This is a genomic window from Epilithonimonas caeni DSM 17710 (assembly GCF_000426465.1).
Classification (GTDB): domain Bacteria; phylum Bacteroidota; class Bacteroidia; order Flavobacteriales; family Weeksellaceae; genus Epilithonimonas; species Epilithonimonas caeni.
The window spans coordinates 1-115,343 of record NZ_AUFK01000017.1; the positions used below are offsets into that span (position 1 = coordinate 1).

Here is a 115,343-nt window from a genome sequence, read left to right on the forward strand (position 1 = left end):
TGTCCCGAAGGACAAATACCGCTCGGCTTGCATGTGTTAGGCCTCCCGCTAGCGTTCATCCTGAGCCAGGATCAAACTCTCCATTGTATGTTTGTCTGTCCCTTAACTCAAACTCAATTTAAAATTGACGCTTTGGTTTTTTTCCTTACTTGGTTGTTATATGTTATGTCAATGAACTTCGTTCTCTTCGCTTCCCCGGGGTCCCGACCTGTCGTCATCTCCCCCGATTTGCGAGTGCAAAAGTAGAAAATATTTTCCGGAACACCAAAACTTTTCTGAAGTTTTTTTTCGTAACCCCGAAATTCGTCCCGTAATGTCCTCTATCCCTCTCCTGCGCTGCCAAATTCTCTCGTTTTTGGTTCTGCAAATGTATGTTGAAATATAAACTACTTCCAAATTGAATTAACAATTAGTTTACAATTGTGTAAAACTTAATTAAATAAATCATTATTTAACAGTGACTTATAAAAATAACAAAGTTATCCACATTATGTTAAATAAGCTTTGACAATTAATAAATCGACACAATATAATTAAATCTAAGAGAAAGGTTTGATAAAAGCAACTTAGTTTTTTCAAATATAAAGGAATAGAAAATAAAAACATGTTATAGTGGAAGAGTGCAAACCATTTATTCAGAATTGGCTAGAAAAGAATTATAATTCACCTTATACAAATTTAGGAGTTCATAAATAGCGTAAAAGAAATTAGCCTACACCATTATAAAATACCTATCATATTATATAGCTTTATATGATAATTTCTTTGGGACGCCTTTGGTTTCTGAACATGCTGTTTTACATATCTTAATTGATCATTACAATCTTTATTAGGTTCTAAATAAGTATCTTTGCAAAAATTTTTTAGAAATAATGGATAAATTCCAACTTAATACAATAGAAGAAGCTATTGAGGACCTTAAAAATGGGAAAATGGTCATCGTGGTAGACGACGAAGACCGTGAAAACGAAGGCGACCTTCTGGCAGCTGCTGAGCTTACGACGCCAGAGATTGTGAACTTTATGGTGACGCACGCAAGAGGTTTGATTTGTATGCCACTTACCGAAAAAAGATGTGACGAACTTGAACTTCACTCGATGGTGGCTAACTCCACCGACCCAAAAGAAACAGCTTTCACTATTTCTGTGGACCTTCTTGGAAAAGGTGCCACAACAGGAATCTCCGCAAGCGACCGTGCAAAAACCATTCAGGCAATCATGGATTCGGAAACCAAACCTGGCGATCTGATGAGACCTGGACATATTTTCCCACTGCGAGCAAGAGAAGGTGGCGTTCTGAAAAGAGCAGGGCATACCGAAGCTGCGATTGATCTGACAAGATTAGCCGGATTGAAAGAAGGTGGCGTAATCTGCGAAATCCTGAACGAAGATGGAAGTATGTCCAGATTGCCGGATCTTTTGAAATTCGGGGAAAAACATGATTTGAAAGTGATTTCCATAGAAGACCTTATCAACTACAGAATGAGACAGGGCGACCTTGTGGAAAGAATTGAAGAACGTGATATCAAAACGCATTACGGTGATTTCAAATTTTACGTTTTTGAAGAGAAACCAACTGAACAAATCCATTATGCCCTTACCAAAGGAACTTGGTCAGTGGACGAAGCTGTACTTGTAAGAGTTCAGTCAACAGGAACTTATTTTGATGTTTTCAGCAGATTGTCTAATGGTGAACATCCATTGATGCAACAAATTACTGATCTCATCAATGCTGAAGGAAAAGGCGCTGTGGTTTTCATCAACAATGTTTCTAACAAAGAAAATACATTGAGCAGAATCAAACATTTCCTGAATTTCCAAGACGGAACTAGCGAACAACCAACAATTGCTCCTAACTTCCGTGATTATGGAATCGGAACTCAGATTTTGAAAGACCTTGGAATTAACAAATTTAAAGTGATTACTCAGAATCCTAATATCAAACCAATTCTTTCCGGTTATGATGTGGAAGTGACCGAGATGATTGCTTTGTAGACCTGAAATAAAAATAATAGACGATGGAAATCCGTCGCATCAATAAAATAAAAAACGCGTTCCAATTGGAACGCGTTTTTTGTCTATATTCTACTGTCTATCTAAATTTTAATTCGCCGGCCAAAAATTATTTTTAGGATTGATATCCGGAACGATAGACTGCGGGTCAAGCTTTACATTCGTTACTTCTTTGTTAGAATCGATTTGGAAAGTCCATTCCGTATTGCGTTTCCAAACCTCGACCGGTAATTTAACCGTCTGAGTCGTTCCATCTTTGAAAGTCACTAAGATGGTTGTCGGCATTGGTAATTGCCCTATATTTTCAACTGTGATCTGAGCTCCGTTTTTGAAATCGCCATTGACAGGTTTCACATTTTTCACCGCCTGATCTACTTTCCATTTGTTCATAAACCAGCCTCGCCAGAACCAGTTCAGCTCCTCGCCAGAAACATTTTCCATCGTGTGGAAGAAATCCCAAGGTGTAGGATGTTTGAACGCCCATCTATGAACATATGTTTTGAATGCTTTATCAAACTTCTCAGGACCTAAAATAGTTTCTCTCAAGATTCCCAATCCAACGCCAGGCTTGAAATAAGCCAAAACGCCAATACTTCTTTCCTTCATATTATCCGGACCAACCATAATCTGTTCAAAGTTATCGCTCTGAACAAAAGGTCCGATTTTGCTGATATCTTGCTTATGGTAATATTCGCCTTTGTTGAAAGCTTCCGTCGAAAGTTCATTGATAAATGTATTGAAACCTTCATCCATCCAGGCAAACACTCTTTCGTTGGAACCTACAATCATCGGGAACCAGGTGTGTCCAAACTCATGATCCGTCACTCCCCAAAGATCGGCACCTTTTGAATTTCTATGGCAGAAAACAATTCCCGGATATTCCATTCCGCCTTCGTTTCCGGCAACATTGGTTGCTGCTGGGTAAGGATATTCAAACCATTTTCCAGAGTAATGCTCTATGGCAGCTTTTGTGTATTCGGTGGAGCGTCCCCAAGCTTTGTCACCTGCGCTTTCTACTGGATAAGCCGAGATTGCCAACGATTTTTTACCACTTGGAAGGTTGATTCTCGCTGCATCGATAATGAATGCCGATGATGAGGCCCAGGCAAAATCTCTTGCTTTTTCTATTTTGAATTTCCAGGTTTTTGTTCCTGATTGATTTCCTTTCCCTAATTCTGATTCAGGATGAATCATCACTGCTTTGTCGCTCTTTCTGGCTTCGTTCCAACGATTGATTTCCTCTTTAGAATAAACGTCTTTCTCATTCAATAATTCTCCTGATGCTACTACATAATGATTAGCAGGCACCGTAATATTAGCTGATAAAGCTCCGTATTCCAAATAGAATTCTGAAGCTCCTAAATAAGGCAAAGTGTTCCACCCCATTACGTCATCATACACGCACATTCTCGGATACCATTGCGCCAATGTGAAAATCTTCCCGTTCTTGGTATCTTCAACTCCCATTCTGTCGGAGCCATATTTTGGAGAAATGAAGGAATATTCGATTTTCAATTTAGCAACACCGCCATTCGCTTTCAGTTCGTTGGGCAGGTCAATCTGCATTCTTGTATCGGTAATGGTATATTTTACATCTTTCCCTTCATATTTTACTGATTTGATTTTGTAGCCGCCGTCAAAAGTTTCTCCCTTCGCACCATTTCTACTGCCTGATAATGGAATAACGGCATTTCCTCTGGAATCTTTGGAAAAAAGATTTTGATCCAATTGTAACCAAAGAAAACCCAGTTGGTCCGGGCTGTTATTGGTATAAGTAATTTCGGCTGAGCCTGTTAATTCATTGCTTGATTCGTTAAGGCTGACATTCAGTTGATAATCAGCGGAGTTTTGCCAGTATTTGTGTCCCGGCTGTCCACTTGCAGAACGGGTTTCGGTTCCGGTTTGAGGATAGAAAAACGGTTTAAAGGCTTCTGTATAGTCATACTTTGGAGATTCCTGAGCGTAAGAATTGCCAACAAAAGCAAATATCGCAATAGCAGAAATCAAATTAGGGAATTTCAATTTCATTAGGTAAAAAGATTTATAGCATTTAAAAATAGGTAAAAAAAATCTCAAATTTGTTACAAACTTGAGACTTATTATTCTTTATTTTTAAATCAATTCGATTTTTTGGCTTTAATCATTGCTTCCAGCATATCCCACATTTCCTGCGGAATATCTTCCAGCATATTGAATTCGCCAGCACCCTGAAGCCATTCTCCACCGTCTATAGTTACGACCTCACCATTCATATAAGCTGAATAATCAGAAACCAGATAAGCGGCAAGATTGGCTAATTCCTGATGTTCCCCTACTCTTCTCAACGGTACTTTCTTCTTCATATCGAACTTCTCCTGCAAATCTCCCGGAAGTAATCTATCCCAAGCTCCTTTCGTAGGAAATGGTCCCGGCGCAATTGCATTGAAGCGGATGCCATATTTTGCCCATTCAACCGCTAGACTTCTTGTCATTGCCAAAACACCTGCTTTTGCACAGGCAGACGGAACAACATAAGCTGAGCCCGTCCAGGCATATGTTGTTACAATATTAAGAACAGTTCCCGGAACTTTGTTATCAATCCAATATTTACCAATGGAAAGTGTACAATTCTTAGTCCCTTTCAAAACAATATCTAAAATCGAATCAAAAGCAGAATGTGTTAATCTTTCGGTTGGCGAGATGAAATTTCCTGCAGCATTATTTAAAAGGATATCAATTCTCCCGAATTCTTTCAAAGCGGCTTCTTTCATCGCTTCCACTTCTTCCCAATTTCGTACATCGCAAGCCACGCAAAGCACTTTACCACCTGTTTGTTCTTCCAGTTCTCTGGCCGTTCCCTGCAGTTTTTCTAAGTTTCTGGATGTAATCACAACTTTGGCTCCGAGTTCCAAGAAATATTTGGTCATCGCTTTCCCAAGCCCGCTTCCGCCTCCCGTAACAATGGCCACTTTATCTTTTAGTGCGTCTTCGCGCAACATTGGTTGTGTGTATTGATTCATAATTATAATTTATAGATGAATGTCTGTGGTAAATTTAGATTTTTATTTTGTTTTGAGAATTAACAAAAGTTATGCGAGAAATATTATTACATCATCAGACATATTAGATTTGGCTACAACAATCTTTGATTTGGTCACACCGTTCCGTTCATCATTTTTCAACTTTGTCCTGTAAATAATTAACGTATTAAAAACAATCAAAATGAGTACAAAAAAAGTATGGTTCGTGACTGGCGCTTCAAAAGGTTTAGGTCTGACATTAGTAAAAAAATTATTAGCTGAAGGTTATTCTGTGGCAGCAACATCCAGAAATGTTTCGGAATTACAGAAAGTCATCAGCGCAGAAAACTCTGATTTTATCCCATTGGAAGTGGATTTGGTTAATGAAATTTCGGTTTCAGAAGCGATTTCTAAAACAGTTGAGAAATTAGGAAGATTGGATGTTATCGTGAATAATGCGGGTTACGGACAATTGGGAACTCTAGAAGAATTGACAGATAAAGAAAGCCGTCAGAATTTCGATACCAATGTCTTTGGTTCTTTGAATATCATCAGAAAATCAATGCCTTACCTCAGAGCACAAAAAAGCGGTCTTGTGATTAACATTGCATCAATTGGCGGACTTTCAGGAGATTTTCCCGGTTGGGGAATCTATTGCGCTACCAAGTTTGCCGTTGTCGGTTTCACGGAAGCTTTGGCTGCGGAAGCGAAAGAATTTGGAGTGAATGCAACTGTTGTTTATCCCGGTTATTTCAGAACTGAATTTTTAACCGGCGGTTCTCTTCGCACACCTGAAAATGAAATTGATGCTTATGCAACGGCCAGACAAATTCAAAAAGCGCACGAGCAGGACATCAATGGCAATCAGCCCGGCGACCCGGAAAAAGCGGCGGTGGCCTTGATAGAATTGGCGGCAATGGAAAACCCACCGGTTCATTTGGTTTTAGGTTCCGATGCTTTTCAAATGGCAACCAATAAGTTAAGCACACTTCAAAATGAAATTTCTGATTTCAAAACATTAAGTATTTCAACAGATTACTAAATTTGTAAGGCAGCAGTCTCCGGATTGTTGCCTTTAATCTTATTAGATTATGAGTAACAGAAAATTATATACGATTGACTCCGTTGCTGAATTTCACAGGATTTGCGGATTGTCTCAACCTCAACACCCAATGATTAGTCTGGTGGATTACAGCCAGGTGGAATATCAAATCGAGGAATCGGAAATCAGCTGGGTTCAGGAATTGTATTTTATGGGTTTCAAGCGTGATATCCAGGGAAAATTGCATTACGGACAAAGCCAGTATGATTTTGACGGTGGTCTGATGTGCTTCATTGCGCCGAGACAACTGGTGAGGATGATTATTGACAAATACGATACGAAACCGTCCGGCTTTCTTTTGGCTTTTCATCCCGATTTTATCTGGAATACGCCTTTGGCAAAGACCATTCACAATTATAAATTCTTCGGTTATGATGTCAATGAAGCGTTGTTTCTTTCCGAAAGAGAAGAAGAAACGTTGATAGGACTTTTCAAAGGCATCGAACGCGAATATCAGTCAGGAATTGATGAATTTACTCAGAATATCATCATTTCTCAAATTGAAGTGATTCTGAATTACTGCGAACGATTTTACCAAAGACAATTCATCACCAGAAAAAAGAGCAATCATCAGGTTTTGGATAAATTAGAACATATTCTGGAAAATTATTTCAAAAACGATGTCATCAATAAAGGTTTGCCAACTGCGAATTATGTTGCCGAGTCTCTGAATATTTCAACTAATTATTTAGGAAGCCTTTTGAAATCTTTGACCGGACAAACTACTCAACAGCACATCCACGAAAAACTAATCGAAAAAGCTAAGGAAAAACTGTCTACAACGGAACTTTCCGTAAGTGAAATTGCTTATGAACTGGGATTTGAGCATTCGCAGTCTTTTAGCAAACTGTTTAAAGCTAAAACAGACATTTCTCCTTTGGAATTCCGGAAGTCGTTTAATTGACATCAGTAATTCTCATACAACTTTCGTCATTTTGCATACATCCAAATTTTGATTTCTCATCAACTTTGTCCTATTAAAAATCAAGAAAAAAATGAAAAAAGTAAAATTAGGAAATCAGGGATTAATTATCCCTAATATCGGTTTGGGTTGTATGGGAATGACCGGTTTTGGCGATGCCGATATGTATGGCAAAACAGATGAAGCGGAAGCTATTGCAACCATTCACCGTTCTTTGGAATTGGGCGGAAACTTTCTCGACACTGCCGATTTGTACGGTCCTTTCAAAAACGAACAACTCATAGCAAAAGCTATTGAAGGCAATCGTGACCAATACATTATTGCGACTAAATTCGGTTGGGAAATTGACGACAATGAGCAAGTTACCTGGAAAATCAACGGAAGTAAAGATTATGTGAAAAAATCTGTTGAACGCTCTTTGAAAAATCTGAAAACCGATTACATCGACCTGTATTATATGCATCGTCTCGATAAAAATGTTCCGATTGAGGAAACGGTTGGAGCGATGAGTGATTTGGTAAAAGAAGGTAAAGTCGGTTACATCGGTTTGTCGGAAGTTTCTTCTGAAACGGTCAAAAAAGCGCACGCAGTTCACCCGATTACTGCTGTTCAAAGTGAATATTCTTTGTTTGAAAGAACGGTGGAAGAAAAAGGCGTGATTAAAACGCTGAACGAACTGGGAATTGGTTTTGTGGCATATTCTCCGTTGGGAAGAGGATTTCTGTCCGGAAATATCAAAACGATTGACGATTTGCCGGAAAATGATTTCCGAAGAGGGATTCCACGTTTTCAGGGGGAACAATTCCACAAGAACATCGAATTGGTAGAAGCGATTGAAAATATGGCGAAAGAAAAAAATATCACGTCTTCACAATTAGCTTTAGCCTGGATTATCAGCAAAGGAATTGTTCCGATTCCGGGAACAAAACGCAGAAAATATCTTGAGCAGAATATTGAAGCAGCAACTATCCAACTGAGTGAATCTGACATTGAGAAGCTGGAAAGTATTGTGCCTTTAGGAACAGATACAGGAGCGACTTATGATGAATTTGGGATGGGACTTTTGGATTATTGATTTTTAATTTCTCGCAGATTGAGCAAATTTTGCTGATTTCACTTTAAAATATTTAATCGCAAAGTGAGACAAAGTTTTTATTTTATTTGCGAACGTTTTTAAGACATACAAAGGCGCTTCGCTTACCTACGAAATACTAAAATTGTATTTCATTGTTAAGTTTACGCCTTTGTTTAACTTAAATTTATAACGCATTTTAATTTTCTTTTGTTTGACTTTGCGTTTGAAAAAAACTAATTCAAACATAAAATTGGAACGCAATATGATTGCAGCCCGACTTGAGCGGAAATCCTTTTTTGCTTGCTCATCGAGTTCAACTTAACAAAAATTGTCTGCAAAAAAGATTGGGAGCGGAAGGCGGAAATAGCTGCCCAAATAATTATTACCTTTAATATTTAGAATCTAAAATTATGAACACGATAAAATCTATTTCGGCTTTTCACAGGCTGCTTTCTCTTCCGGAACCGAAGCATCCGATGGTGAGTGTGGTGAATCTTTCGGAAAGTGTTTTCATTGAAGATGACGTGTGGAAAGGTTTTGTAAGCCGATATTATTGTGTTGCCCTGAAACGGAATGCTACCGGAAAAATCAGATACGGACAGCAACATTATGATTATGATAAAGGCGTTTTGAGTTTTACGGCGCCAAATCAGGTGCAATATCTCGATTTGAAAACGATGGATTGTGAAAACACCGGTTATATTTTGATTTTTCACGAGGATTTTCTGCTGAAACATTCTTTGGCGAATACGATTTCGTCTTACGGATTTTTCTCCTATGCCGTGAACGAAGCGTTGCATCTATCTGAAGATGAGGAAAATAATTTGCTTGAAATTCTGAATAAGATCGATAAAGAATGTGAACATATCGACCAGCATACGCAGGAAATTATTTTGTCGCAGATCGAGTTGCTTTTAAATTATTCGAAGCGGTTTTATGAAAGACAATTCATTACCAGAAAAAGCGGAAATCATCAGCTTTTGACAAAGTTTGAGACTTATTTGAATGATTATTTTGATAAAGAATCTTCTGAAAAAGGATTGTTGACCGTTCATCAAATTGCAGAAGCGATGAATCTTTCCCCGAATTATCTGAGTGACCTTTTGCGCATCCACACCGGACAAAATACGCAACAACATATCCACGAAAAGCTCATCAGCAAAGCGAAAGAGAAACTTTCTACAACGGAATTATCGGTAAGTGAGATTGCTTATGAATTGGGATTTGAGCATTCTCAGTCTTTTTCTACACTTTTCAAGAAGAAGACGAATATGTCGCCATTGGAATTTCGGCAGTCGTTTAATTAAGTATAAAAAATTCTCTCGCAGATTGAGCTGACTACGCAGATTTTTTTTATCTGCCTGATTTGCTTAATCTGCTAGAGTTTAAATTTTGGCTAAAGCCCACTCCTATTGATAGTTATTTATCGAAAACATCTTCTCTGATGTTTTTTTTATGATTTATTCCCCAATCAGCAAGTGACATAATTACAGGTTTCAAGGTTTTGCTGTAATGGGTGGAAATATATTCTACAATAACGGGAGTTTGGTCGGCGTGAACAACTCTTTTCACAAATCCGTTGAGTTCCAAATCTTTCAACTCATTCGATAAAACTCTTGCAGAAATTCCGCCAATTGTTCTCTGCAAATCATTGAAACGCACATTTCCCAATTCCTGCAAAACGATGATGATCTTCAGTTTCCATTTTCCTCCGATAACATAAATGGCATCTTCCACAGCAGAAAGACTTTCGCCACATCTTCCTCTGCATACAATTTCTTCAGTTTCAACAGGGTTTTCCATAAGATTAATTTTAAAACTAACTAAAAGGTTACTACTAACCTTTTGTTCACTACTTACTTTTGATAAGCAAATGTACATAATTTTGCTGAAGAAATTTTAATTATAAAAAAATGAAATCGCTAACAAGCGATTCCATACGACATTAAAAACAAATAAATATTTACGTATGAAAAACATACTTCACATTATTTCAAGTCCGAGAACGAATGGTTCGGCAAGCAGAACTTTAGGAAACGCTATTGAAGAAAAATTACAGGAAGCTTATCCCGAGCATTCGATTACAACTTTGGATTTATTGAAAACGCCTTTTCCGCATTTAGGAGAAGAGCAGGTTGATTCGTGGTTTATTCCGGCAGAAAACAGGACTCCCGAACAAAATGAAGCTGTAAAACGTTCAGACGATGCGATTGCACAATTGCAGGCTTCGGATATTATTGTGATATCGGTTCCTATTTACAATTTCGGGATTCCATCTGCTTTGAAAGCTTACATCGACCATATCGCTCGTGGCGGAATGACTTTCCAATATTCTGAAAACGGTTTTGAAGGTCTGGTAAAAAATAAAAAAGCATACATCGCAGTGGCAAGCGGTTCTGTTTTCTCGGAAGGCGATTATCAGTCATATGATTTCGTGGTTCCGTATTTGAGAAGTGTTCTTGGTTTTATTGGTATTACGGATGTCAGTGTTTTCCGCGCTGAAGGTTTAGGGCTTCCGCATCTTCAAGAAACGGCTTTGGAAAAAGGAATTGAAAGCATTGTAATTGCTTAATTTTAATTAATTGTCAGATGTTTTTCTCGCAGATTGAGCAAATTTTGCAGATGACAAGAATCTGCGTTATCTGCTCAATCTGCGAGAGACTTAAAACAAAAGACTACAAAATTTTGCAGTCTTTCCAATCTATTCTTGAATTTCAAAAAGCAATCGCTCTCCAAATTTTCCTTCATTGATTTTTCCATTCTCGTAAGCCAGATTTCCGTTGACAAAAGTGTGCGTCACTTTAGAATGAAACTCAGTTCCTTCCAATGGACTCCAACCGCATTTGTAAAGGATGTTTTCTTTCTCAACCGTCCAGTTTTGATTTAAATCAACCAAAACCAAGTCTGCTTTGTAACCTTCTCTGATGAAACCTCTTTTTTCAATTCTGAATAAAATTGCAGGATTGTGAGCCATTTTCTCAACGATTCTTTCAAGAGAAATTTTTCCATTCTTGAAATTCTCTAACATCACAACCAAAGAATGCTGAACCAGAGGTGCTCCGGAAGGACATTTTGTATAAACATTCTGCTTTTCTTCCCAAGTGTGTGGAGCGTGGTCGGTTGCGATCACATCGATTCGGTCATCCAACAACGCTTCCCAAAGTCCGTCCTTGTCTTTTTGTGTTTTTACGGCCGGATTCCATTTGATAAGTCCGCCTTTCGTGTCGTAATCTTCGTTTGTGAAAGTCAGATGATGAACACAAACTTCCGCCGTTATTTTTTTATCTTTTAAAGGAATATCGTTTCTGAAAAGCTCAGTTTCAATCGCTGTTGACAAATGGAAAATGTGAAGTCTTGCGCCTGTTTTCTTTGCCAGTTCAATCGCTTTTGACGAAGATTTATAACAAGCCTCCTCACTTCTTATTAAATGATGAAATTTCACCGGAATATCTTCGCCAAATTCATCCAGATATTTTTGAGTATTGGCTCTGATGGTTGCCTCGTCTTCGCAATGAACAGCGATCAACATTTTGGTATTGCTGAAAATATTTTCTAAAGTTTCCGGATTATCGACCAACATATTTCCTGTTGACGAACCTAAAAATAATTTGATTCCCGGGACATTTCTAGGATCTGTCTTTAAAACTTCTTCGAGATTATTATTCGTCCCTCCCATCATAAAACCGTAATTGGCGAAAGATTTTTGAGAAGCGATTTCATATTTATCAGCCAACAACTCCTGCGTTACAGCATTTGGAACCGTGTTGGGTTGTTCGATAAAACTTGTAGTTCCACCAGCAATTGCAGCACGTGATTCTGTTTCAATATCGCCTTTCCAGGTCAAACCTGGCTCACGGAAATGAACCTGGTCATCAATCACTCCAGGTAAAAGATATTTTCCCGAAGCATCAATAATTTGGTCTGCTTCTTCGGAAATATTGGATTGAATTTTAGAAATCAAATCGTTTTCGATGAGAATATCGCTTTGGATGATCTTTCCTTCGTTGATGATTTGGGCATTTTTAATCAGGATCTTCATTTACTTTTTATGGATTTATCTTTTTATATGAAGGCTTCGAGAGCCTCAGCCTGACATCGCTAATACTAAACGATACAATTGGAGACCTTTCAAGACTATTTGATACAAAAATAAGTTTTTGGAAACGATTACTAAAGTTTTTGAATTGATAAAATTAAACCACATAGATACATAGATTAAAAAAGTTTAAGACTAGTAGTTTCCAATTCTATTTTATCTGATTAAAATTTAAAGCATTTCTATGTGACTATGTGGTTAAAATTAATAATTAATATTTGACTAAATTGCTTCAAAATTCCAAAGAATGTCTCTAAGAAAATTCATTTTAATTCTGCCCGTTTTATTTGCTTCATTATTCAATTCTCAGAAATTACAAAACTTAGTCAGATTCGTCAATCCAATTATCGGGACCGAGAAAATGGGACATACGTTTCCCGGTGCAACTGTTCCTTTTGGAGCCGTTCAACTGAGCCCTGAAACTGATACGCTGTCTTATGAAATCAACGGAAAATACAATCCTGATGTTTATAAGTATTGTGCCGGTTATCGCTATGAAGACAAAACCATTGTCGGATTTTCGCACACCCATTTTAGCGGAACAGGGCATTCGGATTTGGGTGATTTTCTGATAATGCCGACTGTTGGAAAAGTAAAATTGAATCCCGGAACTGCACAAAATCCTGGAAGTGGATTTCGTTCCAGATTTTCTCATCAGAATGAAAAAGCAGAAGCCGGCTATTATAAAGTGAAACTCGATGATTCTAATATTTTAGCGGAATTAACAGCAACTACAAGAGTTGGATTTCATCAATACACGTTTCCAAAATCTGCTGATGCGCATATTATTTTGGATTTGATGTCAGGCATTTACAATTATGATGACAAAAATATCTGGACCTATGTAAGAATCGAAAACGACCATAGAATCACAGGTTACCGACAAACCAATGGCTGGGCAAGAACCAGAACAGTTTATTTTGCAATGGAATTTTCGAAGCCTTTCAAATCTTACGGACAGAAAAATTTTGATTCAAAGCAAGCTTATAGAGGGTTTTGGAGAAAATGGAATCAGGATGATAATTTCCCTGAGATTGCCGGAAAGAAAATCAGAATGCACTTCGATTTTGATACTCTGGACAATGAAAAAATTCAAATCAAATTTGCGATTTCGCCAGTCAGTCAGGTCAATGCTTTGGAAAATTTACAGAAAGAAACTCCGGACTGGAATTTTGAAAACGTTAAAGCTCAGGCTCAAAACGATTGGAATAAGGAGTTGAATAAAATCATTGTTAACACATTATCTGAAGATGACAATGTGAATTTTTACACGGCGGTGTATCATACTTTTATCAATCCAACAACATATATGGATAGCAATGGTGAATATAAAGGTCTTGACCAGAATATTCATCAGGCAAAAGATTTTACAAACTACACCACATTTTCGCTTTGGGATACTTACCGCGCTTTGCATCCGTTTTTCAATATCATCCAGCCAAAACGAAATAATGATATGGTAAAATCAATGTTGGCACATTATGACCAGTTCAGCCTGAAAATGTTACCTGTTTGGTCACACTATGCCAATGAAAACTGGTGTATGAGCGGTTATCATTCGGTTTCTTTGATTGCGGATGCAATTGTAAAAGGCACTTACACCGGAAATCCTGAGGAAGCTTTAAAGGCTTGTATCACCACTTCCAACAAACGAAGTTACGAAGGCATCGGCGAATACATCGACAAAGGTTATATCTCTGCGGAGAAAAACGGAACATCGGTTTCCAACACTTTGGAATACGCTTACGACGATTGGGCGATTGCACAAATTGCTAAGAAATTAGGCAAAACCGATATCTATAATGAATATCTGAAACGTTCTGAAAACTGGAAAAATGTCTTTGATAAATCAATCGGTTTTATGAGACCGAGATTATCAGACGGAAGTTTCAAAAAAGAATTTGATTTGCTGAGCACGCACGGACAAGGCTTTATTGAAGGAAATTCCTGGAATTACAGTTTTTTCGTTCCGCATAATCCTGAGGAATTGATGAAAGCGATGGGCGGAAAAAAGAAATTCGGGGAAAATCTTGACCAGTTATTCACAATTCATTTGCCAGATGAATTTTTCGCTGATACAGAAGACATTACAAGAGAAGGAATCATCGGCGGTTATGTTCACGGAAACGAACCTGCACATCATGTCGCTTATCTTTATAATTTTGCCGGACAACCTTGGAAAACGCAGTCTCAAATCCGAAAAATCCTGACGATGCAATACAAAGCAAAACCTGACGGACTGGGCGGAAATGATGATTGCGGGCAAATGAGTGCATGGTATATTTTCAGCAGTTTGGGTTTCTATCCTGTTTCACCAGGTTCCGATGAATACTCGATTGGAAGTCCGAGTGTGAAGAATGCAACATTGAATCTTGAAAATGGAAAATCATTTGAAATCGAAGCTAAAAATCAGTCTGATAAAAATGTTTACATCGAAAAAATCGAATTGAATGGAAAAGTCATAAAAGATTTCACTATCAAACATCAGGATATTATAAATGGCGGAAAGCTGACTTTTTATATGACCAACAAACCGAAGAAATAAAATTGAATTTTGCCAGAATCCATTAATTTTGCAAAAATTTTCGAACTGAAATCAAAATGAAGAAACTTCTCGGACAAACTGCACTTTATGGATTAACGACTGTGATTATCAGACTTTTCCCATTCGTTATTAATCCAATTATCACGAGAACTTTTGGACCAACGGCCTACTCTCCTTTTGCAGATTTTTATTCTGTAGCAGGTGTTATTGCTGTTCTTTTGACGCATGGAATGGAAACCACTTTTTTCCGGTTTGCTCTGGACGAAAAAGATGACAGGAAATTGATTTCGACTTCATTTTTCAGTGTTTTAGCGGTGACTTTGGTTTATTTAATTTTTACATTATTTTACAGACAGCCTCTGGCGAATGCCTTTAAAACGCCTGACCAGGTAGATTTGCTAGCCATTTTAACGGTGACTCTGGCTTTAGATGCTTTTTGCGCAATGCCTTTTGTAATGCTGAGAAAAAATGAAAGACCATTAAAATATGCAGGAATCAGAATTACAAACGGAATTATCAATTTTCTATTGGTTGTACTTTTCATCATCATTCTTCCAAAATACCCCAATGGACTTTTCGGTTTAAAATACAGTTCGAAATTCGGAATCGGGTATGTTTTTGTTGCGAATCTTGTTGCGAGTTCTATTACATTCTTGATGTTATCCAAAGAGCTTTTCATAGCAAGAATCAAATATTTCTCTTGGGAACTTTGGAAAAAAATGATAAAATATTCATGGCCAATTACCATTGCTGGTTTGGCCGGAATCATTAACGAAACATTTGACAGGCAGTTCCTTAAATTCCTTTTGCCGGACGAAATCGGCAGACATGAATTGGGTGTTTATGGTGGTGTTGCGAAGGTTGTTACTTTTGTAATATTGTTCAGACAAGCTTATTCTTTGGGAATTGAACCATTCTTTTTCAGCAATTCAAAGAATAAAAATGCAAAGGAAATGTATGTAAAGCTGATGGATATTTTCATCGCCATCAATTGTTTGATTGTCTTATTCTTATCCGTCAATCTTGATTGGATTGCCAAAGTTTACATCAACAATCCGGAATATTATGAAGGCATTGGAATTCTTCCGATATTATTCTTCGCCAGTTTGTTTCTGGGAATCTATCTTAACCTTTCGATCTGGTATAAACTGACCGACAAAACAATTATTGGGGCTTACATTTCAGCAATTGGCGTTTTAATTACTATAATCATTAATTTTTACTTTATTCCAAAATACGGATATTGGGCATCGACCTGGGCAACCATTGCAAGTTACTTCTTTATGATGGTGATATCCTATGTTTGGGGACATTACAAATATCCGATTCCTTACAACATTTATAAAAATATAACTGTCATTCTTATTACCATGCTAGTGTCGTTGGTATATTATCAATATTTAAAAGAAAACATTTGGCTGGGTAATGTTATATTTATACTTTTGGCAACGATTTTATTAAAAAAGGAGAAATTAATTCCACAGAAACTCCTTAATAAAATAGGAATAAAATAACACTCAAACTATCTATTAATCAATTAATAGCAAAAATGTAACAATAAATTTATGAAGATAATAGTTCCTATGGCCGGTCGTGGTTCACGATTAAGACCACATACATTAACGGTTCCAAAACCACTAATTCCAATTGCAGGAAAACCAATCGTGCAAAGACTGGTAGAAGACATTGCAAAAGTAGCTAATGAACCAATCGAAGAGATTGCTTTTATCATTGGAGATTTTGGTCCGGAAGTAGAAGCATCTCTTATCAAAGTAGCTGAAAATCTAGGCGCAAAAGGAAGTATCTACACACAAAACGAACCGCTTGGAACTGCCCACGCCATCAACTGTGCCAGGGAAAGCATGAGCGGGCCGGTGATCATCGCATTTGCCGATACACTTTTCCGTGCAGATTTCCATCTTGACACCAATGCTGACGGGGTGATCTGGGTGAAAAAAGTAGAAGACCCATCTGCTTTTGGTGTTGTGAAATTGGATGATTATGGTTTTATCACCGATTTTGTAGAAAAACCAAAGGAATATGTTTCTGACCTTGCAATTATTGGGATCTATTATTTCAATTCCGCTGAGAAATTAATGTCAGAAATCGACTATATAATGGACAATGACATCACCGAGGGTGGAGAATACCAATTAACGACAGCTTTGGAGAACCTTCGAGCAAAAGGTGCCAAATTCTCTCTTGGAAAAGTAGATGACTGGATGGATTGTGGCAATAAAAATGCAACAGTTGAAACCAACAGCAAAATTTTGGAATACGAAAAAGAATGTATGTCAAAATATCCAGACTCTGCCGTTATCGAAAATTGTATGATCATACCGCCTTGCTTCATTGGCGAAAATGTGAAATTAACCAATTCCAGAATAGGACCTAATGTTTCTATTGGGAAAAACACGGTTGTTATCAATTCCAACATCGATAACTCTTTGATACAGGAAAACACGATCATCGACCATGGAAATCTGAGCAATTCTATGATTGGAAATTCTGCAAAATATTTCGGTGTAGCAAGAGAGATCTCATTGGGAGATTATTCTGTTCTTGATTTCCTTTCAAAAGATTAAATTTAACTTAATAACATATTAGCTTTGTCAAAGTTCTGAATTTTGACAAAGTTTTTTTTAGATACCAATCTGGAAATATAAGCCAGTTTTTGGCGTTAATATTGTTAGACCTTACCCAAAAGAGTTTATGAAACCATATATTTTAACTGTCCTTTCGGCATTATTAATAACTTCTTGCAGTGTTCAGAAAAAACAAACGGAAAACCTCCCCGTAAGTACAACAAAACCAATTGAAAACAATGCTCAATTTTTCTCGGCAATCGGGAAAAAATCCACTTTTGACGCGGTGAAGATCAACAGTAAGATTGATGCAAGAACCGGTTCTTTCATCCCGACTTTGGATGCAGTGATCTATATTGAAAACGGACAAAAGATATGGATGAATTTAACCGCGGTCATCCTTCAGGCAGCCCGAGGTGTGGCAACTCCCGAAGGCGTGAAAGGCTATTACAGATTGGACAAAACGTACATCGATTCTGATTTCGGTTATCTGAACAAACTTCTGAATGTTAATTTCATCGATTATAATTCATTACAAAATCTACTTCTGGGAAAAACCTTCCTACCGGTTTCCGATGAGAATTATAAATTAACGCCAAACGTTCAAGGCTTCAATCTATCTTCAAAAGAGACTCAAAAAATCACAGAAAACGGGAAAACTACAGAATATAATATTTCTTTGGATTACGATAAAGACCTGAACCTAAATCATGTTTTATTGACCAACATTTTAAACAATGACCAGCTGGAAATCACTTATTCCGGCAGGGAAATCCTCAATAATGAGAGCTTTCCGAAAAGTGTTAAAATAATTATAAAAGCAAAGAAAACGGATGAAATATTAATTGAAAATACGAAATTTGATTTTTCCCGAATGGAAACTACTTATTCCGTTCCTGCCAATTACAAAAAGACAGAGATCAAATGATTAAGAAATTAAGCTTATTTATAAGTATCATCCTTTTCGGAAGTGCGTTTGGACAAAAAGACAAAGAAGTTTTGCAAAAACAAAATGCAGACCTTAAGAAACAGATTTCTTCCCTCAATGCTACATTGAATCAAACCAAGAAAGAATCCAAACTTTCCATATCCTATCTCAATGCTGTAAATCAAAAACTGACCCTCCGGGAAAAAGTTTATAATAATACTCAAAAAGAAAAGAGATTCATTGAAGATGATATTTACAAGCGTCAATTAGAAATCAATAAAAACAATCGCGAACTGGAAGTTCTCAGAAAAAACTATGCTGAGATCCTTGTAAAAGCCTACAAAACAAAAGGTGTTCAAAACAAAGTCACCTTCATACTGTCTTCCAGAAATATGGGAGAAGCACTTAGCAGGATAGAATATCTAAAAAGATACTCCGAATACCAGGACAAAAAAGCTGCAGAGATATCTAATAAAGCAAATGAAATAAAGAAAAACATTGCTTTGAAGAAAAGATCAGTTTCTGAAAAGGACAATCTTCTACTATCTCAGAAAAAGGAACTTGCTACCATAGAGATAGAAAGAAAACAAAAACAAGACCTCCTAAATGAGTTCAAAAAGAACGAGGCCAAACTAACCGCAGAAATAAAACAGAAACAAGTACAATCAAAAGAGCTTGAGCGCCAGATCAGAAACATTATTGCCGAAGAGATCAGACTAGCAAAAGCAAAAGAGGAAGCTGAAAGAAAAGCTGAGGCGGAAAGAAAAAGATTGGCCGACATAGCTGCTAAAAAAGAGAAAGAAAGAATAGAGGCAGAAAATAGAAAAAAACTAGCCGATGCCGAAGCAGAAAGAAAAAGGGCTGAGGCAGAATTGAAAAGAGCGAATGAACTAGCCGCTAAAAAACTTGAAGAAGAGAAAAAATTAGCGGAAACCAATAAAGCGGCGGAAAGAAAAGCAGCAGCGGAAAAAGCAACCAGAGAAGCGGCGGAAAGAGCAAAAGTTGCCAATGACAAAGTAGTTGCCGCAAAAGCCAATGAGGCAGCAATCAACAAGAAGAATGAAGATGCCAAAGATGAAGCCGAGAAAAAAGTAATGAAGAGCTATGGCGTTGGATCTACAGTCGGCAGTAATTTTGCAGATAATAAAGGCAGGATATCGTTTCCTGTAGAAAAAGGAAGCATCACCCACCGTTTCGGAAGACAGCCTCACCCAGTCTTCAAAAACATTATCGAAGATAATATCGGGATCAAGATCGCTGTTTCCCCAGGTACAAAAGCACGATGTGTTTTCCCTGGCGTGGTATCAAGCATACAAGCTATCAATGGTAGCCGTACTGTGGTAGTAAAACATGGTAATTATTTTACAGTATATTCTAATTTGGCAACAACGTTGGTAAAGGCCAATCAGCAGGTATCTGCGGGTACGCTTATTGGAGAGGTTGGCAGTGATTTTGATGAATCTATAACATTAGATTTCCAAATTTGGAACGGGGAAAATCCTGTAGATCCATTGGGATGGGTTTCGTATTAAAAAATACTTTAACTTTGCAAAAATTTTAAGATGACATTATCCACAGTTATATTAAGCTTATCTTGGCAACACATCCTGATCGTTGCTTTGATATTACTTTTATTATTCGGAGGAAAAAAAATCCCTGAATTAATGAAAGGTCTAGGTTCAGGCATCAAGGAATTCAAAGATGCTGTGAAAGATGAGGACAAGAAAAATAATGATTCCTCTACTCCAACAAACAACAATCCTTCTTAATAAATCGAAGCATTAATGAGTTTGACAGAAAAAGCATGGGAAATCTTTAACCAATCGGTTAACGATTATCACATTACAGACAATGTAGATTCACCAGAAAACAATCCATTCCAAGCCAACAGTTTGGAATGGATTTTGTATTCCAAGAACTGGATTGACACCGTTCAATGGCATTTGGAAGATATTATCCGAGAAGAAGACATCAACCCGGTAGAGGCTTTAAAAATAAAAAGGAGAATTGATAAACTTAATCAAAAAAGAACCGATCTTGTCGAACAGATCGATTTTTGGTTCTATAAAAAATTTGAGGCTATCACTCCAAATCCTGATGCTAGAATCAATAGCGAAACTCCAGCTTGGTGCATAGATAGGTTCTCTATTTTATCTTTGAAAATCTATCATATGTCTATAGAAGCTTCTCGCGAAGATGCTTCTGAAGAACATAAATTGCAATGTTCACAAAAATTACAGGTCCTTCTGGAGCAGCATAAAGATCTGTCAACAGCAATAGATCAGCTACTTGATGATATAGAGAACGGCAAAGTTAAGATGAAACTTTATAAACAAATGAAGATGTATAATGATGAAAGCCTTAACCCAATCCTGTATCAAAAAATGCAGAAAAAATGAAAAGTTTCAGTAAACTTTTAGCAATATTAGTAATAATCGCAGTTATAGGCTCTTGCTCTACAAGTTCGGCAGCATCAGATGATTTACATTCTGGTGCTGTTTCAGATAATTACGCATACCTTTCTCCGGAAGCTATTGTTTACGCCTCTTCCATTTCCAATTTGATTGCAACGTTTCCAAAATTCAGGAATGATGCAGTAAACAGGGAGGTTTCTTCTTTGAAAATTTCACTTTCAGATTACTTGGGTGCTGTTCGAGATTTCAACCAGTCTACAAAGCACAGATCTCTGGCAGATTTTGAAAAATATTATAAAAAGATCCAGAAATTAAGAAAATTCTTGATAAAAGATGACGATGAAGTTCTGAATAGGTATATGGTGAAAATCAAAACCAATATCAATCTCTTAGAAGCATCTCAATCAAAAATTGAAGAAACTTCTATGTCTTCCAATTAACACTTCTCAATTCAATGTTAAAATTACAAGCAGAATCGAATGTTCCCACAGACTTTGGGGAGTTCAGAATGATGGCTTTTTCTGAAAACGAAAAAGATTGGATGCCTCATATGGCTCTGATTGCTAAAAATACGGATTTGACCAAGCCTGTTAATGTAAGAATCCATTCTGAATGTATCACTGGTGAGGTTTTTCATTCCCAAAAATGCGAATGCGGACAGCAATTGAATTCTGCAATGAAATATATGCAGGAAAACGGTGGACTAATTATCTACCTAAGACAAGAAGGCAGGAATATTGGCATTATTAATAAACTGAAGGCTTACGCACTACAAGAAAAAGGCCTTGATACCGTACAGGCAAATCTAGAATTGGGATTGCCTGCAGATGACAGAGACTTTGGGATTGCAATAGAAATGTTGGAAAAACTGAATGTAAAATCCCTAAATTTAATGACCAACAATCCGGAAAAGATTCAAATCATTAAAAATAGTAAAATCAAATTCAACTCCAGGATACCTTTACAAATAAAATCCAATGATGCAAGTGCTTCTTACCTTAAAACAAAAAAGGACTTTTTCGGGCATCTTTTGGATGATGAAAATCCTGAATGATAGATAAAAAAAACCGTCAATTGACGGTTTTTTTATTTGAAAATTTCCAAATAGATTATTTTTTCTTAGCACCAGAAACCGCAGTAGCCAAATCAGCTCCAGCTTTGAATTTCGCAACTGTTTTAGCAGCAATTTTGATTGGTTTTTTAGTCGCAGGGTTGATACCTTGTCTTGCAGCTCTTTCAGATACTGAGAAGGTTCCGAATCCTACTAGAGATACTTTACCATCTTTTTTCTTAAGTGTTTCTGTTACATTAGCAACAAATGATTCCAAAGCTTTTTTAGCAGCAGCTTTTGTGATTTCTGCATCTTTCGCGATAGCGTCGATTAATTCAGACTTGTTCATAATATTTATTAATTAAAGTTATGTTGTTATAGCAAATATAAGACAATTTTGATATCGTGCAAATATTTTTATAAAATTTAGTGAAGAATCTATATTTCCATCTAAAATGATGAATTTTTGATAAATCAATAATTAACGAAAACACTCATTTTATTACAATGTTTTATCATATAATTCCCGCTATTAATCAATAATCAAACCAAATATTGCAAATTGATGACAAAATTAATAAATTCATAAAAATTGATATTGATTATACAAGGTCTGGCAATACAATTTTAAATATAATTTTTTCCAGTTTTATTATTTAACGTAAATTTGCGCCTATGTTAATCGAAGTTTTTAAATCGAAAATCCACAGAGTCCGTGTCACTGCATCGGACCTTGATTACATCGGGAGTATTACTATTGATGAAGACCTGATTGAAGCTGCGGGTCTAATCGTCGGCGAAAGAGTCTATATCGTAAACGTGAACAACGGTGAGCGTTTTGACACTTATGTCATCAAAGGTAAAAGAAAATCCGGAGAGATCTGTCTTAATGGGCCAGCTGCGAGAAAAGTTCAGAAAAATGATGTCATCATTATCATTGCTTATGCACAGATGACACCTGAGGAAGCCAAAGATTTTCAGCCAAAAATTGTTTTCCCGGATGAGCAGACTAATCTTCTAACATAACAATATCTTGGAAGAAAAGAAGCCATCATTACTCAAAAACGTAGTTACCGTTTTAATTTCCATTGCAATTGCGGGAGTTTTCCTTTGGGTCGCCCTCAGAGGTCTGGACTTTGACAAGATCAAACTTTCCTTACGAAAAGCAAATTATCTTTGGGTCCTTTTTGCGGCAGTTTTTGGTGTCTCAGCTTATATTTTCCGAGCTGTAAGATGGAATCTTCTCTTGGAACCAATGGGTTACAAAATCTCCAATAGTAATTCTCTTTGGTCACTTTCCTTCGGATATCTGATGAACCTTACTATTCCCCGAAGCGGCGAAGTTGCCCGTTCAACCGCACTTTACGGTGTAGAGAAAGTTCCTGTTGACAAATCTTTTGGAACGATTATTCTGGAACGTGTTGTTGATCTGGTTTGTATGGGAATTTTCGCATTATTGGCATTGGTTTTTAAATATGATGCATTAATTGCTTTTTACAAATCCGCTACTCAACAAAAAAAACAAACTCAACCTCAATCTGATTCTAATACAATTTATATTATTTTAGGTTGTATTGTTTTGGTCTTGATTTTATTTTTCATTTTCAGAAAATCATTACAAAAACTGTCTATTTATAATAAAATGATTAATTTCGGGAAAGGAATCTTCGAAGGGCTAAAATCCATTTTGAACCTTCGTCAGAAAGGAAAATTCATTATTCTGACAGCAGGAATCTGGATCTGTTATTTCTTTGCATCCTATTTGGTTTGCTTTGCGCTTCCGGAAACTTCTAATTTTACGCCTGCTGACGGATGTTTCATTTTGGTTGTCGGAACTTTAGGAATGATCATCCCTGCAAGTGGCGGAATTGGCGCATTTAATTTAGCCATGAAATTCGGGTTTACAGCATTATTCATTTCAATGGGGAAAGACGCCGTAGAAGGTGGAGAATTGGGTCTCGCCTACTCTTTCATCACATTACCTTTACAAATCATTATTATGCTCGTAATGGGCTTGATCTCAATTCCGATGTTGGCGAAGAATAGAAAGATTTAATTAAAAAAAAGAGCCAAATATTATTTGACTCTTAAATCTTGTTATATTTTATTTTAAGTCATCGAATTTTGCCTTCATCGTCGGGTTTCCGTAAGTCAGTTTTTTGATGGTCAAATCCTCTGCTTTGTTGTTTGCAAGACGCAGATTGTTAACAGATGAAAGTAACGCATCTTTTGTTTTTTGAAGATGAGATATTGTTTTATCGATTTCTTCAACGGCGGTCTTAAATTGTCGGCTTGCCAATTCATAATTTTTAGCAAATCCTTGTTTGAAGATATCTATTTTTTCTTCAAAATTAGTAATGTCAATATTTTGGTTCTTAACCAAAGCCAGTTCCTTTTTATATTGTAAAGAGTTTATGGCAGCATTTCTCAGAAGTGTAATTATTGGTATAAAAAACTGTGGCCGAACTACATACATTTTCGAAAATCGGTGCGAAACATCTACAATACCCGTATTGTAAAACTCGTTTTCGGCTTCTAATAATGAAACCATCACTGCATATTCGCATTTTTTTTCACCTCTGTCCTTATCCAGTTCCCGGAAGAAATCTTCATTCCGTTTTTTGGTTGCAGTCTGGTCGGCCTCGTTTTTCATCTCGAACATTATCGAAATGATCTCGTTACCCGAATCATCGAATTCCCGATAGATAAAATCGCCTTTACTTCCTGACCTCGAATCATTATCTTTTTCAAAATAGACATTCTGAAATGCGGTCGCACGCAGTTTATTAAACTCGATTTCGCAATGCTGCTCCAAAGTTTCACCAAGCATTTTTGTAGAAAGCCTGGCTTTCATTTCTTTTACCCGGTCAATCTCCTCGTCCTTGTACTTGATGATGATATCTTTTGATTTGAGCTTTTCATCAAATTGCTCTTTTAAAGATCTTTCTGAAAGTTCTTTTTCCAGATCTTTATTTTTCAGCTTATTTCTCAGTTCGTTTTTTTCGTTTTCGATACTGTTTTTTTCATGCTCAATTTTCTGGACAGCTTCTGAGATTGCCAATCTTTTTTCGGTTTCTGCTTTTTCAATTTTTGCTTTCAGTTCCAGAATTTCTTTTTCTTTTTCCGAAACTTTTCCTGTCATCTCCAATTCGCTAAGTGATTTTAACTGCGAGATTTCAGCATCTTTTTTGGAGAGCTGTTCTTGGAGATAACTTTTGAATTTTTCTTTATTAAGTTCGATCTCACTGTTTTTTTCTCTTTCAGCAATCCTTAACCGCTCTTGTAGTTCTTCTTCAAATTGATGGTTGCGAACTTGTTTCAGAATCTCCGCAAATCCCGCTTCGTCCACTTTAAAGGCCTTATGACAATTCGGACAAATGATTTCGTTCATAATATTTCGGTTTCGTAAAGGCAAGGTACAAATTAATGAATAATTTTAAAAAATAATATTCTCACATATCGGACAAATCAACGAGATTTTAAAAATTTGAACAAGCCCCAAATTTATAATTCATATTGCGTAAATTTGTTCTGTGAATCCCAACTTAGAACTTCAGCTCAAAACCCTTCCTTCAGAACCTGGCGTCTATCGATATTATGATAAGAACGACCAGCTTTTGTATGTCGGAAAAGCAAAACAACTTAATAAAAGAGTTCTTTCCTATTTCAACAAAAATCTTTCCGGTTATCGTACAAGGATCATGGTTTCGAAGATACACAGATTGGAAACTACTGTTGTAAACAGTGAATATGATGCTCTTTTGTTAGAAAATAATCTGATAAAAGAACACCAGCCGTTTTATAACGTGATGCTGAAAGACGACAAATCCTACCCATGGATCTGTATCAAGAATGAAGATTTTCCAAGAATTTTTCTAACCCGGACCAAAATAAAAGATGGTTCCGAATATTTTGGACCTTACGCCAAAGTAAGACCTGCAAGAATTCTTCTGGACACCATTAAAAATCTTTATAAAATAAGAACCTGCAACCTGAATCTTGCTCCTGAAAAAATCGCTGAAGGAAAATACCGCGTTTGCCTGGAGTATCATATCAAAAACTGTAACGGACCTTGTGAAGACCTCGAATCCAAAGAAGATTATGATGAAAAAGTAGAAGCGATCCGAGGGATCATCAAAGGTGACTTTCGTTACGCTAAGAAATATCTGGAGGACAGAATGTATCGCTTTGCAGCAAATCTGGAATTCGAGAAAGCTCAGATGATAAAGCAGAATATCGAATCTCTGGATGATTACCAAGCAAAACATACGGTTGTGAATCCTAGTATTGATGATGTGGATGTTTTCGGGATGACGAGCGATGAAACGGCGGCTTATGTCAATTATTTCAAAATCAGAAATGGTTCTATTGTCCAGAGTTTCACGACAGAAATCAAGAAGGTTTTAGAAGAAGCTGATGAAGATATTCTGGAAGAGGCAATAATCGAAATTCGTCAGAAATTTTTATCTGAATCGAGAGAAATTTTGATTCCATTTCATTTGGGAATAGAAATCCCGAATGTAAAACTGATTGTTCCGAAAGTTGGTGATAAGAAAAGAATCGTAGAACTTTCAGAAAAAAACGCGAAAGAATACCGTCTTGAAAAGTTGAAACAAGTTCAAATTGTTGACCCGGAAAGACATACGAATCGCATAATGGCCGAGATGCAAAAAATCCTGCATATGCCAGTTGAACCAAGACATATCGAAGGTTTTGACAACTCGAATATCCAGGGAACCAACCCTGTTTCTGCGTGTGTGGTGTTCAAAGACGGCAAGCCAAGCAAGGCAGATTACCGCATCTTCCATCCGAAAACCGTGGAAGGCCCAAATGACTTTGCAACCATGGAAGAAGTAATCTACAGACGTTACAGAAGATTGATTGACGAAGGCGAACCTTTACCCCAACTGATTCTGATCGACGGTGGAAAGGGGCAATTGTCTTCCGCCGTCAAAAGTTTGAAACTGCTTGGACTGTACGGAAAAATCACTATAATCGGAATTGCTAAAAGATTGGAAGAAATTTATTTTCCGGAAGATTCAATTCCATTATATATTGACAAAAAAGCTGAAACGCTGAAAATCCTTCAGCGCGTACGGGACGAAGCACACCGATTTGGAGTCAAACACCACAGGACGAGAAGAAAAAATTCGACTATAAAATCTGAGCTGGAAGAAATCCAAGGTGTTGGTCCGAAATCTGTTGAACTGCTTTTATCGAAACTGAAATCGGTTAAAAGGATCAAAGAGTCCGACCTGGCCACTTTGGAAGAAATTCTCGGAAAGTCTAAGGCAAAAATCGTTTGGGAGTTTTTTAATTCTTCTGAAAATTCATAACATCACAACTATCGGAATTCTTCTTGTTAATTCTTATCTTTGCAACCTAAATTTTAAAAATGAACAAATACATAAAGTTTGTAGCGGCTGCGCTTATAATCGCTGCAGGAATATTTCTTATATTTAATAGAAGTTGGGGCTGGGGAACAGTTTTAATTATACTTTCAGCTATTCCTATCGCACTTTTCTTCAAAAACGAAAATATTCTTTTGGCCTTTTGGCAACTGAGGAAACAAAATATGGTAAAAGCTTCCAAATTTTTATCGAATATTACAAACTACAAATCTCAGCTTCATAAAAGCCAATATGGCTACTTCTATTATCTGCAAGCTTTGACAACTGCTCAGGACAATCCACAAAAAACAGAAGGATTGATGAAAAAAGCTCTGGAATACGGCTTGAATATGAAACACGACAGAGCAATGGCAAAACTGAATTTGGCAGCCTCTGCACTTTCAAAAGGTAGAAAAAATGAGGCTCAGAAACTTCTGGAAGAAGCGAAACAACTGGATTCTGCCGGGATGATGACCGACCAGATCAAAATGATGAAGGATCAGCTGAAAATGCCAACGATGCAAAAACATATGCACAACCCGAATATGAGAAACAGAGGAAAATTCTTCTAGTTAAATAAAATTAAAGGAGCGAAATAATTTCGCTCCTTTTTATGTATAGATTTTGATTATTCAACGATTAGTTTCTCTGAATAAGCTTTGTTGTCAATCTCGTATTTCAAAAGATAAGTTCCTTTTGGATATTTGGAAACATTGATTTCTAATTTCTTATCTGATGTATTACTAATTGTCTGCAACAATTTCCCTGTTAGATCATAAAGCAAAACTTTCGTTGGTCTAGCATTTTTCCAAGTCAAGTTTACAATATCTTTTGCAGGAATCGGATAAACACTGACACCATTTTTCTTGAAAGATGCTACCCCCAAAGTCTTAACTGCAATGGTTGCCTGATATGGTTTGAAGTTTTGCTTGGTCGCTGTAATCATCAATGATTCTCCATCAGCAATTTCACTCAAATCAAATACAACATTCCCATTTTTACTATGTGCAGAAGCTATAATATTTCCATTCTTTGTTAAAGAAACAACAGCATTTTCTTCTTCACAAATGATTGTCAAAGTCTGAGAAGTTGGGTCAATCTGGTTTGGATGCTGTAATTCTAAATTCTTCGTTGTATCATTTCTGAAAACAACTGAAGGATCACCAAAAAGAACCCAGGTCTGCATAACCTCAACAGCAGTTGCCGAATCATTATAACTTTCCAACATTCCTATCTGTGAGTTGTAAAACAATCCTCCAATGGTTTCTTTTTTATTGTTCTCATAAACTTCTGTAAGGATATTAGTCATCTCGTCCTGCGTTTCCATTGGCTCTGCCCAAGCCATCAAAATTGTAGAAGCCGCAGTAGCAATAGAACCTGCAGGAGAATTGTTATAATTTACCGACATCAGATCTTCCGCAAGGCAGGTTTTTCCGACAAATGTTCCATTATTACAAGCTACGGAAACTACAAAAGGATACATGCCATTGTTCTTAAGTTGTTTAACATTTGTAGAAGTATAATTTCCAGTTACCATTAGATTCAAGTCGCCGTGTCCTGTGTAATTGAATAATCCGACTCCGGAATTCATGGCGCTATTGATCATCGTTGGTGTTGGCTCTCCCGCCACATCTTCACCGCCTTGCGAACCTTGATAAAACTCGTAAACAATTTGATAACCATAATCTTTCAATTGGGTTCTGATCTTTCTAAGATGCACATAATCTGCTTCTCCATCGTTTCCATATCCGTTTCCTTCATTAGAACCAATCCCTATGGCATTCTTCATCCAATCACCCGCAAGAGGGTTTTTCTCATATTCCAAAATCCTGTCTGTCATAGTTTTAATACCCACACTATTTCCGGACAGTCTTCCTACGAAAGCTTCCGGATAATAATCATTGGTCAATTGTCCGTAATAAGAGTCGCTCCAATGTTGTTCTCCGCCATAATAACCATAGGTATGCGAAGGTACATCTCCGGAATCGCCGACCAAAAGAATGTAAACCAAATTAGGATTGGTTTGGTAGAAATTGGTGATATAATTTTTGATAGCCGTATCTGTTGTTCCAGTCTCTGTTGTGTTCACAACCGTTGTTTTGATGCCTTTTTCTCTCTTCCAGCTCACCAAAGAACTTAGTTGATTTTCAAAAGCAGGAGCCGTAATAATCAACAAATCTCCCTCTTCTTTTGCTGGAGTATATTTGTCTGAAGTTAAGTGATTAAGATAATGCTTGGAATAAATATCATTAAAGAAAGTATTATCTGTTTTCTTAAAAACAATTTCATTTGCTCCTTTTTTGTCATTCAGCACAACTTCTACTCTCAGATTTTTATAGATTCTAAGTTTGTGCTGAACAGGATTGTATTGATAAGGAAAAAGTGAAAACGTAACACCTCTCGTATTTCTCAGAATATGGGGGGCTCCAAATTGGGCCAACTTTCCGGGAAAGAAATCATCTTTTCTATAATTCTCACTGAAAACATACGGTATCGTTTCCGGGTCAGTGTTCCTTTTCAGGTTTCCTTTGGATGGAACGATATCAATATTATTGATATCTTCGTAGCTGTCATATACTATTTTATAACTGAAGTTTCCTTTTTCCGGAAGCTGAATAGATCTGGAGAAATATGGCATTGCAGGATTTCCTGCTTCGGACATCAGAACCGAATATTGTTTGGAAAAAGTATGGTAATTTTTACCATTGATGCTTTTCTCTGTTTTTTCAAAATTATTGAGTTCAAAATCAACAGTAATATTCTCATTATCAGAATTGATCAATTTGAAATCTTGCGCAAATGAGTTACCGGAAAGAAAAATCAATATTAAAGAAGAAAATAGTACATTTTTTATCATACGTTTTATTTTTTATCAAATATATAAATTTAAAGCTAATATATTCCATAAATTTTAACAAAAGATAAATTTTACTACATTTCATCATTTTGTTCATAGCCATAAAATTTCGGAATTTGCCAATGGTATTTTACAGCGAGGGTCCGAATGGTCACAATCAAAATAATGGTGAAAATCTGAATGAATCCATAAGAAAGAACAGAATATTCTGATAGCAGTAAAAATATCCCTCCGCCGATAATACACGCGGTTGCATAAATCTCCTTTCGGAAGACCAGAGGAATTCTATTCAGTAAAATATCTCGGATAATTCCTCCAAAACAACCGGTAATTGTTCCCAAAGTCAAACAAATTAATGGATGAAGGCCTTCATTAAGACCTTTTTGAATTCCAATGATTGTGAATAATCCCAGCCCGAAACTATCAAAAATAAATAATGTAACCTTGAAATTTTTCTCAATAGATTTGAAAATCATAGAAAATACGCAAGTGAAAAATATCAATGAGCAAGTCAACATATCCGTCATCCAAAAAACGGGAACATCCAAAAGCAGATCTCTTACTGTCCCGCCTCCAACAGAAGTTACGAATGCAATGATCAATACGCCGAAAGGGTCGAGACGCTTCTGCATTGCCGCAAAACTGCCGGACATTGCAAAAGAAATGGTTCCTAAAACCTCGATGATAAAATTGAATTGTTCGTGCACGGTTTGGGGTCAGAGAGTTAAGAGTTATTGAGTTTGTTGGTTATAATTCGAATTCTACGAGGACCGGGCAATGGTCAGAGTGTTTTACTTCTGCTAAAATGACGGCTCTGGTCATTTTTTCTTTCAAAGGTTCTGAGACAAAATTGTAATCCAAGCGCCAGCCTTTGTTCCTTGCTCGTGAGCCTGCCCTGTAACTCCACCAGGAATATTGGCCAGGCTGGTCATTGAAATATCTGAAACTGTCCGTAAGTCGATTTTCCTCCATAAAGTTGGTCATCCATTCCCGTTCCATCGGAAGGAAGCCAGATGTATTGGCCAAACCAATTGGATTATGAATATCAATAGCTTCGTGGCAGATATTAAAATCTCCGCTGATAATGAGATTCGGGATTGTTTTTCTGAGTTCTTTGATGTAATCCAAAAAATCAAAACAGAATTGCATTTTGAAATCGAGTCTTTCTATATTAGAAGCGGATGGAACATAAACCGAAATCACGGAAAAGCCGTCAAAATCCGCACGCATTATTCTGCCTTCGTTGTCGTAGCTTTCTATTCCGCAGCCGTATTCTATATGGTTTGGTTTTACTCTGGAAGCGATTCCTACGCCGCTGTAACCTTTTTTAACCGCCGAATGCCAGTAGCTGTTATAGCCTAATTTTTCGAAACTTTCTATATCGATCTGGTCATTTCCCGCTTTACTTTCCTGGATGCAAATGATGTCCGGGTTTGCAACATTGAGCCAGCCCAAAAAATCTTTTGTAAATGCAGCGCGGATTCCGTTGACGTTGTAGGAAATGATTCTCATAGTTTTTATAATTGATAAATGATAGTTGATGAATGATTTTGCTTGATTTAACACAAAGGCACAAAGATTTTTTAATAAAAAAATACGTTTTTGAGGCACGATGAAAATCAAAGATTTCAGTTTTAAAGATGCTATAGGCTTTTTGTCTTAAATATAAGAATTTCCTAATTTATTTGTGTCTTTTTTTAGTTTGTAAAGGTCGGGATTTTGATTGAATGGTCAAAAGAAATATAAAACGACTTTCTAGCCCCGATAGGAACGGCATCCTTTTTCTTTTTGGCTTCGACAGGCTCAGCCTGACAATGTGGGAAAAAGAAAAAGATATAGTGGATAGCGGGCGGGACAAGTGAAAGGAATGAACAAACTTCTTGCTCCTAAAAAGAAAAAGGCGGAAAAAGTTGCCTCTTTCCGCCCAATAAACCCAAATCAAATAAACTATGAAAAAACTACTTGGGTTCTAGGATACTTATCGGGATGATGACTTCTTCCAGGGAAATCCCTCCGTGCTGATAAGTGTCTTTGTAATAATTCACAAAGTGATTATAGTTCTTCGGGTATGCTAAAAATATATTGTTCTTGGCGAAAATATACTTGGAACTCAGATTGCCTTTTGGTAGAAAAAGTTTGTCGGGATTGTTGATCGCCCAAACATCTTTGTCCTCGTAGGTCAAGCTTCGTCCGGTTTTGTATCTTATATTGGTAGACGTTTCTCTGTCGCCAACTACCTTACTAGGTTTTTTAACATAAATTGTGCCGTGATCGGTTGTAATGACCAATTTGAATCCATTTTCTGCTGCCGTTTTGATAATTTTCAGCAAAGAAGAATTCTCGAACCAGTTGTAAGTCAATGACCTGAAAGTTTTATCATCTCTAATCAATTGATTTACAATATTGTTATCTGTTTTCGCATGGGACAGAATATCGATAAAGTTGTAAACTATGACTAATAAATCATTGCTCTTATGCTGATTGAAGTCGTCTAAAATCTTTCTTTCAAAGTCCGAATTGAGGATTTTCAGATATTTCATTGATTTGCTGGATAGTCCCAAACGCTTCATCTGGTCTTCCAAGAAATCTCTCTCGTGTTCGTTTTTGTTACCTTCTTCATTGTCATTGAACCAATATTCCGGGAATCTTTTTTCTATCTCAGAAGGCATCAATCCTGCAAAAAATGAGTTTCTAGCGTACTGTGTAGCTGTTGGCAAAATGCTGAAATAATAATCCTCCGAAGTTTTATTATAGAACTTCGTGAACAAGGGTTCAATTACTTTCCATTGGTCGTATCTCAGATTATCAATCATCAACAGAAGAACTTTTTCTTTTTCCAACTCCGGCTTCACTTTATCTTTGAAAAGCGTGTGGCTCATCATCGGTTTCTCGTTGCTATGAAGCCATTCTTCGTAATTATTCTCTATGAATTTCGAGAATTGGATATTGGCTTCTTCTTTTTGATTTTGAAGCAAGTCCGCAAACTCATTATCCGAAACTTTATCGAATTTCACTTCCCAGCTCAAGATTTTCTTATAATATTCTGCCCAATCCTGATAAGTTCTTAGGTAGGACAGCTCCATACTCAGATTTCGGAATTCCTGCTGATAATCTACAATTGTTTTTTGCTCGACCAGAGATTCGCTTTGCAATATTTTTTTGAGTGATAACAAGACCTGGTTTGGATTAACTGGCTTCAAAATATAATCTTCAATTTGCGAGCCAATTGCCTGTTCCATAATGTGTTCCTCTTCACTCTTGGTAACCATTACGATTTTGAGTGCATTATCTTTTTCCTTAATCATGGGAATTGCTTCCAGACCGGAGATCCCGGGCATATTTTCGTCAAGAAGAGTTAACTCGAATTTTTCCTTTTCTATCATTTCCAACGCTTCATTCACATTATTCACCGGTGTAACGTTGTACCCTTTATTCTCTAGGAAGACGATGTGTGGTTTCAGCAAATCGACCTCATCATCAATCCATAAAATTTTTCTTGACATATAAATTTATATTTGTTTTTAAACTATCAAAATTATGACCAAAATATCATAATAATGATTTAAATAACAGAATCATGGCGTTAAATATTAGTTAAAGAAAAAATTATTTGATTATTTTTGAGTTAAAACTATTTTTCAAGCATGAAATCACCTTTCAGTCTATTACTAATTTTCACTTTTACATTGTTTTTTTCACAGGATTTCGAATGGGGGAAAGAAAATCAAAGACTATATTAACTTCACGGATAAAATTACTAAGGCAGTCTCTAAAATTGCAGTGATAAAGAAAAAGTAAAAGGCAAATCTTAAAGATTTGCCTTGATTTTTTAATTGGAGAAACTCATCAATTCCTTCTTCTGGGCATTGTAGAGATGAAATTCCAGCATTTTGAAGGAATCTCTCGGAATGATGGTTACCCATTTTTTGTATTTCAAAAACCATTTGTTTTGGATACTTGTCAATCCTTTGGTAAGGTAGGCTTCCACAAATGGATGCACATGGAGGAAAAGCTTGCCTTTTTCTGTCTGCATAATGGTTCTGATAGAATCTTCCATTTTTTCGACAATCACGATCGGAGCGATGATCTCGCCGTCTTTGTTCGGATTTTCTTCAGACGTTTCGATGTGCTTTTCAGCCCGCACACGCTGTCTTGTCATCTGGATCAAACCAAATTTTGAAGGTGGCAAGATTTTATGTCTTGCTTTGTCACGCTTCATTTCTTCACGAAAATGTTCGTATAATTCCTTTCTGTGTTCGGGGTCGGTCATATCGATAAAATCGACAACGATGATTCCGCCCATATCTCGAAGACGCAACTGTCTTGCAATTTCCGTTGCTGCCATTTTGTTGACATTCAGTGCATGTGTCTTGTTCGTATTGGCGGATGAAATATTATTCCCAGAATTCACATCTACGACGTGAAGTGCCTCTGTATGTTCAATAACCAGATAAGCACCTTTGGAAGCCGGGATATTCACGTGCTTGCCAAAACTCTGTTTCAGTTGTTTTTCGACATTATAATACTCCAAAAGTGGAATATGCGAATCGTAGAACTGAACAATATTTTTGCGTTCCGGAGCAATAACTTCGATATAAGCCTTCATATCCTCAACCATCTTTTCGTCATCACAAATGATACTCACGAAATCTTGGTTGAAGTTATCTCTTAAAATCGAAGACGCTTTATCTTCCTCGCTCAAGATCTTACTCGGAACTTTATTTTTCTGAATATTTTTAAACGTAGATTCCCACTTTTTCACCAGCTGATTCATATCATTATGAAGCTCAGCTACTTTCTTGCCTTCCGCCACTGTCCTGATAATTACACCGAAACCTTCCGGACGAATACTTTCTATCAAAGTCTTCAGTCTGGTTTTTTCTTCCGGGTTACTTACTTTTTTGGATACAGAGATCTTGTTATCAAAAGGGATCAGGACCAGAAAACGACCTGTAAGAGAGATCTGTGTAGAGATCCTCGGTCCTTTTGTAGAAATTGGTTCTTTTGTAATCTGCAATAATACCAGATCTCCGGCAGAAAGCACCTTGTCAACAGTTCCCAGTTTATCGATATCTTTTGCCGTTTCAAAATTTTTGAGACTCGGAGATTGTTGTTTTTTTGAAATTGTATTCTTGAGAAATTTCTGGTAAGAAAGGAATTGCGGACCCAGATCCTGATAATGGAGAAACGCATCTTTGTCTGTTCCGATGTTTACAAATGCTGCGTTGAGATTGGGTGCAAGTTTTTTGATTTTACCTAAAAAAAGGTCCCCGACTACGAAATCGGTTTTTGTTTCTTGTTCGTGAAGTTCAAAAAGGCGGCCATCTTCCAATAAAGCAATTTTTGAAGCATCTCCCTCATTGGAAATAATCAGTTCTTTTTTCATAACTTCATAAAAAGGTTTTATTAAAATTAGGTTGTAAATATAAAACAAAAATATAGCTGGCAAAGTGCCAACTATATTTAATATGTTTAAGACTCAAAAAGGCTAAATTATTTTTTCTTTTTGTGTCTGTTTGCTCTTCTTCTTTTCTTTCTTTTGTGAGTTGCAACCTTGTGTCTTTTTCTCTTTTTTCCGCTTGGCATAATTTATATTTTTTTATACTGTTAATACTCGATTAATTATTTTACTGCAACTTTGGTCTTTACTTTTTCCACAAAAGTTTTTGAAGGTTTGAAAGCAGGAATATTGTGAGCAGGAATTTCTATCGCTGTATTCTTAGAAATGTTTCTTCCTGTTTTAGCTGCTCTTGTTTTGATGATAAAAGAACCGAAACCTCTTAAGTAAACGTTATCTCCGTTATACATAGATGTTCTGATTTCCTGCATAAAAGCTTCGATAACTTTCTGTGTATCATTCTTTTCTACTCCCAGCTTGTTCGAGATGGTATTTACCAATTCTGCCTTTGTCATTTTCTAAAATTCTTTATATTTTTGGTGTGCAAATATAAGACATATTTTTGAAAACAAACAAACAAAATGCTGATTTTCTTCACATTGGAAAAAAGCTTACAAAGTGGTATGATACCAATGCCAGACAACTTCCCTGGAGAGAAAACCAGCTTCCTTATAATATATGGATCAGTGAGATTGTCCTGCAGCAAACCCAGGTAAAACAAGGACTGGGTCATTATCTCAGATTCATAGAAAGATTTCCTACCGTAAAAGAACTTCACAATGCTTCGGAGGATGATGTATTATTATATTGGAAAGGGTTGGGCTACTATTCCCGAGCGATCAATCTTCACAAGGCGTCTCATCAGATCGTAGAAGATTTCGGTGAAGAATTTCCTAATCATTATAGTGATATTTTAAAACTAAAAGGCGTCGGAAAATATACCGCTGCGGCAATTGCGAGCATTTGTTTTGAGGAGAAAATTCCGGCTGTTGACGGGAACTTCTATAGAGTTCTTTCAAGAATATTTGCTGATGATTTTGATATTTCAAGTTCTAAAGCTTTCCGGTATTTTTCTGATCTAGCTTTATTGATCATGCCTGATGATAAATCCGGAGAATTCAATCAGGCAATAATGGATATCGGTTCGGAGATCTGCAAACCAAAAAATCCACTTTGCGGAGAATGTCCCGTGAATGATGATTGCATAGCCTACCAGACCGGAAGAGTTTCTGAATTCCCTATAAAAACAAAGAAAGCAAAAGTCTCTGATCTAAGTTTGAGATACTTCTTCGTTAAACATAAAAACCAATTCTTAATTAAGCAAAGGGGCAATGATTTTATCTGGAAAAAGTTGTACGAATTTCCAACCTCTGTCCCTACTGAATGGGAAGAGTTTATCATTAATTCAAAAATTGTGAATCACAAATTGACACATAAAAATCTCTCAATAGAGATCCGCACAGTTGAATTGGATTCGAAAAAGAAATTTGAAACATTTGCTTCCAATAATAATTTTCTGATTGTCGATGAAAAACAAGCTGATGAAAAATCATTTCCAAAACCATTGGAAAATTTCTACAAAAATATCGGCAAACCAGAAATTGGAGAGCTTCAGTTTTAAGAATAATTAATATTTTCGTCTGAACTTCATTATATTTGCAAAAATTTGGTTCCGAGTTTTTCGGATTAAAATGGGAATGAAGTGTAATTCTTCAACTGTCCCCGCAACTGTAAATCGCAACTGGTTTAATTAATAATGAAAATTTAATAATTAAATTTTAAAATGATTTTGCTAAGAATAATTAGTTTTTAATAATTCTTTATTCATCAAAATGTCATTGCCCGCCATAGGCGTGTGAGAAGGCGCAAAATCAGCGAAAGTCAGGAGACCTGCCAATGAAAATTTATTAAAATGCTTTCGGAGGAAAGGCAAGTTATGATGAAACGTACTTTTGCATTTTTTTTTATTGGATTGATAGGTCAGGTTTCCGCTCAGGAATCTTTGATTGACACCGTATTTATTGATAATCAGTTCGGTAAAGTTTCTAAAACCGCGAAGACCACCAACCTCGATTCCGATAGAATTCTTGAGAATTCAACCTCTTTATCAGATCTATTGAGATTTCAATCCAATATTTACATCAAAGAAAATGGACGTGGCGCAACTTCTTCGCCAAGTTTTCGGGGAACAACTGCTTCTCAAACCGCTTTTGTATGGAACGGGATCAACATCAATTCTATCTTTCTAGGTCAAGGTGACATCAATAATATGAATCCATTGAGCTACGAAAATGTCGGAATCAAATTCGGAGGCGGAAGTGTGATCTATGGAAGCGGCGCAATCGGCGGTTCTATTCATCTTAATAATATTATTGATTTTAACAGAGGTTTCAAAGGGACTTTGTTTTCGGAATACGGCTCTTTTGGAACGAGTAATTCCGTAGCTCAGGCGAAATTCAGTAATGAGAATTTCAGTTTTAATCTTAATATCAATCATTCCAGAAGTGAGAATGATTATGAAGTTCCTCAAAGGAAATTTGTCAACCGAAACGGAGAATATCAGAATACGAGTTTCAATCTCGGCGTAGCTTACAAAATCAATCCGAATAACGAATTCTATTGGCAAAGTCAACTCTATGACAGCGGCCAACATTATCCGATTTTTGAGGAAAGCCAAACCAGAACCAAATATCAGGTTCAGACTTTCCGAAGTTTGGCTGGCTGGAAATTACATTCCGGGAAATCTAGAAACAATTTCAAACTCGCTTATCTGGAAGACAATTTTCAATATTTTGGAGATATTAATAAAACTAAAACCAGCGGCGGAATTGGAAAGCAATATATTATCAAGAATGATTTTGATTTATTAGTTTCGAAAAATTCGTCTTTCAATCTCGTGACAGAATATCAGTATAATGAAGCGGAAGGTTTTGGCTCGGGAATCAAAACTCCAAAAAGAAATTTGGGAAGTTTTTCTTTGCTTTACAGAAATTCTCAATCTGAAAAATTCTATTGGGAATTGGGTGCAAAACAGGAAATTGTAGAAGATTATAAAAGTCCATTTTTGTTCTCGGCAAGCGGAAAATATTCGGTCGACAATTGGTATCAGGCAACTTTGAATATTTCGAGAAACTTCCGAGCGCCGACTTTCAATGATCTGTATTGGCAACCTGGTGGAGATCCAGCATTGAAACCAGAAACTTCTAATCAAATAGAGATGTCGCACAACTTCAGTTATAGGGATTTCAAATTGGGAATTACACCTTATTATATGCACATTGTTGATGAGATTGTTTGGAATCAGGTAACTCCTACGATTTGGTCTCCGAAAAACATTAAGAAAGTAGATTCTTATGGATTGGAAACGAATTTGTCATTTGATAAAAGCTTTGGAAAGCATCACATTTTCAGCAATTTGTCTTATACTTATTCGCAATCCATTGATCTGGAAATCAAAAAACAAATGATGTACGTTCCGCTTCACAGAGCTAATATTAATATTAATTATCAATATTCTTTTATTGGGTTTTTCATTCAAACAATGTACAACGGAAAAACTTATGTTGATGAAAATGAGAAGAAGTCTCTGAAAGATTATATGATCCTGAATTCGGGAATAACAGCTAAGTTATCTTCGAAGTTTCAGCTTGGTTTCAAAGTCAATAATATGACCAATCAGATCTATCAAACAGTTGATTATTACTTTATGCCTCAAAGAAATTATGCAGTCAACCTGAAATTAAATTTTTAAAACAATAAATAAATTTACATATGAAAATCAACAAATTACTAACCGGACTTTTCGCATCTGTTCTTCTGACATTCGCAGCTTGTAACGATGACGATTTCGACTTTAACAATCAGGAAATCTCTTATAGCGGGATTCTTATAGCTAACGAAGGTTCTTTTAACAAACCGGATGCGACAGTAGATTTTTTGTCTTCCGATTTGAGCACAAGCCAATCAGGAATCTATAAAACTGTTAATAACGAAGACCTTGGTGACGTTCTTCAAACTATCGGTTTCAAAGGGACCAATGCTTTTTTAGTACTTAATAATAGTAACAAAATTGTAATCGCCAATCGTTTTAATTTTCAGAAAAATGCAACGGTAACTTCTAATCTTGTTAGCCCAAGATATATTGCTTTCACAGACAGCCAATATTACGTCACCAACAACAATTTCTTTGGCACTTATAAACTTAACATCTATAATAATGCTGACAACACTTTTATCAAAAGCATCAACTTTGACCGTTATGCGGAAAAAGTAGTTGAAGCAGGTGGTAATATTTTGGTACAGACAGATGGCTCATTATATAATGCATCAACGGGAACAATGGATATTACGGGACACACTATTACCATCGTAAAACCATCTACTAATAATATTGACAAAACCATAACACTTCCAGATTCGGGAGAAATAAAAGACCTAGTTTCTTACGAAGGTTCAGCTTATGCACTATCTTCAACAGCAACAGACTCTTACATCTACAAAATCAATCCTTCAGACGGAACTTTCTCAACAGTTACATTGACGGGAATTGCCGATGCTCAGAAACTAAGAATCGATTCTGGCTATTTCTATTTCCTTGATGGTGGAAACAAAGTGTATTCTAAAATGACAGCGACTCCAACTTCTGAAATCAAAACTTTGTTCACGGCTCCAGGTTACGGCTCTTATGGCTTTAATATCATTGATGGCAAAATATTTGTATCAGACGCAAGCTTCACAGGAGAAAGTACTTCTTACGTTTACAATGCGTCAACCGGAGCTCAAATCAAATCGTTCAAATCCGGAATCGGAACGAACGGTTTCTATAAAAATTAATTTTTTCATCATTTGTGTTTTTTAGGACTCTGTCAAATCTATTTTTGGCAGGGTTCTTTTTTTATTTTAAATGAAAGAAATCATTCTTTTGACAAATTTTAAGCATAATATTTGATTAGTCCAAAGCAAAATAAAAACCTTAATTTTATAAAAAAATCGCAATGAGGGAAAAGATCGTCATCATCGGAGGTGGATTTGCAGGTTTACAACTTGCGAGAAATCTAAATAATCAAGGAAAATACAAGGTAATGGTCATTGATAAGATGAATCATCATATGTTCCAGCCATTGTTTTATCAGGTTGCGACCGGACGAATCGAACCTTCCAATATTTCTTTCCCATTCAGAAAAATCTTCCAAAAATCGAAAAATATTCAATTTCGAATGACGGAAGTCAAAAAAATCGTTCCTTCTGAGAACAAGGTCATTGGCGAAGATGGTGTTTTCACTTATGACAAACTAGTCATTGCAACTGGTTGTAAAACCAATTTCTTCGGAAATCAGAAGATGCAGAATCTGGCTCTTGGAATGAAAAACACTCAGGAAGCCATTACGATCCGTAATCACGTCTTGATGACTTTTGAGAAAATGATCATCGAAAGAAAAGCCAGCGACGATGGAAACTGGAATCTCGTAATCGTAGGAAGCGGACCAACCGGAGTTGAATTGGCAGGTGCATTTTCCGAAATGAAAACCAATATTCTTCCGAGAGATTACCCCAGAATGAATTTCTCCGACCTCAACATCGTTCTTATCAGTGCAGGAGAGACACCATTGGAAACAATGAGTAAGGAATCCCAGGAAGCTGCAGAAAAATATCTCGTTCAGTTAGGCGTGACTTTTATGAAAAATGAAAGAGTTACGGATTACGACGGCGAAACGATTTTTATGCAAAGCGGAAATTCTATCCCTACAAACAATGTGATTTGGGCAGCCGGTGTTACAGGAAACATCATTGATGATTTCAACAAAGAAAATACTGTAAGAAACCGATATGTGGTTGACCGATTCAACAAAGTGAAAGGTTATGATAATATCTTTGCTATTGGTGATATTGCTTATATGGAAACGCCAAAATATCCTCAGGCGCATCCACAATTAGCCAATGTCGCTATCAATCAAGGAAAAAATCTGGCCAGGAATTTCAAAAAAGATTCTGAAAAAGACTGGCAAGAATACGAATATATTGACCGCGGTTCTATGGCAACCATCGGGAAACATAGAGCAGTTGTCGACCTTCCGAAATTTAAATTTCAGGGATTTCTTGCTTGGTATTTCTGGATGTTCTTACATTTGATGCTGATTCTGAGCGTCAGAAACAAAATCGCAATTTTCTTCAACTGGATGTGGAGTTATATTAACAAAGACTCTTCATTAAGGCTGATTATTGCACCGTCCAAAAAAAACCCGACAGAACAATAGTATAAATGATTATTGATGGATAAATGATTACAATTCATCGCTTATCATTTATCTCTTATCATTTATAAAAAATATGCGAATCGATATCATCAGCGTACTTCCGGAACTTATGGAAAGTCCTTTCAAAACCTCAATCCTAAAAAGAGCGATGGAAAAAGGATTGGTAGAAGTTCATTTTCACAATATCCGTGACTGGAGCATTGGCAAACACCGTCAGATTGATGACGAACCTTATGGCGGAGGCGCCGGAATGATAATGATGGTAGAACCATTGGACAAATGTATTTCCGAACTGAAATCACAAAGAGATTATGACGAGATCATCTATCTCACACCAGACGGCGAAACTCTGAATCAAAGAATCGCCAATACTTTATCCATCAAAAAAAATCTGATTTTCCTTTGCGGACATTACAAAGGTATTGACCAAAGAGTCCGTGATCTGCATATCACAAAAGAAATCTCAATCGGTGATTATGTTTTAACCGGCGGAGAATTAGCAGCGTGTGTTTTGGCAGATTCTGTCATCAGATTGTTGCCCGGCGTTTTGAACGATGAACAAAGTGCATTGACCGATAGTTTTCAGGACAATCTTTTGTCACCACCAATCTATACAAGACCAGAAACTTACAAAGGGTTATCTGTCCCCAAAATATTATTAAGCGGAAACTTCGGAGCGATTGAGGATTGGTTGCACGATGAAGCCGTGAGAATCACGAAAGAAAGACGCCCTGACCTTTTGGAGTAAATCCATTCACTGAATTAAGAAACTTAACCAAACTCAAAAAATAAATGAGACATTTTTTCAAAGTGGCTTCGGTTGCTTTTATTACGTTATTTACTTCTTGTAATTCATCAGCCCAACAAAAAGATGATTATTCGGTAAAAATTGATAGCTTGATCAAAACTACAAGTCCAAGAAGTTTCAATGGTGTAGTTTACATTCAGCAAAATGGAAAGGAAAAATATGCAAGAGCTTTTGGTTATGCTGATTTCAACAAGAAAACACCACTTAAAATCAATGACAAGTTTTCGACAATGTCTATTGCCAAGCAAATTACTGCGACATTGATCTTGCAACAAGTAGAAAAAGGGACAATCGATTTGCAGCAGCCTATCCGAAAATACCTTCCGGATCTCAAATATTCTTGGGCAGATACAGTAACCGTTCATCATTTGTTGAATCACACTTCCGGACTTTACAGCGATGATTTGAAACCAAATTTGAAATTTAAAACAGGGAAGGAATTCAGTTATTCTAATATTGGATATTACGTTGCAGGATTGGTTTTGGAAAAGCAAAGCGGGAAAAGCTACCAGGAACTGGTAACTGCTTTATTCAAAAAATGTAAAATGAATGACAGCTTCTATCCTACCGAAACCAGTAGTCAACTTTTAACAAAAGGTCACACTATCAAGGAAGACGGAATTTTTAAATTGAATGAAAAATCAGATTTCAATCCTACTAATTATTTTGGAAGTCATTTGATTATCACAGCTCCGGATTTAGCCAAATGGAACGAATGTTTGCACAACGGGAAATTATTGAAACCTGAAACGTATCAATTGATGACCAATTATTCTATAACTGCGACGCATCCAATATTTGGTAAAAATCCGATTGGTTACGGTTATGGTTTGAGAATTAATGATAAAGCTAAAATCAATGAAATCGGACACACAGGTTTTCATCCAGGCGAAGGTTTTACAGCCGTAAATTTGTATTATCCAAAGACAAAAACCAGCGTGATTGTAATGGAAAACCAAGCAAATGAAAACTTTGATATTGCTTATTATTTCGAAGAACAAGTGAGGAAAATTGTTATGGAAAGTCAGCTTTTGAAATAAGTATAAAATCGAGTTTTGTAATCTGTTCAAAAAATAATTCTTTATCTTTATTTAAAATTGGATTTATGCAGAAGACGATTTATAATAAAAGTGAATTACGGGAATTTGTGAACGACAGTATTTCGGGGAAAGTTAAAACTTTGGAGTTTTACCTCAACTTCTCTTTGGAAGCCAGCCGAGACATCAAAAAAACATCTAAATACGATTCTATCAGAGAGGAAATTCAGGAGGAAATTTATCATTTGGACAGGCAAATGGTTTCGCTGAAAAGTATGCAGACCCAAATGCGAAAAGTTTTGAACTCTGTTTCTGATACTATAAAGCTCGGCTCTCTTGTCATTACAAATAAAGCCCGTTTTTATATTTCTGTTTCTTTGGGAGAATTCTTCTTTCAAGGTGACCGTTTCTATGCCATTTCTCCGGAAAGTCCAATGGCCCAGATAATGCTGGGAAAGAAAGTTGGCGATGATTTTGTCCTTAATAAAATCCATCAGGAGATCGTGGAGATTCTTTAGAGTCGGATTCTGGATGTCCGAAGTTTCTCGCTTTGATCTTTTCTCGTTTCTTTTTACCTTGTTCTTTCGCCTTTGTTCTTGTATCTTTGAACTATGGAAAACGCAACAATTCTCAAACATATTATAGAAGAACGCAGAAGCATCTTCCCAAAAGATTATACTGATAAAGAAATTCCACAACATATCATTGACGAGATTCTCAGCAATGCTGTTCTGGCCCCAAATCACAAACGTACAAAACCTTGGCGTTTCAAAGTTTTCAAAAGTGAGGAAAAACAAAATCTGGGACAGGAACTTCAAAGCATTTACAAAGAAGTGACGCCAGACTTCCAGTTTTTGCAAAAGAAATATGACGATATTGGTTTCAAAATTTCGAAAGCGAATATCGTAATTTCGATTGTGGTTGAATTCAGCGGATTGGTTCCGGACTGGGAAGAGATTGCGGCAACGTCTATGGCCGTTCAGAATATGTATCTTACTTGCACCGCCAACCGAATCGGCTGTTATTGGAGTTCTCCAAAATTGGTTAATCATCTTGAAGATTCCTTGAAAATTGAGGAAAATCAGCAGTGTTTGGGATTGTTCTATTTGGGAAATATCGATTAATAAAGATTAATTTGTAGGGAATTAAGGTTATTTTTAGCTTTGCAAAAACTAAAACCGACCTTGTGAAAAAAATTTCATCACTATTTTTCTTTCTTCTTTTCACCTTATTATTTTCTCAAAACAAAGAAGCTAATGATTGTGTCAACTACATTCAGATTTGCGGCAACCAAACAATCACCTTGAATCCGACCGGTTACGGGATTCAGGAATTGGACAGCACAAGAGTTTGCAAAAGTGAGGAACATAATTCCTTGTGGTTGAAATTTACAGTAAAGACAGCCGGAAAATTGGGCTTTGACCTGATCCCCACAAGTCCAGCTATAGAAGTAGATTATGATTTTTGGATTTTTGGGCCAAACGTTTCTTGTGGAAATATTGGTTTCTCAGTGCGTTGCTCAACAACCAATCCTGAAGCCGCTTTTTTAGCTAACAACCATACTGGGATGAGAGACACCGAGCCTGCAGGCGATTTCTCTGAAGGGCCTGGGAAATATGGAGATGGCTATATAAAATCTCTGGATGTTCTGCCTGGTGAATCTTATTTTTTAGTAATTGACAGACCGATAGGAAATGGATCTTTTACTTTGAACTGGACAGGAACAGCATTGCTCGAAGACCCCTTTGGAACAGCTTCAAACCCTTTCGGAGTTATAACTCCAATTGCGGTGTGTAACCCCAATTTACTCTATGATTTTTCTTTGTATACAACCAATATACTGAACAATAATCCCGATTTCGATATATCATATTACAATTCTTACGAAGATGCAACATATGATGAAAACAGAATCACCTCACCCGTAACATTACTCAACCACGATTATTATTACCGGATTCAAAGTACTGTGACAGAATGCTTCCGGGTAGAAACCATAAAAGTTGATTGGAAACCTCTAGTCCTTTCAAATCCTGAAATAAAGGCTTGTAGAAACAGTCTGGGACAAGGAACTTTTAACCTTAACTCTGCAATTCTTACAAGCGAATCAACAACAAGTATTAAATATTATCTAACATTGGAAGCGGCCCAAGACCACATTCCCGGGACAGAAATCCAGAATCCAGCGCGACACATTTCGAATGAAGGATCCGTATTTGCCTGGGTCATCAACAATAATGGATGTGAAAATTCGGCAGAAATCTATTTAAAATTTTATCCCGTTCCAAATATTGACACCAGTTTGTACAATGCCAATCTTTGTGATAACGACCTTGACAATTCGATTAGTCTGAGATTTTCAGACATTACCCCAATTATCATCAATAACCCTAATGATTTTGAAGTTTATTATTATTTAACTTCTAATACTACATCTGCTTTACCCGATGATTTCACTTTCACTCAAAATACCCCGGTCCTTGTAGAAGTAAGAAGTAAAAATGGTTGTCCATCTGCTTTTGGGACAATTAATTTTAAAATCGCACCACAGATCGTGTTAAATGGTGTTACCCCGGTAGGAATTTGTGACTCCGACCGTTCCGGGAATGAACCTGTAGATCTAAGTGACTATAGTAATCTTTTTACTACGAAAGCAAATAGCATTACTTTTTATGAGACATTGGATGACGCAAAAAAAACGGCAAACAGTATTCCCGCCATACAAGATCTGAAAGCAGATAAAAACTATTTTATACGCTTCGAAAACAACATCGATTGTCCGGCAATTGGTGAATTAAAATTAATTTTTAAAAATCCAAAAATTTCCAATCTTTTAAAAGACGAAATAATCTGTAAGGAAAATAAAATCATTTTAGAAGCAGGACCAGGTTTTGACGGCTATTTATGGAGTTCTGGCTCGGGATTTTCTACTTCGGGACCATTAGGAGTGGGTGAACACTGGGTAGACCTTACATATGATGGTTGTACAACTAGACAAAAAGTAAATCTCATCGCGGAAGATGAGGTTATCATTAAAATTTTGGAAATAGAAAATAACACCCTTACGGTTACTGCAACAGGAGGAACGGCCCCTTATGAATATTCTTTGGATGGTACAACATGGCAATTTTCTAATATTTTCAATCAACTCTCAAAAGGAATTCAGAAAGTTTTTGTAAGAAGTGCAAAAAAATGCATCCCGTCTGTAAGAGAATTTTCTAATATCAACCTTGTAAATATTATAACTCCAAATGGTGATGGAAAAAATGATATCTTGGACTACTCAAGCCTAAGCTTAAAAAACAATGCTACTTTTAAAATCGCCAATCATTATGGGCAAACAATATTTACAGCAAAAGATGGAAAATACATTTGGGATGGAAAACACAACGGAAGAATTCTGCCAACTGCATCATATTGGTATACATTGGAATGGACGGAGCCCAATACTGGGGTCATCCATAAATACAATTCTTGGATACTATTAAAAAATAGGTAAGAATTATATTATGATGTCATGAATATTTACAAAAATTTCAGTGAAGAAGAATTAGTGGATGCCTACATCCAATGGATTGATAACTCTGGTAAAATCAGTAAAGAGCTGGAAGGCGTTCTAATTGAAAGAGGAAATCTTGATGAAATTATAGCAAAAGCAAATCATAAAAAACTTGTAACCAAGGAAAAAGGAAGAATTGCTTATGAAATCAACAAATTGGTCGACAAAGGGATTTTTTTTGAAGATATACAGCCAATGATATCATCTGATATTCTAAATGAAGAAGAACTCTTTAATTTTATTTTAGAAAAATATGTTATTTTTAAAAGTAATTATGATAACGAAAAAATTGACAAGCAGACCCTATATAAAAGTTTTTTTGGCTTAATTGTAGGAACTTTTGCGGGAATTTCATTTCTCCAGTTAATTGTAACTTTTCTTCACGCATTTCATTTCTTTTTTTTGATTCCAACTTATGTGATTTGTTATTTAGTTATTAGAAAAATCACAGGCAAAACACGGGATAATTTAGTTGTTTTCATATCCACTTTTCTTGCTACGACTTTTTCGGCGTTCCTTGTCTTTTTAGTCTTCAAATTCTCTATTACAGACTAATCCCATAACCCTGATTGCAGTGGAAGTCCTTTTTTGTGTGGGCTTCGAGAACCTCAACCTGACAAAACGTGTAGCAAACAAGATTGCAACACTTCGACTCTGCTCAGCATAAACTCCAAGCAGGTTCCCGGCTCCTAAAAAATCTAATGCAACAATGTATTTTTCAAATTGGTAAATTATTAGATTTTCAAATTGTTACATTAAAATAATTTTCTATCTTTGCAAACTCAAACATTTAACCGGGACGTGTTCCCACAAATTTTAAATTTATGTCAGTAAAAATCAGATTACAAAGACACGGGTCAAAAGGTAAGCCTTTCTTCCACATCGTGGTTGCAGATTCCAGAGCTAGAAGAGATGGTAGATTCATCGAGAAACTAGGAACTTACAACCCAATTACTAACCCTGCAACGATTGACTTGAACGTTGATTCCGCTGTAAAGTGGTTAAACAATGGTGCTCAGCCAACTGATACTGCAAGAGCTATCCTTTCTTACAAAGGAGCTTTGTACAAAAAACACCTTCAAGGTGGTGTTGCTAAAGGTGCTTTTGACGAGGCTGAAGCTGAGAAGAGATTCGCTGCTTGGGTTGAGGCTAAAGATGCTAAAGTACAAGGAAAAGTTGAAGGTTTATCTACAGCAAAATCTGACGCTAAAAAAGCGGCTTTGGAAGCTGAAGCTAAAGTAAACCAAGCAAGAATTGATGCTGCTGCGAAAGCTGAAGCGGATGCAAAAGCTGCTGAAGAGGCTGCTAACGCTCCTGCTGAAGAAGTTGCAACAGAAGAAGCTGCTACTGAAGAGCCAACTGCTGAAGCAGAAGGAACTGAAGAAACTCAGGCTTAATTCTTTACAAAAAGATACAAAACAAAGACACGAGATTTTCGTGTCTTTGTTGTTTAAATAAAATTCATCATCGGAAATAATGAGAAAAGAAGATTGCTATTTTTTGGGAACGATTACCAGAACACACGGATTACAAGGCAATGTTATCTTAAAGCTGGATACAGATCAGCCAGAGATGTACAACAAGCTGGAATCGATTTTTGTTGAGGTCAACGGATTGCTGGTTCCTTTTTTTGTGGAAAAACAATCCTGGTCCAAAGCTGACACCAAAATTATATCTTTCAAAAATTCTTCTGAAGCTATTGTCAATCAATCGATTGGAAAAGGTGTTTATCTCCCGCTTTCTACGCTCCCTCCATTGACCGGAAAAAAATTCTATTATCACGAAGTGATTGGCTTCGAAATCCGTGAAGCTGATGGAAAAACGTGTGGAAATATTGTTTCCATTAATGACCAGACTGCTCAGAATTATTTCATTCTGAACCTCGCCGGAAAAGAAATCATCATTCCGATTATCAGAGACTGGATCCTGGAAGTAAACCGTGAAGAAAAATTCATCCAAATGTTTTTACCGGAAGGCTTGATGGACGTTTTCCTGGTTCCTTCGAAAAAGGACGAGTAAGAAATCACTCATTCAAAACAGAAGGCAATAGATATTCCTGAACGATTTTATCAGCCTGCGAATGAGCGTAAGGTTTGTTATACGCTTTTGCAGTAATGACAATGACAATTGGAAGTTCTTTAAAAATGATAATTTTGTTTCCACCATTTCCACTAGATTGATAAGATTCATAACTTTTGTTTCCGACTTTGTAAACTTTTCTCCAGAACAAATAACCATAACCTTCTGATTCTTTGTTATCTGCAAAATAGTTGGCAAAGGTTTTCTGAATCCAATTCTTTTCTAAAATTCTTTTCCCGTTCCAAGTTCCGTTATTTTTATAAAGCTGCCCGAACTTGGCAAAATCCAAAGCACGCATTCGTAATCCACCTGCTAAAGAAGGTTTTTGCTGAGGCGTGAATTGCCATTTGTAATTCGTGATGCCGAGTGGCTGGAATAGCTTTTTATCCGCATAATCCTTTAAACCTTTTGGAACAGATTTGTCAAGAATATCTCCTGTTACGACAACTCCCGCTGTGAAATAATGCCAGTTTTTCCCGATTTTATTTTCCGTCATTGGTAAATCCAGAGTGAACTTAACCCAATTATCCGTTGGATACATATTTTCTTCATTTCCAGCAGAATCGTAATCAGCATCATTGCCATCAAAAGCAGAACTCATTGTCAATAAGCTTTTAAGCGTAACACTATCTTTTTTCGGAGAATAATTCTTGAATTGCTTCAAATCATAGAAATCTTTCAAAGTCTGGTTTTCATTTTTGATGTAACCTTCTTTGATTGCAATTCCCATCAAAGCTGAAGAAAAAGATTTCCCGACGGAGCGCGTATCATTCAAACTGTCTCTTCCGTAACCGTTGAAATATTCTTCCAGCAATAATTTTTCATCTTTAATCATAACAATTCCCGTAATTTCTCTGAATCTATTTTCAGCAATTTTCTGATTGAGAAGTCTGATTTTCTCTTGATCGATTTTTTCATTAGAAACTTGCCAACCACTATTTTGTTTGATTTTTTGAACCGCAATTTGTTCTTCAGAAACATCTTTTTTCGGAACAATTAATTGAATTTCGCCTGATGCAATCACATTTCCAACTTTCAGAGTTGAAGTTTTCAGATATGGTTTGATCTCGATTTTCAAAGTATGGTTTCCGACATCCAAAGCGTCCATTCCGCCATTTGCAAAGAAAAACCTCATCCAAAGATATCTTCCCCATGAATCTTCATTTTGGGTGTTCAGAAACGGAACTCTAAAATTGATTTTAATTTTTTTATCCTCCATTTTTCCAGCTCCGGAATTCAGATTTTCGGTATAAATCAATTTCCCGTCAACATAAAAATTGAATTGATAATTTCCTTTTTTAAGCAATTCATCAACCGATAAAGAATTATCAAGTGTGTGTAAATAATTGACTAAAGAATTATCCAGAAAAACTCGAGCATCAAAATCTTTATCTTCCTGAAACGTCATTGTTTTAAGAAAATCAGATTCTTGGAGGTTGTCAAGCGGAACAACTTTATCTAAAAACAGGATTTGGTTTAAATGCTTTTTATGAACAGGATTGTCGGTTTTTTCAGGCTCAACGATATTTTTAGTCTGACTTTGAGAAAATCCGAACACGAAAATTAGAAGAATAAAAAAAGTTGATTTCATTGTAAATTTTATCTGACAAAATTAGACTTTGACTTTTGGAAAAAATAGAACGAAATTAACATTTGAGTTATTAGACATAAATATTTTCACAAAGAACACAAATTATTTTAATATTTGAAATATCAAAATTTTTGACCTCTGTACTAAAAATCCATATGAAGCTTTTGTGTCTTTTTGTGGTAAAAATCCAGAGCCTATTTCAAAATATTTCTGTATTTCAGCGGCGTAATTCCAATATTTTCTTTGAAACATCGTATAAAATGACTTTGATCCGCGAATCCACATTCCAAAGCAACTTCAGACAAAGAATCATTTTGATTGAGAAGAATCAATGATTTTTCAATTTTTAATTTTCTGATATAATTTCCCAAGTTGCATTGGAAATATTTCTGAAAATCACGACTCAGATGCATCGGATGAATATTCAAAATTTGTGACAGTTCTGTGAGATTCAATTTATCCGTAAAGCTTTCGTGAAGAATTTCATCAATCTGATTGACCCAAATCGGCTTCTTTTCGGAAGAACTTTTCTGATTGGATAATTGGCTGAAAAGATTTAGTAAAATTTGATTAATGCTAACTTCAAAAGAATTATCATTCAGTTTCGATTCTTTGAAAACCTGATAAATCAATAATTTGAGAGAAGGATTTTTGATATTGAAACTTCCTTCAACACTATCCTTTGAAATCTGAAATTTCCCAAACCATTCTTCCGAAATTTCAAGATGAAAACCTCGGGTGAAAATGTCCGGTTTTGTGTTGTAGTGTGCGTCCTCCCAATGGTGATAAAGTAAAGTCCCGGCAGAACAATCGTAGATTTCTTTCTTGTTCCCTTCCGTCATATTTCCCTGAAGCAGGAATGTGAAATATGGATTCTCGTGATAATGCCAATCGACAAAAAGATGCGTGTATTCCGTATCCGTAATGGTCAATCCATCGAAACTGATTTTCTCATTGGTCTGTCCGAAAAATTCACCATTACGAAGCGTATTCATTTTTTTAATTTAAACATAAATATCAGATTTCCAAACTTGATAAACAAATTTATATTTAATTCTATATCAATATGGTAGTTTTTATACATATAAGGTTGTCTTTTTTTCCTAAATTTGCACTCACTTAATTTTAAAACAGAAACTTTCCTATAAGTTTATACTAAAATGAAACGACAGACAATTAAAGACCTATTGGCAGATTACAAAAAAGTATTACATCACGACATTACCGTTCAGGGTTGGGTTCGGGCTTTCCGTTCCAATCGCTTTATCGCGCTTAATGATGGTTCTACGATTAATAATTTGCAAATCGTGGTTGATTTTGAAAATTTTGATGAGGAAACCATCAAGAAAATCAATACGGCTTCGTCTTTGAAAGTTGTAGGTGAAGTGGTGGAAAGCCAAGGCGCTGGACAAACCGTGGAAATCATTGCTAAAAAAATTACGATTCTGGGTGATAATTTCTTCGAGGATCTGCAATCGACGATTCTCCAACCAAAGAAGCACAGTTTGGAAAAATTGCGTGAACAAGCGCATTTGAGATTCAGAACCAATGTTTTTGGTGCAGTTTTCAGAATCCGTCACTCGGTGAGTTTTGCAATTCATTCTTTCTTTAATCAAAATCAATTTTTCTACATCAACACGCCAATCATCACCGGAGCTGACGCAGAAGGCGCTGGCGAAATGTTCGGTGTTACGAATTTTGACCTTAATAACATACCGAAAACCGAAGGAGGGGAAATCGATTTTTCTCAGGACTTCTTCGGAAAGAAAACCAACTTGACGGTTTCCGGTCAGCTGGAAGGTGAAACCGCTGCGATGGGATTAGGTAGAATTTACACGTTCGGACCGACTTTCCGTGCTGAAAATTCTAACACAACGCGTCACTTGGCCGAGTTCTGGATGATCGAACCTGAAGTGGCGTTCAACAATCTTGAAAATAACATTGACCTTGCTGAGGACTTCCTGAAATATGTGATCCAATACGTTTTGGATAATTGCAAAGACGATCTGGAATTCCTTAACAAACGTTTTGAAGAAGAGCAGAAATCGAAACCCGAGAAAGACAGAGCAAAAGAAGGCCTGATAGAGAAACTTAAAAATGTGGTTGCAAAACGTTTCAAAAGAGTTTCTTACACAGAAGCAATCGAAATTTTGCTGAATTCTAAGGAGAATAAAAAAGGTAAATTCCAGTATCCTGTTGAAAAATGGGGAACAGACCTGCAGTCTGAACACGAAAGATATTTGGTGGAGAAACATTTTGAAACTCCAGTTGTTCTTTTTGACTATCCGAAAGAGATCAAGGCGTTCTATATGAAACTGAATGACGATGGAAAAACAGTTGCCGCAATGGATGTTCTTTTTCCGGGAATCGGAGAAATCATCGGTGGTTCTGAAAGAGAATCAAGACACGATGTTCTTCTTGAGAAAATGAAGGACTTTGGTGTAGACGAGCATGAACTTTGGTGGTATCTAGACACCAGGAAATTCGGTTCTGTGCCACATGCCGGATTTGGTTTAGGCCTTGAAAGACTGGTGCTTTTCGTAACTGGAATGACAAACATAAGAGACGTGATTCCTTTCCCAAGGACGCCTAAAAATGCTGAATTTTAAGTTCAAAATAAAAGTAAAAAACCTTCAGAGATTCTGAAGGTTTTTTTATGTCAATAATCATATATCAAAAATCGTGCTAAACTTGTTGTTTTTACAAAATAATTTTATAACTTCGTAAAGTTGACTTTAATTGACAAAGAACAAAATTATGCTAAAGCAAAATCTACAACTTAAACTCGGACAAAAATTAGCCCCTCAGCAAATTCAGTTGATGAAGCTGATACAGCTTCACACTTTAGAATTTGAAGAAGAGCTTGAAAGAGAATTGGAAGAAAACCCGGCTTTAGAAAAAGTAGCGGATGAAAGTTCCGAAGAAGAATATCCAAAAGCTGACGAAGAATATGAAAGCGAAGGCAGTGAAAGCATCGAGACGGACTTCGATGTGGATGAATATCTTTACGATGACGAGCCAAGTTATAAAACCGCTTCCAGCAACTATTCCGCAGACGATGAAGAATTTGACAACCAATCTCTTTTAACAGAAGGGCAAACACTTTACGATTATCTTTTGGAACAGATCCGTCTTTCAAGCATCGATGAAGATGATCTGAAAATCGCAGAATACCTTATCGGGAATCTTGACACAGATGGCTATCTGAGAAGAGAGATCAAATCAATTGTTGACGACCTTGCTTTTTCACAGGGTGTTTATACAACACAGGAGAAAGTGACCGATATTTTGGAAAATTATGTCCAGAAACTGGATCCGCCAGGTGTTGGAGCTAGAGACCTGAGAGAATGCCTTCTTTTACAAATCGAGAAAAAAGTAAGCTCTGATTCTGCAGTGATTTTGGCTGGAAATATCTTAAGAAATCAATTTGACGCGCTTGCAAACAAGCATTACAACAAAATCCTTCAGAAATATGATATCGATGAAGAAGATCTGAAAGGCGCTTTAGATGAGATCTCAAGACTGTCTCCAAAAGTTGGTGGAAATTTTGACACGCAAACCATCACTATCAATCAAGAGATCATTCCTGACTTTGTAATACAAGTAAAAGATAATCAGGTAATTCCAACGCTAAACAATAAAAACGCTCCTTCTCTTCGTGTCTCCGACGAGTACAAAGAGATTCTTACAACTTATTCTCATGACAAAAAATCTGCAGAGCATAAGCAAGCCGCGCTTTTCATCAAGCAAAAATTAGATGCAGCGAAATGGTACATCGATGCCATCAATCAAAGACAGAATACATTATTACAAACCATTACGGCAATCGTAAAACTTCAGAAAGATTATTTCATTACCGGAGACGAGAAAAACATCAGGCCAATGATCCTTAAAGATGTTGCTGACATTACAGGATTTGATATCTCTACAATTTCCAGAGTGGTGAAAAGCAAATATGCTGACACTCCGAACGGAATTATCTATTTGAAAAACTTGTTCTCAGATTCACTAACCAATGATGATGGCGAAGAAGTTTCCACCAAAGAAATCAAACAACACCTGCAGGAAGCCATTGATAAAGAAAATAAGAGAAAACCTTATACCGACGACGCTCTTGTAGGAATTTTAAAAGAAAAAGGCTACAATATCGCAAGGAGAACGATTGCCAAATACAGAGAACAGCTCAACATCCCGGTTGCGAGGTTGAGAAAAGAATTATAAAAGCCTATCCCGAATTATTTTTTCGGGATTTTTCTTTTTTATATGACATAAAATAATCACCAAATCAGAAATATTGTTAACATTCCATTAAAGTTATTTAGAAACATTACAAACTATGCATTTCTGACATTTCTCAATATTACTTGAGTCAACTATTTTCTAAATTTGTGAAAATTCAAAACAACAACAGAATTATGGCAGGTATTACGTCTTCTATCGGGAGAAAATATGCTATGGCACTTTCAGCAATGTTTTTGCTGATTTTTTTGGTAATGCATCTTTCCGTTAATTTATTATCAGTTTTCGGACAGACCGCTTACAATAACGCCTCTCAATTTATGGGATACAATCCCTTGATCCAATTTTTGATGCAGCCTATTTTGATGGCCGCCGTTATTTTCCATTTCGTAATGGGATTTGTATTGGAAATCAGAAATAACAAAGCTCGTCCAGTCAAATATGCAATGAATAAAGGAGAAGCAAACTCTTCCTGGATGTCAAGAAATATGTTGATCACAGGTGGTGTAATTTTGGCATTTCTGGCGTTACATATGTATGATTTCTGGTATCATGAGATGAATTACAAATATATCGAAGGGCTTCCGGTGGAAGAAAACCGTTTCTGGGGAGATCTGCATAATAAGTTTGGAAGCATCTGGAGAGTTATACTTTATATTATTTCATTCGTGCTTCTGGGACTTCACCTGGCACACGGGTTCCAGTCATCGTTCCAATCTATAGGAGCGAGACATCCTAAGTATACGCCATTTATCAAGGCTTTTGGGAACTGGTATTCTGTACTTATTCCTTTGGGATTCATTATCATTGCAATTTATCACTTCGTTACTCAATAATAACAAAATAAATTATGGGTTTAGATTCAAAGATTCCTGCTGGTCCACTTAAGGACAAATGGAAAAATCATAAAGATCACATGAACTTGGTTGCGCCAAACAACCGAGACAAAATAGACATCATTATTGTTGGGACAGGATTAGCTGGCGGTTCTGCCGCTGCAACTCTTGCTGAACAAGGCTATAATGTAAAAGCTTTCTGCTACCAGGATTCTCCGAGAAGAGCACACTCTATTGCTGCTCAAGGTGGTATCAATGCTGCCAAGAATTATCAAGGTGATGGGGATTCAACATACAGATTATTTTACGATACCATCAAAGGTGGGGATTACCGTGCAAGAGAAGCAAACGTTTACAGACTAGCAGAAGTTTCTGCCAATATTATTGACCAATGTGTTGCGCAAGGTGTTCCTTTTGGACGCGAATACGGTGGGCAATTGGATAACCGTTCATTTGGTGGAGTTCAGGTAAAAAGAACGTTCTATGCAAAAGGACAAACCGGACAACAGTTATTGTTAGGGGCCTATTCTGCAATGAGCCGTCAAATCGGTAAAGGCAGAATCCAGATGTTCAACCGTCACGAGATGCTAGACCTAGTTATTGTTGATGGAAAAGCAAGAGGAATCATCGCAAGAAACCTTGTAACCGGTGAAATCGAAAGACATTCTGCTCACGCAGTAGTCATCGCTTCCGGAGGTTACGGAAACGTATATTTCCTTTCAACCAATGCAATGGGTTCAAACGTTTCCGCAGCTTGGAAAATCCATAAAAAAGGGGCATATTTTGCAAATCCTTGTTATGTGCAGATTCACCCGACCTGTATTCCGGTACATGGGACTCAGCAGTCTAAATTGACTCTAATGTCAGAATCTCTTAGAAACTCGGGAAGAATCTGGGTTCCTAAGAAAATTGAAGATTCTGTGGCTATCAGAGAAGGAAAACTGAGACCAGAAAACATCAAAGAAGAAGACAGAGATTACTATCTTGAAAGAAGATATCCTGCATTTGGAAACCTGGTTCCTAGGGATGTTGCTTCCAGAGCCGGAAAAGAAAGATGTGACGCAGGTTACGGAATCGAAAACAATGATACGAAAGAAGGCGTTTACCTGGATTTCTCTACAGAAATCATGAAAAAAGGTAAAGAAGCCGCTATCGAAAAACATATTCATAATCCAACGGAACAACAGATCTATGACCTTGGTAAAAAATGGATTGAGGAGAAATACGGTAACTTATTCGTAATGTACGAGAAGATCACTGCTGACGACCCTTACAAGACGCCAATGAAAATCTATCCAGCGGTTCACTACACAATGGGCGGTGTTTGGGTTGATTATAACCTTCAATCTACGATTCCTGGATGTTTCGTCATTGGAGAAGCGAATTTCTCAGACCACGGTGCCAACAGATTGGGAGCTTCTGCTTTGATGCAAGGTTTGGCAGACGGATATTTCGTTTTACCTTACACCATTGCTGATTATCTTTCTGCAGATATCAGAACAGGTAAAATTCCAACTAATTCACCTGCATTTGATGAAGCGGAAAAAGGAATCAAAGAAAAAATAGATTTCTTCCTTAACAATAAAGGAACTCATTCTGTTGACCATTTCCACAAACAATTGGGACACATCATGTGGAACAAAGTGGGGATGGGAAGAACACCTGAAGGACTGAGAGAAGCCATCAAAGAAATTGAAGAAGTCAGAAATGACTTCTGGAAAAATGTAAAAGTTCCTGGTGATGCAGATAACCTGAATCCGGAATTGGAAAAAGCTTTCAGAGTTGCGGATTTCTTGGAATTAGGACAACTGATGGCTATCGATGCGCTTAACAGAAATGAATCTTGTGGAGGACACTTCCGTGAAGACCACTCTACGCCTGATGGAGAAGCAGAACGTGATGATGTGAACTACAAATATGTAGCTGCGTGGGAATATAAAGGAGCAGACATCAACCAGGAGGTGATGCACAAAGAGGAATTGGTGTACGAAAACATCGAAGTTAAAGCAAGAAGTTACAAATAATCTCCATCCAAAAATATATAAATATGAGTGCAAAAAAAGGCCTAAATCTTACGCTGAAAATTTGGAGACAAAAAAATAATAAATCGAAGGGACAATTCGATACCTATAAAATTTCTGATGTTTCTACGGATTCTTCATTCTTGGAAATGTTGGATATCCTGAACGAGCAGTTGATCAACGAAGGGAAAGACCCTGTAGCTTTTGACCACGATTGTCGCGAAGGGATCTGCGGAATGTGTTCTCTTTACATCAATGGTAGAGCGCACGGTCCGGATACAGGAATCACGACCTGTCAGTTGCATATGCGTCATTTCAGAGATGGCGAAACCATTCACATCGAACCTTGGAGAAGTGCTGCTTTTCCGGTGATCAAAGATTTGGTTGTTGACAGAAGTGCATTTGACAGAGTGATGGCCGCAGGTGGATTCGTATCTGTGAATACCTCTGGAAACACTTTGGACGCCAACGCGATCCCAGTTCCGAAAGAAGATGCCGACAAAGCTATGGATGCTGCGGCTTGCATCGGCTGTGGTGCTTGCGTAGCGAGTTGTAAAAACGGTTCTGCGATGTTATTCGTAGGTGCAAAAGTATCACAGTTCGCATTGTTACCTCAAGGTCGTGTAGAAGCAACGAGAAGAGTTCTGAACATGGTAAAAGCAATGGACGAAGAAGGCTTCGGAAACTGTTCCAACACCGGTGCCTGTGAAGTAGAATGTCCAAAAGGCATCTCTCTGGAAAATATCGCTAGAATGAACAGAGAATATATTACGGCAAATATCTCTACAGCTAATCCTTAAATAAGAGACATTAGATTATAGAGGTCAGATTTTAGACTTCTTTTGAAATATAATAGATCCGATTGAAAATTCAATCGGATTTTTTTATTCAGAATTATAAATTTACAAATCAAAAACACTTGGTCGTTTAGTCACAACACAATCTTTTATCCAAAGCAAAAAAGCCAAAGTAAGATAGAAAATAAAGAAAATCCCGGCAGTTGCAAACGTGGAATAGATAAAAAAAACACGAAGCTTGGAAACAGGAATTCCTAATTTGGTCCCATATCTTGTAAGCACTCCAAACCATTCTCTCTCGAATCTGTGGCGAATATTATCTATCATTATTCAGTAATTGAAAACCAATACCGCAATTTAAGCATTTTTTCTGAATGCAGAATAATTTGTATTGATAAAGAAAAGCTTGCGTCTGCAGGGCATTTTCAAACTTCATTCCTAACTTTTTCCATTCGTCCAGGATAGAATTCTTTTCAGGTTTCATCTGTTTATAAAAATCAAAGATATCATCTATGATTTCAGGATTATGATTTTTATGATAGAAATATTTCAGTGGTAAAATCGTGTTAATGATAATCAAATCGATGAAATCCTGACTTAGATATTTCTTGTTCTCAACTGACGAAATTTTCCCAAAATTGAAACGATTATCCCAATATTCGGAAGCCTTAACACATTCAAAAATTTTATATAGGTCATCAATCGATCTTGCATCAATCAGTTTTGAAAAAAGATTCGGTTGAGAATGATAAAGATTCGCCAACTGTGATAGTCTGATTGTCGGAAAATTTGGAGGGCGAAGTTTGGAAAATTTTGGATGAATCCTAAAATCAGATAAATTGAATTTCACTTTCAAAAAATCAAATTCCCGTTTCCAGATTTGCATTATCTCATCTTCGGGAACATCCAAAAACCCACAGATCCCAAAGAATAAAGCTTCTAAATGAATATCATTTTGTTTGATTTTCTGAATCACGGAAAAATCCAGACTTTCCGCCATTTGAAGAAAGATATCTGCATTCACCTTCAACCCGAAAGTATAAACCAGATTTTGAAAGAGAACCGCTTCATAATTGTTTTGATTCTTGCTCAAAGATTCTTCAAAGACTTGTAATTTGACTTCTAACTTCTTGAGCAAAATCGTTTCTTCAAAAAATAAAGGAATTCTATTTTCATCAAACAGCTTTTCACAAGCAATGAAAGAATGTTCCTGACTCAAATTTTGGTGTTTCTGAATCAGTTCTTCATCAATATAATTTTTGAGTTCCAAAGTTGGAATATTCTGATGTTCCAATACAGGGATGTCACAATCATTAATATAAACAGCATGAAGGATCAGATTCTCAAATTCAGGATTTCCCGAATGGTTGTGAAAAAACCAATCGGAAGCTTTGGTATGGATCTCAATGTTTCCGGCAAAAATAATGTCGTCAATCCTGATCTTTGCAAAGAGAAAATCCGGACCGGAATTCTTGTTCCATTCTCCAAATTCTAAGATTTCTATTTTTCGCTCATCCGTAGAGACAAAGTCAAAGTTCCGGAATTTCTTAAAATTCCAGAGATATTGTAATATTTCTTCATTCATTTGTGTTTGTGATTTTTCGTTAAGCAAAAAACCCTTTCAAAGTAAAACTTCGAAAGGGTTAAGTTATAAAAATATTTTAAATGTGGATTCGAAAATTTAAAATAATACATCAGACACTTCGGCTTCGCTCAATGTGACATCTCTTATATTAAAGTTATCAGCATGAGCAGAGTGTCGAAGATCTGTCATATATGAAAGATAAATATTCTATCAGACTTCTTTATATTTCGCTTCCTCAAACTTTGCAATTGTATTCTCATACATCTCAATATAGATCGGGAGAATATTTTTCAAATCAAAATGGATTGCTTGAGCTTTAGCATTTTTTTTCATTTCAGCAAGAAGATTTTCATCACTCAAAAGCTTGATACAATAATTGGACATCGCTTCTACATTTCCGGTTTCTGCCAAAAATCCGGTTTCTCCCTGAATATTAACTTCCGGGATTCCACCCGCATTACTACTGATAACAGGCGTTCTAGCTGCCATCGCCTCCAACGCTGCCAAACCGAAACTTTCCTGTTCAGACGGCAGGAGAAAGACATCCGAAAGCTGAAGGATCCTGTATAGATCATTGACTTTTCCGAGTAACTTGATTTCACCGATCAGTTCCGGATTATTTTCCATGAACTCGGAGATCTTTTCCATTTCCGGACCTTCGCCAATGATAATCAGTTTTGATTTTACCTTTTTGGTGACATTTTTGAAAATCTCCAAAACATCCTGAATTCTCTTTACAGGGCGAAGATTGGAAACATGGATCAGAATTTTCTCATCGTCGCTAGCAAATTGTTCTCTCTGGCAGGTTTTGCAATCTTCATCAAAAACAGAATTATCAATAAAATTGGTAATTACCTGAATTTCTTTCTGAATATTGAAAAACTGTAATGTATCTTTTTTCAGACTTTCAGAGACTGAAGTTATCGTATCACTCTGATTGATAGAAAATTCTACAGCATGTTTGTAGCTTGGATGTTGTCCAACCAAAGTAATATCTGTTCCATGAAGTGTTGTCACCAAAGGGACATCTTTATGCTCGGCCTTCAACATTTGCTTTGCTGTAAAAGCTGCATAAGCGTACGGAATCGCGTAATGAGCGTGAAGAATATCCAACTTGTAAAGGTTCACCACACGATAGATCATCGATGACAATGCGATATCATAAGGTTGATATTGGAACAGCGGATACGTCTGAACGTTGACTTTATGGAAAAAAATATTCGGGTTTGTGACATCCAAACGTGCTGGTAATGCAGAACTTATGAAATGGACCTCATAACCTTTGTTCGCCAGAGACATTCCTAATTCTGTTGCCACAATTCCGCTTCCGCCGTAAGTTGGGTAGCAAAGTATTCCTATTTTCATTTTTTATTTCTTTAAACCACAAAAGATTTATTTTAAAAATTCTCACAGATTTCGCCAATCCAGCAGGTGAAAAATTAAAATCTGTTTAAATTACAAAATCTGCGAGATATAAATCTTTAAAGTTTTTGCGGCTATAAATTTACTCAATTACAGTCTTATATTTTTTTGTTTCTGAGCTATTTTTTCTATCAGTTTGATTGGTTGAAATTTTCGCCCCGACATCCATTCCCATTCCGAATTTCAAATTATCATTCACCAAAACCGGAAGTCTTCCAGAGATTTTTGTCTGTCCAAGAATTCCGTTAGCTGTTGCCTTCATCGAGTCGTCATTATTTTCATAAGAAATCAAAACTGTGGAAACCTTCGAGATATCAATATCCTTCAAAGCATAAGGACTTCCGAAAACATCCAGAATGACAGTTTGATTTTTACTTAGATCTGATAAAATTTTCTTGCTTGCGTCCGAAATTTTGTAGGGTTTGTAAGCTGTAGAATTATCTTTGTGGAAACCTACAATCACTTTTGAATGAGCAGGAATTGTATTGATTTCGTTAGCTTTTTTTACAATGACAGTTGTTCCTGTATTGATCTGGGCGAGGAAAGTTTCATAAGCTGCTTCTTCTAAAGGAATGTAATAGTAAGTTTCTTTGCAATCGAGAGGCAAAAGTCTTTTTTCGTCTTTGATCAATGTCAAAGCATTCGAGTACATTTTCTGAACCAAAGCAGAATGTGAGGCATTATTCAAATCATCGTTCACATTTTCCGGATTGATGTTATTGTATTGGTTTATGCCTAAATAATACTTGGTCAAAAGAATTTTTTTAACGCTCTCCTCTACTCTATCTTGGGAAATTTCTCCGTTATCAATTGCTTTTTGAATCAACTTTTTCCCAGTCGAAACATCTTGTGAAAACAACATAATATCATTTCCCGCTTTGAAAGCCAATGCGTCTAATTCCCCAGCCTTGAATTTATTGGCAACAGCTCCCATATTCAGTGCATCTGTGATGATCAAACCTTTGTAACCAAGCTTTTCTTTTAAAAGACCTGTCACTATTTTTTTAGAAACCGAAGCCGGGATTCCCTTTTCGTTTTCCAAAGTCGGAACATAAAGATGCGCAACCATTACACCGCCAATGCCTTTATCCATCAATGCCTTGAAAGGTGCTATTTCAGTTTTTTCCAAGCGTTCCAAGTTGTGAGAAACAACGGGCAAATCCAAATGCGAATCTGTAGAAGTGTCACCATGGCCCGGAAAATGTTTAATAGCAGCCAAAATTTTATTATCCTGTAAACCGTTGGAATATGCCAAAGCAGAATTCACAACATTATTGACATCAGAACCAAAACTTCGGTTTCCGATAATCGGATTATTTGGATTGGTATTGACATCCACAACCGGTGCAAAATCCCAATTGATTCCCATCCTTTTACAATCCTCGGCAATTTTTCCAGCCATCTCATAAACCAGATTTTTATCCCGAATTGCACCTAAGGTTATCGCCCAAGGAAATTTATGCGCTTTTGCAATTCTTTGAAATACCCCCCATTCTGCATCCATTCCTATCATCAATGGTACTTTTGATTTTGACTGGAACTCATTTACCAGATTGATTTCTCTCGCCGCATCATCCTGCATCAGGATCAATCCCCCGATTTTATCCTGTATTACAATATTTCTTACATAAGAAATATGAGCTTCATCCTTGTTGGTGTAAAGTGCTACAATGAACAACTGTCCCAACTTCTCATCCTGTGAAAGTGATCTATAAGTTTTATCGACCCAATCATTCGCTTTCTTAATATCCGAACTGGAAATATTTTTCGGCTGATACTGAGTGAAATAAAATTGGGAAATAAAAGTTATTATAAGAAGACTTAACTTTTTCATATTTTGAAAATCTAAAATTCAGAAAGTTTCCATAAAGATATTAATTCCACGGAAAAAAGCTATTTTTATGGTCTGTATTTTGTAATTAAATTTTAACGTAAATATTTAAAACCTATGAAAAAATTATTTCCCTTTGTAATTGCAGCTATTTTTAGCTTTTTACTAATAAGTTGTGACCGTACAGAATATGTTGACAACTCTACTCCGGCAGATTATCCAGCCGTTTATGACCTTACAAATGTTAACTTTTCATATGATTCTAATTCTGGACTAGGAACAATTTCGAGAGAATTTGCAAATGCAATGTATGACTCAGATATTGTCCTAATCTATAGAAGAGTTGGTACCAGTAGTAATGCTCCTGTATGGCAACCATTACCGCAAACAATATATAATATTGAAGTAGGCACAGAAACTAACCATGAATTGGATTATACATTTGATTTCACAAAATATGATTTTGCTATCTATGCAAGTGGAACGTTCAATTTAACTTTGAGACCAGAATTTATTAACAACCAAACTTTCAGAGTTGTTTTAGTTCCTGCTGTTATGGGGAAAAATGCCAATGCTGGGGATTTATCAAAAATGTCTTACGAAGAGGTTATCAAAAAATATAATATTGATGACAGCAAAATTGGAACATTATAATCCAAACATTCACAAATAAAAAAATTAAAACCACGAATATGTGGTTTTTTTTATAACTAAAAATAAATAATACTAAATTAGTATGAATTGAGATTTTTATTATTAAATTTGTTTTCCATTAATCATAAAATACTAAAAATATGTCTATTAAACTTGGTGACACCGCTCCGGATTTTGACGCAGAAAGCAGTTTAGGAAATCTTAATTTTTACGAATATCTTGGAGATTCTTGGGGAATACTATTTTCCCATCCCGCAGATTATACTCCAGTTTGCACAACTGAGCTTGGGAAAACTTCTGAACTGAAGCCAGAATTCGATAAAAGAAATACAAAAGTCTTGGCTTTGAGTGTTGATGGAATCGATAATCATAAAGGTTGGATCTCCGACATCAACGAAACTCAAAATACAGAAGTCGAATTCCCTATCATTGCCGATCAGGACAAGAAAGTTTCCGAATTATACGATTTCATCCATCCGAATGCAAGTGCAACTTTGACAGTAAGGTCTTTGCTGATCATCGACCCAAACAAGAAAGTAAGATTGATCATCACCTATCCTGCCTCGACGGGAAGGAATTTCACAGAAATCCTGAGAGTTCTGGATTCTTTACAATTGGTCGATGGTTATGGTGTGGCAACACCTGTTGATTGGAAAGACGGTGAAGATGTGATCATTCCGCCAGCTGTTTCGCAGGAAGATGCTGAGAAAAAATTTACGAAAGGTGTAAAAGTTATCAAACCATATTTGAGATATACGCCGCAACCTAATAAGTAAGGTCAAATTTTTCTAATTCCTAATTAAAAAAGCTCCAGAATTTGGAGCTTTTATTATATTAGATATTACATCGAATTAATTTGCGGAGAAAACTTCTTTAGTAAAATTACCATTGCTTTTAGGAATCTCGATGATAATATTTCCATTTTCGTAATAACCGATCGTTGATTCTCCGGAAGCCAGTTTCACTCGGAAAACATCCGTCTTATTGGTTGATTTGAAAGTTGCATAAGGAACAGAACTATTTCCATCTACCAAGATGAATTGACTATCATCAATTTGAATTTTTTGTAAACTCAAATTTCCATTTTTGAATCTTTGTGCAATTGGAGTCTGAGTTGTTTTAACATCATCATTTCTTTTGACTTCTTCCGTGGCCTTGGATTCAGCAAGCTTTTCTATTTCAGGACTAGGGTTAGAAACAGGGACTTTAACCAATCCTTGTTTCAGAGCATCCTGATATCCTGGTTCAAATTCTTTGATCATGCTACTCGATTTTTCGGAATAGATCACCTTGCTATTGCAATCCTTGAACTGAAGAATGATCTTGTTTCTAAACATGCTTTTATCATCCAGAATATCGGCAATCAGAATTTTGCAAGGATTTGTCAATGCATCTTGCGGCCATTGGCTTTTTGTCTCGGAAAGCACGACATATTTTTTTGATTTCAACGATCTTTCTAAAAATTTGCCAAGACCATATGACCTGTTCTCTTTAAAGTCATTGAATTCTGCTGGAATTAAAATATACTTATAATCAGAAAGATTCTGAGCTTTGATCAGAACAAGTAAAAAAACAGATAAAAAAATTGAGAGCTTTTTCATTGGTGAAAGTTAGTTATTTTTTTAATTTCTAAAACCGTGTATATCCAATTTCAGAGAAAAGAAGTTGGAGTAAAAATTAGAACCACCAATTCCAGAGTTGGTTATCGCATAATCCAGGGTCAAGCCTTTATATTTGATTCCAATACCTGCACTTGGCTGGAAAGAGACTTTTCTTTTCAAATCCTCAATATCCGAAAGCGTTTGAAATCTGTTGAATCCCAATCTAACAAAGATCATATCTTGGAAGATCAGCTCCCCACCAACATAAGGTGTTATACTTGCGAAATCTGTGGAAATAAGAGCTGCCGTCTTCGCAAAATCGATGTTCAATCCAGCTTCTGGTAAAAGTTTCAGATCTCTATTGAATTCATATGTACGGCTCACACCAAGATTTAATTTTGGCATCGTTATCTCCATTTTGTCTGTGGGAGCAGGGTTGAACTCCTCACCATTTACTACGGCAGATAATTCTTTCTGATTGATTGTCCAAAAATTGACAGTTGTTGTAGCATCTCTTAACATAAAGCCAAGATTCCAATCCGTGTCTGTATGATAAATTGCTCCCAGATCAAATCCAAAACCATAACCACTCGCAAATTTTCCTACATTACGGTAAACCACTTTTGCAGTAGCCCCTACATCTAATCTGTGATTCCCATTGGGATGAAAGGCATACGAGAGCAAAGCCGCATAATCTGAAGTAGAGAAAGAGCTGATCTTATCATAATCGATATTCCCCTCGGAATCAATTAACTGAGTGGTATTAAGAATATTATCGATACCTAATCTAACTAATGAAATTGCAAAAACGCCGTTCTCATTATCCAAAGGTTTGGCATAAGCGATATAATCGTATTTGGCTATTGACTCGAAATATTCTGCGTGCATTGCAGCAGCTTGCCAATCCCTGTCTATCTGTAAAAGTCCGGCGGGATTCCACATTGGGGAATAAACATCGTCCTGATTTGAGACAACGGCTCCTCCCATTGCCAATCCTCTTGCACCGGCACCGATATTCAGGAATTCATTAGAATATTTCCTGATGATCTGGGCATCAAGAATTTGACAAAAAATAACCAGTAAAAAAAATAAAATTCTTTTCATCAAAAACTGTTTACAGATGGTTTGGTTCTGCAATTACATCATCTTTTTTCCGTTTCGATTTTATAATTCCATTGATAACGATTGCTAGTATCATTACCAAAGAAGCGATATAAAAAACAGGACTCATATGTTCTGAAGCTCCAAAGATAAAAAAAGCCAGAATAATCCCATAGACAGGTTCCAGATTTACCGTCAAGATCAATGTAAAAGGGGAAATAAACTTCATTAATTTCACACTCTCAAACATTGGATAAGCCGTAAAAACAGAAGCCAACAATATTATTAACGCAATATCGGTATAACTTATTTCGCTGACGGAAGAAATTTGTCCCGTAAAAAGGAAATATAAACTAATGACCAGCCATCCGCCGGCAATCTCATAGAATATTATATTTCCGGAACTTGTTTTTCCAAAAATCTTCCCATTGAAAACCGAAAATATTGTTCCGAAAAGTGCGCACAGAATCCCATAGAAAATCCCTTCTTTATACTTAAGTTCCGCATTAAAGATCAAAGAGATACAAACAACTATAATGAGTCCAATGACAACTTCTACCCAATCCGGTCTTCTTTTAAAAACCAGAGGTTCTATCAATGATGCAAACAATGTAGACAATGAAAGGCAGGATAATGCAATAGAAACATTGGAAACTTTGATAGATTGGAAAAAGAACAGCCAGTGGAAGGCCATCACACTTCCTATTCCTATTAGTTTAAACAATAATACCTTTGCTATCTTTACGCTTTCTTTCTTGATAATTCTGATATACAAGTACAGAAAAACTGCTGCGAATGACATTCTGTAGAAGACAAGAACATTGGCTTCTGTGGAAATCAGTTTTCCCAAAATAGCAGTAAAACCCCATAAAAAAACGATAAAATGCAACCTCAGCAAATAGGAATTCTTCATTAATACGATATTGATCTTTTCAGTTTGCAAACTTAGGATAAAAAATACTGATTAAAATAAGTAGATAGAACAAAGTTATCTGAATATTTAGCATCAAAAAATCCGTACAAACATTTATACGGATCTTTTAATAATAACTTATTAAAAATAAACATAAACTAACTAAAATTCATTTCATTTTGATTACTAACGTAGAAAAGTAAAAAATATTATGTTAAGTTTATCTTCTGATACAATTGCTTTGTCATTATCTAAAAAATTTTATCTTTAACGCCAAAGAAAAACCTTATGGATCTAGAGTTCAACAAAAGAGAAGATATTAACAAGCTAAAATTTTCTGACATTAAAAAAAACCTGGCAAAAATCAAATTGGGAGGTGGGGAAAAAGCACTCCAAAAACAACGAGACCAAGGAAAAATGACCGCCAGAGAAAGATTGGAATATCTTTTCGATAAAAATTCTGAGTCCATAGAAATCGGCGCATTTGCAGGTTACGAAATGTATGAGGAGCAAGGCGGCTGCCCCGCAGGCGGTGTTGTTGTAAAAATAGGATACATTTCTGGAAGACAATGTATTGTAGTGGCGAATGACGCTACAGTAAAAGCTGGAGCCTGGTTCCCTATTACAGGAAAGAAAAACCTTAGGGCTCAGGAAATAGCCATGGAAAATCGTCTGCCAATCATCTATTTGGTAGATTCTGCCGGTGTTTTCTTACCAATGCAAGACGAGATCTTCCCGGACAAGGAAATGTTCGGAAGAATCTTTAGAAATAATGCCAAGATGAGTGCAGCAGGAATAGTTCAGATCTCGGCCATTATGGGAAGCTGTGTTGCCGGCGGCGCTTATCTCCCGATCATGAGTGATGAAGCGATGATCGTAGACAAAACAGGAAGTATCTTTCTCGCAGGAAGTTATCTTGTAAAAGCTGCGATTGGTGAAAATATTGACAATGAAACTCTCGGAGGAGCCACAACACATTGTGAGATATCCGGTGTTACAGATTATAAGGCTAAAGATGACAAGGATGCTTTGGACAGGATAAAAAATATCATGAAATCTATCGGGGATTTTGATAAAGCTGGATTTGACAGGATAGAAAGTTTTCCACCGAGAGAGAATCCTGAAAATATTTTTGGAATAATGCCAATAGCAAGATCAGAACAATATGACACTTTTGATATCATAAAATGTCTTGTCGATAATTCTGAATACGAAGAATACAAACCAGATTACGGGAAAAGCATTATTTGTGCCACAGCAAGAATCGATGGGTGGAGCGTTGGAATAGTTGCCAACCAAAGAAAAATGGTAAAAAGCGGTAAAGGCGAGATGCAGTTCGGTGGTGTTATATATTCCGATTCAGCTGACAAAGCGACACGTTTCATTGCCAATTGTAATCAGAGAAAGATCCCTTTGGTTTTCCTTCAGGATGTTACCGGCTTTATGGTCGGTTCCAAATCCGAACATGGCGGGATCATCAAAGATGGTGCAAAAATGGTGAATGCCGTTTCTAATTCCGTAGTCCCAAAATTCACTGTCATCACAGGAAATTCTTACGGAGCGGGGAATTATGCCATGTGCGGAAAAGCTTATGACCCGAGATTGATTGTCGCCTGGCCTTGGGCAGAGCTCGCTGTAATGGGCGGTTCACAAGCGGGGAAAGTTCTTCTCCAAATCCAGGAATCCACCCTTAAAAAACAAGGCAAAGAAATATCAGAACAAGAAAGAAAAGAAATCCTTGATAAAATCTTGACAGATTATAACAAGCAAACCCAACCTACTTACGCCGCGGCAAGGCTTTGGACAGACGCGATCATCAATCCTGTGGATACAAGAAAATGGATCAGCATGGGAATAGAAGCGGCCAATCATTCTCCAATTACAGAAAAATTCAACATGGGGGTTATTCAGGTATGATTTTTGCACTCGAAGGAGGAATTTAAAAACACAAACATGAAAAAATATTTATTTGTGGTTGCCGGACTATCGGCAATCAATTCCTCTTATGCACAATGTTCCATTTCCGGAAGTAATATTTTAAAATTAAATGAAACAAATTCTTTTACCGTAGACACAAAAGCTCAATGTGAGGAATGCTATCTATGGAAATCATCAAACGACAAAATTGTAACTTTTGAAGGTAGCAACAAACTCAATAAAGTAAGCCTGATTCCTAAAGATGTCGGCAAAAACAATATCAGTGTATCTATATTGACAGACAAAGGACTTTTTGAATGCGAAAAAACAGTTGAAGTTGTCGAAACAAAACAAGCTGTGGCGCAAAACAACTGTGGAATCAGCATCGATGATTTCAAAGAAGTGAAAGTGAGTGAGTCTATCATTTCTTTTTTCCCAAATGAAAATAAAGCTTCCGATCATCTTTACAAATGGACGGTTACTTACGCCAACGGTGAGATTCAGGAATCGGCAGAGAAAATCCCTCAATTTTTCTTTTGCGAGATCAATTATATAACATTGGTAAAGCTTAAAATAACATCCAAGAGCCCTATCTGCTCACTTACCGTCTCTAAAAAATATGATCAGAATTTTTGGAAACCCTCCTCGAACACAAAAACAACCAACATAGAACAAAAGGTCTATTCACAAGGAAGCTACCAGGAATATGTAAAATCTGATGACAACAAAATAAAAACCAGCATCGATCAATAGCCAATCGTACCAATTGATTTTTTACCAAAACTTCCCATTGTGGAAGTTTTTTTGATTCTAACGAATAGATTATTTTAATAAAATTAAAATAATATTTAACTTTGTTAAAATAATTATTACATTTGTAAAATAAAATTAAAATAAATGAAACTCCCTATCATATGTCCAAGCTGCGACCATACTCTGAATGTGAGTCAGATGACCTGCCCATCTTGTGCAACTCAGGTAAATGGTGATTATGAACTTCCGGTTCTTTTGAAACTGAGCAGAGACGACCAAGAGTTTGTCCTCAACTTTTTTCTGTCCAGCGGGAGTATCAAAGAAATGGCAAAGCAGGCCGAACTCTCTTATCCAACCATGAGAAACAAAATGGATGACCTCATCGAGAAAGTGAAAAAACTACAAAACTGAAAACTATGACGTGGAAGATCATTTTTAATCCTTTCGAAAAATATGATGAGAAGAACCTCCTCATTATAGGAATACTATTTTTCATTCTGAACATCTTTGGTTGTTATTATGCCGGCAATGTGAATGACAGTATTTTTCATCTTTCACATTTGGAAGACGATCAGACAATTTGGGATATCGTGAAAATCAATACTTTGAGTTCTCTATTGGCCATAATCGTTTTATTTATACTCGCTAAAATCCTCAATAATAAAACAAGGATCATCGATATTATCAATACCGTTCTGATATCAGCCATTCCTTTAATTATTATAATGCCAATATCGGGAATGTCATTTTTGAAGAATGCCACCCAAAGTATTACAGCAAGTGCTGGCGACCCAAGTCAAATGGAAACAATCAATCTCATCATAGTTTCAGTTTTTGGATTGGCAACTTTACCATTTATGATTTATAGCTTTGTGCTTTATTACAATGGATTCCAGACTGCTACCAATATCAAGAAGTGGCAGCAAATTGTTCTCTTTGCGGTTGTTTCACTGATATTAATAATCGTTAGCCAGACTATACTTTAAACAAAATATAATTTTATGAAAACCAAACTTTTATTGGTGCTGATCTTATTGGCACAGACTTTTTACGCCCAAGATTTAACAGGTTCCTGGCAAGGCGAAATTGACCTTGGCGCAATGAAACTTCCTCTGATACTGACCATTAAAAAAGAAGGAAACCAATATACTTCCACAGCCAAAAGTCCAAAACAAGGAGACAAGACCATTACCGTTGACAGAACCGAATTTGCAAACAACGAATTGATATTCGAAATGAAGGACCTGGATGCGTCTTACAAAGGACAATTCAAAACAGACCATTTTGAGGGAACTTTTACGCAACGTTCGAGAGATTTTGATTTGAATCTTTCAAGGATTGATGAAAAAAAAGCGGATAAAATCTCCAAAGAGTCCAGAATCCAAGACATCGGAAGCAGAGAAATTAATACTAAAAAAATTGATGACTTTTTGAATTATATGACCGATAATAAACAATCTATTGGAAGCATTTCGATTTTCAGACACGGGAAAGAAGTTTATCAGAAAAGTTTTGGTCAGAATCAATTACCTAATGTAAAATGGGATTCTAACACAAGATATCAAGTTGGTTCCATCAGCAAATTATTTACAGCAGTCATGCTGATGCAACAGGTAGAAAAAGGAAAATTGAACCTCAGCGACAAGCTTTCAAAGTATTATCCAGATGTTTCAAATGCTGACAAAATCACAATTGAGACAATACTGAATCATACTAGCGGGTTAGGCGATTACGTTGGAGAACATTATCAATGGCTATTCAAAAAACCAGTTGGAGATAAAGCGATTCTCGATACCATTAAAGCTCAAGGCGTGGAATTTCAGCCGGGAGAAAAAACGAGATATTCCAATTCCGGATATTATCTTTTGAGCAGAATCCTTGAGAAAGTTGCGAAAAAACCTTACAATGTTCTTCTGAAAGAAAACATTACAAGCAAGGCGAAATTGAAAAACACTTTTTCCGTTCTGGACAATCCAACCAACGTTTTCAAATCTTACCAAAACCAAGATGGAAAATGGGTAGAAATAGAAGACTTCGATTTTCATAATTGTATCGGTTTAGGCGATATCGTTTCCACACCTAATGATCTCAATCTCTTCATCAATGCATTATTCGATGGGAAGCTGGTAAAGAAAGAAACGCTTGATAGAATGATGCCGACCCAAAAAAAGCCTTTAGATTTTGGGTTAGGATTAATGGCTGTTCCGTTTTACAATCAGGTTTCTTTTGGACACGGAGGCGACACAGCCGGAAGTCACTCTATCACATCTTATAATCAAAAAGACGATTATTCTGTTTCAATGATCATCAATGGAGAGGAGTATCCTCATAATGCATTGGGAATCGGAATCTTAAGTTTGATTTATGAAGCAGATTATTCGTATCCAAAATTCGGAGCTGATGCAACCAAGTCCGTGGATACACCAGAAAAATTCCAGAAATACATCGGTGATTATACTTCTCCGGATATCCCTATGGATTTGAAAATCTTCTCACAGGAAGGAAAATTATTTGCCCAAGGAAAAGGTCAGGCTTCTTTTGAATTGGAATATGTGGATAAGGATGAATTCAAATTCACGCCGGCAAGGATCGGGATTATTTTTTTTCCAGATCAGTTGCAACTCCAGCAGAATGGGAAAACATATCATTTTTCCAAACAATAATTTCAGGGCTTCATTTTTGAAGCCTTTAAATTTCAGCAACTTCCGGAATTTTTCCGATGATTTTTTTCCGGTGTTCAATTCCCCATTCTGCGAGATGTTCAATAATTTTTTTCAGTGTTCTTCCATAGTCTGTCAATTCATATTCTACACTTATCGGTTGTTTATTGAGAACAGTTCTTGTTATCAATTGATTGATTTCTAAATCTTTTAATTCGCTGCTCAGCATTTTTGCAGAAACACCTCCGATTTCTTTCTGTAAATCTGAAAAACGCATTTTATCATAACACAAAGCTGCAATGATTGCTATTTTCCACCTTCCTTTCAAGATATCCATCGTATCCTGAACGGCAGCAAGATTGGATTTTGGACATTTTATTTTCATAAATAACTTTTATTTCAGATTATATTAATTTTCCATTAAATCAAATTCATAAGAATCTGATTTTCAAATAAGTTACTTTTTAGTAACGCTAACTTTTTGTAACTTGATTACAAAAATAAACTTTTCTTATTTACCTTTGAACCTTCAAATCAAAAATTATAAAAAATGAGTTTATTAGAAGACTTGAACTGGCGTTATGCGACTAAAAAAATGAACGGCGAAATAGTTCCTCAAGATAAAGTGGATTATATTTTAGAAGCTGCGAGACTGGCTCCATCTTCCTCAGGTTTACAGCCTTACAGATTATTCGTCATTACGAATAAAGAATTATTGGAAAAAATCCAACCGATTGCATTTGATCAGGCTCAGATCACGGACGGTTCTCATCTTTTAGTTTGGGCAGCTTGGGACGGCTATTCTCACAACAGTATATCTGAAGTTTTCGAAAAAACGACTACTGAAAGAGGAATCCCTAAAGAAGCGATGGATGATTACAAAGCAAGGCTTTGGGGAATGTACGAACCGCTTGGACGTGAATGGCACGCAACACACGCCGCAAAACAGGCCTATATTTCTTTCGGACTAGCTATTGCTGCTGCTGCTGAACAAAAAGTGGATGCAACTCCAATGGAAGGCTTCAACAACCAAGCTCTTGACGAATTATTAGGATTCGCTGAAAAAGGTTTAAAAAGTGTTGTGATTCTGCCTTTAGGTTACAGAGACACAAGCGGGGACTGGCTGGTAAATCTGAAAAAATACAGAACTCCAAAAGACGAATTCATCACAGAAATCAAATAGAAAAGGCGGAAATTCATTTCCGCCTTTTTTCGTCTATTATCTTTTATCTAAAAGTCTATTATCTGAATTTAATATCCCAAAAGCTTCAGGACATCTTCCGGCCTCTGTTCTTCTCTGAACAATTCATAAGTAAAATTTCCATCTTCATCCTTATCAATCAAAATATGTTTTGGCTGAGGCATCAGACAGTGATGTACGCCACCGTAACCGCCAATGGTCTCCTGATAAGCACCCGTGTGGAAAAATCCGATATACAGTGGTTTTGTATCGTTATAAACAGGAAGATAGATCGCATTCGTATGCTGCTCGGAATTATAGTAATCATCTGAATCACAAGTCAGCCCACCAAGAAAAACCCTTTCATAAGAATCTTCCCAACGGTTAAGAGGTAACATAATGAAGTGACGGGAAATGGCCCAGGTGTCAGGCAAAGTTGTCATAAAAGACGAGTCGATCATATTCCATTTTTCTCTGTCGTTCTGACGTTTTTGGGAAATAATCTGGTAAAGATGCCCACCACTTTCGCCAACTGTAAAACTTCCGAATTCTGTATAGATATTCGGTTCCTCAACGCCTTCTTCTTCACAGAATTTCTTGATCTGAGAAACAATTTCGTTGACCATGTATTGATAATCATAATCGAAATTAAGCGAAGTTTTGATCGGGAAACCGCCACCGATGTTCAATGAATCTACTTCCGGAGCAATTTTTTTCAATCTTGCATAAACGCGGAGACATTTGTACAATTCGTTCCAATAATATGCCGTATCCTTGATTCCAGTATTGATGAAAAAGTGAAGCATTTTCAGCCTTGCGTTCGGATGTTCCGCAATTTTTTGGCTGTAATAAGGAATAATATCTTTGTATCCGATCCCTAATCTTGAAGTATAAAACTCGAACTTAGGTTCTTCCTCGGATGCGATTCTGATCCCGATATCAAAAGTTCTGTCAATACTTTCCGTCAATTTATCAAGTTCTCTGTAATTATCAAGAATTGGTGTGATCTTTTCGAATCCGCTGTTGATCAGGTCCGAAATTTTTGCCAAGTAATCATCCGTTTTGAAACCGTTGCAGATCACCTCGATATCTTTGTCCACTTTTCCTTTGTCATAAAGTGATTTGATGATATCCATATCGTATGCGGAAGACGTTTCCATACTGATGTCATTCTTCAAAGCTTCTTCTACAACGAAGGCAAAATGACTTGATTTTGTACAATAGCAGTATCTGTAATTTTTGCGATATTCGGTCTTTTCAAAAGCTTCTTTGAACCAAAACTTTGCCCTTTCTATATTCTGAGATATTTTTGGTAGATAATTGAACTTCAAAGGAGTTCCGAATTTTTCCACTACTTCCATCAAATTGATGTCGTGGAACTTCAGATTATTCTCTTCTACATTGAATTCTTCTGTAGGAAAATAAAGCGTTTGGTCAATTAGTTCAGAATATTTTATTTTCATTTCTGGCTAAAAAAAGTTAATTGGTTTTACGATGCAAAAATGATTAAAAAAACTGAATATATACGTTAATAATTCTATAAAAATTAATGAATTAATTCCCGACAAAAATCAACAAATCACCTTGTTTATATTTAATTATAACATCTTTATTTTCAGCAATATTACGTGTCCCGATTCTTTCTCCGAGAATCAAATCTTCTTTATATAAAGGCCATTTCAGTCCTTTTGTTTCGATGTTTTTGGCAATAGGAAAAGGCATCAGGGAAATCATTTTTCCTTTGACATCAGAAATTGTGAATTTTTTCGGAATAAAGTAATATGAAGAATATTCATCAAAAAACCGAAGATTCACTTTATCCTTAAATGCAAAAGCTACGCTCAGATTCCCAAGAAAATGGTCTTGTTCTCCTCCACTTGCACCAAAAACGTCAATATTTTCAAACCCTTTTTCGATAATAATTTCCAAAGCTTTATGAAAATCGGTCTTATTCTGGTCAGGAGTTTCTATAATTTCGAATTGATGGTCCTGAGCCTGCTGAATAATCTCTTCTTCAATTTTATGTGAATCAAAATCTCCCGAAATCAAATCCAGTTTACCCAAAGGAAATTTCAATTGTTTTAAGTAATGAAAAGCTCCATCTGTACAAGCGATCAAATCATAACCTGACAAATCCGTAATCGTTTTAGGAGCTTCTCCGTTGATGAAAAGTAGGGCCTTCTTCATTTATATTTATCTAAATTCTAACTTCTATCATTCGGGTTCCAATATTCTTCCGGCTCGTTGTGAAGTTTCGAAACATATCTTGCCAGAACAAAAAGATAATCCGACAAACGGTTCAGGTATTTGATTAATTCCGCACGCACTTCTTCCGACTGATTGAGAAAAACCAAACTGCGTTCTGCACGTCTGCAAACCGTTCTCGCCACGTGAAGAAAAGTCGCCGCTTTTCCGCCTCCGGGTAAAATGAAATATTGCAAAGGCTCAACTTTCTCTTCCATTTCGTCCATCCAGGTTTCCAGTTCTTCAATTTCTTTATCAGAAATCACAAGTGGAAGTCGTGCTTTTCCATTAGTCAAAAACAATTTATCAATCGGTGTTGAAGCTTCTGAACCAACGGTAAACAAATCAAACTGGATTTTTTTGAGCTGAGAAATCACGGCTTCATCATCGATATGAGATTTTGCTACGCCAATATTTGCATTCAGTTCATCGATGTTGCCGTATGATTCTACTCTTGCGCTGGCTTTGGAGATTCTGCTTCCGCCGTAAAGTCCGGTTTCACCTTTGTCACCTGTTTTTGTATATATTTTCATTGTTTCTTTTTATGAAAGTTTAAAATTAACTTTTTTTATTTGAATATTGAGGTCAAACACAATGGCACAAAGAATTAATTTGAAGTATTCTAATGTTTTTAAGGCACAAGGTTTGACTTTGTCAGAAATTAAATCTTTGATTTTTCTTGTGCCTTAAAAAATCATCAATGAGAATAAAAACTTTTGTGTCTTTGTGTTAAACTCCAATATTTCCTAACTTGCTGATATGAAAAAACCTTTTCAGAAAACAACCAATCTCATTCATATTTTCAACCAGCTGAAAAGTTTCATCAAACCTTACCAATGGATGGTTTTCGGAACTTTGGCTTTGACTTTTATCGGAGCTTTGTTCGCTCAGGTAAATCCTTTGGTTTTGAAATACACGGTGGACGAAGTGACAAAACTGACGCAACTTCCCAATCCGATGAGAGAAGGGATTCACGTTTTGATTTTGATTTCAATTATACTTTTAGGAAAAGAACTGGCGAATATTTTTATTCAGTTCGGTCAGAAATTTTATGGTGAAAAAATTAGAATCAATGTCAGCTCCGAATTATCACAAGCAGCGATTGACAAAATCCTGACCTACAGAATTGCTTATTATAATGACGACCGCCACGAATCCGGAAAACTTCAGATACGCATAGACAGAGGAATTGAAAGTTTAACCAAATTGGTTCAGAATTTTTTCATTGATATTCTTCCGCTGTTTTCCACGGCGATTATTGCATTGATTGTAATGTATATGCAGAATCTTTACGTGGGTTTGGTCTCAACTTTTGTAATTCCGATTTACTTTTATGTGACATCGAGACAAGCCAAAAAATTAGGAAATGTAAGACGGACCTTGCGGAATCAACGGGAACAAAAAACATCCGGACTTCTGAATCTTATCAATTCTATAATGGTAATCAAGAGTTTTGTCCGTGAAAAATTTGAAGGTAGAAAACAATATAATCTTCAGATGAAACTGATGGAAAGTCAGCTTTATACAAGGCGGACCAGCTTTATTTATGACGGTTTGAAATCGTTCATCGAGCAATTCGGCGTCGTTCTGATCATACTTTTGACGGTTTATCTGGTGCTTGACCAGCAAATGACAATTGGTGCGATCATGCTCCATATAATGTTATTTAATAACGTTTCTGCGCCTATTCGTCAGCTTCACAGGATTTATGATGATATGAATGATGCTTTTATTTATGCCGAAGCTTATTTTGAAATCCTGAATGACGACGATGAAACCGAACCAAACGGAACTATTAACAATATCCCAATCAAAGGCAGTTTCGAAATCAAAAACGTGGATTTTACTTATCCGAATGGAATGAAAGCTCTCAAAAACGTTTCTCTCAAAATTGAAAACGGGAAAACAACGGCTTTGGTTGGATTGAGTGGTGCCGGAAAATCAACAGTCATCAATTTGCTTTGTAAGTTTTACGAACCAGATTCCGGCGAAATTCTTTTAGACGGTAATCATCTGAATGACTTCAATAATGAATATCTCCGTGATGACCTTGGATTGGTACTTCAAAAAAATCACATTTTCAAGGGAAGTATTGAAGATAACATTCGATACGGAAATCTCAACGCAACTTTAGGAGAAATCAAAGAAGCAGCGGGAAAGGCTTATCTTCATGAGCAGATTTTGGATTTGCCGGATGGTTACAATCACGATGCGACACAACTTTCCGGAGGTCAGCAACAGAGAATTGCCATTGCGAGATTATTCCTGAAAAATCCACCGATTATTTTCCTTGACGAACCAACTGCAAGTCTGGATGCGATTGCAACAGAACAAATCAAAAATTCTCTGGATGCGATTAAAAAAGACAGAACTGTGATCATTATTTCACATTCGTTGTCGCAGATTTTGGATTCTGATATGATCTATGTGATGAAAAAAGGCGAAGTTGTGGAAAACGGAACTCACGAAGAGTTATACGAAAAAGATGGAACTTACCGAGAAATTTTCGATGCGTCTGCCAGAAGTTTGAATCTTGACAGATTGGTGAAAACTTATAAGGATGAATAATTAAAGTCTCGCTGATTTAGCATATTGGGCAGATTTTATTTTTTTAAATCTGCAAAATCCAATTAATCTGCGAGAAAATTAACTTTAAAAAATTTTCTAAAATCAGTTTCTATTAATGAGTCATTGAAAACCAAAAAGATGAATGAAGACCACTACATAAAAAAAATAGACCGTGTCACTTCGATTCTGACACAACTGCAAACTAAATCCATTGTCCGAGCTCAGGATCTGGCAGATAAATTTGATGTCAGCATCAGGACGATTTACAGAGATATCAAGACTTTGGAAAACGCCGGAATTCCGATTTTTGGAGAAGCCGGTTCAGGTTATTCTTTGGTTGACGGTTATAAACTTCCACCCGTAATGTTCACAAAAGAAGAAGTTCTAAGTTTCATTACTGCCGAAAAATTGATGCAAAAATTTTCTCATGAGAGCCTCGATTCTCATTACAATTCCGCAATGGAAAAGGTAAAAGCAGTCATTAGAAATTCGGAAAAGAATCTCGTTCAGAATATCGAAAATCAGATTGACATCTATTCTTACCGACCTGAGAAATCTGATAATATCAAAAATATCATTCCAACAATCTTGGAAAGTATCGCCGATAAAAAACAGTTAAAATTTCATTATCAAAATGTCAACAACGAAGCTACTGAAAGAACTATTGAAGCTGTCGGGATTTTCTATGAAGTCAATTATTGGTACGTGATGGCATTTTGTACGATGCGAAAAGACTTCCGCCAATTCCGCGTGGACAGAATTTTAAAAATTGAGAAAACTGAGAATCCGTTTCATCAGGAATACGGGAATGTTGGCGATTACCGAAAGAAATCAAAGAATCAGAAAGTTGGGGTTAAGCTTCTGGTTGAGAAAAAAATATTGCCTTTTCTCGTTAATTCTAAAAAATATTACGGATTGATTTCTGAAGAAGAAAGTGACAACAAAATGCTGATGACTTTTGAAACCGAATGGATTGAAGAAGGCTTTCCGCGCTGGCTGATTACCTTTGCAGATTTTGCAGAAATCATTGAACCCGATTATCTCAAAGACACGATGAATGATTTAATCAGTAAAATTTCTAATCAATTGAACAAAAAATAAAGCCTGCCAAAAAGCAGACTTTAAATTCAAATCAAGCGTATAAAATTATCTTTCTCTTTCCCAGAAAAACGGAGGTTCAATTCCCAAAGCTCTCAGGTAAACATAACCCTGACCTCTGTGGTGAATTTCATTGTCCACAAAATAAAGAATGTTCTGATACACAGGAAATTCGTACTGGCCAAATAAATTGAAGGTCTCCTGAAATCTTTCTTCTGTTATCTGGCTGAAGTATTCATTAATGATTTCGGTTTCTTCATCCCATTTTGCCAGGAGTTCAGCTTTGGTTGTAGGGTTGAAAGTTTCATCGAATTCATTAATCGTTCCTTCAACAATCGATTTCAGGGCTGGCCCGCCAATAGCAATCAGTTCAAGAGCTAATTTTGAAAACGGTCTCATTCCGCCAATTGAAAACCCGAATAAATCTTTCTCCGGAAAAGCTTCAATCACTCTTCTTGTGAGATTTCTGTGTCCTTGCCAATGGATTAAAAGTTGTTGTGAGTCCAGGACTTTTGCGTTTGCGTTCATAATAGTTTGTTTTATTTGATACAAATTTATGACGCAGTTGTGACAATAGTATGTCAGTAGGATTTTTGGAAAATGAAATATTTTTATCGCAAAGTCGCAAAACTACTTTTATATTTTATAAAGAAAGTCGCAAAGGAAAACTTTGCGACTTATAATATTTTCAATTTTAAAATCTTATGCCTTTGCAATAAAATCTAAATCTTCTCAAAACGGAAGTTCTCCCCAAGATAAGCCTTCCTAACATCCGGGTCGTTTGCCAAATCTTCAGGAAGACCTTCTTTCAGGATTTTCCCTTCGAACATAATATAAGTTTTGTTGGTAATCGCCAGTGTTTGTTGTACATTGTGGTCAGTAATCAGAATTCCGATATTTTTCTCAACCAAAGACCTTACGATCTTCTGGATATCTTCCACCGCAATCGGGTCAACTCCGGCAAAAGGCTCATCCAGAAGAATAAAATTTGGGCTTGTTGCAAGACAACGCGCAATCTCTGTCCTACGTCTTTCACCTCCGGAAAGCAAATCGCCACGGTTTTTACGAACGTGCTCCAAATGGAATTCCTCAATCAATTCATCACATTTTTTCTGTTGCTCTTTTTTGGAAAGTTTCGTCAATTGCAAAACGCCCAAAATATTATCTTCCACAGACAGCTTTCTGAAAACCGAAGCTTCCTGGGCCAGATAGCCTATTCCTTTCTGCGCACGTCTGTACATTGCATCCTGCGTTATATTTTGTTTATCCAGAAACACATTTCCCAAAGTTGGCTTCACCAGCCCAACAATCATATAGAAGGAAGTCGTTTTACCTGCTCCATTTGGTCCCAAAAGCCCGACAATTTCTCCTTGCTGAACCTCCAATGACACGCCCTTCACCACTTTTTTTGGCCCGTATTCTTTGATTAAATTTTCTCCTCGTAAAATCATAAAACAAAGATAGATAAATTTTTATCTTCTCCCTGCAAAAGATTTGGACGTGCCCCTCGCCAACCCTAAGGCAAAAGCTCGGGCCGGGCTATCCACTGCAATCTTTTTTTGCATCACGCTTTGTCAGGCTGAGGCTCTCGAAGTCAAAGCAAAAAAGGATTTCCGTTACTATCCCTCACGCACTTCGCCAAGATTCACGCTTTCACATTTTACATTGTACATTTTACATTGTACATTTTACATTGTACATTTGTGAAAAAATTTAAAATGCTCATAGAAAGCCTTCAAAACGAAAAAATCAAAAGACTAACACGACTTTTATCCAAAAATCAGGACAGAAGAAAAGCAGGAGTGTTTATTGTAGAAGGCCAACAGGAAAACGAAAGAGCATTGCATTTTGGGAATCAACCGGAAGAATATTTCATTTGCGAAAATATTTTCAAAGGAATATTACCCGATTCCAAAATCCATTATGTCTCCGAAAAGCTTTATGAGAAAATCGCTTATCGCGGGACTACCGAGGGAATTATTGGGATTTATAAATTAGAGCAAAGAAACCTTGACGAGTTCAAACCAAAGCAGGATTCTGCAATCATTATTTTAGAAAGTGTGGAAAAACCCGGAAATCTCGGTGCCATCCTGAGAAGTTGTGAAGCTTTCGGGATCAACGCTTTGATCGTTACCGACCCGAGAACAGATTTTTATAATCCAAATGTTATCCGTTCCAGCGTTGGTTGTCTATTTGGAATGAATATCTTCCAAGCTTCAAACGAAGAAACAATGGAATTTTTAAAAATCAATGACTACAATATTTTCACCACTTTTATGAGTGAAGATGCAAAAAACATTCAGGAAAAAAAATTGAAAACCAGGTCTGCCGTTTTGTTTGGAACAGAACATTCTGGTTTGAGTGATTTTTGGAAAGGGAAGGGAGAAAATGTCTTGATCCCAATGTCAGGAACAATAGATTCTCTTAATCTCAGTAATGCAGCAGCAATTACCTGCTACGAAATCCTGAGACAGAAATTAGAAAAATAAAAAACCACTTCAAATTGAAGTGGTTTAAAATTCTTAAGTCGGTTAAGATTATTTTTTAGCAGCAGCTGAATCAACTTTAGCAGCAGCAGAGTCAACTTTAACAGCAGCAGAATCAACTTTAGCAGCAGCAGAGTCGATAGTTGCAACAGCAGAATCAACTACAGCAGAATCAGCAGCAGCAGTATCAACAGTTTCAGTTTTTTTACAAGCTACAAGAGCAACAGCAGCGATAGCAGCTACGAATAATGATTTTTTCATAATAATTAAATTTAAATTGTTAGTTAATAGATCGTCCATTATTTGAACAGGGCAAAATTATATTGATAAAATATTTTTGTTTTGAAAATTAATTGTAATATATTTGTAAAACACGATTTACAAATAAGAAATACTGTAAATCAATAAATTAAGAACACGTAGAATTTTGAGCGATACAGAATTTTCATATTTTCAGTCCTTGAAAAGTGCTGTTCAGGCGAAATATCTTGAGACGCATTCTCCATCTTATGATGACATTTCCAAATGGAAGGGCATTGATATTATTTATTTCCAGGAAGACCTGAGACAAAAGGCCAAGGGAAATATTAGCGAAAAGACTTTTTATACCTATTTCAAAAATAACTCACTGGAAAAAACCCCAAGAATTGATATGCTCAATATTTTAGCAATCTATTCCGGATATAATTCCTGGTCTGAGTTTAAGAAGAAAAACCCTTTAACAGTCGTTGAAAAACCTGCATCAATAGATTCTAAAGTAGCGAATGAAACGGAAGAACCAGCTTCTGAAGCCATAAACAATCTTCAAGAAAAAATTACGAAACCGCTCGTTTCCATAGATAATCAAGCTTTTGATGAAATCAATCAAAATATCAATTTCAATAGTGAAAAACAGAATTTCCTAAAAAGATATCTATGGTTGGGGATTTCGGCATTTTTATTTGCTGTTGTTCTTATTTTGGTCTTTTATGATAACCTTTTTTATAAAAAATACACATATGCTTTTACTGATGCAGACAGAAACTCATCTATAAAAGGAGAACTGGACGTTAAAATTATCCGGGAAAATGAATCTCCGATCCTCTTCAAAGTAAAGCCAAATTCAAAATTTGTCTACGAAACAAAAAGCAAAAATCTGAAAATGGTCATTTCTTCGCCTTTTTACAGGACAGATACTGTGACAAGAGATTTGACATCAGCACCTTCATCCGAAGATATCGAGTTGAAACCTAATGATTATGCGATTCAGCTTTACTATTACTCGAAGTCAATTATCGATTTTAAGAAAAAAACAAGTGAATTAAACAAGCTCATCAGTGATAATGCTTTGATCTATCAAGTTGTTGATAGCGACATATATGGCATTGAAACGATGGATAAACAGAAATACATCTCGCTGGTCACACTTCCTACAACATCGTTAGAAAACCTGGAAGTAATTGATTCTCAGATGAAAAACGGAAAAATAGTAATGATCAAATTCAAAATTACTGACGATGAAAAAACAAAATAAATTATATCACCTCTTCATAATTCCTGCACTAATAACCATTGGAATTATATCTTGTGATAAAAAATATGACGGCAAAGACAACTCTTTGGAGACTCTTCGAAATGCCAATAACAGAATAACCTATTCCAAGACAAAACTAGACAGCGTACAGGCTATCAATGTTATTACTTCGCAAAAAGTACAGGACCTACTAGATCTATCTGCACTTTACACTTCGGGAAATAAAGACACAGAAATAGATTCCGTAATCTATACACAAATGCAGGCTCACTTTCTGTCCAAGGATTCCAATAATCTAAAACCTTTATTAAAGGAAATGGACAGTTTGAAAGTCAAGTTTGCAAAAGTCAACAATTTGACGACATCCAAATCCATACACGAAAAAGACACTCTGGATTTTGCAACTTTCGATGTAGAATATTATGACAACAAGAAAACTTACATCACTACAGTTAACAGAAAAGCCCAGTATCTATTAAAAGCTTCTCCAGTTAAATTCCAAAAAGAATTCAAGTTTTACTTTACCAAATTCTATCAAAAAGAATCGGACAGTACAAAAACAACAAAACCCGCCAATTAGCGGGTTTTGCTTTAATTAGATTGGAAGAATCTAATTATTTTTTGATTTCTTCTTTAGCAGCTTTCTCGTCAGCTTTTACTTCAGCTTTAGCAGAATCAGCAGTAGCTTTTACAGAATCAACTGTAGCAGTTGCAGTAGAATCGATAGCAGCAACAGCAGAATCAGCTGTAGCGTCTACTGAATCAACAGCGTTAGCTTCTACGTTATCAGTTTTTTTACAAGCTACAAGAGCGATAGCAGCAATAGCAGCTACAAATAATGACTTTTTCATTTTCTAAAAATTTAAATTATTATTAATATTATTGTTTGTGAATTATCGTGTTATAATTACAAGACAAAGGTAGAGTGGTCTGACAAAAATCATTAATAAATAGCTTGTAATATGATTGTAAATATTTTTACAAATAAAATACAATGATTTTCAATCATTTAAATCAAAATTCAAAATAATTATAGGGTGTGATCAAACCATCCAGAGCTATATCCAATTCAAAAACATCAGTAACAACTTCTTTTGGTGGAAAGAAATTCAAACCAATTTTTTTATTAATTCCATAATTCTCAGAAAAGAACGAATCATAAAATCCTTTTCCGTATCCTATTCTGTTCCCAAATCTGTCACAATACAACAAAGGTGTCAAAACATAGTCCAAATCAACGTTTGAAGTAATATTTGAAATCGGCTCTTTGATTCCCCAATTATTAACTTCAAATTCAGAATCAGGAAAAATTTCTACTGAAATCATTTTTTCACTTTGAATTTTCGGCACAAAAACTCTTATTTTATTATCAAAAAAATAATCTATAAATATCCGGGTATTTATCTCATTATATTTTTTAATCGGCAAAAATATATTAACTTTTTGATTTTCAGTAATATTAAATTGTAAAATGAATTGTTCGAAGATTTTTTCAGACAAAAAATCAACCTCATCTTGTGATAAAGCCATTCTTTTTGCTCTATATATTGCTCGAAGCTCTCTTTTTGTAAGGCTAAGATTCATTTTAAATTTCTTTAACTGAAATGATATTTACAGGACATGCTTTAGAAGCTCTATCGCAAGATTCAAAAGAATCATGCTGCGGTGTTTTAATTGTATAAAAGCCTTTTTTATCAACAGATTTTAACAATACGGACTTCCCATCTTTTTTAGACATTCTAAAAAATTCCGGCGCAAACTCTGCACAATAATTACAACCGATACATTTATCCCGCTGAAGTGTTACAATTACCATTTCTGTTAACAATCAAAGACAAAATTCTCTATCAAGCTTGAACTATTTTATACAATCTGTCAGAAGGACGAACTCTGAAGTTGGTCTCGAAAGTGATCACATCAGATTTTGACGCTTTTTCCGCCTCTGGTTTTTGATCAACCCGCATCGTTTCTACAACCATTTCCTGAGAACCTGTTGTAGGCCCTTGAATCAGAACCTTATCACCTACTGTCAAATCGTACGCCTCAATAACGAACTCTGCAATATTAGACTTAGGATAGAAATGACGTCCTTTTCCGACATAAACTTTTTTCTGAGTTGCGCTGGACCCGGAATTATCAGACCATTCTCCTAATTCCTGACCAAGATAATAGCCATTCCAAAAACCTCTGTTATAAACAGTTTCGAGTTGTGTCATCCATTCTGATACCTTTTCCTGAGAAAACGTATTTTCTGCAATAGCATCAATTGCCTCTCTATAAGCTTTAACCACAGTTGCAACATACTCGGGAGCACGTCCTCTTCCTTCGATCTTGAGAACTTTTACACCTGCATCTATGATCTGATCAAGAAAACCTATTGTGCAAAGATCTTTCGGAGACATCATATATTCGTTATCAAGTTCTATTTCAAAGCCTGTTTCCTGATCTATGACCGTATATTTCTTTCTGCAATTTTGTTTGCACGCCCCTCTATTTGCCGAAGAATTAGCCGAATGCAAACTTAAATAACACTTTCCGGAAACAGCCATACAAAGCGCACCGTGACCAAAAATCTCGATTTCGACCAAATTTCCGGAAGGTCCTCTGACATCATCTTTTACGATCTGATCACATATTTTTTTGATCTGGCTAATGCTTAATTCACGACTCATTACCATGGTATCGGCAAAAAGCGCATAGAATTTCACCGTTTCAATGTTTGTGATATTGATCTGTGTGGAGATATGGACTTCCATCCCGATTTGTCTGGCATATGAAATTACGGCCTGATCCATCGCAATCACAGCGGTAATATTGGAAGCTTTTGCTTTATCCAGAAGTATCTTTATAATGGATAAATCGTGATCATATATAATCGTATTGAGTGTAAGATAAGTTCTTACTCCTTTTTCCGAGCAACGCTTATTTATTTCTGGTAAATCATCAATTGTGAAATTCATTGATGCTCTGGCACGCATATTCAGTTGCTCCACACCAAAATAGATGGAATCCGCACCATTATCCAAAGCCGCCTGCATTGATGTAAAATCGCCAGCCGGCGCCATCAACTCAATTTTACCGTTATCTGTCATCCTAAATGTTATATTTTATACAACTTATCAGACAAACGGACTCTGAACGGAAGTTCAAAAGTAATCTGGTCTCCAACTTTAGCAGTTTCAGTTGAAGCTCCATTTGCAAAAAGCTCAGTAATCGTGATTTCCTGCTCGCCTGTTGTTGGCCCTGAAATCAAAACTTTATCACCGACAGAAATCTCACTATTTTCAATTAAAAACTGAGCAATTTTCGATTTGGTGAAATAATGTTCAGCTTTTCCAACCAAAGTCTTTTTAACTTTTATTTTTTGACGGATATCTTTGGTTTCGGGTTTTACAGCTTTTGCCAAAGTCTGAGTGGACAAATCTCCTGAATTTTTAAACTTAAGAGCCTCGGATTTACCTTTTCGGAATACTTTATTTCCAACCTGCAAACCTTTTCTTCTCGCAACTTGTTCTTCCTGAGGCAAATGGATTATCTCGTGACATTCTGTTGAGCAAGTATTTTCCATAATTGCTTTACATTCATCACATTGGATGAATAACAGATGACAGGCATCATTAGCACAATTTGTATGATTATCACAAGGTTTTCCGCATTGATGACATTGCGCAATAATATCGTCCGTAATTCTTTCTCCTAAACGATGGTCAAATACGAAGTTCTTTCCAATGAATTTACTTTCAATATTTTCTTCCTTGATTTGGCGCGTATATTCGATAATACCGCCTTCCAATTGGTAAACATTCTTGAAACCCTGATGTTTAAAATAAGCACTTGCTTTTTCACAACGGATTCCGCCGGTGCAGTACATCAAAAGATTTTTATCTTCTTTAAAATCCTGTAGTTGCTCATTTATAATCGGCAAACTTTCCCGAAAATTCTCGACATCCGGCGTTATGGCACCTTCAAAATGACCAACTTCACTTTCGTAATGATTTCTGAAATCCACCACAATCGTATTCGGGTCTTCCAACATATTATTGAATTCCCGAGCTTTCAGGTGAACGCCTTTATTGGTTACATCAAAAGTTTCATCATTCAAACCGTCTGCAACGATTTTGTTTCTGACTTTAATGGTTAATTTTAAAAAAGAATGATTATCCTGCTCCACAGCCACATTCAGACGGATGCCTTTCATAAAGTCATAAACTTCCAGCGTATCACGAAAAGCCTCGAAATTCTCTGCAGGAACGCTCATCTGAGCATTGATTCCTTCCTTCGCCACATAGATACGGCCGAGCGTATCCAGGGCATTCCAGGCTATAAAAAGGTCGTCGCGAAATTTCTTAGGATCTTCAATTTTGGCATACGCATAGAAAGACAATGTAAGGCGCTCTTGTCCGGCCTCATCGATAAGTCGAGCTCTTTCTTCTGCGCTTAAGGTGTTGTACAGTTGCATGCTATAAACGTTTTAAGTGAGAAAAATAATGGCGCAAAGATAAGGAATTTGGTTGATAGTTGGCAGTTTTTGGTTGTTGGATAAATCCAATCAACAATCAACCAATATCCATCAACTAGATTTGGGCGTGCCCCTCGCCAAAACCATTGCAATCGCTCGGGTCGGGCTATCCACTGCAATCTTTTATGTTTTTAGCAAAAAACATAAAAGGATTTCCGTTACTATCCCTCACGCATTTGCAATGCTTCGTTAAACAACATTTCTTTATTATATTTACAACTCTAAAATATTAAAAATGAAGAAAATCCTTGTTTCTGTTGTTTTGATGGCAGCAGTTTTCTCACAAAACATTAATGCACAGGAAATCACACTCGATAAAATCTACTCCGGCTATTACCGTGGAAAAGGAATTGCAGGAATTGCCTCTCTTAACGACGGCGAGAACTATGCTACCATAGAAAAAGACGGCATTGCCAAGTACAGCTACAAAACGTTTCAGAAAGTTGGAAACATTGTGGATGGCAGTTTTGAGTCTTATATTTTCTCTCCGGACGAATCCAAGATTTTGTTACAAAAAGAAAGTCAGGACATTTACAGACATTCATTTTTGGGAAAATTTGATGTAAAGGATTTGAAATCAAATAAAGTAACGCCGCTTAATAACGGAAATTATATTCAGGAACCGAAATTTTCTCCGGACGGAAGCAAGGTAGCTTTCATCGTTGACAATAATCTATTTTATCAGGATTTGACTTCAGGAAAAATCACGCAGATTACGAATGATGGGAAGAAAAATTCAATCATCAATGGATTGGGAGATTGGGTTTATGAGGAAGAATTTTCTCACGCAGATTATTACCAATGGAACAAAGCAGGCGATGCGATTGTCTTTGTGAGATTCGATGAATCGGAAGTTCCGGAAATTTATATTCCAATCTATGGAAAATCGCTTTATCCAACCGAAATGCGATATAAATATCCAAAAGCGGGCGAAACGAACTCTACTGTTACCGCCAATCTTTATCAATTAAATTCAGGAAAAACAACTGCTTTGAATTTGGGAAGTTTTGAGAATTATTACATCCCGCAACTTTGGCAAACGAACGATGCGAACGAAATCGTCGTTGCAACAAGCAACAGACATCACAGCAAAGTGGATTTGCTGAAAGTAGATACAAAATCCGGAAATTTGACCAAATTATTTTCAGAAACAGACAACGCCTGGATAGAAACAGACAATCTGACCTTAGAATTTCTGGATGACAACTCTTTCCTTTGGGCTTCGGAACGTGATGGTTACAGACAATTGTATTGGTACGAAAAAGATGGAAAACTAAAAAAACAAATCGCAAAAGGCCAATGGGAAATCACAGATTATTACGGCTACAATCCAAAAACCAAAGAAGCATACATTCAAACAACCGAAAAAGGAAGTCTTAATAAGGTAGTTTCAAAGCTAAATATCAATTCCGGAAAAACAACTTTGATTTCTTATCCGGAAGGGAACAACTCGGCGAGTTTCAGCAAGTCATTTAATTATTTCATTAATACCAATTCTACAGCAGCTTCTCCAAACAAATATGTTTTGAAAGATGCTTCGGGTAAAGAAATTAAAGAATTACAAAACAATAATGAAGCGCTTGCGAAGCTTCAAAAAGATAATTTTGTAACGAAGGAATTCATCACCATTCCAAACTCGGTTGGTGACCAGCTCAACGCCTGGATTATCAAACCGAAAAACTTTGACCCGAACAAAAAATATCCATTGTTTATGTTCCAATATTCCGGTCCTGGTTCTCAGCAGGTTTCCAATTCCTGGGACGGCGGAAACGGAATCTGGTTCGAAATGCTGGCTCAAAAAGGCTATGTCGTTGCTTGTGTGGACGGCCGTGGAACAGGTTACAAAGGTGCAAAATTCAAAAAAGTCATTTACAAACAATTGGGGAAATATGAAATTGAAGACCAGATTACTGCTGCTAAATGGTTCGGAAATCAATCTTACATTGATAAATCAAGAATCGGAATTTTCGGTTGGAGTTTTGGTGGTTATATGAGTTCATTGGCCCTGACAAAAGGCGCAGATGTTTTCAAGTTGGGAATTGCTGTTGCGCCAGTGACCAACTGGAGATATTATGATACAGTTTACACAGAAAAATTCCTACAAACGCCACAGGAAAACCCTGAAGGTTACGACCAGAATTCACCGACAACTTTTGCAAATCTGTTGAAAGGAAAATTCCTATTAATCCACGGAACGGCCGATGACAATGTTCATTTCCAGAACTCTATGGAGTTTTCAGAGGCATTGATTCAGAATAAAAAACAATTTGATTTTATGGCTTATCCGGACAAAAATCACGGAATCTATGGTGGAAACACCAGACCTCAGCTTTATGAGAAGATGACGAATTTTATTTTGGAGAATTTGTAGAACTGCCAGAAGTCGGAAGACTTAATCTGGAAGATAAAAACCGCGGAAGATATTTTCTTTTGCGGTTTTTTATAATCTTGATTTCCAAATTTCAGGATTTCTTGATGCGTGATAAATACCAATTATCAATATCGAATTATCCGAATCAAAATATTTGTAATGGATACCAAATGGAAAACTTTTCAAATAACTGATTCTGCAGTCTTTATATTTAACTTCTTTTGACAAGGGATTCTGTGACAGAAGTTGAGTCTCATTTTCAAATTCTTTGAAAAACCTATCGACTAAGGTTTTGTTAATTTTCTGATACCAATCCTTGATTTCTTTTAAATCCGTCTTTACAAACGGAGAAAAATCAATTCTATTCTTCATTCTTTAATCTTGTAATGTAATGTCTCATTTCGGATTCCGACACAATACTGGTTGGATTTTCAGAAATATATTTCAATCTCCTGTCAGATTCATTAATTTGCCAATCCGGAATGTTGTTTTGACTATACTTTGATGAATATTTGAATTTTAAAAATTCTACAAAATCATTTACTTCTTCGTATAAATCTTCCGGGAGTGTTTTGAGATTATCTTCCAAATCTTTTATTGTGATTTCCATTTTCTGAATATTTATTCTAATCAAAGTTAGCAATTTTTTTAATTGATGGTAATAAGTTATCTTTAATCCCATTTCTAAAAATATGATTCGAAAAATATTTATCACAACTTTATTTCTATGTAATATTTTGACTTTCGCTCAAAATGATAAAGACGTATTGTTGCTTTACAAAAACGTTCTTGAAAAATCAGATTCCTTATCATCAATTGGGAAAATTTCTCAAATCGATTCTAAAAACGTTCTCGCAGATGCGAAATCAGCTGACAAGGAATATCCCGAACGCTATTTCAAAAAATCGATGGAATATTTCAGGAACTCCGGATATAATGAAAGTGCATTCCTGTTCTATCTGGGAAAAATGAGAACGGAAGACCTTAACCACTCAGGCGGAAAAGAGCATTATAATCTCAGCGAAGAATACCAGGTTTATCTCGAAGAAGGCCTGTTTATCTACCTGGCTAAAGATGCTGGCAACTATGCAAAGGTTCTAAAAATGGCGAAAGATCATTATGATGCCAATGATTATAGCTACATCAGCAAAACAAAAGGTTATAAAAAACTGAAAGACCCTAACAATTATTCGCAGATGATCAAAGCTTTGAAGGAAGACAAAGGAAAAATCCAGGCTGAGTTGAACGCAGAAAGAGAAGAAATGAAAAATAGGATTATGCCTTATTTTCAAATGCTTAAAGAATAAACAGAACAAAAGCCTTTCAAATTGGAAGGCTTTTGCATTTATTAAATTTAAAATCCTATTTTTGGGAACGTTGTGAAAAATTAAAATTATGAAGACTAAGCATCCCAAAGGTTTACCTTATTTGTTTTTTACCGAGATGTGGGAACGTTTCGGTTATTATTTGATTCTGGGGATTTTTGTTCTCTATCTGATAGAACCGCAAGGCGTTGCCGGAGGTTTGGGGATTCCTGATAAAGATGCCGATGATATTTTCGGGACCTTCATAGCGTTGACTTATCTCACACCTTTTCTTGGTGGATTTTTAGCTGACCGTGTTTTGGGTTATATCAAATCCATTTATCTTGGCGGTATTCTGATGGCAATTGGCTATATTGGTGTTGGTGTTTTTAAAGATCTGCCTTTATTTTACGGTTCGCTTGCATTGATTATCATTGGAAATGGTTTCTTCAAACCGACAATTTCTACACTGTTGGGAAATCTCTATTCAGAAGAGCCTTACAAAGCGAACAAAGATTCCGGTTACAACATTTTTTATATGGGCATCAACATCGGGGCATTTATCTGTAACATTATTGCGGCGTTTATGCGTAACAAGTTCGGTTGGGGCGAAGCATTTATAACAGCCGGAGTCGGGATGTTGCTTGGGTTGGTCATTTTTACGATTGGTAGAAAACATTACCTCCACGCTGCACAGATGAAACCGAAACAAGAAGGCGACACCAAACTATCCGAAATCCTGATGAAGGTTTTTGTTCCTGCAATTGTTGCAGGCGTTATCGGTTGGTTTGTTCCGACGATGATTATTGGAACTAATATCTTTGGAAGCACGAATACAGATGCCTTTATTTTCGCCTGTATTCCTGTGATCTATTTTTATGTTTCTCTTTATTTCAAATCCAATCCACTGGAGAAACCTGCGATTGGCGCTTTGCTTTCTATATTTTTAATCAGTATGTTTTTCTGGGCGGTTTTCAAGCAGAACGGAACGGCTTTGACAAGATGGGCCAATTATTATACAGACAGAAGCGTTTCTGAAAAAGTAGAAAAACCCCTGGCCTCACTTTATCTTGTAGAGGAAAAAAGCTATGCAGACAAAGAAACTCCGATTTTTGACGAACAATTCCGTTCTCAAAAAGGTGATGATGGCAAAACTTTAAAGCAAACCGGAAAAGATATTTATTTCAGGAATGTTTCCGCTGAGAAAAAAGCAGAATTAGAATCCAATCCCGACAAACCTATTTTCCTATACAACACAGAATTATTCCAATCCATTAATCCGTTTTGGGTGATTGCATTAACGCCAGTCATTGTTGGTTTTTGGGCAATGCTCAGAAAACGGGGAAAAGAACCTTTGACTCCCACAAAAATCGTTTTGGGATTATTCATCACCAGCTTATCTTGTCTGGTAATGGTTGCTGCTGTTTATGCTGGAAATAACGGTGCAGAAAAGGTCTCTTCACTTTGGTTGATTGCGGGATACGGCGTAGTGACAATTGGTGAACTTTGTCTTTCGCCGATGGGATTATCATTCGTTTCCAAATTATCTCCGGCAAGATTGACAGCACTGATGATGGGCGGGTTTTTCTTAGCGAATTCTGTTGGGAATAAATTGTCGGGAATCCTTGCCAGCACATGGTACAATTATGAACACAAAGCCAATTATTTCCTGGTTAATTTTGGGCTTTTGATTTTCGCAACCTTATTGGGATTATCGATGCTGAAAAGGCTGAATAAAATAATGAAGGAAAGCGGGCATTAATCATAAACGATGATCGATAAATGATTATTGATTTGAATCACAATTAATCGATTATCATTTATCTTTATCATCTATCTTCTGATATGCCAGTCTTGGAGTTCCGTCTGCTACATAAATGATTCCGCACTTTTCATAGCCGAGTTTTTCCAGAACTTTTTGCATTGCGATATTGGTTTCGTGCGTATCGATTCTGATATTCGGGAATTGGGAAAAACACCATTCGAAGCAGAATTGTGCGATTCCTTTTGCTTTCCCGTTGGACGCTAGACGATGGATGACACCATATTTTTCTTCATTCAGCCAGACCCCGTTTTCAATCAATGAATAATTCGGGTCATCATCAATGATGAAATCAAAAGTAGCAACCACTTCGTCATCATTGATAATCAAAAAGTTATAACCTTTTTCTACACTTTCCAGCATCAGTTCCTTTGACGGATAACCGTTGGTCCATTGCACATTATTTCCACTTTCGCGCATTAGTTGTCTGGCAATGCCAATGCAATTCATAATTTGGTCAATATCTTCCAAAGTCGATTTTCTGATTTCCATTATATAAAGATAAATGATAATTGGTGAATGATATTCGATAAACTTTGTGTATCCGTTGCAATTTAACTTTACCGTTGATGAAAAAAAACTATATTTGTTACCTTTAAGAAAATTTAACAATTAATTTATATGGAGACAGTTCAATCTAATTCTAAACACCCGAAAGGATTGTGGGTACTATTTAGTACGGAAATGTGGGAGCGATTCAACTTCTATGGAATGAGAGCCATTCTCAGTCTATTTATGGTTCACGCTTTAATGTTAGGAGAATCAAATGCATCGATCATCTATGGTGGATTTTTGGCATTATGCTATTTAACACCGCTTTTAGGAGGTTTTATTTCTGATAAATATTTAGGAAATCGATACTGTATCATGTTGGGAGGTAGTTTGATGGCAATTGGACAGCTTCTATTATTTTATAGTGCTACAAACTTCGATACAAGCTTAGATTTTTCGAAAACTTTATTTTGGTTAGGCCTATTAGTTATTATTTTTGGTAACGGGTTTTTCAAACCAAACATTTCTTCAATGGTGGGTAGCTTATATCCACCTAGTGAAAAAACAAAATTAGACTCAGCTTTCACTATTTTCTATATGGGAATTAATATTGGTGCATTATTAAGCCAATATATTGTACCTATTGTAGCTGATGTTGTAATTGATGGTAAACAAGACCCTTATGTCTTCAAATGGGGATATTTACTCGCTGCAATTGCAATGATTTTAGGAACACTGGTTTTTTTCTTCTTAAAGAATAAATACGTTGTAACACCTGAGGGAAAACCAATTGGAGGATTACCAAAACATAATACAGCAAAAGACTTTGAAGAAGGTGAAACTCAAACCGCTAAATTTTCTGGAAAATCGATTGGAATTACTTTAGTTTTATTTGTAATTCTATTTTTTGTATTCAGATATCTTTTGGTAGATGAATTTGGTTTCAGTTCAGTAGAAATGGGTCAATTAATCAAAGGTATTATTTATCCTTTCATTTATGCTGCAGGAGTATCATTAGCTTTCCTGATTATGAGTTCTGCTGAGAACAAAATCGAAAGACAAAGAATCTGGGTAATCTACATCGTTTCGTTTTTTATTATTTTCTTCTGGGCCGCATTTGAGCAAGCGGGTTCGTCATTAACATTTATTGCATCTAATCAAACAGATAGAACATTTTTATTCGGTTGGCAAATGCCGGCATCTATGGTTCAAATTTTTAATGGTTTATTTGTAGTTATACTAGCGGTACCATTTAGTATTCTTTGGGATAAATTGAGAGCAAAAGGCAAAGAACCGGTTTCTCCTTTGAAACAAGCAATCGGTTTAGCTTTGATCGCATTGTCTTATTTCATCATTGCTTATAATGTAAAAGACCTTGGAAACTCAGGATTACTGGCTATCAAATGGTTGATCTTACTTTATCTTATCCAAACTATGGGTGAACTTTGTTTATCCCCAATCGGATTATCTTTGGTTGGTAAATTAGCGCCAAAAAGATTCTCATCTTTATTATATGGTGTGTTCTTCATCGCGAATGCTGCAGGTTATGCATTGGCAGGAACTCTGGGAGCAATCATCCCTGCAACTGGAGACAAATTTGCAAAAGCACAGGAAATCGGTGTTAATCTTCAGGATGTTCTGGACAAAAAAGTAACACTGAATCCTGAGCAGGCAAAAGCTTTTGCTACAGCTCAATTACCGACAGAATATACAACATTCGGAGGTTTTACCATTCACAATCTTTTCGAATTTTTTATGGTATTCGTGGTTCTTTGTGGAATTGCATCTGTATTGCTAGCTTTCTTATCGCCTATTCTTAAAAGAATGATGCATGGTGTGAAGTAAAACTTTCATATTGATCTATAAATTCAAACCACCGGATATCCGGTGGTTTTTTAATATATTCAAAACAGCATCCTTCACATCAAATCTAGTTCAAACACCGCAAATTCTAATTAGTAAGTTTTGCTTTTGAATCTTTTTCATAGTTTTAAATTCGAAAAAAACACAAATATGAAAACAAGATTATTTTTTTTACTGCCCTTTCTTTTTCTAATAAAATTGCACGCACAAATTGTAAACATTCCGGATGTAAATTTTAAAGCAGCTTTATTAGCCGGAAATGCACAGGACACAAATGGAAATTACATATATGATCTAGATGCTAATAATGATGGCGAAATACAAGAAACAGAGGCTAAACAAGTATACAAACTCATTTTGTATGGTGATGGAATTCATAGTTTGGAGGGCATAAAGAGTTTTGTTAATCTCCAAGTATTAGATTGTGGCAAAAACCTTTTATCCACATTAGATCTACAAGGTTTATCTGATCTTAAAATTTTGTCATGTGACAGTCAAATTGCAAATGGATTAGCATTACTAAATTTACAGGACTGCACTAATCTTGAAGAAGTATATTGTTTTAATAATCAAATTACTTCGTTGAATATAAAGGGATGTGTTAATCTTCAAAAACTATTATGCTATTACAACAATTTGACTTCTTTAAATGTACGAGATTGTACTAATCTCGCAATTTTGGATTGTGCAGATAATCAATTAACTTCTTTGGATTTACACGATTTGACCAATTTACAAGTCTTAAATTGCAATTACAATCAAATAAACTCTTTGGATATAAAAGGTTGTACAAATTTTTATATTCTTTCTTGCAGCTCCAATCAATTGTTTTTTTTAAGCTTAGATGAATTAAGTCATCTTAAGAAACTGTATTGTGATCATAATCAGTTAACAACTTTAGAACTACAAAACTGTTCCAGTCTTGAATATTTTGATTGCAGTAACAATCAACTAGAAACAATACTGATGAAAAATGAAAGTTTCCAAGCATATGTTATAATTCATGATAATCCTAGTTTAAGATATATTTGTTGTGATGAGATAGAAAAAAGCTACGTACAAAGCCTTGTCAGTACAAATATTACCGTAACAAGCGATTGTTCATTATTACAAACTGAAAATATTTCTAAAACCAAAAAAATATCTGTCTTCCCAAATCCTGTGAAAGATATTTTAAATCTCGAAACATCTGAAAAAATTAAAAAAGTAGAAATTTTAGATTTGTCGGGAAGATTAATGAAAGCTAATTTGAAGGTAGAAAACAACAAAATATCGGTCTCGGATATTGTTAGAGGATATTATATTTTGAAAGTTTATACCGAACATTCTGTGATCGATTCAAAATTCATTAAAGAATAAAACCATAAACCTCTAAAAGACTTAAAAAAACCTCTGATTTTTCAGAGGTTTTTTTGTTAAATTCGTAGGATGCAAAATGCAATAGCTCTACTAAGCGCTTAACCGATAATCCTTAATTATCATCTATGAATCTTACACTTGAAGAAATCCAGAATTTCAAAGGAAAATATCCTAAACAGATCTGGTCTTTATTTTTCTCAGAAATGTGGGAACGTTTCTGTTTCTACGGGATGCGGGGGATGCTCGTTTTCTTTATGATTTCTCAATTGAAATTTGGCGATGAGCAAGCTAATCTACAATATGGTGCAACGCAGGCTTTTGTTTACGCATTTACTTTTGTGGGCGGTTTGTTTGCAGATAAGATTCTTGGATTCAGAAAATCTTTGTTTTGGGGCGGCATTCTGATGATTATAGGTAGCCTTATTCTTGCTGCCAATCCTCACGATTATTTCTTTTTGGGAATCTCGTTCACTGTTGTGGGAACAGGGTTTTTCAAACCGAATATCTCCACAATGGTCGGAAAATTATATAAACCTAATGATACAAGAACCGACGCCGGATTTTCGTTATTCTATGCAGGAATCAATCTTGGAGCACTTTTAGGTGGCTATCTCTGTATCGCCATTGGAAAAGGCGAAATGTTTTCTGATCTTATCCCAGAACATAAAAGATGGAATGTAGCTTTCGGATTAGCTGCTATTGTAATGGTTGTCAGTCTAATTAATTTTATTTTCACACAAAGAAGCCTCGGCCCAATTGGACTTGCTCCTCAAAAGACCAATAAGGATGGTTCTTTTTCTCCATTAGAAAAATGGAAAGAATATGGCGTTTACATTCTTTCATTGATATTCATTCCCTTGATCATGATAATGGTTTCTGTTCCGCAATACACCGATTATTTTATGTGGACCGTCGGGCCATTGACACTACTCTACCTTTTTTATGAGATGACGAAAGTAACTGCACCTGAACGCAAAAAACTCTGGGCAGCATTGATCTTCATTATTTTCTCGATCCTATTCTGGGGAATCTATGAACAAAGCGGCGGTTCATTAAGTATTTTCGCAGCGAAGAACCTCAACAAAGACCTTTTCGGATTGGATCCGAATGGCGTCAACAACTCAGGAGGCGCCTTCTTTATCATTTTTCTGGCACCATTAGTTGGATTACTTTGGATCTGGTTAAACAAAAAGAAACTGGAACCGAATACCATCAACAAATTCGGGTTAGGATTTATATTCCTAGGACTTGGTTATTACATCCTTTTCGGGACCAAATTTTTCGCCAATCTGCAAGGGATAACTTCGCTTAATATCTTTACCATAGCACTATTAGTGATTACCTTCGGAGAACTATGTCTATCACCAATCGGATTGTCTATTATGACAAAACTGTCCACAGAAAAACTACAGGGAATGATGATGGGAATGTGGTTCTTAGCTTCTGCTTATGGGCAATATGTTGCAGGACAAATAGGAGCAGGATTAGCAAAAGTAAAATCCGGGGCCACCAATCATGATGCTCTTATCACTTACACCGATGGATATAAACAATTGGGATTATATGCATTGATTGCCGGAGTAATATTAATTTTGATTTCGCCATTCGTAAAAAAACTGATGCAGGGTGTAAAGTAAAAAGGTTAATTGAAACGTCTAAACCATAAGAATGTAATTAAAAGTATATTAAAAAAACACAAATGAAAAAACTAATACTAATATTTCTTTTAACAACCGGATTCTTTGGAATCGCCCAAGTCCGCTGGATAACACTTTCGCAGGCTCTGGAGGCTCAGAAAAAAGAACCGAGAAAAATCCTCATCGATTTTTATGCAGATTGGTGCGCGCCGTGCAAGGAGATGGAGAAATACACGTTCAATCACCCGGAAATTGCAAAAATCATCAACCAATATTATTATGCTGTCAAGTTTGAGAGCGATGGAAACGAATCTGTAACTTTTGCAGGGCATAAATTCACAAATCCTGACTACAAAAGCAAAAAGGGAAAGAACGGTCTACACCAGTTCTCAAAATACATGAACATCAACATTATCCCGACAATGATTTTCCTGGATGAAAATACCGACCCGATCACAAGCCTGTCTGGTGCTCTAAAAGCGAAAGAAGTGGAGCCATATTTTACAATGATCGCAAAAAATGAGTATAAAAACATCAAGACCCGAAAAGAATGGGAAAGCTATCAGAAGAAGTTTAGATCCAAGATAAAAGAAAAGGAATCTTCTAATTAAATCCAACGGAAACATTAAAAGCTCTTAGCAAAATGCCAAACTTAATTTTATCTTTTTGGATTTGATAAAGCTTAGATTCCTACGGAATGACAAATATGATGTTTTTCTTTTGTGACTTTTGTGGTTTATTTTAATTTTCCCGAAATTCGTCGAACAAATTTCCCTTATTTGACTTTAGAAACTTCCATAGAATTTCTCAAAAACATCGGAACCGAACGCGCAAAACTTATCAGAAACGTGTTGGGAATCTCGACTGTGGAAGATCTATTGACCTTCTACCCGATTCGTTATATCGATAAGAGTAAAATTTACAAGATCGGTGATCTAACAAAAGAAACGGATGCGGATCTTCAACTGAGAGGAAAAATAACGGATATCCAGGAAGTTGTTTACGAAAAAGGGAAACGTTTGTCCGCAAAATTCCGGGATGATACCGGAACGATGGATCTGGTCTGGTTCCGATATACGAACTGGATGAAAGATTCGATTCCATTAAATAAAGAAATTTTTATTTTCGGAAAAGTCAGTTTCTTCAACGGAAACTTTTCTATGGCCCATCCGGAGATTGAAGCTGATGAAAAAAAAGCTTTGCATGGAACACTTTTACCAGTTTATCCAGGAAGTGAAAAACTCACCAAACGAGGAATCAATAATAAGTTTTTTCAAAATGTTATCTACAGTCTTCTGAAAGATCTGCCTAATTTAATTTCGGAGAACTTACCCAATTATCTGATGAAATCTTTGAAATTAATGGACAGAGTGAATGCTTATTATGACATCCATTTTCCAAAAAATTTCAAACAGTTCGAAGAAGCTGACAGACGATTGAAATTCGAAGAAGCATTTTTCTTTCAGCTGGGTTATGGACTTAAAAAGCTTCATCAAAAAACTAAATCATTTGGAAATCCGTTCCCGATTGTCGGCGATTATTTTAATAATTTCTATGAAAATAATCTTCCATTTGAATTAACCAATGCGCAAAAACGTGTTCTGAAAGAAATCCGAACTGACATGAAGCGTTCGACTCAAATGAACAGGCTTTTACAAGGTGATGTTGGTTCTGGGAAAACAATGGTTGCATTATTAACAATGCTCATCGCAATGGATAATGGTTTTCAATCCTGCCTAATGGCACCGACAGAAATCTTAGCACAACAACATTTTAATTCGATTCAGGAATTATTAGAAAATACAGGAATCAAAGTCCGACTTTTGACTGGTTCATCCAAAACTTCGGAGAGAAAAATCATCCACGAAGAACTGGAAAATGGAGAATTATCTATTCTGATCGGGACACACGCCATTTTGGAAGACAAAGTTAAATTCAAGAATCTTGGTTTGGCAATCATTGATGAACAACATAGATTCGGAGTGGCACAACGGGCAAAACTTTGGGCTAAGAATAATATTCCACCTCATATTTTAGTAATGACTGCGACACCTATCCCAAGAACATTGGCGATGAGTTTTTATTCGGATCTGGATGTTTCTGTGATCGATGAAATGCCGGTTGGAAGAAAACCAATTATTACTGCCCACAGACGGGAAAAAGACCGACTTTCGGTTTATAATTTCTGTCGAGAAGAAATAGAAAAAGGCCGTCAAATTTACTTTGTTTATCCATTGATTGAAGAATCCGAAACTTTGGATTATAAAAACCTGATGGAAGGTTTGGAAAATGTGATGAATTTCTTCAAAAGTTATAATGTAACGATGGTTCACGGAAAAATGAAACCTGCCGAGAAAGATATTAATATGCAATTTTTCGCTTCCGGACAAGCGCAAATAATGGTCGCGACAACAGTAATAGAAGTTGGAGTAAACGTCCCGAACGCATCTGTAATGGTCATAGAAAGCGCGGAAAGATTCGGATTGTCTCAGCTTCACCAGTTGCGCGGACGTGTAGGAAGAGGCGCAGAACAAAGCTATTGCATCCTGATGTCAGACGATAAACTGAGCAAAGAAAGCCGAACGAGAATCAAAACGATGGTTCAGACCAATGATGGTTTCAAAATCTCGGAAGTTGATATGGAATTGCGTGGTCCTGGCGATATTCTCGGAACTCAGCAAAGTGGCGTTGTGGATTTCAAAAAACTGAGTCTGATAGAAGATTCTGGCATTATCAAAGCTTCGAAACTAGCTGTAGAAAAGATTCTGGAACAAGATTCTCTTCTTAATCATCCTGATAATCAAATAATGAAGCAATATTATATCAAACAATATAAAGGGAAAAATAAATGGTCGCAGATCAGTTAGATTGAATCAACAGTATTTTCAAAAAAAGTACTATTGATCTAAAATTACTTTCAATTATTTTTGATTGCTTTTATTATTCTAACACTTCCATCTTGCATATTTAGAGAAATCATATATATTCCAGATTGTAATGCTGAAAGATCTAATTCTTTACTTGGAATTAACGTTTTAATAATTCTTCCTGAAAAATCTGAAACGACAACCGACTTAATGTCTTTCGTATCCGAGAGTCTTAGCACATCATGAAATGGGTTAGGATATAGGGATATTTTTTTTTTTTCATTTTCAACCACTCCAAGATCTGTTTGGATAACATTTAAGGTATAATCTTCTACCTGCCCATACTCACCAATTCCACAGGGAGTTGCTACAGAGTTCATTTCAGCAGATTTGTCTATACGAATTCTCATTCGGGTATTTCCTTGTAAAATAGAAACAGGAAGGGAAAAACCAAGACGCCAATTTCCATAAGCGCCACCAGAATATGCAGGAATAGTATATAAGCCATCATCAAAAAATCCATTATGATCCGTATCAATCCACATATATGCTTTATAATCAGATAAAGTTGAATTAACAGCACTACTATAAACATCAACAAAATATATTATTCCTAGTTCATTAGGCATATTTGTGATTATTGAGGTAAAATTTTCATACCCATCTAATGAGGTGGAGCTATTTTCCATTATAATACTGTGAGTACTAGTTATTGTCTTTGATAGTTGTACTTTTTTTATTTTCAATCCACTTTCTTGGCTTGTACTTCCTGTACAGTATAATAAACTGCCTATTCCATTGGTTTGAAAATTAATCTCCGGACATGCGGTAGCCTCACCAATATCGTTAAAAGGAGTAACAGATGCATATAAAATTTTGTTTTGTGGTAAATTGAGCCTTTTATAATATAAATTATAGAGATTTTCACTATAAACTTCCGATCCACCAGACGTAGTTCCTACTTTTAGTCTATAGCTCCTAGCATTTGGGACTTTAGCCCATCTAAACTCCGCATTTGTGTAATCAACAACTGTTTCCGTTCCAGAAACAGTTGGAGTTTTCAGCGATGTGCAAGAAGGTGGAGAATCAATTGTTTGGCTAAGTTTAAAATTATCAATACCCATATAATAATTTACAACATAACTAACTTGATATTTCCACATTCTTATTCTAAACTTGAATGGGGAACCAGCTGGAACTGCTGCTGCAGGAATAATTCCAGAGACAGTAGTACACGGTATTGATGTCCCTGATAATGTAACTGTAGGTAGAAGGGTATTATACGTAAGACCATTGTCAATAGAATATTCAGCACCAATATACCCATTTATATCTCCTGAAGCAAGATACTGAAAAGAATAACTGAGATCTCTGCCATTTGAAGTGAAAGGCGAAGTATAAACCAAGTACCAAAGACCATTATCAAGTGAAGAATTATACTTAAGATTTTTGTAAATTGTGTTAGCACCATTACAAGGAATACCAGCTAAATTACCAACAGTAAAAACATTATTACTCCATACACCCGAACCACTTAAATTATTCCATTCGGCAGATAAATCAGAAGACTCGAAGTTTTCGTCTGTCCATATCTGTGCATTCATAAAAACCGAAAAAGCAAGTAGAAAAACAGAGAGATTTTTTTTCATGGTCTTGATTGTTTCTAACAAAGTTAAAAAATTCATTATAATCTTGATAATATTTAAATTAATATAATCATAAAATTACTACAAAAAACTGCATAAGTTTGGAGAGTTTTAGAATTAGAGCGTTTAGTATAAACTTATATTGTGTACTATTAATAATAAAGCCAACTATAAATAGCCGGCTTTCTAAATTTAAAAATAGTATATGAAGAAAAATTACTATCAGGCACTTGCTTGATTTCGTTCTGCGACAAATCTAAAATTATGCGCGGGATAGAACTTTAATGAATCATTATCCGTTTATTAATAATACTTAAGGATAAGTTCAGTTAAATTTTACTAAGAATTAATGCCTTCATAATACTGTTTTAGGAAATTGATATTTGAAATATTTTTGATTTCATAATTAACTTAGAACCAATATTTAAGCAAAACTCCTTAAGCCTTACTGTAAAAATTAAAATCTAAAGTTTCAAAGTTGTTCATCATCCATTCATTTTCAATGGTTTTAAATCGACGAAAACCCAATTACAAAAATAGCATCTGCGAAGGTTGCAAATGCTAAACGTTATTTTTATTGATGATATATTCCATCAAATAATCATCCATCACATAACCGTTTCCGATGTCAAAAATAGCCTCATCATAGATTTTGAAACCTTGGGATCTGTAAAAATTTTGAGCCTGATTATTTTTATTGACCGTTAGCGTCACCCTTATATCATTTGCTTTTTTGGCTTCATTGATGACAAATTCCAAAGCTTCTTTCCCCAACCCTTTTCCTTGCGCTTCCCTCAAAAAATAGATCCTGTGGAGTTTTGTAGTTTCCGGTTCCTGATGAAACTCGAAGCCAATAAAACCTGAGAATAATCCATCTTCTTTAATTAGATAATACTGGAAATTTGGATTTTCCAATTGAATGCCAATGGCATCATCAGAATACATCAGATCCAACATATAATCAATTTGTTCTTGTTGGAGAATATTGGCATAAGCAAAATTCCAAGATCTTTTTGCCAGATCCTGAATTGTGGGGATATCTTTTTCTGTGGCTTTGATGATCATGATTTAAAAAATTTCTTTGATAATCTCCAGTGATCTCGGTTCTCGAAAATCTGTAAAATGGTAATGAAAATAAACCAAGATAGAATCCAGGAAGTTTTGTTTTCCTACCCTGCTTAATTTTATATCGTATGGATCGTGGGAAATAATCAATTTCTTCCAGATTGAGGAAATATCTTTATCGAAAAAGTGATGCGTTTCTCGTTCTTCAAAATTTCCAGATTCCGGGTTTAAGAAATCATTATCCGAAAACAGAGGCTGCAGACCCTGTTGCTTCAAAAGTCTAAAAATGAATATGAGATGAGATTGGAAATTATCCATTTGCAGCTGATTCAGGAAAATAGAAATTTCCGAATAAATATCCTGATTCTGATTTTCGTTTCTCAAAACCTGGTTCAAGAGGTCGGAAATAAAAAACAGAATCGAGTTTTTCCGAATGTCTGATGTGAAAAGCTCAGAATTTTTTTGCTCTATTTTGGTAACATTCCGAATATTTTTTTTTTGGTCTGATGTGTAAAGTATCAATTCATTCAATGGAAAAAGAAAGGCTTTCTTCTTATTTTTTGGAGCATAGATTCCTTTTGCAAAAAAACTTTCGAACCCGTTTTTTTTACAAAAACAATGGAGAACAGCATCGTGATCTCCATATTTTGTATAGGACAATAAGAAAACTTCTTGTGTCATTTCATTAGTTTACCACCGCAATTTTCGCCGTTGCAGTATCTGTACCATCTTCATTGGTCATTAGGACATAATAGATTCCGGACGCTACTCTCACGCCTCTTTTATTGTTGAGATTCCATTCAAAATAACCACCATTTGCAACTGCAGAATGTACAAGGTTACCCGCCGCATCTGTAATTCTGATGTTGGTTTTTTGTGCTAATCCTCTTATTCTCACATTACCTTTGTATTGAGAATATACTACCGGATTGGGATATACCAATACATTTCCAAAGTTGGACGTAACCTCGGTAACGTCACCCTGATAGACCATAATGCCATCTATGGTTGCAAAGTAAACCTTTCCTGTTCTCTCATCTATTTGAATATCTGTTACACTGTCATTGGGCAATGGAGAGTTGGATTTTGTAAAATGATAAATGGTTTTATCTCCATTGGGACTCATATAAAAAACACCTCCTCCGTCTACAGAGACCCATTTTTGATTACCAGAATCTGCTGTGATCTGTAAAATATTGGCATCTCTGAATAATTCTTCTGCCAATCCATTTTCCTCTATTATGATATTATCTGCTTGCGGATTATCTTCTAATATTGCCGATTTTGGATTTGAAAGAACCCTAAGCCCTATTGCCGTACCGATCCAAAGATCATCATTTTTATCAATAGCAGTAGACACAACTCCTCCTTCCGGAATATTATTGGTATTGGCAAGTAATTTAAACTTGTCATCCGAAGTTGAACTGATCGTATTGTTATAATCATACATGATGAGTCCCGTTATCCTTGGAATCGGGATGTATAAAACACCATCTTTTGTCATTGGTTTCTGTCCGCCATTTGAGACTCTAAGATTATTTACAACAAAATTATCCACACTTCTATCGTAATAATAAAATCCTGTTCCGGAAACATTACCATTGATAAAACTTGCAGAACACATCAAAGTATTTCTATCATCAAAAGTGCAACCAATAGGCAGGTCACTAACGCCTTGTGAAGCATTGAATATGTATTGTTTTACAAATTGGTCATTTACCATTTTATAAATTCCTCTTTGCCCAGAGAAAAAATAATTACAAAAGAAAACCTCGGATGGGTTAGATGGATTCGGTACGACATCCAATATATTAAATTGATTATTTGTCCTGAAAAATTCTGGATATATCCAGTTACTCCCGTTATAATGATAATAGCCTAAGTATGGAGGCTGCATTTGATTATATTCTGATCTTGCACCTGTCGAAACCCATATTTCCCCATTCAATAAAGATAATTTATAAGATTGGTTGTTGTACGGACCATCAGGCTTGAGACTATTTTTCTGTTCATTAAAAATCCCGGAAAGCATAGTTCCTGTAAACAGGTTATTATTGTAAAGTAAGGCTGTATTTATATCTTCTCCCGCATCGAATGTTTTTTGCCTGATACCATTTGTTCCATAGATATGAACCTGGGTATTATCTGTTACAATAATTTGGTTATCCGTAACTCTAACATCTTGAATATTGGTAAAGCCAGAAATGGTAGAAAAACTGTTTCCTGTACCATATCTGACGTCGTTGTTTGTTGCAAAAGCAACAATATTTGCAGCATCAATCTTTTTGAAAGTACCAGTCTGTACCAAATTAGGACTCACATTCCATTCAGAATATATGGCAAAAGTTGAGTTGATCTCATGTCGTTTCAGTCCCAGATTCGTTGCAACATATACTGTATTATCTTTTATTACTGCAGAATTTACACCTTCATAACTTCCTCCCGTAGAAAAAAAGGCAGTATCGCCAAATTCTCTCTTGGAAATATTAAAAATAGAGACTCCATAGCCAGTAGATATTACTGCTCTATCACCATTAATGGAAATATGATTGACTCTTTTGTTGACATTGGCTGACAAAGGAATATCCACTATCAGGAAAATCCCATTAGGAGTTATCACATCCAGCGATCCATTTTCATAGCCAACTACTCCCGTTTGGGTAGCAGCATTATAATCAAAAGCAGATATTTTTACGTCATGCAGGCCATTGGCTTTTGACAATTTTTTAATTTCTCCGGTAGATGGATAATAATAAAAAATGCCACTTCCTGTAGCAGCGATGAGCCTATCCCCATCTTCTCTTATCACTTTTACATTATTATAAGAGAAAAGATCGCTCCACTTACTAGACTGAGCCTGAGCAATAAGAGTTATAAAAACTGATATAAATAATAAAATTTTCTTCATCTAGACTATTATGCTTTCATCTATTAACTGATTATTCCACGAAATATTTTTTACATCCCTATTTTTGTCGAAATAAAAATCCAATCTTCCCAATAAAATCCCTGCCCATCCTACTTGATTTACAATAACATTCTTACTCTCCCTATTCTGAAAAGTTAGAGGTTCTGGAAGGAAAGTATGGGTATGTCCACCTAAAATCAAATCTATCCCGGAAGTTTTTGCTGCCAGATGTTTATCCGATATTTTATTTGGTTGATCATTGTACTCGAACCCAATATGGGAAAGGCAAATCACTAAATCGCATTTTTTTTCCTTCTTTAAAAAATCAGAATAGTGTTGTGCAATTTCTATCGGATCATGATAAATGGTTTCTGCATAGTTCTTTTTTCCTACAAGACCATTCAGCTCTATTCCAACTCCAAAAATTCCTACTTTGATCCCATTTTTGTTGAAGATTTTATAGGATTCTGTCTTCCCATCTAAAATAGTATTTTTAAAATCATAATTGGAACAGATGAAAGGGAATTTCGCATTTGGCAACACTTTCAAAAAACCTTCCAACCCATTATCAAAATCATGGTTTCCCATTGTAGATGCATCATATTGCATCATACTCATTAATTTAAATTCCAACTCTCCTCCAAAAAAATTGAAATATGGTGTTCCCTGGAAAATATCTCCCGAATCCAAAAGCAAAACATTTTTTTCCTCACTCCTTATTTTTTTGATCAGGGATGCTCTTCTCGCAAATCCGCCCTGATTGGGATTGCTTTTAAACGAATCGGCAAAAGGTTCAATCCTGCTGTGCTGATCATTGGTATGCAAAATTGTCAGCTTGTGTGCAGATTCTTTTTTCAATATGTCAAATTGTTCCGCTAACAAAAGATTAGGTGCTAATGTCAAAGCGAGACTCCCGCCTCCTACACACTTCAGAAATTCTTTTCTTTTCATTATTCCTGCACTTTTTTATTTTTAAAGATCAATCTGACGTCATCAGGCGCAGAAACTTCTGGGTTCTGTTTAAATTTTTCCAGAAACAGGTCACGCATCTTGATGCCTGTAGGAATCATTTCGCCTTTGCTGAAGAAAAACATATTATCTCCTCCCAAAGCTAAATAATCCGATGTTGCAATATAATAGGTTTTGTTTACATCAATTGCTTTGCCGTTGATAAGCTTTTTCGATATCATATTTCCTCCGTCTGTTTCTATTATCATATGAGAAACCGGGTTATTCTGCTGCGTTTTTAAATAATATTGGAACATACCATCAATAACCTTTCCGGACATTTTTACAATTACAATTTCATTATTGAAGGGCATCACTTCATAAATATTTTTCAGAGTAATGTCTCCTTTCGGAATTATATTTCTAATTCCGCCAATGTTGATTACAGCAGCATCTATTGGCGGAAGGTTATTTTTCTTTGCCCATTCATCTGCACCTTCGAAAGTATAATCCGCCAAAAGGTTTCCGAGATTGCTATTATCTCCGGATTTATTAAGCTCTACATTGGTATGGGAGATTTTGGTGTTCATCTTACCTTCCAGCTCGTTTTTATACGGTTGGATAACGGCATCCATCGCCTTGTCGTCTTGTAATTGACTGGTAATGTAAATGTTTTTTTCGGTATGGATGTTTGTAATATTGAGCGGCGTTTTACATCCGATCAAAAGCAATCCAATGATTCCGAATCCAAAAATTTTATTTTTCATTGAAAGAAAATAGGAATACAAATCTAATGATTTTAAGGCTTCTAAACCAACTAATTAATTATTGGTCAATGAAATGGGGTCGTTATTTTTTATTCAAAAGTAAAATGGTATCTTTTTTAGAGGAACCCAGACCGTCATCTTGATCAAAGGTCTTGATGGTCACAGTAAAACCAGCCTTTTCCAATCTTTCCGCCAAACCTTTTACAGAATAAAGCCTAACGTGATCTGCCTGTCCGAAGTACTTCAATCTATCCTCATCTGTCTTTGCTTCAGGAACTTCATATATTTCACCTTCTTTGAAGGGCGTTTGCACGAATACCTTTCCATCGTCTTTCAGAACTCTGTACAGTTCGGACATCGCCTTTGCATCATTCTCTATATGTTCCAAAATATGATAGCAGAAAATATAATCGAAAAAGCCCTCTTCTACAGGAATGTCTGTAATATCATATTGGTACTCCGCTATGAAATCCGTAGAAAGATCGGTGGGAAAATATTGGATATTCTTAGATTTTTTAAGTCTTCTGTATAAGGACCTGGAAGGGGAAAAATCCAATAACTTAATAACATTCTTACCTGAGTATTCTTTCTTGAATTCTGAAAAAAGCCGTCTGTCTCTAGGCATGCTTCCACAGCTTGGGCATAATTTTTCCCCACGTTGATTCAGTAGAAATTTCCGGAATGATTTATCACAAATCGGACAGTGATAAGAATTACCAATATAATAGAGATAAATTATTTTTCTGAAAAAGGTTTCATTCTTTATTAAAAAATCTTTCGGTAATATTCTTTTTATTGTGTTATACGGCATTCTTCAATTTTCTGAAATGAGTGTTTTAGGCTGGAAAGACTAAATAATGACAAATATAATATTTGTGAATTTATTAAAATAAATTAAATTTGATAAATTTAATTATTCAAATAAAAATGAGTCAGCTAAAAGGCGTAGGTGTAGCTTTAGTAACACCTTTCAATGAAGATCTCTCTGTAGATTTTGATTCTCTTACCAAATTAATCGATTACAATATAGACAACGGTACCAATTTTCTGGTTGTTCTTGGGACTACGGCGGAAGCTGCAACTCTTTCGAAGGAAGAAAAAGAAAAGGTGATCGCACACATCACAAAAATAAACAACAACAGATTGCCTCTAGTTCTTGGAATTGGGGGGAATAACACTTCCGAGGTTGTACAACAGATCAAAGAAACTGACCTGTCAGATTTCGATGCGGTACTTTCTGTTTCTCCTTATTACAACAAACCAAATCAGGAAGGACTTTATCAGCACTACAAAGCTTTGGCTGAAACCGGTGAGAAAATCATCATCTACAATGTTCCGGGAAGAACCGGGCAAAACGTAGAGGCTTCCACAACACTAAGATTGGCAAAGGAATTTCCAAATCTTTTCATGGTAAAGGAAGCTGCTCCAAATATCCTTCAATACTTTGACATTTTGAGACAAAAACCTGAGAATTTTTCCCTGATGTCTGGCGATGACGAATATACTTTGCCAGTAACTCTGGCTGGTGGGGATGGTGTAATTTCTGTGATCGGCCAGGCTTATCCAAAAGAATTCTCAACAATGGTAAAACTGGCCCTTAAAAGAGAAGTTGATGAGGCTTACAAGATTCACAATTCTTTGGTAGAGATCACCAGACTGATTTTTGCAGAAGGCAATCCTTGTGGTGTGAAAACTATTCTTGCAGAAAAAGGAATCATCAAAAACTACTTAAGACTTCCTTTGGTTCTGGCTTCAGAAGGTCTTCAGGAAAAAATAAAGCAAGAGATGCAAAAACTTTCTTAAAAATAAAAAGGTTCAGAAAATTCTGAACCTTTATTTATTTACATATCTAATCTGATCTTATAAACATCCGAGGAATTTCTAACGATTCCTTCCTGGAAAAACCCATCATTTTGTGGAATAAGTTCTATAAAATCAAATATCTTGCAACTTTTTGGCAATCCCGAGAACACTAATGTAAACCAATATTCTTTTCCAAAAGGCACATCCGTCCATTCTGGAAAAAGGCTGATATTTTCAAAATGAACAAGTTTGGAAACATGCTCAGATTGCCTGTCAACCAGATAAGTGGAAGACCATATCCTGATTTTCTCTTCAAGAAAAAACTCCGATTTGTAACAGCAATGTAGAATCACCTGTTTTTCTTCAACAATTTCAGACTTGACCTTCTCAAGAAGCCCTTCTGCAATATAAGGTTTTACAATCGTTTCACTCATTTTTTATTGAGTTCAAAAATTAATATTCCAATTCTAATTTTTCTTTAGAATACGCTCTGATCTGCTGGATCAGTTCCGGATGTTCAGCTAATTTTTTACCATAGCTTGGGACCATCTCCACAAGCTTGTCTTTCCAGTCTGTTTTAAGTTTATCTGCAAAGCAATTTTCCAAAACCATGATCATTGCAAATGCAGATGTACTGGCACCAGGAGATGCCCCCAAAAGCGATGCGATATTCTTATCCTTGTTCACAACAACCTCTGTCCCAAACTCCAATCTTCCACCTTCAAAACGGTCTTTCTTGATGATTTGTACTCTTTGCCCGGCCTGTTTCAGTTCCCAGTCTTTTTCCTGGGCATCGGTCACAAAGTCTCTCAGATGTGACATTCTTTGAGATTTGTTCATCGTTACTTGTTGGATCAGATATCTGGTCAAAGGCATATTGTGCCACCAAACCCCGAATAATGATCGGATGTTTTTAAAATTAACACTTTCCGGAAGGTCGAGATAACTTCCTTCTCTTAGGAACTTGGTCGAGAATCCTGCAAAAGGGCCGAATAGAAGTGCTTTTTTACCATCGATGATTCTGAGATCAAGATGAGGGACAGACATTGGAGGTGCACCAACCGTAGCCTGGGTATAGACTTTCGCATTATGTTTTTCCACCAGTTCCGGATTTGTGCTTACCAGCCATTGTCCACTTATTGGGAAACCGCCGTAACCTTTACTTTCCTCGATACCGGAACTCTCCAATAACGGCAAAGCATATCCGCCAGCCCCAATGAACACAAAGTCTGCATTCACGGTCTGCTTATGAAGGTTTTTCCTGTCGTTCACTTTTAAGTTCCAACTTCCGTGTCCGTCTGCATCGATATCCTTTACTTCATGATAGGTGAAAACCTCTACAGATTCTGTTTTGTTCAGATGTTCTATCAGTTTTACAGTCAACTTTCCGAAATCCACATCAGTTCCCAGGTCCATCTTGGTAGCAGCCAGCTGATCGGTTGCCATTCTTTTCTGCATCATCAATGGAACCCATTCTGCTAGCTTTTTGTGATCGTCGGAATATTCCATCCCTTGGAACAATGGGGATTTTTGTAGAGCCTCGTGTCTTTTCCTGAGGAATTTCACATCCTTTTCCCCGAAAACAAAACTCATGTGGGGACAAGAATTGATGAATTCTTTAGGATTATCAATGATGCCCTTATTGACCAGATAAGACCAGAATTGCTTGGAAACCTCGAACTGTTCAGCAATATATTCTGCTTTTTTTATATCGATTTTGCCTTCTTTCTCCGGCGTGTAATTCAGCTCACAGAATGCCGAATGTCCTGTTCCAGCATTGTTCCATGCAGACGAACTTTCTTTGGCTACTTTTTCCAGTCTTTCGAAAATGGCAATCTCCAGATCAGGGTCGAACTCGTGTAACATTGTCGCCAATGTAGCACTCATTATCCCACCACCAATCAGTACAACATCGTATTTAGGTTTTGGATTCATTTTTTAGATTTTTCGAGTACAAAATTAATGATAAATGTCAATTTTCCATGCCTCCTCAATTTTTAAATATCTTATCATTTGTTAAGAAATCTCAAAACTTATTTTAAAGTCTTTTCTGAAATTTTAAATCATTAATTTTGCATTGGCTTTGGAAAATCAAAGTTTGAAAAATGAAAGCTTTAAAAACACTGAATCCATATTTCTGGAAACATCGCGTCTTACTTTTCTGGGGATTTTTATTTATTATTCTGAGCAACTTTTTTGCGATCTACAAAATCCAATATATCGGACAGACCATCAATATTATCGAGAAGAATTATTCAACATTAAACCTATCTTCTGACCTTAATATCATTGATAATGTCAAGAATAACTGGATATACTTCAGAGTAATTTTCATCAATTCGGGAATCCTGATCGGCTGCTCTCTCCTATCAGGCTTTTTCACTTTTATGATGAGACAAACCATCATTGTGGCATCCAGAAGAATAGAATATGAACTGAAGAATAAGATTTATACCCATTATCAGGAATTATCTGTTACTGACTACAAAAAGACTACAATAGGCGACCTCATGAATCGTCTTAGCGAAGATGTTGTCGCTATCAGGATGTATCTTGGCCCCGGAGTAATGTATGTCGTCAACCTAATCATTTTACTGATCATTACCAGTGTTTATATGTTCATGACAGATCTGCAGATGACACTTTGGACGTTGATACCTCTTCCTATTCTCTCTTACGGCATTTATAAAGTAAGCGATATCATCAACAAGAAATCGAAGGTGATGCAGAAAAGCCAATCCGGAATCTCGACTTTTGTACAGGATAGTTTTTCGGGAATCCGTGTTGTAAAGTTCTTTAGTAAAGAAAGATATATTGAAAAAAATTACGGAGTCAAAGTTAAAGATTATCAGGACAAAGCACTTGACCTGGCAAGAACAGAAGCTTATTTTTTCACGATCATCATTTTCGTTATCGGACTTTTAAACGTAGCTATTCTTTATATTGGAGGTCAAAAGTATATTGCCGGGGAAATGAGCGTGGGGACTATTGCAGACTTCTTCATGTACATCAATATGTTGATTTTCCCTTTCTCAATGTTAGGTTGGGTAACATCTGTAAACCAAAGAGCAGAAGCAAGTATGCAACGTGTAAATGAATTCCTGGATCTGAGATCAGAAATCGTAAATACAAATCATGAAGTTTACCCAATAGATGGCGAAATAGAGTTTCGAAACGTAAGTTATACTTATCCAAATACTGGCATCAAAGCAATCGATAACCTGAGTTTTAAAATCGATGCCGGGAAATCGCTTGCAATAATGGGTAAAACGGGAAGTGGAAAGTCAACAATTGCGCAACTTCTTTGCCGTTTGATCGACCCTGATGAGGGAGAAATCCTTATTGATGGAAAAAACTTAAAAATGCACAATCTGAAACTTTACCGAGACAAAATTGGCTACACCCCACAAGAAAGTTATCTATTTTCTGATACAATTGAAAACAATATTGGATTTGCTATTGACAAGCCAAATCCAAGCTTGGTAGTAGAAATGGCGAAAAAAGCGGATGTCCATAAAAATATCGAGGAGTTCAAAGAACAATACCAAACCATGGTAGGTGAACGTGGTGTAATGCTTTCTGGCGGGCAGAAGCAGAGAATTTGCATTGCCCGGGCGATGATAAAGCAACCCAATATTTTAATTTTTGACGACTGTCTTTCCGCACTTGATACGGAAACAGAAGAAAACATCTTACAGAATATCGACAACGATATCAAAACTACAACTTCCATCATAATAACCCACAGAGAATCAAGTGCGAAACGTGCAGATGAAATTCTATATCTAAATTAATTTCGGCACAAAACCATTTGAAATTTTATCAAAATTTTAAGAAAAAAACGTATTTAA

At 36.2% G+C, this 115,343-nt stretch carries 104 protein-coding genes, 1 rRNA gene and 1 riboswitch; of the genes, 59 read left to right on the plus strand and 46 right to left on the minus strand.

The genetic code is table 11. The features are described from left to right. Positions 1-87 (minus strand): 16S ribosomal RNA (locus tag K319_RS0110135); the annotation flags it as partial. Between the two features lie 785 nt (positions 88-872). Here K319_RS0110135 and ribB point away from each other — a divergent pair. Beyond that, the gene (ribB, locus tag K319_RS0110150) at positions 873-1,994 is read left to right on the plus strand and encodes a 3,4-dihydroxy-2-butanone-4-phosphate synthase (protein WP_027383565.1); all 1,122 of its coding nucleotides are present in this window, start codon (positions 873-875) and stop codon (positions 1,992-1,994) included. Positions 1,995-2,102: 108 nt separating this feature from the next. Here ribB and K319_RS0110155 read toward each other — a convergent pair whose 3' ends face one another. After that, entirely contained in the window at positions 2,103-4,040 is a 1,938-nt protein-coding gene (locus K319_RS0110155; protein WP_027383566.1) for a M1 family metallopeptidase, read from the minus strand. A gap of 89 nt (positions 4,041-4,129) precedes the next feature. Beyond that, on the minus strand, positions 4,130-5,011 hold the full coding sequence (locus K319_RS0110160; protein WP_027383567.1) for an SDR family oxidoreductase: 882 nt from the start codon (positions 5,009-5,011) through the stop codon (positions 4,130-4,132). A gap of 202 nt (positions 5,012-5,213) precedes the next feature. Here K319_RS0110160 and K319_RS0110165 point away from each other — a divergent pair, with 202 nt between their 5' ends. The 4 genes from K319_RS0110165 to K319_RS0110180 all read left to right on the plus strand — a co-directional run bounded on the left by K319_RS0110165 (position 5,214) and on the right by K319_RS0110180 (position 9,417). Continuing rightward, entirely contained in the window at positions 5,214-6,053 is an 840-nt protein-coding gene (locus K319_RS0110165; RefSeq protein ID WP_027383568.1) for an SDR family NAD(P)-dependent oxidoreductase, read from the plus strand. Between the two features lie 49 nt (positions 6,054-6,102). Further along, positions 6,103-7,017, plus strand: a complete 915-nt coding sequence (locus tag K319_RS0110170) for a helix-turn-helix domain-containing protein (protein WP_027383569.1) — start codon at positions 6,103-6,105, stop codon at positions 7,015-7,017. A gap of 91 nt (positions 7,018-7,108) precedes the next feature. Next, entirely contained in the window at positions 7,109-8,110 is a 1,002-nt protein-coding gene (locus K319_RS0110175; protein WP_027383570.1) for an aldo/keto reductase, read from the plus strand. Positions 8,111-8,520: 410 nt separating this feature from the next. Then, positions 8,521-9,417: a helix-turn-helix domain-containing protein gene (locus tag K319_RS0110180; RefSeq protein WP_027383571.1), complete on the plus strand. Its 897-nt coding sequence runs from the start codon at positions 8,521-8,523 to the stop codon at positions 9,415-9,417. A 112-nt stretch (positions 9,418-9,529) separates the two neighbouring features. On the opposite strand, the gene K319_RS0110185 is transcribed toward K319_RS0110180, so the two are convergent. Next, positions 9,530-9,913: a winged helix-turn-helix transcriptional regulator gene (locus K319_RS0110185; protein WP_034671669.1), complete on the minus strand. Its 384-nt coding sequence runs from the start codon at positions 9,911-9,913 to the stop codon at positions 9,530-9,532. A 166-nt stretch (positions 9,914-10,079) separates the two neighbouring features. On the opposite strand from K319_RS0110185, the gene K319_RS0110190 reads away from it, so the two are divergent. After that, positions 10,080-10,682, plus strand: a complete 603-nt coding sequence (locus tag K319_RS0110190; RefSeq protein WP_027383573.1) for an FMN-dependent NADH-azoreductase — start codon at positions 10,080-10,082, stop codon at positions 10,680-10,682. A 129-nt stretch (positions 10,683-10,811) separates the two neighbouring features. Here the strand turns inward: K319_RS0110190 and K319_RS0110195 are convergent, their stop codons facing one another. Continuing rightward, positions 10,812-12,149, minus strand: coding sequence for a dihydroorotase (locus tag K319_RS0110195; RefSeq protein WP_027383574.1), 1,338 nt, complete (start codon positions 12,147-12,149; stop codon positions 10,812-10,814). Positions 12,150-12,453: 304 nt separating this feature from the next. On the opposite strand from K319_RS0110195, the gene K319_RS0110200 reads away from it, so the two are divergent. From K319_RS0110200 to ribA, 9 genes are all read left to right on the plus strand, one after another. Next, a complete protein-coding gene (locus K319_RS0110200; RefSeq protein WP_084403435.1) occupies positions 12,454-14,751 on the plus strand; it encodes a GH92 family glycosyl hydrolase in 2,298 nt (765 codons plus the stop codon). Positions 14,752-14,807: 56 nt separating this feature from the next. After that, a complete protein-coding gene (locus K319_RS0110205) occupies positions 14,808-16,265 on the plus strand; it encodes a lipopolysaccharide biosynthesis protein (RefSeq protein ID WP_034671670.1) in 1,458 nt (485 codons plus the stop codon). Positions 16,266-16,316: 51 nt separating this feature from the next. Next, positions 16,317-17,336, plus strand: a complete 1,020-nt coding sequence (locus tag K319_RS0110210) for a sugar phosphate nucleotidyltransferase (protein ID WP_027383577.1) — start codon at positions 16,317-16,319, stop codon at positions 17,334-17,336. 127 nt (positions 17,337-17,463) lie between these two features. After that, positions 17,464-18,264, plus strand: coding sequence for a DUF4292 domain-containing protein (locus K319_RS0110215; protein WP_027383578.1), 801 nt, complete (start codon positions 17,464-17,466; stop codon positions 18,262-18,264). After that, positions 18,261-19,796, plus strand: coding sequence for a peptidoglycan DD-metalloendopeptidase family protein (locus K319_RS0110220; protein ID WP_027383579.1), 1,536 nt, complete (start codon positions 18,261-18,263; stop codon positions 19,794-19,796). The genes K319_RS0110215 and K319_RS0110220 overlap by 4 nt, the downstream gene beginning before the upstream one ends. A gap of 30 nt (positions 19,797-19,826) precedes the next feature. Further along, entirely contained in the window at positions 19,827-20,033 is a 207-nt protein-coding gene (locus tag K319_RS0110225) for a twin-arginine translocase TatA/TatE family subunit (RefSeq protein ID WP_027383580.1), read from the plus strand. Positions 20,034-20,048: 15 nt separating this feature from the next. Then, positions 20,049-20,663 (plus strand): DUF4254 domain-containing protein, encoded by a 615-nt coding sequence (locus K319_RS0110230; protein WP_027383581.1) that lies wholly within the window; start codon positions 20,049-20,051, stop codon positions 20,661-20,663. After that, positions 20,660-21,118, plus strand: coding sequence for a hypothetical protein (locus K319_RS20170; RefSeq protein WP_051230599.1), 459 nt, complete (start codon positions 20,660-20,662; stop codon positions 21,116-21,118). Before K319_RS0110230 ends, K319_RS20170 begins: the two co-directional genes overlap by 4 nt. 14 nt (positions 21,119-21,132) lie before the next feature. Then, the gene (ribA, locus tag K319_RS20175; RefSeq protein ID WP_051230601.1) at positions 21,133-21,732 is read left to right on the plus strand and encodes a GTP cyclohydrolase II; all 600 of its coding nucleotides are present in this window, start codon (positions 21,133-21,135) and stop codon (positions 21,730-21,732) included. A gap of 55 nt (positions 21,733-21,787) precedes the next feature. On the opposite strand, the gene K319_RS0110245 is transcribed toward ribA, so the two are convergent. Beyond that, positions 21,788-22,078, minus strand: coding sequence for an HU family DNA-binding protein (locus tag K319_RS0110245; RefSeq protein WP_027383582.1), 291 nt, complete (start codon positions 22,076-22,078; stop codon positions 21,788-21,790). 326 nt (positions 22,079-22,404) lie between these two features. Between K319_RS0110245 and panD the strand changes: the two genes are divergently transcribed. Next, complete coding sequence (panD, locus tag K319_RS0110250) at positions 22,405-22,755, plus strand: aspartate 1-decarboxylase (protein ID WP_027383583.1); 351 nt, start codon at positions 22,405-22,407, stop codon at positions 22,753-22,755. 4 nt (positions 22,756-22,759) lie between these two features. Further along, positions 22,760-23,785, plus strand: coding sequence for a lysylphosphatidylglycerol synthase transmembrane domain-containing protein (locus K319_RS0110255; protein ID WP_027383584.1), 1,026 nt, complete (start codon positions 22,760-22,762; stop codon positions 23,783-23,785). 48 nt (positions 23,786-23,833) lie between these two features. On the opposite strand, the gene K319_RS0110260 is transcribed toward K319_RS0110255, so the two are convergent. Further along, positions 23,834-25,120, minus strand: a complete 1,287-nt coding sequence (locus tag K319_RS0110260; protein WP_027383585.1) for a DUF2130 domain-containing protein — start codon at positions 25,118-25,120, stop codon at positions 23,834-23,836. A gap of 142 nt (positions 25,121-25,262) precedes the next feature. Between K319_RS0110260 and uvrC the strand changes: the two genes are divergently transcribed. Continuing rightward, a complete protein-coding gene (gene uvrC / locus K319_RS0110265; protein WP_027383586.1) occupies positions 25,263-27,065 on the plus strand; it encodes an excinuclease ABC subunit UvrC in 1,803 nt (600 codons plus the stop codon). 59 nt (positions 27,066-27,124) lie between these two features. Further along, the gene (locus tag K319_RS0110270) at positions 27,125-27,691 is read left to right on the plus strand and encodes a hypothetical protein (protein WP_027383587.1); all 567 of its coding nucleotides are present in this window, start codon (positions 27,125-27,127) and stop codon (positions 27,689-27,691) included. Between the two features lie 56 nt (positions 27,692-27,747). Here K319_RS0110270 and K319_RS0110275 read toward each other — a convergent pair whose 3' ends face one another. From K319_RS0110275 to K319_RS0110310, 6 genes are all read right to left on the minus strand, one after another. Further along, positions 27,748-29,976: a C25 family cysteine peptidase gene (locus tag K319_RS0110275; RefSeq protein ID WP_027383588.1), complete on the minus strand. Its 2,229-nt coding sequence runs from the start codon at positions 29,974-29,976 to the stop codon at positions 27,748-27,750. Positions 29,977-30,050: 74 nt separating this feature from the next. Beyond that, the gene (locus tag K319_RS0110280; RefSeq protein WP_027383589.1) at positions 30,051-30,683 is read right to left on the minus strand and encodes a trimeric intracellular cation channel family protein; all 633 of its coding nucleotides are present in this window, start codon (positions 30,681-30,683) and stop codon (positions 30,051-30,053) included. Positions 30,684-30,723: 40 nt separating this feature from the next. Then, positions 30,724-31,488, minus strand: a complete 765-nt coding sequence (locus tag K319_RS0110285) for an exodeoxyribonuclease III (RefSeq protein ID WP_027383590.1) — start codon at positions 31,486-31,488, stop codon at positions 30,724-30,726. A 446-nt stretch (positions 31,489-31,934) separates the two neighbouring features. Then, the gene (porX, locus tag K319_RS0110295) at positions 31,935-33,479 is read right to left on the minus strand and encodes a T9SS response regulator signal transducer PorX (RefSeq protein WP_027383591.1); all 1,545 of its coding nucleotides are present in this window, start codon (positions 33,477-33,479) and stop codon (positions 31,935-31,937) included. 326 nt (positions 33,480-33,805) lie between these two features. Continuing rightward, on the minus strand, positions 33,806-35,362 hold the full coding sequence (locus K319_RS0110300) for an Rne/Rng family ribonuclease (RefSeq protein ID WP_027383592.1): 1,557 nt from the start codon (positions 35,360-35,362) through the stop codon (positions 33,806-33,808). Positions 35,363-35,598: 236 nt separating this feature from the next. After that, the gene (locus K319_RS0110310) at positions 35,599-35,889 is read right to left on the minus strand and encodes an HU family DNA-binding protein (RefSeq protein WP_027383593.1); all 291 of its coding nucleotides are present in this window, start codon (positions 35,887-35,889) and stop codon (positions 35,599-35,601) included. A 47-nt stretch (positions 35,890-35,936) separates the two neighbouring features. Here K319_RS0110310 and mutY point away from each other — a divergent pair, with 47 nt between their 5' ends. The 12 genes from mutY to rimM all read left to right on the plus strand — a co-directional run bounded on the left by mutY (position 35,937) and on the right by rimM (position 49,051). Then, positions 35,937-36,995: an A/G-specific adenine glycosylase gene (gene mutY / locus K319_RS20180; protein WP_051230604.1), complete on the plus strand. Its 1,059-nt coding sequence runs from the start codon at positions 35,937-35,939 to the stop codon at positions 36,993-36,995. Positions 36,996-37,040: 45 nt separating this feature from the next. Further along, positions 37,041-37,271: riboswitch (cobalamin riboswitch) on the plus strand. Between the two features lie 39 nt (positions 37,272-37,310). Further along, positions 37,311-39,125: a TonB-dependent receptor plug domain-containing protein gene (locus K319_RS0110320; RefSeq protein WP_034671692.1), complete on the plus strand. Its 1,815-nt coding sequence runs from the start codon at positions 37,311-37,313 to the stop codon at positions 39,123-39,125. Between the two features lie 20 nt (positions 39,126-39,145). Further along, positions 39,146-40,207: a DUF5074 domain-containing protein gene (locus K319_RS0110325; protein ID WP_034671672.1), complete on the plus strand. Its 1,062-nt coding sequence runs from the start codon at positions 39,146-39,148 to the stop codon at positions 40,205-40,207. 161 nt (positions 40,208-40,368) lie between these two features. Then, a complete protein-coding gene (locus tag K319_RS0110330) occupies positions 40,369-41,628 on the plus strand; it encodes an NAD(P)/FAD-dependent oxidoreductase (RefSeq protein WP_027383596.1) in 1,260 nt (419 codons plus the stop codon). 73 nt (positions 41,629-41,701) lie between these two features. Further along, positions 41,702-42,376: a tRNA (guanosine(37)-N1)-methyltransferase TrmD gene (gene trmD, locus K319_RS0110335; RefSeq protein ID WP_027383597.1), complete on the plus strand. Its 675-nt coding sequence runs from the start codon at positions 41,702-41,704 to the stop codon at positions 42,374-42,376. A 44-nt stretch (positions 42,377-42,420) separates the two neighbouring features. Beyond that, a complete protein-coding gene (locus K319_RS0110340) occupies positions 42,421-43,476 on the plus strand; it encodes a serine hydrolase domain-containing protein (protein ID WP_027383598.1) in 1,056 nt (351 codons plus the stop codon). 65 nt (positions 43,477-43,541) lie between these two features. Then, entirely contained in the window at positions 43,542-43,991 is a 450-nt protein-coding gene (locus tag K319_RS0110345) for a GreA/GreB family elongation factor (RefSeq protein ID WP_027383599.1), read from the plus strand. A gap of 93 nt (positions 43,992-44,084) precedes the next feature. Further along, positions 44,085-44,597 carry a nitroreductase family protein gene (locus K319_RS0110350; protein ID WP_027383600.1) on the plus strand — a complete coding sequence of 171 codons (513 nt, stop codon included), beginning with the start codon at positions 44,085-44,087 and terminating at the stop codon, positions 44,595-44,597. Positions 44,598-44,659: 62 nt separating this feature from the next. Further along, entirely contained in the window at positions 44,660-46,972 is a 2,313-nt protein-coding gene (locus K319_RS0110355) for a T9SS type B sorting domain-containing protein (protein ID WP_027383601.1), read from the plus strand. 18 nt (positions 46,973-46,990) lie between these two features. Further along, positions 46,991-47,587, plus strand: coding sequence for a hypothetical protein (locus K319_RS0110360; RefSeq protein ID WP_027383602.1), 597 nt, complete (start codon positions 46,991-46,993; stop codon positions 47,585-47,587). A 269-nt stretch (positions 47,588-47,856) separates the two neighbouring features. Further along, positions 47,857-48,429, plus strand: coding sequence for a 30S ribosomal protein S16 (locus K319_RS0110365; protein WP_027383603.1), 573 nt, complete (start codon positions 47,857-47,859; stop codon positions 48,427-48,429). Positions 48,430-48,508: 79 nt separating this feature from the next. After that, on the plus strand, positions 48,509-49,051 hold the full coding sequence (rimM, locus tag K319_RS0110370; protein WP_027383604.1) for a ribosome maturation factor RimM: 543 nt from the start codon (positions 48,509-48,511) through the stop codon (positions 49,049-49,051). Positions 49,052-49,055: 4 nt separating this feature from the next. On the opposite strand, the gene K319_RS0110375 is transcribed toward rimM, so the two are convergent. After that, a complete protein-coding gene (locus K319_RS0110375; protein ID WP_027383605.1) occupies positions 49,056-50,702 on the minus strand; it encodes a serine hydrolase domain-containing protein in 1,647 nt (548 codons plus the stop codon). Positions 50,703-50,896: 194 nt separating this feature from the next. Further along, on the minus strand, positions 50,897-51,697 hold the full coding sequence (locus K319_RS0110380; RefSeq protein WP_027383606.1) for an AraC family transcriptional regulator: 801 nt from the start codon (positions 51,695-51,697) through the stop codon (positions 50,897-50,899). A gap of 165 nt (positions 51,698-51,862) precedes the next feature. Between K319_RS0110380 and asnS the strand changes: the two genes are divergently transcribed. The 5 genes from asnS (at position 51,863) to K319_RS0110405 (ending at position 58,598) form a co-directional block, all read left to right on the plus strand. Next, positions 51,863-53,311, plus strand: coding sequence for an asparagine--tRNA ligase (asnS, locus tag K319_RS0110385; protein WP_027383607.1), 1,449 nt, complete (start codon positions 51,863-51,865; stop codon positions 53,309-53,311). Positions 53,312-53,459: 148 nt separating this feature from the next. Then, a complete protein-coding gene (gene rpoN / locus K319_RS0110390; protein ID WP_027383608.1) occupies positions 53,460-54,923 on the plus strand; it encodes an RNA polymerase factor sigma-54 in 1,464 nt (487 codons plus the stop codon). Between the two features lie 194 nt (positions 54,924-55,117). Further along, positions 55,118-55,777, plus strand: coding sequence for a succinate dehydrogenase cytochrome b subunit (locus tag K319_RS0110395; RefSeq protein WP_027383609.1), 660 nt, complete (start codon positions 55,118-55,120; stop codon positions 55,775-55,777). 14 nt (positions 55,778-55,791) lie between these two features. Further along, positions 55,792-57,801 carry a fumarate reductase/succinate dehydrogenase flavoprotein subunit gene (locus tag K319_RS0110400; RefSeq protein WP_027383610.1) on the plus strand — a complete coding sequence of 670 codons (2,010 nt, stop codon included), beginning with the start codon at positions 55,792-55,794 and terminating at the stop codon, positions 57,799-57,801. Between the two features lie 23 nt (positions 57,802-57,824). Then, a complete protein-coding gene (locus tag K319_RS0110405; RefSeq protein WP_027383611.1) occupies positions 57,825-58,598 on the plus strand; it encodes a succinate dehydrogenase/fumarate reductase iron-sulfur subunit in 774 nt (257 codons plus the stop codon). A gap of 102 nt (positions 58,599-58,700) precedes the next feature. On the opposite strand, the gene K319_RS0110410 is transcribed toward K319_RS0110405, so the two are convergent. The 4 genes from K319_RS0110410 to K319_RS20185 form a co-directional block, all read right to left on the minus strand. Beyond that, positions 58,701-58,922: a hypothetical protein gene (locus tag K319_RS0110410; protein ID WP_027383612.1), complete on the minus strand. Its 222-nt coding sequence runs from the start codon at positions 58,920-58,922 to the stop codon at positions 58,701-58,703. Continuing rightward, positions 58,912-60,180 (minus strand): DUF2851 family protein, encoded by a 1,269-nt coding sequence (locus tag K319_RS0110415; protein ID WP_027383613.1) that lies wholly within the window; start codon positions 60,178-60,180, stop codon positions 58,912-58,914. The genes K319_RS0110410 and K319_RS0110415 overlap by 11 nt, the downstream gene beginning before the upstream one ends. A gap of 210 nt (positions 60,181-60,390) precedes the next feature. Further along, complete coding sequence (bshA, locus tag K319_RS0110420) at positions 60,391-61,545, minus strand: N-acetyl-alpha-D-glucosaminyl L-malate synthase BshA (RefSeq protein WP_027383614.1); 1,155 nt, start codon at positions 61,543-61,545, stop codon at positions 60,391-60,393. A gap of 139 nt (positions 61,546-61,684) precedes the next feature. Beyond that, on the minus strand, positions 61,685-63,436 hold the full coding sequence (locus K319_RS20185) for a glycoside hydrolase family 3 protein (protein WP_051230605.1): 1,752 nt from the start codon (positions 63,434-63,436) through the stop codon (positions 61,685-61,687). A gap of 114 nt (positions 63,437-63,550) precedes the next feature. Here K319_RS20185 and K319_RS0110430 point away from each other — a divergent pair, with 114 nt between their 5' ends. After that, positions 63,551-64,087, plus strand: a complete 537-nt coding sequence (locus K319_RS0110430) for a hypothetical protein (RefSeq protein ID WP_027383615.1) — start codon at positions 63,551-63,553, stop codon at positions 64,085-64,087. 140 nt (positions 64,088-64,227) lie between these two features. Then, a complete protein-coding gene (locus K319_RS0110435; protein WP_027383616.1) occupies positions 64,228-64,863 on the plus strand; it encodes a peroxiredoxin in 636 nt (211 codons plus the stop codon). A 75-nt stretch (positions 64,864-64,938) separates the two neighbouring features. Here the strand turns inward: K319_RS0110435 and K319_RS0110440 are convergent, their stop codons facing one another. The 3 genes from K319_RS0110440 to K319_RS0110450 are packed head-to-tail and all read right to left on the minus strand — an operon-like array spanning position 64,939 to position 67,702. Then, on the minus strand, positions 64,939-65,688 hold the full coding sequence (locus K319_RS0110440) for a hypothetical protein (protein WP_027383617.1): 750 nt from the start codon (positions 65,686-65,688) through the stop codon (positions 64,939-64,941). 21 nt (positions 65,689-65,709) lie between these two features. Then, positions 65,710-66,792: a putative type IX sorting system protein PorV2 gene (locus K319_RS0110445; protein WP_051230607.1), complete on the minus strand. Its 1,083-nt coding sequence runs from the start codon at positions 66,790-66,792 to the stop codon at positions 65,710-65,712. Positions 66,793-66,802: 10 nt separating this feature from the next. Continuing rightward, positions 66,803-67,702 carry a DMT family transporter gene (locus K319_RS0110450; RefSeq protein ID WP_027383619.1) on the minus strand — a complete coding sequence of 300 codons (900 nt, stop codon included), beginning with the start codon at positions 67,700-67,702 and terminating at the stop codon, positions 66,803-66,805. Positions 67,703-67,990: 288 nt separating this feature from the next. Here K319_RS0110450 and K319_RS0110455 point away from each other — a divergent pair, with 288 nt between their 5' ends. The 5 genes from K319_RS0110455 (at position 67,991) to K319_RS20190 (ending at position 73,035) form a co-directional block, all read left to right on the plus strand. Continuing rightward, entirely contained in the window at positions 67,991-69,619 is a 1,629-nt protein-coding gene (locus K319_RS0110455; RefSeq protein ID WP_027383620.1) for an acyl-CoA carboxylase subunit beta, read from the plus strand. 36 nt (positions 69,620-69,655) lie between these two features. Further along, positions 69,656-70,372, plus strand: coding sequence for a hypothetical protein (locus tag K319_RS0110460; protein ID WP_027383621.1), 717 nt, complete (start codon positions 69,656-69,658; stop codon positions 70,370-70,372). A gap of 144 nt (positions 70,373-70,516) precedes the next feature. Beyond that, positions 70,517-70,783 (plus strand): DUF2089 family protein, encoded by a 267-nt coding sequence (locus K319_RS0110465; RefSeq protein ID WP_027383622.1) that lies wholly within the window; start codon positions 70,517-70,519, stop codon positions 70,781-70,783. Between the two features lie 5 nt (positions 70,784-70,788). Beyond that, positions 70,789-71,358: a YIP1 family protein gene (locus tag K319_RS0110470; protein ID WP_027383623.1), complete on the plus strand. Its 570-nt coding sequence runs from the start codon at positions 70,789-70,791 to the stop codon at positions 71,356-71,358. A 15-nt stretch (positions 71,359-71,373) separates the two neighbouring features. Beyond that, positions 71,374-73,035: a serine hydrolase domain-containing protein gene (locus K319_RS20190; protein WP_051230609.1), complete on the plus strand. Its 1,662-nt coding sequence runs from the start codon at positions 71,374-71,376 to the stop codon at positions 73,033-73,035. A gap of 25 nt (positions 73,036-73,060) precedes the next feature. Here K319_RS20190 and K319_RS0110480 read toward each other — a convergent pair whose 3' ends face one another. Beyond that, positions 73,061-73,417 (minus strand): winged helix-turn-helix transcriptional regulator, encoded by a 357-nt coding sequence (locus K319_RS0110480; RefSeq protein ID WP_027383624.1) that lies wholly within the window; start codon positions 73,415-73,417, stop codon positions 73,061-73,063. Between the two features lie 165 nt (positions 73,418-73,582). Here K319_RS0110480 and K319_RS0110485 point away from each other — a divergent pair, with 165 nt between their 5' ends. After that, the gene (locus tag K319_RS0110485; protein WP_027383625.1) at positions 73,583-74,215 is read left to right on the plus strand and encodes an NAD(P)H-dependent oxidoreductase; all 633 of its coding nucleotides are present in this window, start codon (positions 73,583-73,585) and stop codon (positions 74,213-74,215) included. 68 nt (positions 74,216-74,283) lie between these two features. On the opposite strand, the gene K319_RS0110490 is transcribed toward K319_RS0110485, so the two are convergent. From K319_RS0110490 to K319_RS0110500, 3 genes are all read right to left on the minus strand, one after another. After that, positions 74,284-75,675 carry a type III PLP-dependent enzyme domain-containing protein gene (locus tag K319_RS0110490; RefSeq protein WP_027383626.1) on the minus strand — a complete coding sequence of 464 codons (1,392 nt, stop codon included), beginning with the start codon at positions 75,673-75,675 and terminating at the stop codon, positions 74,284-74,286. A 91-nt stretch (positions 75,676-75,766) separates the two neighbouring features. After that, the gene (locus tag K319_RS0110495) at positions 75,767-76,399 is read right to left on the minus strand and encodes a thiamine diphosphokinase (protein ID WP_027383627.1); all 633 of its coding nucleotides are present in this window, start codon (positions 76,397-76,399) and stop codon (positions 75,767-75,769) included. A 17-nt stretch (positions 76,400-76,416) separates the two neighbouring features. Further along, the gene (locus K319_RS0110500) at positions 76,417-76,989 is read right to left on the minus strand and encodes a cob(I)yrinic acid a,c-diamide adenosyltransferase (RefSeq protein ID WP_027383628.1); all 573 of its coding nucleotides are present in this window, start codon (positions 76,987-76,989) and stop codon (positions 76,417-76,419) included. Between the two features lie 307 nt (positions 76,990-77,296). Here K319_RS0110500 and K319_RS0110510 point away from each other — a divergent pair, with 307 nt between their 5' ends. Both K319_RS0110510 and K319_RS0110515 read left to right on the plus strand, forming a co-directional pair. Further along, complete coding sequence (locus K319_RS0110510; RefSeq protein ID WP_051230634.1) at positions 77,297-79,024, plus strand: ABC transporter ATP-binding protein; 1,728 nt, start codon at positions 77,297-77,299, stop codon at positions 79,022-79,024. A 138-nt stretch (positions 79,025-79,162) separates the two neighbouring features. Beyond that, positions 79,163-80,125 carry a helix-turn-helix transcriptional regulator gene (locus tag K319_RS0110515; protein WP_027383630.1) on the plus strand — a complete coding sequence of 321 codons (963 nt, stop codon included), beginning with the start codon at positions 79,163-79,165 and terminating at the stop codon, positions 80,123-80,125. Between the two features lie 45 nt (positions 80,126-80,170). Here K319_RS0110515 and K319_RS0110520 read toward each other — a convergent pair whose 3' ends face one another. Both K319_RS0110520 and lptB read right to left on the minus strand, forming a co-directional pair. Next, on the minus strand, positions 80,171-80,650 hold the full coding sequence (locus tag K319_RS0110520) for a DinB family protein (protein ID WP_027383631.1): 480 nt from the start codon (positions 80,648-80,650) through the stop codon (positions 80,171-80,173). A gap of 194 nt (positions 80,651-80,844) precedes the next feature. Next, entirely contained in the window at positions 80,845-81,573 is a 729-nt protein-coding gene (gene lptB / locus K319_RS0110525) for an LPS export ABC transporter ATP-binding protein (RefSeq protein ID WP_027383632.1), read from the minus strand. Between the two features lie 267 nt (positions 81,574-81,840). Here lptB and K319_RS0110530 point away from each other — a divergent pair, with 267 nt between their 5' ends. Continuing rightward, the gene (locus K319_RS0110530) at positions 81,841-82,611 is read left to right on the plus strand and encodes a TrmH family RNA methyltransferase (protein ID WP_027383633.1); all 771 of its coding nucleotides are present in this window, start codon (positions 81,841-81,843) and stop codon (positions 82,609-82,611) included. A 48-nt stretch (positions 82,612-82,659) separates the two neighbouring features. Here the strand turns inward: K319_RS0110530 and K319_RS0110535 are convergent, their stop codons facing one another. Next, positions 82,660-82,908, minus strand: a complete 249-nt coding sequence (locus K319_RS0110535) for a hypothetical protein (RefSeq protein ID WP_235696101.1) — start codon at positions 82,906-82,908, stop codon at positions 82,660-82,662. Positions 82,909-83,035: 127 nt separating this feature from the next. Here K319_RS0110535 and K319_RS0110540 point away from each other — a divergent pair, with 127 nt between their 5' ends. Further along, positions 83,036-84,121: a hypothetical protein gene (locus K319_RS0110540; protein ID WP_027383635.1), complete on the plus strand. Its 1,086-nt coding sequence runs from the start codon at positions 83,036-83,038 to the stop codon at positions 84,119-84,121. After that, positions 84,105-84,701, plus strand: coding sequence for a hypothetical protein (locus tag K319_RS0110545; protein WP_027383636.1), 597 nt, complete (start codon positions 84,105-84,107; stop codon positions 84,699-84,701). Before K319_RS0110540 ends, K319_RS0110545 begins: the two co-directional genes overlap by 17 nt. Positions 84,702-84,735: 34 nt before the next feature. Here the strand turns inward: K319_RS0110545 and K319_RS0110550 are convergent, their stop codons facing one another. The 5 genes from K319_RS0110550 to trhO all read right to left on the minus strand — a co-directional run bounded on the left by K319_RS0110550 (position 84,736) and on the right by trhO (position 88,580). After that, complete coding sequence (locus K319_RS0110550; RefSeq protein WP_027383637.1) at positions 84,736-84,972, minus strand: hypothetical protein; 237 nt, start codon at positions 84,970-84,972, stop codon at positions 84,736-84,738. Positions 84,973-85,135: 163 nt separating this feature from the next. Further along, positions 85,136-85,705 carry a 5-formyltetrahydrofolate cyclo-ligase gene (locus K319_RS0110555; protein WP_034671673.1) on the minus strand — a complete coding sequence of 190 codons (570 nt, stop codon included), beginning with the start codon at positions 85,703-85,705 and terminating at the stop codon, positions 85,136-85,138. Between the two features lies 1 nt (position 85,706). Then, positions 85,707-85,937 carry a ferredoxin gene (locus K319_RS0110560; protein ID WP_027383639.1) on the minus strand — a complete coding sequence of 77 codons (231 nt, stop codon included), beginning with the start codon at positions 85,935-85,937 and terminating at the stop codon, positions 85,707-85,709. A gap of 31 nt (positions 85,938-85,968) precedes the next feature. Next, on the minus strand, positions 85,969-87,213 hold the full coding sequence (locus K319_RS0110565) for a peptidase U32 family protein (RefSeq protein ID WP_027383640.1): 1,245 nt from the start codon (positions 87,211-87,213) through the stop codon (positions 85,969-85,971). 8 nt (positions 87,214-87,221) lie between these two features. Next, the gene (gene trhO / locus K319_RS0110570) at positions 87,222-88,580 is read right to left on the minus strand and encodes an oxygen-dependent tRNA uridine(34) hydroxylase TrhO (RefSeq protein ID WP_027383641.1); all 1,359 of its coding nucleotides are present in this window, start codon (positions 88,578-88,580) and stop codon (positions 87,222-87,224) included. Between the two features lie 295 nt (positions 88,581-88,875). Here trhO and K319_RS0110575 point away from each other — a divergent pair, with 295 nt between their 5' ends. Beyond that, a complete protein-coding gene (locus tag K319_RS0110575; RefSeq protein WP_027383642.1) occupies positions 88,876-91,011 on the plus strand; it encodes a S9 family peptidase in 2,136 nt (711 codons plus the stop codon). A 69-nt stretch (positions 91,012-91,080) separates the two neighbouring features. On the opposite strand, the gene K319_RS20195 is transcribed toward K319_RS0110575, so the two are convergent. After that, the gene (locus tag K319_RS20195) at positions 91,081-91,383 is read right to left on the minus strand and encodes a type II toxin-antitoxin system RelE/ParE family toxin (RefSeq protein WP_034671674.1); all 303 of its coding nucleotides are present in this window, start codon (positions 91,381-91,383) and stop codon (positions 91,081-91,083) included. After that, positions 91,373-91,621: a DUF2281 domain-containing protein gene (locus K319_RS0110585; RefSeq protein ID WP_156907091.1), complete on the minus strand. Its 249-nt coding sequence runs from the start codon at positions 91,619-91,621 to the stop codon at positions 91,373-91,375. The genes K319_RS20195 and K319_RS0110585 overlap by 11 nt, the downstream gene beginning before the upstream one ends. 82 nt (positions 91,622-91,703) lie before the next feature. Here K319_RS0110585 and K319_RS0110590 point away from each other — a divergent pair, with 82 nt between their 5' ends. Both K319_RS0110590 and K319_RS0110595 read left to right on the plus strand, forming a co-directional pair. Beyond that, the gene (locus tag K319_RS0110590) at positions 91,704-92,318 is read left to right on the plus strand and encodes a hypothetical protein (RefSeq protein WP_156907092.1); all 615 of its coding nucleotides are present in this window, start codon (positions 91,704-91,706) and stop codon (positions 92,316-92,318) included. An 88-nt stretch (positions 92,319-92,406) separates the two neighbouring features. Further along, positions 92,407-94,077 carry a peptide MFS transporter gene (locus tag K319_RS0110595; RefSeq protein WP_027383645.1) on the plus strand — a complete coding sequence of 557 codons (1,671 nt, stop codon included), beginning with the start codon at positions 92,407-92,409 and terminating at the stop codon, positions 94,075-94,077. 54 nt (positions 94,078-94,131) lie between these two features. Here K319_RS0110595 and K319_RS0110600 read toward each other — a convergent pair whose 3' ends face one another. After that, positions 94,132-94,629 carry a GNAT family N-acetyltransferase gene (locus K319_RS0110600; RefSeq protein ID WP_027383646.1) on the minus strand — a complete coding sequence of 166 codons (498 nt, stop codon included), beginning with the start codon at positions 94,627-94,629 and terminating at the stop codon, positions 94,132-94,134. Between the two features lie 129 nt (positions 94,630-94,758). Here K319_RS0110600 and K319_RS0110605 point away from each other — a divergent pair, with 129 nt between their 5' ends. The 5 genes from K319_RS0110605 (at position 94,759) to recG (ending at position 102,355) form a co-directional block, all read left to right on the plus strand. Next, a complete protein-coding gene (locus K319_RS0110605; RefSeq protein WP_027383647.1) occupies positions 94,759-96,474 on the plus strand; it encodes a peptide MFS transporter in 1,716 nt (571 codons plus the stop codon). Between the two features lie 168 nt (positions 96,475-96,642). Continuing rightward, complete coding sequence (locus tag K319_RS21050) at positions 96,643-97,851, plus strand: leucine-rich repeat domain-containing protein (protein ID WP_051230611.1); 1,209 nt, start codon at positions 96,643-96,645, stop codon at positions 97,849-97,851. A 125-nt stretch (positions 97,852-97,976) separates the two neighbouring features. Further along, positions 97,977-99,488 (plus strand): peptide MFS transporter, encoded by a 1,512-nt coding sequence (locus K319_RS0110615; RefSeq protein WP_027383648.1) that lies wholly within the window; start codon positions 97,977-97,979, stop codon positions 99,486-99,488. Between the two features lie 62 nt (positions 99,489-99,550). Beyond that, positions 99,551-100,099, plus strand: coding sequence for a thioredoxin family protein (locus K319_RS0110620; protein WP_027383649.1), 549 nt, complete (start codon positions 99,551-99,553; stop codon positions 100,097-100,099). A 168-nt stretch (positions 100,100-100,267) separates the two neighbouring features. Then, positions 100,268-102,355 carry an ATP-dependent DNA helicase RecG gene (gene recG, locus K319_RS0110625; protein ID WP_027383650.1) on the plus strand — a complete coding sequence of 696 codons (2,088 nt, stop codon included), beginning with the start codon at positions 100,268-100,270 and terminating at the stop codon, positions 102,353-102,355. A 50-nt stretch (positions 102,356-102,405) separates the two neighbouring features. Here the strand turns inward: recG and K319_RS0110630 are convergent, their stop codons facing one another. The 7 genes from K319_RS0110630 to K319_RS0110660 all read right to left on the minus strand — a co-directional run bounded on the left by K319_RS0110630 (position 102,406) and on the right by K319_RS0110660 (position 110,500). Then, on the minus strand, positions 102,406-104,040 hold the full coding sequence (locus K319_RS0110630) for a GEVED domain-containing protein (RefSeq protein ID WP_084403436.1): 1,635 nt from the start codon (positions 104,038-104,040) through the stop codon (positions 102,406-102,408). A gap of 522 nt (positions 104,041-104,562) precedes the next feature. After that, entirely contained in the window at positions 104,563-105,066 is a 504-nt protein-coding gene (locus tag K319_RS0110635) for a GNAT family N-acetyltransferase (protein WP_316930928.1), read from the minus strand. A gap of 3 nt (positions 105,067-105,069) precedes the next feature. Continuing rightward, positions 105,070-105,747 carry a DNA repair protein RecO gene (gene recO / locus K319_RS0110640; RefSeq protein ID WP_027383653.1) on the minus strand — a complete coding sequence of 226 codons (678 nt, stop codon included), beginning with the start codon at positions 105,745-105,747 and terminating at the stop codon, positions 105,070-105,072. 4 nt (positions 105,748-105,751) lie between these two features. Further along, positions 105,752-107,974 carry a type IX secretion system anionic LPS delivery protein PorZ gene (gene porZ, locus K319_RS0110645; RefSeq protein ID WP_027383654.1) on the minus strand — a complete coding sequence of 741 codons (2,223 nt, stop codon included), beginning with the start codon at positions 107,972-107,974 and terminating at the stop codon, positions 105,752-105,754. Continuing rightward, positions 107,975-108,925 (minus strand): bifunctional metallophosphatase/5'-nucleotidase, encoded by a 951-nt coding sequence (locus K319_RS0110650; RefSeq protein WP_027383655.1) that lies wholly within the window; start codon positions 108,923-108,925, stop codon positions 107,975-107,977. Continuing rightward, entirely contained in the window at positions 108,925-109,689 is a 765-nt protein-coding gene (locus tag K319_RS0110655; protein ID WP_027383656.1) for a 5'-nucleotidase C-terminal domain-containing protein, read from the minus strand. Before K319_RS0110655 ends, K319_RS0110650 begins: the two co-directional genes overlap by 1 nt. Positions 109,690-109,771: 82 nt before the next feature. Further along, the gene (locus K319_RS0110660; protein ID WP_027383657.1) at positions 109,772-110,500 is read right to left on the minus strand and encodes a methyltransferase domain-containing protein; all 729 of its coding nucleotides are present in this window, start codon (positions 110,498-110,500) and stop codon (positions 109,772-109,774) included. Between the two features lie 116 nt (positions 110,501-110,616). Here K319_RS0110660 and dapA point away from each other — a divergent pair, with 116 nt between their 5' ends. Further along, positions 110,617-111,492 carry a 4-hydroxy-tetrahydrodipicolinate synthase gene (gene dapA, locus K319_RS0110665; protein WP_027383658.1) on the plus strand — a complete coding sequence of 292 codons (876 nt, stop codon included), beginning with the start codon at positions 110,617-110,619 and terminating at the stop codon, positions 111,490-111,492. A 38-nt stretch (positions 111,493-111,530) separates the two neighbouring features. Here dapA and K319_RS0110670 read toward each other — a convergent pair whose 3' ends face one another. Then, complete coding sequence (locus tag K319_RS0110670; RefSeq protein ID WP_027383659.1) at positions 111,531-111,926, minus strand: hypothetical protein; 396 nt, start codon at positions 111,924-111,926, stop codon at positions 111,531-111,533. A gap of 19 nt (positions 111,927-111,945) precedes the next feature. Continuing rightward, complete coding sequence (gene mqo, locus K319_RS0110675) at positions 111,946-113,427, minus strand: malate dehydrogenase (quinone) (protein ID WP_027383660.1); 1,482 nt, start codon at positions 113,425-113,427, stop codon at positions 111,946-111,948. 170 nt (positions 113,428-113,597) lie between these two features. On the opposite strand from mqo, the gene K319_RS0110680 reads away from it, so the two are divergent. Then, positions 113,598-115,286: an ABC transporter ATP-binding protein gene (locus K319_RS0110680; protein WP_027383661.1), complete on the plus strand. Its 1,689-nt coding sequence runs from the start codon at positions 113,598-113,600 to the stop codon at positions 115,284-115,286. The last annotated feature ends 57 nt before the right edge of the window (positions 115,287-115,343 follow it).

What these genes read in the sequence shown, in the direction of transcription:
- K319_RS0110345 (WP_027383599.1), top strand. Translation starts at nt 43,542, where the DNA reads ATGCAGAAGACGATTTATAATAAAAGTGAATTACGGGAATTTGTGAAC.
- K319_RS0110350 (WP_027383600.1), top strand. Translation starts at nt 44,085, where the DNA reads ATGGAAAACGCAACAATTCTCAAACATATTATAGAAGAACGCAGAAGC.
- K319_RS20170 (WP_051230599.1), top strand. Translation starts at nt 20,660, where the DNA reads ATGAAAAGTTTCAGTAAACTTTTAGCAATATTAGTAATAATCGCAGTT.
- K319_RS0110515 (WP_027383630.1), top strand. Translation starts at nt 79,163, where the DNA reads ATGAATGAAGACCACTACATAAAAAAAATAGACCGTGTCACTTCGATT.
- K319_RS0110660 (WP_027383657.1), bottom strand. Translation starts at nt 110,500, where the DNA reads ATGCCGTATAACACAATAAAAAGAATATTACCGAAAGATTTTTTAATA.
- K319_RS0110575 (WP_027383642.1), top strand. Translation starts at nt 88,876, where the DNA reads ATGAAGAAAATCCTTGTTTCTGTTGTTTTGATGGCAGCAGTTTTCTCA.
- K319_RS0110365 (WP_027383603.1), top strand. Translation starts at nt 47,857, where the DNA reads ATGTCAGTAAAAATCAGATTACAAAGACACGGGTCAAAAGGTAAGCCT.
- K319_RS0110270 (WP_027383587.1), top strand. Translation starts at nt 27,125, where the DNA reads ATGAACAAATACATAAAGTTTGTAGCGGCTGCGCTTATAATCGCTGCA.
- dapA (WP_027383658.1), top strand. Translation starts at nt 110,617, where the DNA reads ATGAGTCAGCTAAAAGGCGTAGGTGTAGCTTTAGTAACACCTTTCAAT.
- trhO (WP_027383641.1), bottom strand. Translation starts at nt 88,580, where the DNA reads ATGCAACTGTACAACACCTTAAGCGCAGAAGAAAGAGCTCGACTTATC.
- K319_RS0110410 (WP_027383612.1), bottom strand. Translation starts at nt 58,922, where the DNA reads ATGATAGATAATATTCGCCACAGATTCGAGAGAGAATGGTTTGGAGTG.
- K319_RS0110435 (WP_027383616.1), top strand. Translation starts at nt 64,228, where the DNA reads ATGTCTATTAAACTTGGTGACACCGCTCCGGATTTTGACGCAGAAAGC.
- recO (WP_027383653.1), bottom strand. Translation starts at nt 105,747, where the DNA reads ATGACACAAGAAGTTTTCTTATTGTCCTATACAAAATATGGAGATCAC.
- K319_RS0110680 (WP_027383661.1), top strand. Translation starts at nt 113,598, where the DNA reads ATGAAAGCTTTAAAAACACTGAATCCATATTTCTGGAAACATCGCGTC.
- K319_RS0110510 (WP_051230634.1), top strand. Translation starts at nt 77,297, where the DNA reads ATGGTTTTCGGAACTTTGGCTTTGACTTTTATCGGAGCTTTGTTCGCT.
- K319_RS0110455 (WP_027383620.1), top strand. Translation starts at nt 67,991, where the DNA reads ATGGATCTAGAGTTCAACAAAAGAGAAGATATTAACAAGCTAAAATTT.
- K319_RS0110275 (WP_027383588.1), bottom strand. Translation starts at nt 29,976, where the DNA reads ATGATAAAAAATGTACTATTTTCTTCTTTAATATTGATTTTTCTTTCC.
- K319_RS0110220 (WP_027383579.1), top strand. Translation starts at nt 18,261, where the DNA reads ATGATTAAGAAATTAAGCTTATTTATAAGTATCATCCTTTTCGGAAGT.
- K319_RS0110340 (WP_027383598.1), top strand. Translation starts at nt 42,421, where the DNA reads ATGAGACATTTTTTCAAAGTGGCTTCGGTTGCTTTTATTACGTTATTT.
- K319_RS0110655 (WP_027383656.1), bottom strand. Translation starts at nt 109,689, where the DNA reads ATGAAAAATAAAATTTTTGGATTCGGAATCATTGGATTGCTTTTGATC.
- K319_RS0110175 (WP_027383570.1), top strand. Translation starts at nt 7,109, where the DNA reads ATGAAAAAAGTAAAATTAGGAAATCAGGGATTAATTATCCCTAATATC.
- ribA (WP_051230601.1), top strand. Translation starts at nt 21,133, where the DNA reads ATGTTAAAATTACAAGCAGAATCGAATGTTCCCACAGACTTTGGGGAG.
- K319_RS0110630 (WP_084403436.1), bottom strand. Translation starts at nt 104,040, where the DNA reads ATGAATTTTTTAACTTTGTTAGAAACAATCAAGACCATGAAAAAAAAT.
- K319_RS0110185 (WP_034671669.1), bottom strand. Translation starts at nt 9,913, where the DNA reads ATGGAAAACCCTGTTGAAACTGAAGAAATTGTATGCAGAGGAAGATGT.
- panD (WP_027383583.1), top strand. Translation starts at nt 22,405, where the DNA reads ATGTTAATCGAAGTTTTTAAATCGAAAATCCACAGAGTCCGTGTCACT.
- rimM (WP_027383604.1), top strand. Translation starts at nt 48,509, where the DNA reads ATGAGAAAAGAAGATTGCTATTTTTTGGGAACGATTACCAGAACACAC.
- K319_RS0110565 (WP_027383640.1), bottom strand. Translation starts at nt 87,213, where the DNA reads ATGACAGATAACGGTAAAATTGAGTTGATGGCGCCGGCTGGCGATTTT.
- K319_RS0110310 (WP_027383593.1), bottom strand. Translation starts at nt 35,889, where the DNA reads ATGACAAAGGCAGAATTGGTAAATACCATCTCGAACAAGCTGGGAGTA.
- K319_RS0110650 (WP_027383655.1), bottom strand. Translation starts at nt 108,925, where the DNA reads ATGAAAAGAAAAGAATTTCTGAAGTGTGTAGGAGGCGGGAGTCTCGCT.
- K319_RS0110200 (WP_084403435.1), top strand. Translation starts at nt 12,454, where the DNA reads ATGTCTCTAAGAAAATTCATTTTAATTCTGCCCGTTTTATTTGCTTCA.
- asnS (WP_027383607.1), top strand. Translation starts at nt 51,863, where the DNA reads ATGAAACGACAGACAATTAAAGACCTATTGGCAGATTACAAAAAAGTA.
- K319_RS0110300 (WP_027383592.1), bottom strand. Translation starts at nt 35,362, where the DNA reads ATGAAAAAAGAACTGATTATTTCCAATGAGGGAGATGCTTCAAAAATT.
- K319_RS0110605 (WP_027383647.1), top strand. Translation starts at nt 94,759, where the DNA reads ATGGAGACAGTTCAATCTAATTCTAAACACCCGAAAGGATTGTGGGTA.
- K319_RS0110600 (WP_027383646.1), bottom strand. Translation starts at nt 94,629, where the DNA reads ATGGAAATCAGAAAATCGACTTTGGAAGATATTGACCAAATTATGAAT.
- K319_RS0110195 (WP_027383574.1), bottom strand. Translation starts at nt 12,149, where the DNA reads ATGAAGATCCTGATTAAAAATGCCCAAATCATCAACGAAGGAAAGATC.
- K319_RS0110470 (WP_027383623.1), top strand. Translation starts at nt 70,789, where the DNA reads ATGACGTGGAAGATCATTTTTAATCCTTTCGAAAAATATGATGAGAAG.
- K319_RS21050 (WP_051230611.1), top strand. Translation starts at nt 96,643, where the DNA reads ATGAAAACAAGATTATTTTTTTTACTGCCCTTTCTTTTTCTAATAAAA.
- K319_RS0110585 (WP_156907091.1), bottom strand. Translation starts at nt 91,621, where the DNA reads ATGGAAATCACAATAAAAGATTTGGAAGATAATCTCAAAACACTCCCG.
- K319_RS0110260 (WP_027383585.1), bottom strand. Translation starts at nt 25,120, where the DNA reads ATGAACGAAATCATTTGTCCGAATTGTCATAAGGCCTTTAAAGTGGAC.
- K319_RS0110595 (WP_027383645.1), top strand. Translation starts at nt 92,407, where the DNA reads ATGAAGACTAAGCATCCCAAAGGTTTACCTTATTTGTTTTTTACCGAG.
- K319_RS0110400 (WP_027383610.1), top strand. Translation starts at nt 55,792, where the DNA reads ATGGGTTTAGATTCAAAGATTCCTGCTGGTCCACTTAAGGACAAATGG.
- K319_RS0110160 (WP_027383567.1), bottom strand. Translation starts at nt 5,011, where the DNA reads ATGAATCAATACACACAACCAATGTTGCGCGAAGACGCACTAAAAGAT.
- lptB (WP_027383632.1), bottom strand. Translation starts at nt 81,573, where the DNA reads ATGATTTTACGAGGAGAAAATTTAATCAAAGAATACGGGCCAAAAAAA.
- K319_RS0110670 (WP_027383659.1), bottom strand. Translation starts at nt 111,926, where the DNA reads ATGAGTGAAACGATTGTAAAACCTTATATTGCAGAAGGGCTTCTTGAG.
- K319_RS0110440 (WP_027383617.1), bottom strand. Translation starts at nt 65,688, where the DNA reads ATGAAAAAGCTCTCAATTTTTTTATCTGTTTTTTTACTTGTTCTGATC.
- K319_RS0110520 (WP_027383631.1), bottom strand. Translation starts at nt 80,650, where the DNA reads ATGAACGCAAACGCAAAAGTCCTGGACTCACAACAACTTTTAATCCAT.
- K319_RS0110180 (WP_027383571.1), top strand. Translation starts at nt 8,521, where the DNA reads ATGAACACGATAAAATCTATTTCGGCTTTTCACAGGCTGCTTTCTCTT.
- K319_RS0110405 (WP_027383611.1), top strand. Translation starts at nt 57,825, where the DNA reads ATGAGTGCAAAAAAAGGCCTAAATCTTACGCTGAAAATTTGGAGACAA.
- K319_RS0110395 (WP_027383609.1), top strand. Translation starts at nt 55,118, where the DNA reads ATGGCAGGTATTACGTCTTCTATCGGGAGAAAATATGCTATGGCACTT.
- K319_RS20185 (WP_051230605.1), bottom strand. Translation starts at nt 63,436, where the DNA reads ATGAAAAAGTTAAGTCTTCTTATAATAACTTTTATTTCCCAATTTTAT.
- K319_RS0110550 (WP_027383637.1), bottom strand. Translation starts at nt 84,972, where the DNA reads ATGAAAAAGTCATTATTTGTAGCTGCTATTGCTGCTATCGCTCTTGTA.
- trmD (WP_027383597.1), top strand. Translation starts at nt 41,702, where the DNA reads ATGCGAATCGATATCATCAGCGTACTTCCGGAACTTATGGAAAGTCCT.
- K319_RS0110225 (WP_027383580.1), top strand. Translation starts at nt 19,827, where the DNA reads ATGACATTATCCACAGTTATATTAAGCTTATCTTGGCAACACATCCTG.
- K319_RS0110495 (WP_027383627.1), bottom strand. Translation starts at nt 76,399, where the DNA reads ATGAAGAAGGCCCTACTTTTCATCAACGGAGAAGCTCCTAAAACGATT.
- K319_RS0110215 (WP_027383578.1), top strand. Translation starts at nt 17,464, where the DNA reads ATGAAACCATATATTTTAACTGTCCTTTCGGCATTATTAATAACTTCT.
- K319_RS20195 (WP_034671674.1), bottom strand. Translation starts at nt 91,383, where the DNA reads ATGAAGAATAGAATTGATTTTTCTCCGTTTGTAAAGACGGATTTAAAA.
- K319_RS0110490 (WP_027383626.1), bottom strand. Translation starts at nt 75,675, where the DNA reads ATGAAAATAAAATATTCTGAACTAATTGACCAAACGCTTTATTTTCCT.
- K319_RS0110450 (WP_027383619.1), bottom strand. Translation starts at nt 67,702, where the DNA reads ATGAAGAATTCCTATTTGCTGAGGTTGCATTTTATCGTTTTTTTATGG.
- K319_RS0110535 (WP_235696101.1), bottom strand. Translation starts at nt 82,908, where the DNA reads ATGGACGATCTATTAACTAACAATTTAAATTTAATTATTATGAAAAAA.
- K319_RS0110330 (WP_027383596.1), top strand. Translation starts at nt 40,369, where the DNA reads ATGAGGGAAAAGATCGTCATCATCGGAGGTGGATTTGCAGGTTTACAA.
- K319_RS0110560 (WP_027383639.1), bottom strand. Translation starts at nt 85,937, where the DNA reads ATGGTAATTGTAACACTTCAGCGGGATAAATGTATCGGTTGTAATTAT.
- K319_RS0110380 (WP_027383606.1), bottom strand. Translation starts at nt 51,697, where the DNA reads ATGAATACGCTTCGTAATGGTGAATTTTTCGGACAGACCAATGAGAAA.
- K319_RS0110615 (WP_027383648.1), top strand. Translation starts at nt 97,977, where the DNA reads ATGAATCTTACACTTGAAGAAATCCAGAATTTCAAAGGAAAATATCCT.
- K319_RS0110325 (WP_034671672.1), top strand. Translation starts at nt 39,146, where the DNA reads ATGAAAATCAACAAATTACTAACCGGACTTTTCGCATCTGTTCTTCTG.
- porX (WP_027383591.1), bottom strand. Translation starts at nt 33,479, where the DNA reads ATGTCAAGAAAAATTTTATGGATTGATGATGAGGTCGATTTGCTGAAA.
- K319_RS0110170 (WP_027383569.1), top strand. Translation starts at nt 6,103, where the DNA reads ATGAGTAACAGAAAATTATATACGATTGACTCCGTTGCTGAATTTCAC.
- K319_RS0110430 (WP_027383615.1), top strand. Translation starts at nt 63,551, where the DNA reads ATGAAAAAATTATTTCCCTTTGTAATTGCAGCTATTTTTAGCTTTTTA.
- K319_RS0110285 (WP_027383590.1), bottom strand. Translation starts at nt 31,488, where the DNA reads ATGAGAATCATTTCCTACAACGTCAACGGAATCCGCGCTGCATTTACA.
- K319_RS0110590 (WP_156907092.1), top strand. Translation starts at nt 91,704, where the DNA reads ATGATTCGAAAAATATTTATCACAACTTTATTTCTATGTAATATTTTG.
- K319_RS0110230 (WP_027383581.1), top strand. Translation starts at nt 20,049, where the DNA reads ATGAGTTTGACAGAAAAAGCATGGGAAATCTTTAACCAATCGGTTAAC.
- K319_RS0110360 (WP_027383602.1), top strand. Translation starts at nt 46,991, where the DNA reads ATGAATATTTACAAAAATTTCAGTGAAGAAGAATTAGTGGATGCCTAC.
- K319_RS0110190 (WP_027383573.1), top strand. Translation starts at nt 10,080, where the DNA reads ATGAAAAACATACTTCACATTATTTCAAGTCCGAGAACGAATGGTTCG.
- K319_RS20190 (WP_051230609.1), top strand. Translation starts at nt 71,374, where the DNA reads ATGAAAACCAAACTTTTATTGGTGCTGATCTTATTGGCACAGACTTTT.
- K319_RS0110500 (WP_027383628.1), bottom strand. Translation starts at nt 76,989, where the DNA reads ATGAAAATATATACAAAAACAGGTGACAAAGGTGAAACCGGACTTTAC.
- K319_RS0110245 (WP_027383582.1), bottom strand. Translation starts at nt 22,078, where the DNA reads ATGAACAAGTCTGAATTAATCGACGCTATCGCGAAAGATGCAGAAATC.
- bshA (WP_027383614.1), bottom strand. Translation starts at nt 61,545, where the DNA reads ATGAAAATAGGAATACTTTGCTACCCAACTTACGGCGGAAGCGGAATT.
- K319_RS0110545 (WP_027383636.1), top strand. Translation starts at nt 84,105, where the DNA reads ATGAAAAAACAAAATAAATTATATCACCTCTTCATAATTCCTGCACTA.
- K319_RS0110530 (WP_027383633.1), top strand. Translation starts at nt 81,841, where the DNA reads ATGCTCATAGAAAGCCTTCAAAACGAAAAAATCAAAAGACTAACACGA.
- rpoN (WP_027383608.1), top strand. Translation starts at nt 53,460, where the DNA reads ATGCTAAAGCAAAATCTACAACTTAAACTCGGACAAAAATTAGCCCCT.
- K319_RS0110555 (WP_034671673.1), bottom strand. Translation starts at nt 85,705, where the DNA reads ATGAATCTTAGCCTTACAAAAAGAGAGCTTCGAGCAATATATAGAGCA.
- K319_RS0110635 (WP_316930928.1), bottom strand. Translation starts at nt 105,066, where the DNA reads ATGATCATCAAAGCCACAGAAAAAGATATCCCCACAATTCAGGATCTG.
- ribB (WP_027383565.1), top strand. Translation starts at nt 873, where the DNA reads ATGGATAAATTCCAACTTAATACAATAGAAGAAGCTATTGAGGACCTT.
- porZ (WP_027383654.1), bottom strand. Translation starts at nt 107,974, where the DNA reads ATGAAGAAAATTTTATTATTTATATCAGTTTTTATAACTCTTATTGCT.
- K319_RS0110480 (WP_027383624.1), bottom strand. Translation starts at nt 73,417, where the DNA reads ATGAAAATAAAATGTCCAAAATCCAATCTTGCTGCCGTTCAGGATACG.
- K319_RS0110155 (WP_027383566.1), bottom strand. Translation starts at nt 4,040, where the DNA reads ATGAAATTGAAATTCCCTAATTTGATTTCTGCTATTGCGATATTTGCT.
- mqo (WP_027383660.1), bottom strand. Translation starts at nt 113,427, where the DNA reads ATGAATCCAAAACCTAAATACGATGTTGTACTGATTGGTGGTGGGATA.
- K319_RS0110445 (WP_051230607.1), bottom strand. Translation starts at nt 66,792, where the DNA reads ATGAAAAGAATTTTATTTTTTTTACTGGTTATTTTTTGTCAAATTCTT.
- K319_RS0110460 (WP_027383621.1), top strand. Translation starts at nt 69,656, where the DNA reads ATGAAAAAATATTTATTTGTGGTTGCCGGACTATCGGCAATCAATTCC.
- K319_RS0110485 (WP_027383625.1), top strand. Translation starts at nt 73,583, where the DNA reads ATGAGTTTATTAGAAGACTTGAACTGGCGTTATGCGACTAAAAAAATG.
- K319_RS0110210 (WP_027383577.1), top strand. Translation starts at nt 16,317, where the DNA reads ATGAAGATAATAGTTCCTATGGCCGGTCGTGGTTCACGATTAAGACCA.
- K319_RS0110465 (WP_027383622.1), top strand. Translation starts at nt 70,517, where the DNA reads ATGAAACTCCCTATCATATGTCCAAGCTGCGACCATACTCTGAATGTG.
- K319_RS0110165 (WP_027383568.1), top strand. Translation starts at nt 5,214, where the DNA reads ATGAGTACAAAAAAAGTATGGTTCGTGACTGGCGCTTCAAAAGGTTTA.
- K319_RS0110620 (WP_027383649.1), top strand. Translation starts at nt 99,551, where the DNA reads ATGAAAAAACTAATACTAATATTTCTTTTAACAACCGGATTCTTTGGA.
- K319_RS0110205 (WP_034671670.1), top strand. Translation starts at nt 14,808, where the DNA reads ATGAAGAAACTTCTCGGACAAACTGCACTTTATGGATTAACGACTGTG.
- K319_RS0110375 (WP_027383605.1), bottom strand. Translation starts at nt 50,702, where the DNA reads ATGAAATCAACTTTTTTTATTCTTCTAATTTTCGTGTTCGGATTTTCT.
- K319_RS0110320 (WP_034671692.1), top strand. Translation starts at nt 37,311, where the DNA reads ATGATGAAACGTACTTTTGCATTTTTTTTTATTGGATTGATAGGTCAG.
- K319_RS0110415 (WP_027383613.1), bottom strand. Translation starts at nt 60,180, where the DNA reads ATGAATGAAGAAATATTACAATATCTCTGGAATTTTAAGAAATTCCGG.